Annotated in this window: 119 protein-coding genes and 1 tRNA gene (2 of these 120 running past the window's edge); 35 read left to right on the forward strand and 85 right to left on the reverse strand. The window is 62.9% G+C overall.

The annotated features are described in order from the left end of the window. From K5R33_RS00795 to K5R33_RS00805, 3 genes are all read right to left on the reverse strand, one after another. Positions 1-1,023, reverse strand: the 5' portion of a protein-coding gene (locus K5R33_RS00795) for an aminotransferase class V-fold PLP-dependent enzyme (RefSeq protein ID WP_220747067.1). It extends 105 nt beyond the left edge of the window; 1,023 of the gene's 1,128 nt are visible here — the first part of the coding sequence; the start codon lies at positions 1,021-1,023; its stop codon lies beyond the left edge, outside the window. Positions 1,024-1,288: 265 nt separating this feature from the next. Further along, positions 1,289-1,738, reverse strand: a complete 450-nt coding sequence (locus K5R33_RS00800; RefSeq protein WP_220747068.1) for an Lrp/AsnC family transcriptional regulator — start codon at positions 1,736-1,738, stop codon at positions 1,289-1,291. A 69-nt stretch (positions 1,739-1,807) separates the two neighbouring features. After that, on the reverse strand, positions 1,808-2,263 hold the full coding sequence (locus K5R33_RS00805; protein ID WP_220747069.1) for an Lrp/AsnC family transcriptional regulator: 456 nt from the start codon (positions 2,261-2,263) through the stop codon (positions 1,808-1,810). Positions 2,264-2,392: 129 nt separating this feature from the next. On the opposite strand from K5R33_RS00805, the gene ilvC reads away from it, so the two are divergent. Further along, positions 2,393-3,415, forward strand: a complete 1,023-nt coding sequence (gene ilvC, locus K5R33_RS00810; RefSeq protein ID WP_220747838.1) for a ketol-acid reductoisomerase — start codon at positions 2,393-2,395, stop codon at positions 3,413-3,415. 56 nt (positions 3,416-3,471) lie between these two features. On the opposite strand, the gene K5R33_RS00815 is transcribed toward ilvC, so the two are convergent. Further along, entirely contained in the window at positions 3,472-3,642 is a 171-nt protein-coding gene (locus tag K5R33_RS00815; RefSeq protein WP_220747070.1) for a hypothetical protein, read from the reverse strand. 150 nt (positions 3,643-3,792) lie between these two features. Here K5R33_RS00815 and K5R33_RS00820 point away from each other — a divergent pair, with 150 nt between their 5' ends. Together K5R33_RS00820 and K5R33_RS00825 are read left to right on the forward strand one after the other, a co-directional pair. Next, a complete protein-coding gene (locus K5R33_RS00820) occupies positions 3,793-4,728 on the forward strand; it encodes a DMT family transporter (RefSeq protein ID WP_220747071.1) in 936 nt (311 codons plus the stop codon). Between the two features lie 97 nt (positions 4,729-4,825). After that, positions 4,826-6,274, forward strand: a complete 1,449-nt coding sequence (locus K5R33_RS00825) for a TrkH family potassium uptake protein (RefSeq protein WP_220747072.1) — start codon at positions 4,826-4,828, stop codon at positions 6,272-6,274. A gap of 536 nt (positions 6,275-6,810) precedes the next feature. Here K5R33_RS00825 and K5R33_RS00830 read toward each other — a convergent pair. Beyond that, entirely contained in the window at positions 6,811-8,586 is a 1,776-nt protein-coding gene (locus tag K5R33_RS00830; protein ID WP_255576104.1) for a trypsin-like peptidase domain-containing protein, read from the reverse strand. A gap of 185 nt (positions 8,587-8,771) precedes the next feature. Here K5R33_RS00830 and K5R33_RS00835 point away from each other — a divergent pair, with 185 nt between their 5' ends. The 8 genes from K5R33_RS00835 to glmM all read left to right on the forward strand — a co-directional run bounded on the left by K5R33_RS00835 (position 8,772) and on the right by glmM (position 19,595). Next, a complete protein-coding gene (locus K5R33_RS00835) occupies positions 8,772-9,707 on the forward strand; it encodes a glycine--tRNA ligase subunit alpha (protein WP_220747074.1) in 936 nt (311 codons plus the stop codon). 71 nt (positions 9,708-9,778) lie between these two features. Then, on the forward strand, positions 9,779-10,306 hold the full coding sequence (locus tag K5R33_RS00840) for a DUF6446 family protein (RefSeq protein ID WP_220747075.1): 528 nt from the start codon (positions 9,779-9,781) through the stop codon (positions 10,304-10,306). Between the two features lies 1 nt (position 10,307). Continuing rightward, positions 10,308-12,542: a glycine--tRNA ligase subunit beta gene (gene glyS / locus K5R33_RS00845; RefSeq protein WP_220747076.1), complete on the forward strand. Its 2,235-nt coding sequence runs from the start codon at positions 10,308-10,310 to the stop codon at positions 12,540-12,542. A 182-nt stretch (positions 12,543-12,724) separates the two neighbouring features. Next, positions 12,725-15,256, forward strand: coding sequence for a putative PEP-binding protein (locus tag K5R33_RS00850; RefSeq protein WP_220747077.1), 2,532 nt, complete (start codon positions 12,725-12,727; stop codon positions 15,254-15,256). Between the two features lie 200 nt (positions 15,257-15,456). Next, positions 15,457-16,140, forward strand: a complete 684-nt coding sequence (locus tag K5R33_RS00855) for a cell wall hydrolase (RefSeq protein ID WP_255588386.1) — start codon at positions 15,457-15,459, stop codon at positions 16,138-16,140. Between the two features lie 213 nt (positions 16,141-16,353). Next, on the forward strand, positions 16,354-17,271 hold the full coding sequence (locus K5R33_RS00860) for a dihydroneopterin aldolase (RefSeq protein ID WP_220747078.1): 918 nt from the start codon (positions 16,354-16,356) through the stop codon (positions 17,269-17,271). Further along, positions 17,268-18,251, forward strand: coding sequence for a dihydropteroate synthase (gene folP / locus K5R33_RS00865; protein ID WP_220747079.1), 984 nt, complete (start codon positions 17,268-17,270; stop codon positions 18,249-18,251). Before K5R33_RS00860 ends, folP begins: the two co-directional genes overlap by 4 nt. Before the next feature lie 3 nt (positions 18,252-18,254). Beyond that, entirely contained in the window at positions 18,255-19,595 is a 1,341-nt protein-coding gene (gene glmM, locus K5R33_RS00870; protein ID WP_220747080.1) for a phosphoglucosamine mutase, read from the forward strand. Positions 19,596-19,604: 9 nt separating this feature from the next. Here glmM and chrA read toward each other — a convergent pair whose 3' ends face one another. The 5 genes from chrA to metZ form a co-directional block, all read right to left on the reverse strand. Next, positions 19,605-20,840: a chromate efflux transporter gene (gene chrA, locus K5R33_RS00875; protein WP_220747081.1), complete on the reverse strand. Its 1,236-nt coding sequence runs from the start codon at positions 20,838-20,840 to the stop codon at positions 19,605-19,607. Beyond that, entirely contained in the window at positions 20,837-21,487 is a 651-nt protein-coding gene (locus tag K5R33_RS00880; RefSeq protein ID WP_220747082.1) for a rhodanese-like domain-containing protein, read from the reverse strand. Before K5R33_RS00880 ends, chrA begins: the two co-directional genes overlap by 4 nt. A 165-nt stretch (positions 21,488-21,652) precedes the next feature. Beyond that, positions 21,653-22,693: a GTP cyclohydrolase FolE2 gene (gene folE2 / locus K5R33_RS00885; RefSeq protein ID WP_220747083.1), complete on the reverse strand. Its 1,041-nt coding sequence runs from the start codon at positions 22,691-22,693 to the stop codon at positions 21,653-21,655. Positions 22,694-22,837: 144 nt separating this feature from the next. Beyond that, positions 22,838-23,335 (reverse strand): GNAT family N-acetyltransferase, encoded by a 498-nt coding sequence (locus tag K5R33_RS00890; protein ID WP_220747084.1) that lies wholly within the window; start codon positions 23,333-23,335, stop codon positions 22,838-22,840. Beyond that, positions 23,332-24,525 carry an O-succinylhomoserine sulfhydrylase gene (metZ, locus tag K5R33_RS00895; RefSeq protein ID WP_220747085.1) on the reverse strand — a complete coding sequence of 398 codons (1,194 nt, stop codon included), beginning with the start codon at positions 24,523-24,525 and terminating at the stop codon, positions 23,332-23,334. Before metZ ends, K5R33_RS00890 begins: the two co-directional genes overlap by 4 nt. Before the next feature lie 286 nt (positions 24,526-24,811). Between metZ and K5R33_RS00900 the strand changes: the two genes are divergently transcribed. The 11 genes from K5R33_RS00900 (at position 24,812) to speD (ending at position 33,949) form a co-directional block, all read left to right on the forward strand. Continuing rightward, complete coding sequence (locus tag K5R33_RS00900; RefSeq protein WP_220747086.1) at positions 24,812-25,516, forward strand: glutathione S-transferase N-terminal domain-containing protein; 705 nt, start codon at positions 24,812-24,814, stop codon at positions 25,514-25,516. A gap of 206 nt (positions 25,517-25,722) precedes the next feature. After that, on the forward strand, positions 25,723-26,607 hold the full coding sequence (locus K5R33_RS00905; RefSeq protein ID WP_220747087.1) for a 5-bromo-4-chloroindolyl phosphate hydrolysis family protein: 885 nt from the start codon (positions 25,723-25,725) through the stop codon (positions 26,605-26,607). Between the two features lie 4 nt (positions 26,608-26,611). Beyond that, complete coding sequence (locus K5R33_RS00910; RefSeq protein ID WP_220747088.1) at positions 26,612-27,805, forward strand: toxic anion resistance protein; 1,194 nt, start codon at positions 26,612-26,614, stop codon at positions 27,803-27,805. Further along, entirely contained in the window at positions 27,805-28,761 is a 957-nt protein-coding gene (locus K5R33_RS00915; protein ID WP_220747089.1) for a DUF2927 domain-containing protein, read from the forward strand. Before K5R33_RS00910 ends, K5R33_RS00915 begins: the two co-directional genes overlap by 1 nt. Positions 28,762-28,830: 69 nt before the next feature. Continuing rightward, the gene (locus K5R33_RS00920) at positions 28,831-29,946 is read left to right on the forward strand and encodes an SPFH domain-containing protein (protein ID WP_220747090.1); all 1,116 of its coding nucleotides are present in this window, start codon (positions 28,831-28,833) and stop codon (positions 29,944-29,946) included. Positions 29,947-29,960: 14 nt separating this feature from the next. Beyond that, positions 29,961-30,362 (forward strand): hypothetical protein, encoded by a 402-nt coding sequence (locus K5R33_RS00925; protein WP_220747091.1) that lies wholly within the window; start codon positions 29,961-29,963, stop codon positions 30,360-30,362. Between the two features lie 174 nt (positions 30,363-30,536). After that, positions 30,537-31,067, forward strand: a complete 531-nt coding sequence (locus K5R33_RS00930; protein WP_255588388.1) for a cytochrome b/b6 domain-containing protein — start codon at positions 30,537-30,539, stop codon at positions 31,065-31,067. Next, positions 31,064-32,188, forward strand: coding sequence for a TFIIB-type zinc finger domain-containing protein (locus K5R33_RS00935; protein ID WP_220747093.1), 1,125 nt, complete (start codon positions 31,064-31,066; stop codon positions 32,186-32,188). The genes K5R33_RS00930 and K5R33_RS00935 overlap by 4 nt, the downstream gene beginning before the upstream one ends. A 95-nt stretch (positions 32,189-32,283) precedes the next feature. Then, positions 32,284-33,174: a carbohydrate kinase family protein gene (locus K5R33_RS00940; protein WP_220747094.1), complete on the forward strand. Its 891-nt coding sequence runs from the start codon at positions 32,284-32,286 to the stop codon at positions 33,172-33,174. Next, positions 33,171-33,608, forward strand: a complete 438-nt coding sequence (gene dtd, locus K5R33_RS00945; protein WP_220747095.1) for a D-aminoacyl-tRNA deacylase — start codon at positions 33,171-33,173, stop codon at positions 33,606-33,608. Before K5R33_RS00940 ends, dtd begins: the two co-directional genes overlap by 4 nt. Further along, on the forward strand, positions 33,605-33,949 hold the full coding sequence (gene speD, locus K5R33_RS00950; RefSeq protein ID WP_220747096.1) for an adenosylmethionine decarboxylase: 345 nt from the start codon (positions 33,605-33,607) through the stop codon (positions 33,947-33,949). The genes dtd and speD overlap by 4 nt, the downstream gene beginning before the upstream one ends. 33 nt (positions 33,950-33,982) lie before the next feature. On the opposite strand, the gene K5R33_RS00955 is transcribed toward speD, so the two are convergent. Genes K5R33_RS00955 through otnK form a run of 6 tightly spaced genes read right to left on the reverse strand, consistent with a single transcriptional unit; the run spans position 33,983 to position 39,102 of the window. After that, the gene (locus K5R33_RS00955; RefSeq protein WP_220747097.1) at positions 33,983-35,494 is read right to left on the reverse strand and encodes a polyamine aminopropyltransferase; all 1,512 of its coding nucleotides are present in this window, start codon (positions 35,492-35,494) and stop codon (positions 33,983-33,985) included. A gap of 19 nt (positions 35,495-35,513) precedes the next feature. Further along, entirely contained in the window at positions 35,514-35,738 is a 225-nt protein-coding gene (locus tag K5R33_RS00960) for a DUF350 domain-containing protein (RefSeq protein ID WP_220747098.1), read from the reverse strand. 19 nt (positions 35,739-35,757) lie between these two features. After that, on the reverse strand, positions 35,758-35,922 hold the full coding sequence (locus K5R33_RS00965) for a hypothetical protein (protein WP_220747099.1): 165 nt from the start codon (positions 35,920-35,922) through the stop codon (positions 35,758-35,760). Between the two features lie 3 nt (positions 35,923-35,925). Continuing rightward, positions 35,926-37,197 (reverse strand): DUF4178 domain-containing protein, encoded by a 1,272-nt coding sequence (locus tag K5R33_RS00970; RefSeq protein ID WP_220747100.1) that lies wholly within the window; start codon positions 37,195-37,197, stop codon positions 35,926-35,928. After that, positions 37,194-37,823 carry a DUF4178 domain-containing protein gene (locus tag K5R33_RS00975; protein ID WP_220747101.1) on the reverse strand — a complete coding sequence of 210 codons (630 nt, stop codon included), beginning with the start codon at positions 37,821-37,823 and terminating at the stop codon, positions 37,194-37,196. The genes K5R33_RS00970 and K5R33_RS00975 overlap by 4 nt, the downstream gene beginning before the upstream one ends. Positions 37,824-37,839: 16 nt before the next feature. Continuing rightward, positions 37,840-39,102, reverse strand: a complete 1,263-nt coding sequence (gene otnK, locus K5R33_RS00980; protein WP_220747102.1) for a 3-oxo-tetronate kinase — start codon at positions 39,100-39,102, stop codon at positions 37,840-37,842. A gap of 191 nt (positions 39,103-39,293) precedes the next feature. Between otnK and K5R33_RS00985 the strand changes: the two genes are divergently transcribed. Both K5R33_RS00985 and K5R33_RS00990 read left to right on the forward strand, forming a co-directional pair. Next, positions 39,294-40,529, forward strand: a complete 1,236-nt coding sequence (locus tag K5R33_RS00985) for a PPC domain-containing protein (RefSeq protein WP_220747103.1) — start codon at positions 39,294-39,296, stop codon at positions 40,527-40,529. Further along, positions 40,526-41,044 (forward strand): GrpB family protein, encoded by a 519-nt coding sequence (locus K5R33_RS00990; RefSeq protein ID WP_220747104.1) that lies wholly within the window; start codon positions 40,526-40,528, stop codon positions 41,042-41,044. The genes K5R33_RS00985 and K5R33_RS00990 overlap by 4 nt, the downstream gene beginning before the upstream one ends. On the opposite strand, the gene phaR is transcribed toward K5R33_RS00990, so the two are convergent. From phaR to K5R33_RS01005, 3 genes are all read right to left on the reverse strand, one after another. After that, positions 41,028-41,597 carry a polyhydroxyalkanoate synthesis repressor PhaR gene (gene phaR, locus K5R33_RS00995; protein ID WP_220747105.1) on the reverse strand — a complete coding sequence of 190 codons (570 nt, stop codon included), beginning with the start codon at positions 41,595-41,597 and terminating at the stop codon, positions 41,028-41,030. The genes K5R33_RS00990 and phaR overlap by 17 nt on opposite strands. Before the next feature lie 147 nt (positions 41,598-41,744). Beyond that, complete coding sequence (locus K5R33_RS01000) at positions 41,745-42,194, reverse strand: phasin family protein (RefSeq protein ID WP_220747106.1); 450 nt, start codon at positions 42,192-42,194, stop codon at positions 41,745-41,747. A gap of 261 nt (positions 42,195-42,455) precedes the next feature. Further along, complete coding sequence (locus tag K5R33_RS01005; RefSeq protein ID WP_220747107.1) at positions 42,456-44,279, reverse strand: PHA/PHB synthase family protein; 1,824 nt, start codon at positions 44,277-44,279, stop codon at positions 42,456-42,458. 131 nt (positions 44,280-44,410) lie between these two features. Here K5R33_RS01005 and phaZ point away from each other — a divergent pair, with 131 nt between their 5' ends. The 3 genes from phaZ (at position 44,411) to K5R33_RS01020 (ending at position 47,474) form a co-directional block, all read left to right on the forward strand. After that, a complete protein-coding gene (gene phaZ, locus K5R33_RS01010) occupies positions 44,411-45,685 on the forward strand; it encodes a polyhydroxyalkanoate depolymerase (protein ID WP_220747108.1) in 1,275 nt (424 codons plus the stop codon). A gap of 3 nt (positions 45,686-45,688) precedes the next feature. Continuing rightward, positions 45,689-46,273 carry a DUF6151 family protein gene (locus tag K5R33_RS01015; protein WP_220747109.1) on the forward strand — a complete coding sequence of 195 codons (585 nt, stop codon included), beginning with the start codon at positions 45,689-45,691 and terminating at the stop codon, positions 46,271-46,273. 121 nt (positions 46,274-46,394) lie between these two features. Beyond that, positions 46,395-47,474, forward strand: coding sequence for a PAS domain-containing sensor histidine kinase (locus tag K5R33_RS01020; protein WP_220747110.1), 1,080 nt, complete (start codon positions 46,395-46,397; stop codon positions 47,472-47,474). A 69-nt stretch (positions 47,475-47,543) separates the two neighbouring features. On the opposite strand, the gene K5R33_RS01025 is transcribed toward K5R33_RS01020, so the two are convergent. From K5R33_RS01025 to K5R33_RS01075, 11 genes are all read right to left on the reverse strand, one after another. After that, positions 47,544-48,329 carry an amino acid ABC transporter ATP-binding protein gene (locus tag K5R33_RS01025; protein ID WP_373314118.1) on the reverse strand — a complete coding sequence of 262 codons (786 nt, stop codon included), beginning with the start codon at positions 48,327-48,329 and terminating at the stop codon, positions 47,544-47,546. 13 nt (positions 48,330-48,342) lie between these two features. Further along, positions 48,343-49,641 carry an amino acid ABC transporter permease gene (locus K5R33_RS01030; protein WP_220747111.1) on the reverse strand — a complete coding sequence of 433 codons (1,299 nt, stop codon included), beginning with the start codon at positions 49,639-49,641 and terminating at the stop codon, positions 48,343-48,345. Positions 49,642-49,644: 3 nt separating this feature from the next. Further along, positions 49,645-50,874, reverse strand: a complete 1,230-nt coding sequence (locus tag K5R33_RS01035) for an amino acid ABC transporter permease (RefSeq protein WP_220747112.1) — start codon at positions 50,872-50,874, stop codon at positions 49,645-49,647. A 160-nt stretch (positions 50,875-51,034) separates the two neighbouring features. Further along, complete coding sequence (locus K5R33_RS01040) at positions 51,035-52,072, reverse strand: amino acid ABC transporter substrate-binding protein (protein ID WP_220747113.1); 1,038 nt, start codon at positions 52,070-52,072, stop codon at positions 51,035-51,037. 328 nt (positions 52,073-52,400) lie between these two features. Then, positions 52,401-53,117 carry an ATP12 family chaperone protein gene (locus K5R33_RS01045; RefSeq protein ID WP_220747114.1) on the reverse strand — a complete coding sequence of 239 codons (717 nt, stop codon included), beginning with the start codon at positions 53,115-53,117 and terminating at the stop codon, positions 52,401-52,403. After that, positions 53,114-53,779 (reverse strand): HAD-IA family hydrolase, encoded by a 666-nt coding sequence (locus K5R33_RS01050; RefSeq protein WP_220747115.1) that lies wholly within the window; start codon positions 53,777-53,779, stop codon positions 53,114-53,116. Before K5R33_RS01050 ends, K5R33_RS01045 begins: the two co-directional genes overlap by 4 nt. Beyond that, entirely contained in the window at positions 53,772-54,812 is a 1,041-nt protein-coding gene (locus K5R33_RS01055) for an RluA family pseudouridine synthase (RefSeq protein ID WP_220747116.1), read from the reverse strand. Before K5R33_RS01055 ends, K5R33_RS01050 begins: the two co-directional genes overlap by 8 nt. Beyond that, positions 54,809-55,174 (reverse strand): fluoride efflux transporter CrcB, encoded by a 366-nt coding sequence (crcB, locus tag K5R33_RS01060; protein WP_220747117.1) that lies wholly within the window; start codon positions 55,172-55,174, stop codon positions 54,809-54,811. The genes K5R33_RS01055 and crcB overlap by 4 nt, the downstream gene beginning before the upstream one ends. Before the next feature lie 32 nt (positions 55,175-55,206). Continuing rightward, positions 55,207-56,547: a replication-associated recombination protein A gene (locus K5R33_RS01065; RefSeq protein ID WP_220747118.1), complete on the reverse strand. Its 1,341-nt coding sequence runs from the start codon at positions 56,545-56,547 to the stop codon at positions 55,207-55,209. A gap of 98 nt (positions 56,548-56,645) precedes the next feature. Beyond that, positions 56,646-57,233 (reverse strand): acyl-homoserine-lactone synthase, encoded by a 588-nt coding sequence (locus K5R33_RS01070; protein WP_220747119.1) that lies wholly within the window; start codon positions 57,231-57,233, stop codon positions 56,646-56,648. 71 nt (positions 57,234-57,304) lie between these two features. Continuing rightward, positions 57,305-57,898: a helix-turn-helix transcriptional regulator gene (locus K5R33_RS01075; RefSeq protein WP_255588389.1), complete on the reverse strand. Its 594-nt coding sequence runs from the start codon at positions 57,896-57,898 to the stop codon at positions 57,305-57,307. Between the two features lie 95 nt (positions 57,899-57,993). On the opposite strand from K5R33_RS01075, the gene K5R33_RS01080 reads away from it, so the two are divergent. Beyond that, positions 57,994-58,173: a hypothetical protein gene (locus tag K5R33_RS01080; protein ID WP_220747121.1), complete on the forward strand. Its 180-nt coding sequence runs from the start codon at positions 57,994-57,996 to the stop codon at positions 58,171-58,173. Positions 58,174-58,254: 81 nt separating this feature from the next. On the opposite strand, the gene rplQ is transcribed toward K5R33_RS01080, so the two are convergent. The 9 genes from rplQ to K5R33_RS01125 all read right to left on the reverse strand — a co-directional run bounded on the left by rplQ (position 58,255) and on the right by K5R33_RS01125 (position 64,681). Continuing rightward, positions 58,255-58,674, reverse strand: coding sequence for a 50S ribosomal protein L17 (gene rplQ / locus K5R33_RS01085; RefSeq protein WP_220747122.1), 420 nt, complete (start codon positions 58,672-58,674; stop codon positions 58,255-58,257). A gap of 113 nt (positions 58,675-58,787) precedes the next feature. Then, on the reverse strand, positions 58,788-59,804 hold the full coding sequence (locus K5R33_RS01090) for a DNA-directed RNA polymerase subunit alpha (RefSeq protein ID WP_220747123.1): 1,017 nt from the start codon (positions 59,802-59,804) through the stop codon (positions 58,788-58,790). Between the two features lie 119 nt (positions 59,805-59,923). Further along, positions 59,924-60,316, reverse strand: coding sequence for a 30S ribosomal protein S11 (gene rpsK / locus K5R33_RS01095; protein WP_220747124.1), 393 nt, complete (start codon positions 60,314-60,316; stop codon positions 59,924-59,926). Positions 60,317-60,331: 15 nt separating this feature from the next. After that, positions 60,332-60,700: a 30S ribosomal protein S13 gene (gene rpsM, locus K5R33_RS01100; RefSeq protein WP_220747125.1), complete on the reverse strand. Its 369-nt coding sequence runs from the start codon at positions 60,698-60,700 to the stop codon at positions 60,332-60,334. A gap of 166 nt (positions 60,701-60,866) precedes the next feature. Further along, positions 60,867-61,451, reverse strand: a complete 585-nt coding sequence (locus tag K5R33_RS01105; protein WP_220747126.1) for an adenylate kinase — start codon at positions 61,449-61,451, stop codon at positions 60,867-60,869. Then, positions 61,448-62,806, reverse strand: a complete 1,359-nt coding sequence (gene secY, locus K5R33_RS01110) for a preprotein translocase subunit SecY (protein ID WP_220747127.1) — start codon at positions 62,804-62,806, stop codon at positions 61,448-61,450. The genes K5R33_RS01105 and secY overlap by 4 nt, the downstream gene beginning before the upstream one ends. A 105-nt stretch (positions 62,807-62,911) precedes the next feature. Next, positions 62,912-63,379 carry a 50S ribosomal protein L15 gene (gene rplO / locus K5R33_RS01115; protein ID WP_220747128.1) on the reverse strand — a complete coding sequence of 156 codons (468 nt, stop codon included), beginning with the start codon at positions 63,377-63,379 and terminating at the stop codon, positions 62,912-62,914. Between the two features lie 191 nt (positions 63,380-63,570). Then, a complete protein-coding gene (locus K5R33_RS01120) occupies positions 63,571-63,987 on the reverse strand; it encodes a VOC family protein (RefSeq protein WP_220747129.1) in 417 nt (138 codons plus the stop codon). Positions 63,988-64,039: 52 nt separating this feature from the next. Next, on the reverse strand, positions 64,040-64,681 hold the full coding sequence (locus tag K5R33_RS01125) for a 2-hydroxychromene-2-carboxylate isomerase (RefSeq protein ID WP_220747130.1): 642 nt from the start codon (positions 64,679-64,681) through the stop codon (positions 64,040-64,042). Between the two features lie 57 nt (positions 64,682-64,738). Between K5R33_RS01125 and K5R33_RS01130 the strand changes: the two genes are divergently transcribed. Continuing rightward, on the forward strand, positions 64,739-65,422 hold the full coding sequence (locus K5R33_RS01130; protein ID WP_255576096.1) for a vWA domain-containing protein: 684 nt from the start codon (positions 64,739-64,741) through the stop codon (positions 65,420-65,422). A 117-nt stretch (positions 65,423-65,539) separates the two neighbouring features. Continuing rightward, positions 65,540-66,178 carry a vWA domain-containing protein gene (locus tag K5R33_RS01135; RefSeq protein ID WP_255588390.1) on the forward strand — a complete coding sequence of 213 codons (639 nt, stop codon included), beginning with the start codon at positions 65,540-65,542 and terminating at the stop codon, positions 66,176-66,178. On the opposite strand, the gene K5R33_RS01140 is transcribed toward K5R33_RS01135, so the two are convergent. The 12 genes from K5R33_RS01140 to rpmC all read right to left on the reverse strand — a co-directional run bounded on the left by K5R33_RS01140 (position 66,173) and on the right by rpmC (position 70,949). Then, positions 66,173-66,448 carry a hypothetical protein gene (locus K5R33_RS01140; RefSeq protein ID WP_220747132.1) on the reverse strand — a complete coding sequence of 92 codons (276 nt, stop codon included), beginning with the start codon at positions 66,446-66,448 and terminating at the stop codon, positions 66,173-66,175. The genes K5R33_RS01135 and K5R33_RS01140 overlap by 6 nt on opposite strands. Positions 66,449-66,613: 165 nt before the next feature. Further along, positions 66,614-66,802, reverse strand: a complete 189-nt coding sequence (rpmD, locus tag K5R33_RS01145; protein WP_220747133.1) for a 50S ribosomal protein L30 — start codon at positions 66,800-66,802, stop codon at positions 66,614-66,616. 3 nt (positions 66,803-66,805) lie between these two features. After that, complete coding sequence (gene rpsE / locus K5R33_RS01150) at positions 66,806-67,381, reverse strand: 30S ribosomal protein S5 (protein ID WP_220747134.1); 576 nt, start codon at positions 67,379-67,381, stop codon at positions 66,806-66,808. 149 nt (positions 67,382-67,530) lie between these two features. Next, a complete protein-coding gene (rplR, locus tag K5R33_RS01155; protein ID WP_220747135.1) occupies positions 67,531-67,890 on the reverse strand; it encodes a 50S ribosomal protein L18 in 360 nt (119 codons plus the stop codon). A gap of 11 nt (positions 67,891-67,901) precedes the next feature. Beyond that, positions 67,902-68,435, reverse strand: coding sequence for a 50S ribosomal protein L6 (rplF, locus tag K5R33_RS01160; RefSeq protein ID WP_220747136.1), 534 nt, complete (start codon positions 68,433-68,435; stop codon positions 67,902-67,904). Between the two features lie 10 nt (positions 68,436-68,445). Beyond that, the gene (gene rpsH, locus K5R33_RS01165; protein ID WP_220747137.1) at positions 68,446-68,838 is read right to left on the reverse strand and encodes a 30S ribosomal protein S8; all 393 of its coding nucleotides are present in this window, start codon (positions 68,836-68,838) and stop codon (positions 68,446-68,448) included. 12 nt (positions 68,839-68,850) lie between these two features. Further along, positions 68,851-69,156: a 30S ribosomal protein S14 gene (gene rpsN / locus K5R33_RS01170; protein WP_220747138.1), complete on the reverse strand. Its 306-nt coding sequence runs from the start codon at positions 69,154-69,156 to the stop codon at positions 68,851-68,853. Between the two features lie 11 nt (positions 69,157-69,167). Continuing rightward, entirely contained in the window at positions 69,168-69,731 is a 564-nt protein-coding gene (gene rplE / locus K5R33_RS01175; protein ID WP_220747139.1) for a 50S ribosomal protein L5, read from the reverse strand. Continuing rightward, complete coding sequence (gene rplX / locus K5R33_RS01180; protein WP_220747140.1) at positions 69,731-70,036, reverse strand: 50S ribosomal protein L24; 306 nt, start codon at positions 70,034-70,036, stop codon at positions 69,731-69,733. Before rplX ends, rplE begins: the two co-directional genes overlap by 1 nt. After that, positions 70,036-70,404: a 50S ribosomal protein L14 gene (rplN, locus tag K5R33_RS01185; RefSeq protein WP_005621870.1), complete on the reverse strand. Its 369-nt coding sequence runs from the start codon at positions 70,402-70,404 to the stop codon at positions 70,036-70,038. Before rplN ends, rplX begins: the two co-directional genes overlap by 1 nt. A gap of 106 nt (positions 70,405-70,510) precedes the next feature. Beyond that, a complete protein-coding gene (gene rpsQ / locus K5R33_RS01190) occupies positions 70,511-70,741 on the reverse strand; it encodes a 30S ribosomal protein S17 (RefSeq protein WP_220747141.1) in 231 nt (76 codons plus the stop codon). 1 nt (position 70,742) lies between these two features. After that, positions 70,743-70,949, reverse strand: a complete 207-nt coding sequence (gene rpmC / locus K5R33_RS01195; RefSeq protein WP_220747142.1) for a 50S ribosomal protein L29 — start codon at positions 70,947-70,949, stop codon at positions 70,743-70,745. Positions 70,950-71,182: 233 nt separating this feature from the next. Between rpmC and K5R33_RS01200 the strand changes: the two genes are divergently transcribed. After that, positions 71,183-71,818, forward strand: a complete 636-nt coding sequence (locus K5R33_RS01200) for a hypothetical protein (RefSeq protein WP_220747143.1) — start codon at positions 71,183-71,185, stop codon at positions 71,816-71,818. On the opposite strand, the gene K5R33_RS01205 is transcribed toward K5R33_RS01200, so the two are convergent. Next, a complete protein-coding gene (locus tag K5R33_RS01205; protein ID WP_220747842.1) occupies positions 71,799-72,419 on the reverse strand; it encodes a TIGR02466 family protein in 621 nt (206 codons plus the stop codon). The two genes, K5R33_RS01200 and K5R33_RS01205, sit on opposite strands and share 20 nt — an antisense overlap. Before the next feature lie 45 nt (positions 72,420-72,464). Here K5R33_RS01205 and K5R33_RS01210 point away from each other — a divergent pair, with 45 nt between their 5' ends. Next, positions 72,465-73,655 carry a class I SAM-dependent methyltransferase gene (locus tag K5R33_RS01210; RefSeq protein ID WP_220747144.1) on the forward strand — a complete coding sequence of 397 codons (1,191 nt, stop codon included), beginning with the start codon at positions 72,465-72,467 and terminating at the stop codon, positions 73,653-73,655. Positions 73,656-73,709: 54 nt separating this feature from the next. Here the strand turns inward: K5R33_RS01210 and K5R33_RS01215 are convergent, their stop codons facing one another. The 6 genes from K5R33_RS01215 to rplB all read right to left on the reverse strand — a co-directional run bounded on the left by K5R33_RS01215 (position 73,710) and on the right by rplB (position 77,213). Beyond that, the gene (locus K5R33_RS01215; protein ID WP_255588391.1) at positions 73,710-74,384 is read right to left on the reverse strand and encodes a vWA domain-containing protein; all 675 of its coding nucleotides are present in this window, start codon (positions 74,382-74,384) and stop codon (positions 73,710-73,712) included. 142 nt (positions 74,385-74,526) lie between these two features. After that, positions 74,527-74,940, reverse strand: a complete 414-nt coding sequence (gene rplP, locus K5R33_RS01220) for a 50S ribosomal protein L16 (protein WP_220747145.1) — start codon at positions 74,938-74,940, stop codon at positions 74,527-74,529. 12 nt (positions 74,941-74,952) lie between these two features. Further along, positions 74,953-75,693, reverse strand: coding sequence for a 30S ribosomal protein S3 (gene rpsC, locus K5R33_RS01225; RefSeq protein ID WP_220747146.1), 741 nt, complete (start codon positions 75,691-75,693; stop codon positions 74,953-74,955). Beyond that, entirely contained in the window at positions 75,693-76,085 is a 393-nt protein-coding gene (gene rplV, locus K5R33_RS01230) for a 50S ribosomal protein L22 (RefSeq protein ID WP_220747147.1), read from the reverse strand. The genes rpsC and rplV overlap by 1 nt, the downstream gene beginning before the upstream one ends. A 3-nt stretch (positions 76,086-76,088) precedes the next feature. Next, entirely contained in the window at positions 76,089-76,367 is a 279-nt protein-coding gene (gene rpsS / locus K5R33_RS01235) for a 30S ribosomal protein S19 (protein ID WP_220747148.1), read from the reverse strand. Positions 76,368-76,370: 3 nt separating this feature from the next. Continuing rightward, entirely contained in the window at positions 76,371-77,213 is an 843-nt protein-coding gene (gene rplB / locus K5R33_RS01240) for a 50S ribosomal protein L2 (protein WP_220747149.1), read from the reverse strand. A 603-nt stretch (positions 77,214-77,816) separates the two neighbouring features. Here rplB and K5R33_RS01245 point away from each other — a divergent pair. Both K5R33_RS01245 and K5R33_RS01250 read left to right on the forward strand, forming a co-directional pair. After that, on the forward strand, positions 77,817-78,239 hold the full coding sequence (locus K5R33_RS01245) for a DoxX family protein (protein ID WP_220747150.1): 423 nt from the start codon (positions 77,817-77,819) through the stop codon (positions 78,237-78,239). A 110-nt stretch (positions 78,240-78,349) separates the two neighbouring features. Then, entirely contained in the window at positions 78,350-78,571 is a 222-nt protein-coding gene (locus K5R33_RS01250; protein WP_220747151.1) for a hypothetical protein, read from the forward strand. Positions 78,572-78,661: 90 nt separating this feature from the next. On the opposite strand, the gene K5R33_RS01255 is transcribed toward K5R33_RS01250, so the two are convergent. The 9 genes from K5R33_RS01255 to rpsL form a co-directional block, all read right to left on the reverse strand. Then, on the reverse strand, positions 78,662-78,946 hold the full coding sequence (locus K5R33_RS01255; protein ID WP_220747152.1) for a 50S ribosomal protein L23: 285 nt from the start codon (positions 78,944-78,946) through the stop codon (positions 78,662-78,664). Then, a complete protein-coding gene (rplD, locus tag K5R33_RS01260; RefSeq protein ID WP_220747153.1) occupies positions 78,943-79,563 on the reverse strand; it encodes a 50S ribosomal protein L4 in 621 nt (206 codons plus the stop codon). The genes K5R33_RS01255 and rplD overlap by 4 nt, the downstream gene beginning before the upstream one ends. Beyond that, positions 79,560-80,432 carry a 50S ribosomal protein L3 gene (gene rplC / locus K5R33_RS01265; protein ID WP_220747154.1) on the reverse strand — a complete coding sequence of 291 codons (873 nt, stop codon included), beginning with the start codon at positions 80,430-80,432 and terminating at the stop codon, positions 79,560-79,562. Before rplC ends, rplD begins: the two co-directional genes overlap by 4 nt. Positions 80,433-80,445: 13 nt before the next feature. Then, positions 80,446-80,754, reverse strand: a complete 309-nt coding sequence (gene rpsJ, locus K5R33_RS01270) for a 30S ribosomal protein S10 (RefSeq protein WP_109563315.1) — start codon at positions 80,752-80,754, stop codon at positions 80,446-80,448. A 705-nt stretch (positions 80,755-81,459) separates the two neighbouring features. Then, the gene (locus K5R33_RS01275) at positions 81,460-83,445 is read right to left on the reverse strand and encodes a methyl-accepting chemotaxis protein (RefSeq protein WP_220747155.1); all 1,986 of its coding nucleotides are present in this window, start codon (positions 83,443-83,445) and stop codon (positions 81,460-81,462) included. 119 nt (positions 83,446-83,564) lie between these two features. Beyond that, positions 83,565-84,740 carry an elongation factor Tu gene (tuf, locus tag K5R33_RS01280; protein ID WP_220747156.1) on the reverse strand — a complete coding sequence of 392 codons (1,176 nt, stop codon included), beginning with the start codon at positions 84,738-84,740 and terminating at the stop codon, positions 83,565-83,567. An 85-nt stretch (positions 84,741-84,825) separates the two neighbouring features. Beyond that, positions 84,826-86,943, reverse strand: coding sequence for an elongation factor G (gene fusA / locus K5R33_RS01285; protein ID WP_220747157.1), 2,118 nt, complete (start codon positions 86,941-86,943; stop codon positions 84,826-84,828). 84 nt (positions 86,944-87,027) lie between these two features. Beyond that, positions 87,028-87,498: a 30S ribosomal protein S7 gene (rpsG, locus tag K5R33_RS01290; protein ID WP_220747158.1), complete on the reverse strand. Its 471-nt coding sequence runs from the start codon at positions 87,496-87,498 to the stop codon at positions 87,028-87,030. Between the two features lie 71 nt (positions 87,499-87,569). Further along, a complete protein-coding gene (gene rpsL / locus K5R33_RS01295) occupies positions 87,570-87,941 on the reverse strand; it encodes a 30S ribosomal protein S12 (protein ID WP_085835153.1) in 372 nt (123 codons plus the stop codon). Positions 87,942-88,345: 404 nt separating this feature from the next. Here rpsL and K5R33_RS01300 point away from each other — a divergent pair, with 404 nt between their 5' ends. Further along, complete coding sequence (locus tag K5R33_RS01300; protein ID WP_220747159.1) at positions 88,346-89,161, forward strand: glycosyltransferase; 816 nt, start codon at positions 88,346-88,348, stop codon at positions 89,159-89,161. 84 nt (positions 89,162-89,245) lie between these two features. On the opposite strand, the gene K5R33_RS01305 is transcribed toward K5R33_RS01300, so the two are convergent. The 18 genes from K5R33_RS01305 to K5R33_RS01390 form a co-directional block, all read right to left on the reverse strand. Further along, positions 89,246-90,112 (reverse strand): DMT family transporter, encoded by an 867-nt coding sequence (locus tag K5R33_RS01305; protein WP_220747160.1) that lies wholly within the window; start codon positions 90,110-90,112, stop codon positions 89,246-89,248. Beyond that, complete coding sequence (locus K5R33_RS01310; RefSeq protein WP_220747161.1) at positions 90,109-90,975, reverse strand: glycosyltransferase; 867 nt, start codon at positions 90,973-90,975, stop codon at positions 90,109-90,111. The genes K5R33_RS01305 and K5R33_RS01310 overlap by 4 nt, the downstream gene beginning before the upstream one ends. 47 nt (positions 90,976-91,022) lie before the next feature. Further along, positions 91,023-91,811: an ATP-grasp domain-containing protein gene (locus K5R33_RS01315; RefSeq protein ID WP_220747162.1), complete on the reverse strand. Its 789-nt coding sequence runs from the start codon at positions 91,809-91,811 to the stop codon at positions 91,023-91,025. 115 nt (positions 91,812-91,926) lie between these two features. Further along, positions 91,927-96,153 (reverse strand): DNA-directed RNA polymerase subunit beta', encoded by a 4,227-nt coding sequence (rpoC, locus tag K5R33_RS01320; protein WP_220747163.1) that lies wholly within the window; start codon positions 96,151-96,153, stop codon positions 91,927-91,929. A gap of 68 nt (positions 96,154-96,221) precedes the next feature. Continuing rightward, positions 96,222-100,361, reverse strand: coding sequence for a DNA-directed RNA polymerase subunit beta (gene rpoB, locus K5R33_RS01325; RefSeq protein WP_220747164.1), 4,140 nt, complete (start codon positions 100,359-100,361; stop codon positions 96,222-96,224). Positions 100,362-100,609: 248 nt separating this feature from the next. Further along, on the reverse strand, positions 100,610-100,987 hold the full coding sequence (rplL, locus tag K5R33_RS01330) for a 50S ribosomal protein L7/L12 (protein WP_220747165.1): 378 nt from the start codon (positions 100,985-100,987) through the stop codon (positions 100,610-100,612). 75 nt (positions 100,988-101,062) lie between these two features. Next, positions 101,063-101,581 (reverse strand): 50S ribosomal protein L10, encoded by a 519-nt coding sequence (gene rplJ / locus K5R33_RS01335; protein ID WP_220747166.1) that lies wholly within the window; start codon positions 101,579-101,581, stop codon positions 101,063-101,065. A gap of 241 nt (positions 101,582-101,822) precedes the next feature. Further along, positions 101,823-102,530 carry a 50S ribosomal protein L1 gene (rplA, locus tag K5R33_RS01340; RefSeq protein ID WP_220747167.1) on the reverse strand — a complete coding sequence of 236 codons (708 nt, stop codon included), beginning with the start codon at positions 102,528-102,530 and terminating at the stop codon, positions 101,823-101,825. Beyond that, positions 102,530-102,979, reverse strand: a complete 450-nt coding sequence (rplK, locus tag K5R33_RS01345; protein ID WP_220747168.1) for a 50S ribosomal protein L11 — start codon at positions 102,977-102,979, stop codon at positions 102,530-102,532. Before rplK ends, rplA begins: the two co-directional genes overlap by 1 nt. 126 nt (positions 102,980-103,105) lie before the next feature. Next, entirely contained in the window at positions 103,106-103,639 is a 534-nt protein-coding gene (gene nusG, locus K5R33_RS01350) for a transcription termination/antitermination protein NusG (RefSeq protein WP_220747169.1), read from the reverse strand. 187 nt (positions 103,640-103,826) lie between these two features. Continuing rightward, positions 103,827-104,021, reverse strand: a complete 195-nt coding sequence (secE, locus tag K5R33_RS01355) for a preprotein translocase subunit SecE (protein ID WP_220747170.1) — start codon at positions 104,019-104,021, stop codon at positions 103,827-103,829. A gap of 106 nt (positions 104,022-104,127) precedes the next feature. Further along, entirely contained in the window at positions 104,128-106,323 is a 2,196-nt protein-coding gene (locus tag K5R33_RS01360; protein ID WP_220747171.1) for a methyl-accepting chemotaxis protein, read from the reverse strand. 288 nt (positions 106,324-106,611) lie between these two features. After that, positions 106,612-106,687, reverse strand: a tRNA-Trp gene (locus tag K5R33_RS01365). Between the two features lie 133 nt (positions 106,688-106,820). Then, a complete protein-coding gene (gene tuf / locus K5R33_RS01370) occupies positions 106,821-107,996 on the reverse strand; it encodes an elongation factor Tu (protein WP_220747156.1) in 1,176 nt (391 codons plus the stop codon). Positions 107,997-108,097: 101 nt separating this feature from the next. Further along, positions 108,098-108,658 carry a hypothetical protein gene (locus K5R33_RS01375; protein ID WP_220747172.1) on the reverse strand — a complete coding sequence of 187 codons (561 nt, stop codon included), beginning with the start codon at positions 108,656-108,658 and terminating at the stop codon, positions 108,098-108,100. Between the two features lie 33 nt (positions 108,659-108,691). Beyond that, entirely contained in the window at positions 108,692-109,858 is a 1,167-nt protein-coding gene (locus K5R33_RS01380; protein WP_220747173.1) for a M48 family metallopeptidase, read from the reverse strand. Continuing rightward, the gene (locus tag K5R33_RS01385) at positions 109,855-111,048 is read right to left on the reverse strand and encodes a DUF898 family protein (protein ID WP_220747174.1); all 1,194 of its coding nucleotides are present in this window, start codon (positions 111,046-111,048) and stop codon (positions 109,855-109,857) included. The genes K5R33_RS01380 and K5R33_RS01385 overlap by 4 nt, the downstream gene beginning before the upstream one ends. 15 nt (positions 111,049-111,063) lie before the next feature. Next, positions 111,064-111,868: the 3' end of a DNA topoisomerase IV subunit A gene (locus tag K5R33_RS01390; RefSeq protein WP_220747175.1), read on the reverse strand. The gene runs 1,502 nt beyond the window's last position; 805 of the gene's 2,307 nt are visible here — the last part of the coding sequence; the start codon falls outside the window, past its right edge; the stop codon is at positions 111,064-111,066.

Genomic DNA, 111,868 nt, shown 5'->3' on the forward strand with positions numbered 1-111,868 from the left:
CTGCGGCTCATCGCACTGCAGCGGTACACCCGCCGCGATCTGCATCCCGTGGGCCATGAAGGCTTTGCCGGTCTTCACCTCCTCGGACGGAGCATAGCTGACCACCACACCGGGCGCGCCAAAACCATCGGCCGCGACCGAGCGCACCCCGCGCGCGGCCAACATCGCCCGCACCTTGTGCCCCAGATCCCATTGCGCGGCCTTAACCACGTCGAAGCCGACGGCCCGTGTCTCCTCGACCGTATCGCGAAAATGGCGCAGCGCGTCGGTGGGCATCGTTGCGTGATATGCGTGCCCCCCGCCCAAGTAGGCCTGCATGATTTGCGACCATTTCTTCAGATCGATGGCGAAGCTATCAGAGGTTGTCGCTTCCACCCGGGCCTTCGCCCGCTCCGACAACATCACGAGCCCAGCGCAGGGCGACGCGCTCCACCCCTTTTGTGGCGCGGAGATCAAAACATCCACGCCGGTCGCGCCCATATCGACCCAAGCACATCCCGACGCGATGCAATCCAACACCATCAAGGCGCCAACGTCGTGCGCAGCGGCGGCAAGCTCCGTCACGTAGGCGTCCGGCAGGATCACGCCCGCACTCGTCTCCACGTGGGGGGCAAAGACCACATCGGGCTTCACCTCGCGGATCCGCGCCGTCACTTCGGCGATGGGCGGGGGCGCAAAGGGCGACCGGCTGTCATTGCCCTGTTGCCGGGCCTTCACAACCTCGACGCCCCCGGTAAAAGCGCCCGCTTCCATAATTTGCGACCAGCGATAGCTGAACCAACCGTTACGCACCACGAGCGCCTTGGCCCCCTGACCGAACTGGCGGGCGACAGCCTCCATTCCAAACGTTCCACCACCGGGGATGATCACCGCATGGTCGGCGCCGTACACCTCGCACAGGCTGCTGTGCAAATCGCGCATGACCTGCTGGAACGATTGGCTCATGGAGTTGAGCGAGCGATCCGTGAAGACCACCGAAAATTCATCCAACCCTTGCGGATCGACCGTGTCGAGCAATGCCATAACGTCCTCCCTCCGTCTGTCAGGGAGGTTTTTTCACGCCTTGGGCAGGACGGCAAAGTCTATCTCGGCATACCAAACGCTGGGACCACAACACATGTTTCCGATACACGACGCAGCGCGCGAAACCGGTATGCTGGCGCGACGTTAACGCGCCAACTCTGACCCACCTGCCCAAGGCCAGGCCAAACAGCGCCAGCATCAAAGATGTCCACATCGGTCCCATGACTACGACCATAGCGGCCAATCATGAACCTCCGCTTAAAGGCTAAAGGGGTCCTGGCCGCCGCTCCTCGCTCAACATGACATTGGCCTCGACCTCTCCGACGCCGGGTAAACCCATGATTCTGCGACGCAATACGCGTTCGAAATCAGACAAATCCCGCGCCACAACCCGCAGGCGGTAGTCATAGCGCCCAAGGACATGCTGGACGCGGCGCACCTCGGGGATGGCGCTGACGGCGCGCTCAAATCCCTCCAGGTCGACCCGCCCTTTCGTGGCCAGTTTGACGCCCACGAACACCGTCACGCCGAACCCCAACGTCTCCAGGTCCAGCACCAATTCCCGCCCCGCCAGGATACCCTCGCGCCGCAACCGGTCGAGCCGACGCCAGGTCGCCGCTTGGCTCAACCCAACGGCGCGCCCGACGGCCGTTGTCGACAGGGCGGCATTGGCTTGGACGACCTGCAAGATCGCGCGGTCCAGATCGTCGATCATGGCAAAATGCGCCCCACGGGGGGCGTACGCAGGGTGTACAGGTGGCGCACGCAGCCACCTATGCGCGACCTAAAGCGGCAAAACAGCATCGGTCTTCACCTGGGCCACATGCAGCAAAGCCTCAATCTCGGAGATATGGGGCAGCGTCAGGATCCTCTCTCCGTAGAGCTGCCGCCAATGGGCCAAGTCACGCGCAATCACCGCCAGACGCACATCGACCCGCCCTAGAAATGTTTGTATTTCAGTAACCTCCGGGACCTCACGGGCCGCGGCCACAAACAGATCCAGCGCCCTAGGCTCCCCTTTGTCGAGGGTAAACCGGAGGCTCACCTCCACCCCGTAACCCAACGCACTCCAGTCGATGACCCCTTGCACCCCCTTAAGTACGCCATTTTCGCGCATCCGGTCGATCCGGCGGGACAAAACGGACTGGCTTAGCCCCATTTCTAAAGCAAGTTCAGTTACTTGCAAGTCAGGCTCCGCTTGCCACCGGCGAAGAATGGCACTGTCTGTCGCGTCGAGCATAGGTCATCCTTGTTTCGTCGTTCTGACGAATAGGTATCTCATTTCATACCACAGGAAAACGGGGCAGATTATGGCCCCGGTTGCCACCTTCCTCTAAAAGGCGCGCCATCACACCGAGGAGGGATGACAATGCGCGTTTACTACGACCGCGACTGCGACGTGAACCTGATCAAAGACATGAAGGTGGCCATCCTGGGCTATGGCTCCCAGGGACATGCCCACGCGCTGAACCTGCGCGATTCCGGCGCCAAGAACCTGGTCGTCGCCCTGCGCGAAGGCTCGCCCTCCGCTGCCAAGGCCGAAGGCGAGGGCCTGAAGGTCATGGGCATCGCCGAGGCCGCCGCCTGGGCCGACCTGATCATGTTCACCATGCCCGATGAACTGCAGGCCGAGACCTACAAGAAGTACGTCCACGACAACATTCGCGAAGGCGCCGCGATTGCCTTTGCCCATGGCCTGAACGTCCACTTTGGCCTGATCGAGCCGAAGCCCGGCGTCGATGTTGTCATGATGGCGCCCAAGGGCCCGGGCCACACCGTTCGCGGCGAATACCAAAAAGGCGGCGGCGTGCCCTGCCTGGTGGCTGTGCATGAGAACGCCTCGGGGCGCGCGCTGGAAATCGGCCTGTCCTACTGCTCCGCCATTGGCGGTGGTCGCTCCGGCATCATCGAGACCAACTTCCGCGAGGAATGCGAAACCGACCTCTTCGGCGAGCAGGCCGTTCTCTGCGGTGGCCTCGTTGAGTTGATCCGCATGGGCTTTGAGACGCTGGTCGAGGCGGGCTATGCGCCCGAAATGGCCTATTTCGAGTGCTTGCACGAGGTTAAGCTGATCGTGGACCTGATCTACGAAGGCGGCATCGCGAACATGAACTACTCGATCTCGAACACGGCGGAATACGGCGAATACGTTAGCGGCCCCCGCGTCCTGCCCTACGACGAGACCAAGGCCCGCATGAAGGCGATCCTGACGGACATCCAGACCGGCAAGTTCGTGCGTGATTTCATGCAGGAAAACGCCGTTGGCCAGCCCTTCTTCAAGGGGACGCGCCGGATCAACGACGAGCATCAGATCGAAGCCACCGGCGAAAAGCTGCGCGGCATGATGCCCTGGATCTCGGACGGCAAAATGGTGGACAAGGCCCGCAACTGAGCCTGTCCCATCCGACAGTTGAGAGGCCGCCGTTTGGCGGCCTCTTTTTGGTTTTCTTACACGTCGGCTGGCTTGCCGTGGCTGTCTTTGTCGGCGGCCAAGGTCGACTTGATGGCGTTTGGATCATCCATACGATCCAGCACTTTCTTCTGACTTATCAACGCGAAGACGATAACGGAGAGCAACGTACCAAAGGCCAGAACGGGCAACAGAAAGTCGGTGAGCATGGGGGGCTCCTTTCAAGCTGAAGGACGGTTTCATGGGCTGAACGCACCACATGGCCTGACAGTTCCAATCGGTCCGGCGAGGCGCGCGTAGGCCCCCCGGGCTCGAAGTTGCCCCTGTCACATGCGCATTACACGGGCTAAGCCCCGCGGATGGTCACAACAACCGACACCCCCGTCTCCGCCCCAACGTTGGGGAACTGGGCCTCAATCGCCGCGCTCGGCTTGATCTGGGGCGGCACCTTCATGGTCGTGGCGATTGCCCTGCGCGGCTATGGACCCGTCACTGTGGCGACGGCACGGACCACGCTGGGCGCACTGGCGCTCCTGTCCCTTGTGCTGGCCATGGGCCGTCCGCGCCCGACCATGACGCCCTCGCTGACGGTCTTCGTCGTGGCCTTGGGCATCCTGACCACGTCTCTGCCCTTTCTTCTGCTCAGTTGGGGTCAGCAACACGTGCCCTCGGCCTTTGCGGGCCTCAGCATGGCGGTGCTCCCCCTGTTTTTGCTGCCCATGGCCCATGTCTTCGTGCCGGGCGACCGACTGACGTGGCGCAAGGGGTCCGGATTTGCCCTGGGCCTGATCGGCGCCTTGGTCTTGCTCGGCCCCGGCATTTTGCAGGCAGGACAAGGCAACCTGGCGGCCCTGGGACGGATCGCCTGCATTGGCGCAACGCTCGCCTATGCTTTGGGCTCAATCTTGACGCGCCGATGCCCACCCATCGATGGCATCTGGCTCTCGGCACTGACCCTCGTCGTCGGGGCGGTTCTCCTGCTCCCGGCCATGGTGCTGACCGAGGGTCTACCCGGCACAGCAGAGCCAACCGTTATGCTGGCAATCCTGTTCCTCGGCCTGGTGCCCACCGGCTTGGCTGCGCTTCTGCGGGTTCAAGTGATCCGCAGCGCAGGGCCGTCGTTCATGACACTCGTGAACTACCAAGTGCCTGTGTGGTCGATGGTTTTCGGTGCCCTGGTCCTGTCGGAGGTGCTGCCCGCGCGGTTCTACCTGGCACTCGCACTAATCGCCGCAGGGCTCTTCGTGAGCCAAGGACGCAAACTGCCTTGGCCCCGTAGGGCTGACACGACGTAGGGCGCCCTCAGTGACAGACCTGGAGTCCCGTACGGACAGGCCCCATTCCGGCCACCAAAGGATTGACACACAGGCGGCGCCACCGGACACCGGTGCCATGTTAGACGTGCGCCCCGTGGGATATGTGATCGGCCTATTGCTTGTGGCCTTGGGCGCCTCCATGGGGGTCCCAATGGCGGTGGACCTGCTGGACCAGAACGGCCATTGGTCCGCCTTCTTTGAGGCCGGGATGCTGACCATGCTGTCGGGTCTCTGCCTGGCCCTCGCCTGCGCCAACGCCGTGCGGACCCGTCTGTCGCTGCAACAGACGTTCCTGCTGACGACGGGCGTTTGGCTCGCCATGCCGATTTTCGCCGCCTTACCCTTTGTGTTCGGCGCCACGGGGTCGAGCTACACGGATGCGTTCTTCGAGGCGATGTCGGGCCTGACCACGACTGGCTCTACGGTACTTTCGGGCCTCGATGACTTGCCCAGAGGGTTGCTGCTGTGGCGTGGGCTGCTGCAATGGTTTGGCGGGATCGGCGTGATCGTCGTCGCTATGGTTTTTCTGCCAGAACTGCGCGTCGGTGGGATGCAGATCTTCCGGTCGGAAGGGTTCGACACCATGGGCAAGGTGTTGCCACGGGCGGCCCAAATATCCTCACAGATCTCAACCATCTATATCGGCATAACCATCGCCTGCGCCTTGGCGTACAATGCGGCGGGGATGGGCGCCTTCGATGCCGTGGTCCATGCCATGACCACCGTCTCGACGGGTGGATTTGCCAATTACGACGCCAGTTTTGGCGCATTCCAGGGCCCCCATGAATACATCGCAACGGTGTTCATGTTGGGCGCGGCCTTGCCGTTCGTGTTGTACGTCCAATTGCTCAATGGGGCGGGTCAGCCCTTGGTGCGCGACAGCCAGGTCCGGGCGTTTCTGGCGGTGGCAGCCGTTCTGGTAGGCGTGACGGCTGGGACCCTGGTTGTTTTTGGCGGGATGCCGGTGGAGCGCGCCTTTCGCGAAGGGCTCTTTAACATTGCGTCGATCCTGACGGGCACGGGGTATGCCAGCGTCGACTACATGCAATGGGGTGCCTTCATCATCACCCTGTTCTTCTTTTGCGGCCTGATCGGAGGCTGCGCGGGATCGACCTCCTGCTCGGTCAAGATCTTTCGCTATCAGATCCTGTTTGCCGCCATGAAGGCGCAAATCCGCAGGATCCATTCGCCCAACGGGATCTTTCAGGCGCGCTATGACGGCCGCAAGGTGGCCGAGGATGTGCTGTCGTCGGTCATGGCCTTCTTCGTGCTTTTTGTGGTGACCTTGGGCGTCTTCGCCGTGCTGCTGGCCATGACGGGGCTAGATTTCCTGACGGCCGTGTCGGGCGCGGCAACGGCGGTGGCCAACATCGGACCGGGGCTTGGTCCAATCATCGGACCTGCTGGGAACTTCGCGCCCCTCAACGACCCGGCGAAGTGGCTGCTGGCAGCGGCCATGCTGATCGGGCGGTTGGAATTGGTGGTGGTCTACGTCCTGTTCACGGCCCGGTTTTGGCGCGTGTAGCGCCTGGGTGAGGTGAGAAGTACCGGTGGTCTGATAGAATGGCCAAAGGAGAAAGGTACACCGATCGGTCGCGACGAAAGACCCGAAGGCCAACTTACCTGCCATAGCCTCCCCATCTTGAGGCGCGAAAGCGTGGGGCGCATGCGGCAGCGGAAACACGTTCTCCGCGCGATCCCCCTTTGCGTAATGGTGCCGTTCCAAAACCGGGTCTGATGCCAACTGTCACTTGGCCAAAGCGTAGGCCAACCGTCTCTCGGCTTTCGCGGCGCGCGGTGTCAACCAACGCCTCGCTCAACTCCGTCGCGACACCGGACGGGTCCTGGCGCTCGCCGCAGGCCCAGAAAACAGCCATCTGCACGGTCGGGGGGACGCGCGCAGACCAACCGGTAGGAGCGCGTCGGGAACTACAGCCATGCGACGCCACCCAAGGTACCTCAGGGCGAGGCGTGCCATGTCCCACCGTGATCAAACCGCCTCTGACCCAAAGGCGCGACGCCTGCGGTCCTTCCCCGCGCCCCGTGAACAGACCAGTTGGGTCAATCCCAGCAGCTTACCAAGACGGTCATACCAACGGCGCGCGTGGTCAGGTCTTCGGGTGCGATCGTGGCGCTCGCCTCTGCGGTGCTGACCGAGACACCTGCCGCCTGGAGCGCAGTCCGGAGCGCGCTGGCCTTCGCCGCGAAGGCCACATCCGTCGGCAGAGCCCTGTCGCCGGTCGGCGGCGCAGGCAGCAGCATCCCGGTCACGCGACCGGCCCCATCCAGAACCGGTCCGCCGACATCGCCCTCTTGCGCCGAAACGGAGAGACGCAGCAGATCTTCGTCCCCATCGAGGCCCCGCACGTCCTCCAGCGAGCCGAAGCTGAGGGTCGCGGCGCCAAGAACACCGCCGAACGGGAACCCGCCGACGGACACACGGGACCGCAAACGCCCTTCGCTTGGCGCCAGACGCGCCACCTCGACCGGGGCAAGCCGCCCCGTGGGCCGCAGCACCGCGATCCCATCACCGGTGTAGCTGATCGATGCTTCATGCAGTCGATCCAGGGTGATGCGCCCGCACCCCGAGACATTAGCCGCCGCCGTGACAACGCGTCCCGATCCATCCACGAAAAACCCAGAGGCAGAGCGTCGCGGTTTACGCACCTCCAAGCCTGAGACCATGTCGAAGCTTTGGGTGCCGGGATCGAAACCTTCGTCCGCAGGCAGGGGCGGGCCGATCTTGCGCAGGGTCTCATCCATGGACGCAAGCGCGCGCGCCGCCGCCGTCTCCTGCGCGTCGGGCCACGTCAGCAGGTAGCCGAAGATGTGCCCGTCCTCCAGCGTCGCAAAGACTTCGGTCGTCGTGCCGGGCGCCTCACCACGGATGCGGAAACTGTCGCGTGCCTTGGCCCGCTCGCCTTCGGTGGGCACAATTTCCAGCGTTTGCAGAATCTCATACAGACCGCCCAGCGTCGCCCGATCCCCCGCCTGACTGATGAGAGACAGGCGCACGCCGCTGTCCTCCTTAGGGAAATAATGGACAAAGGGCGCCTCAACCCGATCAAACGTGACCAACCCCATGGGCGCGGTCATGGCAACGCCCGCCTGTTGTTGCACCAACTCGCCCAGACCCAGGGCCGCTTGGGCGGCGCGATACTCTTCCATGAGAAGGGCCCGTTGGCGCGTGGTCAGCACGCCCGTCGCATCCACAGCCGCCTGCCGTTGCCAAGCCTGCATGGAGGCGCGTGTGCCTCGCCCATATGACCCGTCAATGGCCGCCGTGTAGTAGCCGAACCATTGCAGGGCACGCTGCAGCTCTTTCTTTTCGTCACGCGTGAGCAGGCTTTCGGATCGACGCGCCTCGCGCGGCGTTTCTTCCACCGGCTCCGGGTCTGGCTGCGCCTCGGCAACGGGCGGGACACCGGCCGACGCATCGGACGTCGCGGGCTCAGACGAGGCCACCGCAGGGGGAACTTCTGGCACGGCAGGCGTCACAACACCCACCGGCCAAAAGCGGTCCCGATAGGTGCCGCCATCGCTGACGTAACTGTCCCGTGGGATTAGCCCCTCGCTCCGCAGCCGCCGCAATGTGGCGCGCGCCTCCGCCTCAGGGTATGGGCCAAGGGCCAGGGAATACCATCCACCGCTGACGCGAAACCCATTAATATCCGGCAGGATCCCTCCGTAGGCCCGGGCACGGCCCTCTGCTTCTCGCAGGTTGGGATGCGCTTCGATCTGCACGTATAGCTGTGCCTCTTGCGCCGACACTGGCCCAGACAGCCAGACGGCAGCCCACAGGGTGAACGTCAGACAGAAAGCCAGCAGAGCGCGCATGAAGCGATTCCTCGGATTTATAAACACGATAGCGACCCATACCTTCCCCATCATCTTCGCGAGGGGAAGGGTCTCAGCGTCGCAAGTGGCGCTGTTTCCATACGTTGACCCGCCAAGTGTTGCCCCTTAGACGCGTTGCCGCGCCCCTGCCGCAGCGCCGCCGCATCCCAGGCCGGAGACCATCCATGTCCGCACCCGACGCCCCCCGTTCCTTTCAGGAGATCATCCTGAGACTGCAAACCTATTGGGCCAGCAAAGGCTGCGCCATTTTGCAGCCCTACGACATGGAGGTCGGCGCGGGCACGTTCCACCCGGCAACGACGCTCCGCAGCTTGGGCGACAAAGCCTGGGCGGCAGCCTATGTGCAGCCGTCGCGCCGCCCAACGGACGGCCGGTACGGAGAAAACCCCAACCGTCTGCAACACTATTACCAGTACCAGGTCCTCATCAAACCCTCGCCGCCCGACTTGCAGGAGTTGTATCTGGGGTCACTCAAAGCGATTGGCATCGACTTTGATCTCCACGACATTCGCTTTGTGGAAGACGATTGGGAAAGCCCAACGCTGGGTGCCTGGGGCCTGGGCTGGGAAGTCTGGTGCGACGGGATGGAAGTATCACAGTTCACCTACTTCCAGCAGGTGGGCGGCCACGACTGTCAGCCTGTGTCCGGTGAACTGACCTATGGGTTGGAACGTCTGGCGATGTATGTCCTGGGCGTCGACCATGTCATGGATATGCCCTTCAACGATCCGCAGACCCCCATCGCGCTGACCTACGGGGATATCTTCCGACAAACGGAGGAGGAATATGCCCGCTGGAACTTCGACACAGCGGATACCGCCGTTCTGTTGAAACAGTTCGAAGAGGCGGAGCGGCACTGCGCCGAGATCCTCGCCCAAGAGGCCCATGACCCAAAGACCGGCAAGCGCATCGTGATGGCCCACCCCGCCTATGATCAATGCATCAAGGCCAGCCATATGTTTAACCTGCTGGACGCGCGCGGCGTGATTTCGGTCACGGAACGGCAAAGCTATATCGGGCGCGTGCGCGCTTTGGCCAAGATGTGCGCCGATGCCTTCGTCCAGACCGAAGCGGGCGGCTGGACGCCGAACGCCGCCTGATCGGAGCGCAATTTTTCTAGAAAAATTGTGCCCGCCGGCGGCGCATCGCCTCTCATTCAGGAGTGAGACCCATGGGAAAGCTCGTCATCATCGCGCTTTTGGTCAGTGCCGCCCTGGCTGGTGCTGGGATCTGGTACACCAACACGCGCGCGTTCTATGACCCCATTGAGGGACCCGTGACCCTGACGCTGGATGGTGCTGAAAGCCTCGTGTCGATCCCGGCGCAGGACGTCACGGCCATCGCCTCCACCTCGTCGCCCCTGGGATTTCGGGCCTGCTTCTCACACGATCTGACCATGCCCGAAGACCTCGCGGCCCCCCGCGCGGGTGTTGCGCCAACGGTGGCACCGGGCTGGTTCGCCTGTTTCGACGCGGACGCTATCGCTGGCCTGTTGGCCGACGGCACCGCCACGGCCTTCACCGGCTATAAGAATGTCCAATACGGCGTCGACCGAATCGTCGCGCTGACGGCCGATGGCCGCGGTTGGGCCTGGCACGAACTCAACGACTGCGGCCACAAGGCCTATGATGGCACGCCCGTGGGCGAAGCCTGCCCCGACCGCACCACTTTTGAACCCCTCATCGAAGGCAGCCTTTGATATGCCCGATCTGCTGATCGAACTCTTTTCCGAGGAAATCCCCGCACGGATGCAGCGCCGCGCCGCCGCGGATCTGCAAAAGCTGATGACGGATGGTCTGGTCGACGCGGGTCTGACCTATGCGGGGGCCGTGGCCCATGTGACACCGCGTCGTCTGGCGCTGTCGGTCCAGGGTTTGACCGCCGAGAGCCCGACGACCACGGAAACACGACGTGGCCCGCGCGTGGATGCCCCGCAGAAAGCGTTGGATGGCTTCCTCCGATCAACCGGGCTCACGCGCGAACAACTCGAAGAACAGGACGACAAGAAGGGCCGCGTTTTCATCGCGAAGATCACCCAAGCCGGGCGCCCCGCCGACGCCATTGTGGCGGACGTCTTAGACAAGATCATCCGCACCTTTCCCTGGCCCAAATCCATGCGATGGGGCGCCGGGTCTCTCCGGTGGGTCCGCCCTCTGCGCCGGATCCTGTGCATCCTGAGCGACGAGGACGGCGCGCGCGTTGTGCCGCTCGACGTGGACGGCATCGTCTCGGGCGACATGACCGAGGGCCATCGCTTCATGGCGCCGGAGCCGTTCCGCGTGACCTCTTTTGACGACTATGAAGCCAAGCTGAAGCGGTCCCGCGTGGTCCTCTCATCGCAGGAACGAGCCGAGGCCATTTGGCAGGATGCCACCAATCAGGCCTTTGCTGCTGGGCTAGAGGTGGTCGAGGACGCAGGCCTACTGGCGGAAGTCGCCGGGCTGGTCGAATGGCCCGTGGTGCTGATGGGAAAAATCGGTGCCGATTTCTTGGAGCTGCCGCCGGAAGTGTTGCAGACCTCCATGAAGGAGCATCAGAAGTTCTTTTCGGTTCGCGACAAGGCCGGAAAAATCACCCGCTTCATTACGGTCGCGAATCGTGAAACGGCGGATGACGGCGCAACGATCCTGGCGGGCAACGACCGGGTGCTTTCGGCGCGCCTCGCCGACGCGAAGTTCTTCTGGGAAAACGATCTGCGGGTGGCAAAATCGAGCGTGGAGCCCTGGCTGGACGCCCTGTCCAACGTGACCTTCCACGCCAAGCTCGGCTCCCAAAAGACGCGGATCGAACGGATCGCCGCGCTGGCGCGAGAGTTGGCACCGACCATTGGAGCGGACCCCGACCTCGCAGAACGGGCCGCTCAGATCGCAAAAGCCGACCTCTCCTCCGAGATGGTTTACGAATTCCCGGAGTTGCAGGGCCTCATGGGCCGCTACTATGCCGAAGCCGCCGGCGAGGATCCCGCCGTCGCCGCGGCTTGCCAAGACCACTACTGTCCCCTCGGCCCGTCAGACGATGTGCCCACGGCGCCAGTGTCGGTCACCGTGGCCTTGGCCGACAAGCTGGATACGCTGGCAGGGTTCTGGGCGATCGACGAAAAGCCGACGGGGTCCAAAGACCCCTACGCCCTCCGCCGGGCGGCGTTGGGGGTCATTCGGTTGGTTCTGTCCGGAGAGATATCTACTAAGCTTTTGGCTCTGCTTAGGGTCGCTACAGAAAACCATTTGGCTTGGTTTACCAGCCACGATGAACCGCTTGATCCATTTGACGGCATAGATGAAGCAGATTTGGGTCAAGAGCAGAGACAGGTTAAAAGACAGGCTCTATACCAAAAAGGCGAGTATCTTGCCGCGAGAGCGGAGAAAATCCGCGCGTGGACAGGCTTGCGTATTTCCTGCGGTCAACAGCCGACGGAACTCCTTTCCTTCTTCCACGACCGGCTCAAGGTTTACCTGCGCGACGAGGGCGTCCGCCACGATGTGATCGACGCCTGCCTCACCGGCGAGCGGACGGACGATCTGGCCGATCTGACGGCGCGGGCGCGGGCCTTGAATGCCTTCCTGGGCACGGAGAACGGCGAAAACCTGCTGCAAGGTTACAAGCGGGCTGCCAACATCCTGTCCCAGGCCGAAGAAAATGGCGGTGTGGAATACTCTTACGGGGCAGACCCCAAGTTGGCCGAGACCGAGGAAGAGCGCGCCCTGTTCGCCGCACTTGCCACGACGAAACCTGGCATCGATGCGGCCCTTAGCGCAGAGGATTACCCGGCGGCCATGCAGGCGCTGGCCACGTTGCGCGGGCCCATCGACGCGTTTTTCGAGGCCGTTCAAGTCAATGCCGACAACGACATTGTGCGTCGCAACCGATTGAATATGCTGTCCGAAATCGTACGCACCGGTGAAAAGATCGCCGATCTGACCCGTGTTGGGGCCTAGGGCGCGACAGGGCGTCGTATGCACTGGCGCGATGCATTAGTGCATACACGCAACAATGCCGAGGGATAGCTGACGACCGCGCGGTCAGCCCTCGGAAAACGGGTCTGTCAATGTAACATTGGCATGACGCCCTATGCCGCACTGCGGCGCGATGCTATGCTGCGGGCGCAAAGGATGAACCCATGCTGGACACGCCGCGCTTTACGGAGATAACGCCAACCGCCGACATCCGGGCGGCGCGCCACGGCAGTCGCGCCAAGTGCCTGCAGCGGCTGATCCGAATGGAGTTGCCGGTTCCCCAGACCGTCGCTCTGCCGTTTACCACCGTCCGCGAGATTGCCGAGGGCCAGATGCCCGATCTGGGGACGCTGGTTTCACTGTTCGACATGGAGCCACTGTTGCTGTCGGTGCGGTCCTCTTCGGAGGCGACCGATTGGGGTGGGCCCGGCGCGGTTTTGAACATTGGCATGAACGACGAAGCCCATGCCTGGCTGTCGAACACGCTGGGCCATGCCATTGCGGATAAACTCTATCTGCGCTTCATCCGCAGCTTTGCCATTGAGGTGATGCGCCTGGACGAGGCCCCCTTCAACGAAGCCGAGGACCCGGTCGCCGCGCGCGACACCTACGAAGAAGAGATGGACGCGCCGTTTCCCCAGGATATCGCAGATCAGTTGGACGCGGTGCTCCGATCCATGGCCCGGGCCTGGGAAGGCACTTCGGCCCGACTGCTGCGGCAAGCCCAGGGCGCCCCGGCGGACGCGGGCCTTGGTCTGGTGGTTCAGCGCATGGCCCTTGGCATGGGTCCGGGACAGTCCGGGTCTGGCGTCGTTCAATTCGTCAACCCCGCCACCGGAGAACCCCAGGTGACGGGCCGCTACATGGGCCAAGCCCTCGGGCGCGATGCGCTCAAGAACCGGGACAAGGCGCTCTATCTGACGAGCGATCCGCGCGGGCCGTCTCTGCAAGACCTGCTGCCTGATGTGTATCAGGAGTTGATCCAGGTTGGGGGTCAATGCCGGGACCGACTTCGCGAAGAGATGCAGGTCGAATTCACCATCGCCCAGGGCCGCTTGGCGGTGCTGGATGCGGTGCGCTGCCCGCGCGAGGCCCGCGCCTCGGTCGCCATCGCAGCCGCGCTGGCCCGGGATGGGATCATTCCGCGCAGCGAAGCCCTGTTGCGCATCGCGCCAGCCACCATCGGGCGGCTGCTACACCGTCAGATTGATGCAACGGCGGACAGGACTGTCTTGGCGCGCGGCGTGGCGGCCAGTCCGGGCGCCGCGTCCGGCAAGATCGTGTTCGACAGCGCGACGGCCCAGGCGTGTTTGTCCCGAAATGAGCCCTGCATTCTGGTCCGTCGCGAAACCAGCCCCGAAGATGTGCGAGGCATGCACGCCGCCGATGCCGTGCTGACCGAACGGGGCGGATCGACCAGCCATGCGGCGGTGATCGCCCGTGGCCTGGGTTTGCCCTGTGTCACCGGCGCGACGGGTCTCACTGTCTCCCATCGACGCAAATCCGTGCGCCTGCCAGACGGGCGGCGCCTGTCGGAAGGCGATACCATGACCATCGATGGTTCCTCCGGGGAGGTGCTAGAGGGCGCCGTGCCCACGCAGGAACCCATGCTGGATGGTGCTTTTGCAGACGTCATGTCCTGGTCCGACGACCTGCGCGACATTGGCGTGCGGGCCAATGCCGATACGGTTGCCGATGCCACCCTGGCCCGCACGTTCGGGGTGGATGGCATCGGCCTCTGCCGGACGGAACATATGTTCTTTGATCCCGCCCGCCTGACAGTGATGCGAGAAATGATCTTTGCCGAGGACGCCAGCGCGCGACAGGCCGCGCTGGATCGCCTGCTGCCGATGCAACGGGACGACTTCACCGAGCTGTTCCAGCTCATGTCCGGCTTGCCGGTGACCATTCGTCTGTTGGACCCGCCACTGCATGAGTTCCTGCCCTCTGGACCCGAAGGCCTTGGCGCACTCGCGGCAGCGCTGGACCGCCCCCTATCCGAAGTGAAGAGCCGGGTCGCAGCCTTGCAGGAATATAACCCCATGTTGGGGATGCGGGGCGTGCGCCTGGGCATTGCCATGCCTGAAATCTACGAGATGCAGGCCCGCGCCATCTTTGAGGCCGCCGTGGCAGCCAGCGGCTTGGGCGCAGACGTTAAGATCGAGATCATGATCCCCCTTGTCACCGCGCGGCGCGAGGTCGAGTTGGTAAAGCGGCGAATTGAGGCCGTTGCCTCTGGTGTGCAGGCGGAGACGGGCAAGGATCTCGACTTCCGTTTGGGCGTGATGGTCGAAACACCACGTGCCGCCCTGCGTGCCGGAGAAATCAGTGAAACCGCCGCGTTCCTCAGCTTTGGGACCAATGACCTGACACAGATGACCTATGGACTGTCGCGGGACGATGCGGGGCGGTTCATGTCGGCCTATGTGAACGAGGGGGTCTATCCCGAAGATCCGTTCCAAACACTAGATGTGGATGGCGTCGGAGAGTTGCTGCTGCTCGGCTCGGCCCGGGGACGCCAAACGCGCCCCGATGTGACCCTGGCCCTGTGCGGTGAACACGGCGGCAGTCCCGAATCGATCCGGTTTTGTCGTCTTGCTGGATTCGACTACGTCAGTTGTTCCCCATTTCGGGTGCCGGTCGCCAAGCTCGCAGCGGCACAGAGCACGATCCTGTCGGGCCAAACGGCAAGATAACGCCGGGTAAAGCATCGGGTATCGGCGAAATTTTGCCGACACCCGCCGATTCTCGCCACAGGTGCCATCCCTTTGCGCGTCAAGACATTGCGTCCCTCGCCCGAAGCCGCGACGCCCTACGCTGCGATTTTAGGCGGTAAGGGTTTCGCAAGATCCTTGTCGTAGATCGCGGGGGTAAAGGAAGGTGGACGAGGGTGAGTATGGGTCGCGTTTGCTCTATGACCGTCGCAGCGGTCGCGCTGTTTTTTGGATTTCAAACCCCCGTCGTCGCACAACCTATCGCCCACGCCCCGACTGCTGGCGCCGTTGCCCTGAGCGCCTTCGCGCCAGCCCCTGCGGAAGGAAGCACGCCACGGGCGGCCGGTAACCTCTTTGCCCGCGCGGCACGGTCGCTGTGGTCTGGCCCCGCGCGCCGTGACGCGCCGCCTACGCCTGAGACCCATTTGACGGACCATCGGATAGACGCGCTCCCCACCGCATCGGGGGGACAGCAGTGGCGATGCCTCGCCGAAGCCATCTACTTCGAAGCGCGGGGCGAACCCATTCCGGGGCAGGTCGCCGTCGCAGAGGTCATCCTGAACCGTGTGGACAGCAAGCGCTACCCCAACACCATCTGCCGTGTGGTGAACCAGGGCACCGGTCGGCTCCATGCCTGCCAATTCAGCTATACCTGCGATGGCATCCCCGAGGCCGTGTCGGAGCGGGGCGCCTGGGCACGCGCCGGTAAAATCGCCCGCTTGCTGATGGACGGCGCACCACGCGCCCTGACCGGCAATGCCACCCACTATCACGCCGACTACGTCAGCCCCTACTGGGCGAAGGTCTACCCAAAGACTGCGCAGGTTGGTCGCCATATCTTCTACCGTCAAACCCCTGGGGCCTGATCCGGACGGTTGGATACCGGCTGCGCAGGCATTCCCAGATAGGGCTGTCCACCGGGTCACGACTTCCACGCTCCGTCCACAGGAACGGCGCGACGCCTAAAGGCGCCGCGTCACGGCGCAAATGCCCGCTTGGATGCCGCGATAGGGGTTTCATAGGGGCGCAGGACGTGGTTTGCGGGCCCATGATGCGATCGACCACGCCAGAGACACGCCATGCCCGCCGATGACACCCTAGCGCTCGGAACAGCCTTCTCCTCGCCCCTTGACCGGGCGCGACAGGACACCGCTACGCATCCTTTGGATCGGATCGTGCTTCGCGACCACGTCCGCTCGGTCGAGATCGGCGCCTTTCAACAAGAACGCGGCGTAACCCAGCGGATCCGTTTCGACATCGTGACAGAGGTTTCCTTGGACGCCGACGCGGTAGCAGGCGATGATGTGGACGGCATCCTGAGCTACGATACCCTGCTAGAGGCCGTCGAAGCCGAATTGGCCGCAGAACGCGTCAATCTGTTAGAAACGTTGGCCGAACGGGTCGCGGCGCGGGTGCTGCTCCATGATCGGGCCGCGCGCGTGTTTGTGCGGATCGAGAAGCTGGACCGTGGCCCCTTTGTGCTGGGCGTGGAAATCGTCCGGTCCCGCGTGCAGGCACCGGTCGTCCAAGCCCCCGAGGCGCCGCCGCCCCAGCCCCATGTGGTGCTTCTGCGACCTGGTTTGATCGCCGACCCGGGAACGGCTGGAATGATCGATCGGCTTGCTGCGGGTCCCACGCCGGCAATCGTGATCGTCGCGCCCGATGTCGCGCCGCCGCAGGCCATGCACCCCGCAGCGCAGCGGCGCATCGACCTACTGGCCCTGGACCAAGCCGGTTGGCAGCTTGCGGCCTGCGACCCGCGCTGCGTTGTCATTGATACGCGCACCGAGTTGGATTGGGCGCTGCGCCACGGCAACCTGTCGGTCTGGGCGCCCGCCCGTATGGTCCTAGACGCCACCGACAGCCCAGACGGAGCGGACCCGGAGGCCCTGGCACTCTGGCTCGCTGGCACATTCGACGCCGTTCAGGTGACCTGCGTGGGCGACGGCCCGCATCCGGCTGGCATGGACTGCGTCGCCTCACCCAGCGCGCTATGAGCACCTGGCACCGTCCCCTGCCCGCCCCCGCCGCGGGACCGGAGGCGCCTAGGATCGCGGGGGGTTGGCTGCGCTTTACCCATGTGGAACGGCTAGTCCGCGGCGGCGCGCCCGAGATCGTGCCAGTGGACCGCCTGCAGAAGGACGTTTTGCAAAGGCTCAGCGCCCCACGTCCCACAATGGCCGGCCTGACCTGGTCCCAGCCGCGCATCATGGGCATTCTGAACGTGACGCCGGACAGCTTCTCGGACGGTGGGCGCCACCAGGGCGTGGCCGCCGCCCAAGCCCAGGCCGCACGCATGGCCTGCGCCGATATCTGGGACGTGGGCGGCGAAAGCACACGCCCCGGCGCCACCGAGGTTGAAATCCCAGCTGAGGTCTCGCGCACGGCGCCCGTGATCGCCGCGCTATCCGGCAAACCCATCAGCATCGATACCCGCAAAGCACCCGTGGCCGAAGCCGCCTTGTTAGCGGGCGCCACGATGGTCAATGACGTCTCAGCCGGCACCTTTGACCCCGATATCCTGCGCGTGACCGCCGCCCATGGCGCGCCGATCTGCCTGATGCATGCGCAAGGCGTGCCAGAGACGATGCAGGACAATCCCGCCTACGGCGATGTGCTGTTTGACGTTCTCGACGCCTTGGCGGCGCGGATCGAGGCGGCACGCGCGGCAGGTATTCCACGCGAGCGGATCATCGTGGACCCCGGCATCGGCTTCGGGAAGACCCAGGCCCATAATTTGGCCCTGCTGCGGCGGATCGGCGCTTTCCACGATCTGGGCTGTCCGATCCTGCTTGGGGCCTCACGCAAACGTTTCATCGGCGACATCGGATCGGCTCCGCAGGCGGATGACCGCTTGCCGGGCACCCTAGCGGTCACCATCGCCGCCGTGGCACAAGGCGTGCAATTGCACCGCGTCCACGACGTGGAGGAGATTGCCCAGGGCCTCGCGCTCTGGCGTGCCGTGACCGGAGGGTAAGCAATGGGTCTGTTTGGAACCGACGGCGTGCGAGGCCGCGCAAACGCGGACAAAATGACCGCTGAGATGGCGCTCAAGCTGGGCGCGGCGGTGGGTCGGTATTTCCGGCGCGACGGCTCAGACGCGGCGCATCGGGTGGTGATCGGCAAGGACACGCGCCTGTCTGGTTATATGCTGGAAAACGCGCTGACGGCGGGGCTGACCTCCACCGGCATGAACGTTTTGCTGCTGTCGCCGGTGCCAACGCCCGCCGTGGGGATGCTGACCACCTCCATGCGGGCGGACCTAGGGATTATGATCTCGGCCAGTCACAACCCCGCCGAGGACAATGGGATCAAGCTGTTCGGCCCCGATGGCTTCAAACTGTCCGATGCCGTCGAGGCAGAGATCGAAGCCATGATGGCGGGCGATATTCCCCTGGCGCCAGCCGAGGGGATTGGCCGGGCCAAACATGTCTATGACGGTCGCTTCCGCTACGCGGAGCGGGTGAAGGCCACGTTCCCCGCAGGCATGCGGCTGGATGGTCTGAAGGTCGTCGTGGATTGTGCCAATGGCGCCGCCTATCGCACCGCGCCCGAGGTTCTGTGGGAATTGGGCGCCACGGTCATTCCGGTGGGAACGGACCCCAATGGCCACAATATCAACCGGGACTGCGGCTCCACCCATACGGATACGGCGGCCCAGGCGGTGGTGGCCCATGGGGCGGATTTGGGGATCAGCTTGGACGGCGATGCCGACCGCGTCATGATTTTGGATGGCGACGGGCGCGTGGCCGACGGGGACCAACTTATGGCGCTGTTTGCCGCCCGCTGGGCCAGCGATGGGAGGCTGAGGGGCGACTCCCTGGTTGCTACGGTCATGTCCAACTTGGGGTTAGAACGGTTCCTTGCGGGCCGAGGCATCGCCCTGCACCGCACCAAGGTCGGCGACCGCTATGTTGTCGAAGCCATGCGCCAGCACGGCTTTAACCTGGGCGGGGAGCAATCGGGCCATATTGTCATGACCGACTACGCCACGACGGGCGATGGCCTGCTGGCGGGCCTGCAATTCGCCGCCGAAATGGTGCGCACGGGTCGCCCCGCTGCCGAACTGATGGAAAGCTTCGAGACGGTGCCCCAGCGCCTCGAAAACGTGCGCTATGGTGCCGGCGCCCAACCGCTGGAGGCGGAGGCCGTCAAGCGCGCCATCGCCGCCGCCGAGGCCCGCGTGGCGGGCACCGGCCGCCTGCTGATCCGCGCCTCGGGCACCGAACCTCTGATCCGCGTGATGGCGGAATGCGAGGACGATACCCTGCTCAACAGCGTGGTCGAGGAGGTTGCCGAGGCGGTCCGCGCCTGCGCCTGATCGCGGGGCTTAGACGACGTGCAGGGCAGCCCCCGCCAGGGCCGCCAAGCCCAGTGTTTCGAGCAAGCCCCGTTTCATTCCCAGCAGCCAGACAAAAGAAAAGACCGCCAGACCCAAAGCAGTCGGATTCAGGCTGCCCCATACGGGCAGAGGCGGGCCGAATGCCGTCTCAGAGACCTCTGCAAACAGGACATGGATCGCAAACCACAGCGACAGGTTCGCGATGACGCCCGCCACGGCAGCAGACACCAAGTCCAGCGCGCTGCGCAAGCGGGGCATGGCCGTAAGCCGCTCCAGGTGGGGGGCACCGGCGAAAATCCACAGGAAACAGGGCGCAAAGGTCGCCCAGAGGGTCACCAGCGCCGTCGCAAAGGCCAAACCGACCTGCGCCCCGCCCAGCCATCCGGTGAAGACCGTGACCAGGATCAATGGGCCAGGCGTTGTCTCCGCCAGGCCAAGACCGTCGATCATCTGATCGGGGCTGAGCCAGCCCTGAACCTCCACAGCATTCTGGGCCAAAGCGGCCAACACCGCATAGGCGCCGCCGAAGCTGACCGTGGCCAACCAGCTAAAGAACAGCCCCGCCTGGGCCGGAACACTGTCTGGTGCGACGGCCAGCAGGGCCAACAAGGGCACCCACCACACCGCCAACCAGATCACCACCGTTCGGACCGTGCCGCCGGGCGATGTGACTGGCGCGACGGCTGGGTCACCGCCCTGCCCCGGTCGCAAAAGGCCCAGAAGCAGAGCCGCCCCCAGAACCGCCCAAAACGGTAGGTTCAGCACAAAGAGCGCGACGAAGGCCGCCGCCGCAACGGCTCCGGCCAACGGCCCCCGCGCGGCCTTTTCCCGCAACTTCCAGAGCGCCCCCGCAACGATCGCCAGCGCCGCCGCTTTGACGCCCAGAAACGCGGCCTCAACCAAGGGCAAACGACCGAACAGGAGATACAGCGCGGCCAGCGCCATCATCACGACCGCACCGGGCAAGACAAACAACAGGCCCGCCAAAACGCCACCTGCGGTGCCTCGGGCGCGCCACCCGGCGTAGGTGGCCAGCTGCATCGCCTCGGGCCCTGGCAACAGCGTGCAAAAGCCGAGACCGCGCAAAAACCCGTCCTCATCGAGCCAACGTTGCCGCTGCACCAATTCCTGGTGCATCAGGGCGATCTGGGCGGCAGGCCCGCCAAACGACAACAGGCCGATGCGCCCAAACACGCGCCACATCTCGGACCAGGTAGGGGTCATGCCGCACCCTCCGGCCGCGCGATCCAGTCGTCAATCAAGTCCAGTGCAGCAGTCGGCTGCGACATGCGCGCGAGCCGGCCCGCCAGCAACTCCTCCGGCCCACCCAGTAGGCGAGCGACCAGCGGATGCTCCAACCCCGCCGCCTCAGCCAACGCCCCTGGTGTGGCGGGCAGAACAGAGGCTGTCCAAACCTCAGCGGCAGCGGCGCACCAGGACCGCTCTATGGCTTGCACCTGAGCGGCCCGGTCCAGCAATCGCAAGAGCACCCATAGAGACGCAAGCTCCGCCCAGTTGGTGTCCAGCGGGATTACCCAGCGTCGCTTGCGCAAGCTGACCCGGCAGACGGGATGCCCAGCCGCCACCCAAGCCAGATGCCCGCCCCGCATCGTCCGGGCATCCAGGCCATCAGTGCGCAGCAGCCCGGCGGCCAACTGGCTGAGCTTCCCCCCTTTTTGACAGGTGACAACGACGGGACCACACGGCCGAGGCCAGCGGTCCAAGGCATCGAGGGGGACCTGTTCAGCACCAGGGATGACGCGCGGGTCGGCTACGGCATCTGTGGCATCGCGCAGGTCGAGTATCGCGGGCGCATCGGCGCGGTGTAGGCGAGCTGCTAAGGCAGCGGGGGAGATAAACAGGTCGGCCAAGGGGCATCCTCCGTAAACACGGTGTCAGTGGATGCGCGACTTGGGTCACCGGCATGTGACAGCTGGCAGACCTGCTACGGGGCGTGCGCAGCCCCAGGCCTCTAAAAGGCACAAGGGGGGCACCTGCGTCAAGGTTGCACCAGCGCCCACCCAGGTGTTGAGAGTTCAGCCGGGGTGAACCAGCGTGCCGAAGAGGCGTGGCTCCAAGGTATCCGCGGCAAACAGATCCCCCTGGGTCAGGACGGACACCGCGTCGTGGCTGTGGAGGCTTTCCTGATGGCTGGCCACCACTCGATAGTCGCCGACACCGGGCAGCGCGGTCAGCCCTTCGGCAAACAGACGGGCCGCGTCCTCGACAAAGATCGGGTTGGCGGCGTTCAACTCCGCAAAGGCCTGCTCGTCCTCACGCTTCACCATGACCTGGGTCTCGGTCGGGACCTGGGCGCGGCACATCTCGATGACGTCCTCAATGCCCAGATCACCGGTGACCTCCACCGATAGGCGGGCCACCGACCGTTGCGAATGGGGCGTCGCCAATTGGTTGCGCGTCTGACGAGCATGCTCTGACAGTTCCAAGGAACAGGGGCAGGTCGACGAATAGACGTAGTCCAGATGCAGCACGCGGCGGCGCGTCTGACCCGTCTGCACGACCTCCATTGAGATGTCATAGTATTGCCAACCCGTCAGGCCGGAGCGGAGGCTTTCGACCTGCAACGGCAAAGAAAACCGAAGGAGCAAGCGAGCATCGAAACTGTCGAGGTCCGCGAGATAGTCGTCCAACGCGGCCTCGACCACGTCGAAGCCCACCAGGCGTTCGGCATGGCGGTAGAAGCTGCGCATGATGCGCGACATGTTGATGCCCTTCTTCCCGGCCTCCAAGCTGACGGTGCCGGTCACGGAAACCTCGGCCAGGTGGGGGCCAGAGCGTGTCCCGACCTGCATCGGCAAACGAAAGTTGGAGATCCCCACGTGCTGGATCGCACGGTCTTCGCCGCGGATCAGGGACGCAGGACCGTTCTGAAGATCGGGAAGCGTGTCGCGATAGGCGGCATCAACCGTGAGATCAGGATAGGTTCGGAGAAGATCGGGGTAGAGCCCCACTTTGGGGGTCTGGCCGCTGTCGGCATACCGTCGAAGAACTGCCAGGGCAGCCTGGGCCTCTTCCTCGGTGGGGTGGCGGTCAATATCCGGTGCGTGGACGTTCATGCGTCCCTCCCTTCGGTTCGCGCGTGGAATGGTGAAGGTGGGCCCCTCCCGCCGACTTCTCAACCCTCGCATTCATCTTTACGGGGGAACCGCCAGGCTGGATCAGAAGTTAATCAAATTGGTCAAGATTTTCCGACGCGTCGGTTACGCGGACCGTGCGAACGCAGGCGCAATCAGACGGATCATATCTGTCGCTGGCAATGTGATCCCCGCCCGCACCTGGGGCGCGGGGGCCACAACTTGCCAGCCGTGCCGGGCAAAGAACGGGCAAGCCAAGGCGCTGGCACGGGTGGACAGCCGGTCGAGCTTGGCGGCATAAGCTTGGTTTTCCACGACCGCCAAAAGCATGCCCGCCAGGCCCGTCCCACGCATCTCGGGCAGGACATAGGCCAGATCCAAGTAACCGTCGGCGCGCAACGACATGAACCCGGCGACCTGTCCATGATCTTCCGCCACAAGGACCAACTGTCCGGCCACACGCTGCGCCATCTCTTCGGCGGTCAGCGCGCGCGGCAACCAAGCATCGCGCTGCGCCTGTGTGTAATGGGGCGCGGCGCCCCTTTGGACGGCGGCCCAAAAGATCTCCGCCAGGGCGGGCATGTCGGCGGGCCGCGCGGTGCGGACCTCTCGCAGCGGCGTCATGCGACGGCCAGGGCGTCCAGCACGTCAGCGATCAGGTCGTCCGCATCTTCCAAACCGATCGACAAACGGATCAAACCAGGCGTAATGCCCAGCGCCGCCTTTTGGTCATCGGGCAAGCGTTGGTGCGTTGTCGTTGCCGGGTGGGTCGCGATGGATTTCGCATCGCCGAGGTTGTTGGAAATCACAACGATCTCCAGGGCGTTGAGAAACCGAAACGCCGCGTCCTTCCCACCGGCCAGATCAATGGCGAGGACCGTTCCGCCCCGCTCCATCTGGCTCCGCGCGAGGGCGGCCTGAGGGTGTGTGTCCAGATGGGGGTGGAGGATACGTGCCAGTTTCCCGTGCCCCTCTAGCCGCTGGGCCAGGCGCAACGCGGTATCGGCCTGGGCGCGCACGCGCAAATCCAGCGTCTCCAACCCCTTGAGCATGATCCAGGCGTTGAAGGGCGACATGGCCGCGCCCGTATGCTTCAGGTAGGGTTCAGCCGTCTTGCGCACAAACTCCTGCGTTCCGCAGATCACGCCGCCCAGGCAGCGCCCCTGCCCGTCGATGTGTTTCGTCGTGGAATAGATGACAACGTCGACACCCAGTTCCACCGCCCGGCTAAAGGTTGGGGTGGCGAAGACGTTGTCACAGATGACCGTCGCCCCGACCGCGTGGCCCAAGGCCGATACGGCGGCGATATCGATGACCTCCAACGCGGGGTTCGAGATGCTTTCGAAGAAGACAACCTTTGTGTCCGCGCGGATCGCCTCCCGCCAAGCCTCCAGGTCGGTGCCATCCACCAAGGTCACCTCGACGCCGTAGCGCGGCAGCACCTCCTCCAAGATGTACAGGCACGACCCAAACAAAGCCCGTGCGGCGACCACATGGTCCCCAGCCGCGAGCATCGACACCAGCGCGCCGTTTACGGCGGCCATGCCCGAGGCCGTGGCGAAGGCGTCTTCGGTGCCCTCCAAGGCAGCGATGCGGTCTTCGAACATGGCGACGGTCGGGTTGCCGTAGCGGGCGTAAATGAACTCTTCCCGGGTAGCGTCGAGGAACCGTGCCTCTGCCGCCTCCGCCGTCTCATAAACAAAGCCCTGGGTCAGGAACATCGCCTCACTGACCTCGCCGTATTGCGACCGGCGGGTGCCGGCATGGACGGCGAGGGTGCGCGGGGAACGGGGTTTGGACGTGTTATCCTTCATGGCGGGCCTCCTTTGGGCCTTGGGTCAAACGCACCTGTCGGAAAGCCGGTGGGGCCGCAACCGCGTCCACAAAGCCTCTTTAGCGGGTTTCATTCGTCCGGCATTGCGCCGTCCCGAGGGCCGCAATCCGGTACAAATCCCCTCCCGCAGCCGCTTAGAGCGCCTACCCCATCGGGTCAAGCACGACCAAACACGACCACACACGAAGACGCGATCACCGAGGCCTTGCAATCGGGCGCCGTGCTCCGAAGGGTACTGCTCAGATTCATCCGGCGGAGAGACCAAGATGACATCGCCCATTGACCTGTATTTCTGGCCCACGCCCAACGGCTGGAAGATCTCCATTGCGCTGGAAGAGATGGGGCTGCCCTATCGAACGCATTTGATCGACATCGGCGCGGGGGATCAGTTCGACGCGGCGTTCCTAAAGGTGTCTCCCAACAACAAGATGCCAGCGATCACCGACCCCAACGGGCCGGACGACGCACCGATCAACATTTTTGAGAGCGGGGCGATCCTCCAATATCTGGCGCGCAAAACGGGCCAGTTCTACGGCAACACGGACCGCGACCGGGTTTCCGTGGATCAATGGTTGATGTGGCAGATGGGGGGCCTCGGCCCCATGGCCGGTCAAACCCACCATTTCTGGAAATACGCCCCGCAGATGGACCCACCCCAAGACCTGCCCTACGCCAAGGACCGCTACAAAACCGAAACGGCCAGGCTTTACCGTGTGATGGACACCCAATTGGACCGACATCGCTATCTGGCCGGGAACTTCTACTCCATCGCTGACATCGCGTGTTGGGGCTGGGCCTCGCTTTGGGAAGGGCAGCGGCAGACGCTGGAGGATAAACCAAACCTTTCCCGCTGGTTGGACGAGGTTGGATCGCGCCCGGCGGTCATCGCGGGCCGCGCACTGGCGGCGGACAAGCGAGGCGAAACCCACGACGCCGCTGCTCGCGCACGGCTGTTTGGCGGCAAGTCGTAAGACGCGCAGCGAACCCGGGCGAGACCACCGTCGCCTGAGCCCGTTTGCGCACTGGCAAGGGGACCCCCAAGTGATCTAGGGTATGTCCCAACGACAGGAGAGACCCCAATGAACGTAACCGGCCTGCAGAAGACAGCCTTTATCGCTTTGGCTGCATTGGTTGCATTGGCCGGATTGGGCGTCTTGGACGGCGGGGTTCTCTGACGATGGCGCAGCGATTCGGCGGGAAATACAGCCCCGACGCGCCCTCCCCTGGGCAAGCAGCAAAGGCGCCCGCGCTCGCGCCGCCCCTGCCCGGACGCGCGCGAATCCAGGTGCTCATGGGCCTTGCCATCCTGCCAGTGGCGACCTCGCTGATGCAGGACGGGGCCATTGCCCTCGCGGGAAATCTTTTGTCCGGCGCGGCGATCTTTGCGGGTGCTGTCGTGACGCGCGAAGGCTTGAAGGCCGAGGCCGCTTGGACCACTCGCAAGATCGCCCGCCGCCCCGCCGTTCCGCGCAAAATCTTGGGCGGCGTGCTTGTGGGCTTGGGCGTCGCGCTCGGCTCCATGACCGGGTTATCGGGCCTGCTGGCTGCTGTGGTCTACGGGGCCGTCGCGCTTGGCCTGCACCTGACCGCCTTTGGGCTCGATCCGATGCGGGACAAGGGGATGGAGGGGGTCGATGCCTTCCAGACCGATCGCGTCGCCCGCACCATCGAAGAGGCCGAAAAGCACTTGGCCGCGATGAAAGACGCTGTCCTGCGCGCCCGCGACCGGGAGGCCGAACGGCGCGTTGACCTGGTCATCGCGCAAGCCCGAGAGATGTTTCGCGCGGTCGAAGACGACCCCCGCGATCTGTCGACGGCGCGCAAGTATCTGGGCGTCTACCTGATGGGGGCACGGGACGCGACGGCCAAGTTCGCGGACGTCTACGCCCAGACCAAAGACGCCGCCGTTAAGGCTGACTACTTCGCTCTGCTCGATGATCTGGAGCGGGGGATGGAAGCCAAACGAGAGACATTGCTGATTACGGATCGGACCGATCTGGACGTTGAAATTGAAGTTCTGCGGGACCGTCTGAAACGAGATGGCCTGCCCACCGGGGAGTAAGCACATGGACACCAAGACCCGCAGCGAAGCCGCAGCGATCACCCAGGACGTGGAGGCCGCAGCCGCCAACACATTGGCCGAGCCCGGCACGGATATCGTTTCCCTGGACCAAGCCCCTGCCCCCGTCGCCGAGGACATCCGCAAAAGGATGGACGAGATCGACATGACCAATACGCAGTCGATCATCGAATTCGGCTCCGGTGCCCAAGTGGAGCTGCAGCAGATCAGCCAGGCCATGCTCGCGGACGTCAAGAACAAAGATGTCGGGCCTGCGGGCGACAGCCTCCGGTCCATCGTGTCCACCATCCGGGGCTTCTCGGTTAGCGAATTGGACGTGCGCCGCAAACAATCGTTCTGGGAAAAACTGATGGGTCGCGCCGCACCGTTTTCCAAGTTCGTGTCCCGGTTCGAGGACGTTCAGGGGCAAATCGACAAGGTGACCGATGACCTGCTCAAGCATGAGCACGTGCTGCTTAAGGACATAAAATCCCTCGACAAACTCTATGAAAAGACGCTCGATTTCTATGAGCAACTGGGCCTCTATATCTCCGCCGGCGAGGCCAAACTGGCAGAGTTGGACGCCACGACCATCCCCGCCAAGGAAAGGGCGGTCGCGGCCTTGCCCGAAGACGACAAGATGATCGGCAGCCAGGAATTGCGCGACCTGCGCGCCGCCCGCGACGACCTAGAACGCCGCGTCCATGACCTGAAACTGACGCGCCAAGTGACGATGCAGTCCCTGCCCTCAATCCGGCTGGTCCAGGAAAACGACAAGAGCCTGGTCACCAAGATCAACTCCACCCTCGTCAACACGGTGCCCCTTTGGGAAACGCAACTGGCCCAGGCCGTGACCATCCAACGCTCCCGCGAGGCCGCCGAGGCGGTGCGCGATGCCAACGACCTGACGAATGAGTTGCTGACGGCCAACGCCAAGAACCTGCGGGAAGCCAACAAGGTCGTCCGCACGGAAATGGAGCGTGGCGTGTTCGACATCGCAGCGGTCCGCCAGGCCAACGAAGACTTGGTCGCCACCATCAATGAAAGCCTCCAGATCGCGGATGAGGGGAAAGCCCGCCGCGCGGAGGCCGAGCGCGAGTTGGAAACGATGGAGAAAGACCTCCGCGAGACCTTGGCATCAGCCAAGGCGCGTGGCGACGGGACGGGCGACAACGCTGGAACTGCGGTTCCCGCCACATAATGATCGACCGCCTCGTTCTCTGCGGTGCGGTGGCCGGACTCCTGGCCGCGTGTCAGCCCACGGCCGTCGCGCCGCCTGTCGCCCCCTCGCCCGTGCCGACCGCGCGGCCAGCCATTGCGCCGCCAGCCCCGGAAGCGGTACCGCCCTCCAGGGCCAGCATTTCCGCTGCGCTGTTTTACCGGCGGTTGGAGCAACGCCTGCTGACAGAGGGGCTGTTGCGCACCGACGGGGGTGGGCCAGACACGGCCTTTGGCCCCGACACCTTGGCCCGCAACTTTGAACGCATCGCCCTGTTTTCAGAATACGTGCAGGTGGGCGGTCGCTACGTGGCGCAGCAGAGCCGCGCACAATTGCGCCGCTGGGCTGTTCCCGTCCGGGTGCAACTCCACTTTGGCGCATCGGTCAGCGCGGATCGCCGGGCGCAAGACTCCGCGACAGTCCGGTCCTACGTCGCACGACTGCGCCGGGTGAGCGGCCATCCCATCAACGTCGTAAATTCTGGTGGGAACTACCATCTCTTCATCGTCAACCTCGACGAACAACGCACCCTCGGCCCGCAGATCAGCGCCGCTGAACCCGGCCTGAGCCGGAGCACGGTCGCGGAGATCACTGGCTTGGGCAAATCGACCTATTGCGCGGTCTATGCCTCTTCGACCTCGGCAAACCCAAACACCTATGTCTCCGCGATTTCGCTGATCCGCACGGAGCATCCGGATCTCATGCGGCAGGCCTGCTATCACGAGGAAATCGCCCAGGGGCTTGGCCTTGCCAATGACAGCCCTGCCGTGCGGCCCTCGATCTTCAATGACGACGAAGAATTCGCCTTATTGACCCGCCACGATGAGTTGCTGCTGCGCATTCTTTATGACCGCCGCCTGTCGGTCGGCATGACAGCGGACGAGGCCCGCCCCATCGTCCAACAAATCGCCCGGGAACTCGTGAGCGGGCGCCTGTGACCCGCGATTTGTTTCAACAGACGCAGCGAATGCCTATATCACCCTGTGCGACGCCGCGAGGAGAGACCCATGCCCATCTTTGATTTCCTATCCGGTCAGTTCATCGACGTTATCGAGTGGACCGACGACAGCCGTGACACGCTGGTCCACCGGTTCGAACGCCACGGGCACGAGATCAAATACGGCGCCAAGCTCACGGTTCGCGAGGGGCAAGCGGCGGTCTTCATCCACGAAGGCCAATTGGCAGATGTATTCCTGCCCGGTCTCTACATGCTTGAGACCAACAACATGCCGATCATGACCACGCTCCAGCACTGGGATCATGGCTTCAAGTCGCCCTTCAAATCCGAGATCTATTTCGTCTCGACGACCCGGATGACCGACCTGAAGTGGGGCACGAAAAACCCCATCACCCTGCGCGATCCGGAGTTCGGTCCGGTCCGCTTGCGGGCCTTCGGGACCTACACAATTAAGGTCGCCGATCCAGCGAAGTTCATGACCGAGATCGTCGGCACCGACGGCGAATTCACCCGCGACGAGATCCAATACCAGATCCGCAATATGATCGTACAATCGGCCAGCCGCGCCCTGGCTGGCAGCCGGATCCCCGTCCTGGATATGGCCGCCAATACCGACGACCTCGGCAAGATCGTCGCCGAACAGATCAGCGCGACCATCGCCGATTACGGTCTGGCTGTTCCGGAACTCTACATCGAGAACGTGTCGCTCCCCCCGGCGGTCGAGGAGGCTTTGGACAAACGCACCTCGATGGGTGTCCTGGGCGATCTGTCCAAGTACCAGCAATATGCCACGGCGGAGGCCATGCAGACCGCAGCCGCCACGCCCAACTCCGGTATGGGGGCCGGACTTGGCATGGGAATGGGCATGGGAATGGCCCAGCAAATGGCAAACCCCGGCCCCTGGGGCGCCGCCCCCCAGCCTGCGGCGGCCGCCCCTGCGCCGCCACCCCCGCCGGTCGAACATGTCTGGCATATTGCCGAAGGCGGCGCGACCAAGGGCCCCTTCAGCAAGGCGCGCCTTGGCCGTATGGTCACCGATGGCGAGGTGACGCGCGAAACCTACGTCTGGACCCAAGGCCAGGATGGCTGGAAAAAGGCCGATGACGTGGATGAGTTGGCACAACTCTTCACGGTGATGCCGCCCCCACCGCCCCCCGGCATTTAACGCGACGCCGCGCCATGGCTGCCAAAGGTCCCCAGGCCCTGCGCCCAATCGTGATGGCGCTGCATTGGGCCACCCTGCCGGTTATCGTCGCCTGGTTGGTGGGCAGTTTGCCAAGCTGGGCACTGGCCGGTCACGCCGCCGGTTGGATCGCCATCACGGTGATCTGGGGCCTGCGAGGGGGCGCGTCGCCTGCCCTGACCGGTTGGCTCCGCCGCGTCCCGCAAGCCTCCCACGTCGCGCTGCTGATCCTCTACGGTGCAGGCGCGGTCCTCGCCCTCCTCGATATACCAGCCGCGCGCAGCTTGCTCATCGGGACACTCGGCTTCGGGGCCTTGCACGGCGTTTTCAACCTCTGGCGCTCCAGCGTCTTAGGCGATGGCTGCATCCGCCGCATGACACCGAAAGTCCTACACTAACCGACGCTCACCTTCGGTTAAGGTTAACGCGACCGCCCCCATTCGATGTTCCCCAAATATGCTGGGGGGCCGCAAGGCGGGGGCAAAGCCCCCTCCACGGGACGTCCCAGGCGCCGCGCCGGTCAGCCCCCCTAGCCAAAGGGAGGGTCTCGCGGCACACTCCGAACCATGCAGATGCCCACCAGACGTGCCGCCCTCAAGGTCCTCCACTGGACGGTTGTGCCCTTTTTCGTTTGGTTTCTTGTGGTCACCCCTGCTGATGTGGCCCGCGTTGGCAGCTGGGCGATTACGCTGCATTCGGTCTTCGGTCTGATCTTCGTCACCCTAGCCTTGATCTGGACGGCAGACCTGTTGTGGCGCGGTCTCGCGTCTCGGCCCGGCCCAAAGCTGACGGGACGGGCAAGACAGATCCATAGGCCCCTGCATCTGACATTGATTTGGGGGCTGTTCGGTGTGGCGTTCACCGGCTTTCTGCTGGGCCTCACGGCCTCGCGCGTTCTCATGGCTGGAACCGTCCTACCCATCGCACCGCCCCTGGGGCTGGAGACTGCAAACCATTGGGTTGGGGTCATCCATACGGTCGAGTTCTACGGCCTCGGTGCGGTTGCTGCCTTCCATGCCGCCTATCACATCTGGCGCCATGTTCGGTTGCGCGATAACGCCTTACGCATCATGACGCCGAAACCGCTCCAGAGGTTCCTATGAAGGTCCCGACCGTGGGGGGCCGCCCCGCCCCACCGCCGCCGCCCCAAACGGAAGAACATCGTTTTCCCTGCGACGCTTGCGGCGGGGACATGCGGTTCGATCCAGGCGATGATCGGATGATCTGCGACCACTGCGGCAACGTCGAGGCCCTGCGCAGACAAAGCCCCGGCGCGATCCAGGAAATCGACATCCGCAAAGGCTTGGACACAGCCGCCCGCGATGCCGAGGAAGAGGTCACCCGCGTGCTGTCCTGTCCGAATTGCGCCGCCCAGGTGGAGTTCGACCCCGCTGTCCATGCCGCCGAATGTCCGTTCTGCGCCACGCCGGTTGTCACGGATACGGGCACCAACCGGCATATCAAACCCGCCGCCGTGGGCCCCTTTGTCCTGGAGGAGCGGGAGGCCCATGACGCCATGGACGCCTGGCTCGGCAGTCTCTGGTTTGCGCCCAATGGCCTGCAGAAATATGCGCGCAAGGGACAGAAGATGTCGGGCATCTATGTCCCCTTTTGGACAATCGACGCCCAGACAGAGACGGCCTATCGCGGCCAGCGCGGCGATACCTACTACGTCACACGAACGGTCATGCGGGACGGCAAACCCCAACAGGTGCGGGTGCCCAAGATCCGCTGGACCCCAAAACGGGGCCGGGTCGCCCGGTTTTTTGACGATGTCCTGGTCCTGGCCTCCACCTCATTGCCAAAGCAGCATACCGATGCGCTGGAGCCTTGGGACCTGGCGGGGCTGGCACCCTATGCCCCACAGTACCTCGCCGGGTTTCGGGCCGAGGCCTACTCCATAGACCTGAAAGACGGCCTAGCCGAAGCCAAAGCGCGGATGGATGCAGTCATCGCCCGCGACGTGCGCATGGATATTGGAGGCGATCAGCAGCGTATCGACGCATTGCAAACCCAAATGTCCGCGGTCACTTTCAAGCATGTGCTGCTGCCGGTCTGGGTCGCGGCCTACAAGTACCGGGGCAAATCCTACCGCTTTGTGGTCAACGGTCAGTCCGGACGTGTCCAGGGAGAGCGGCCCTATTCCGCGATCAAAATCGCACTCGCCGTCATCGCCGCCATCATCGTGGCAGGCATCGCAGCAGTCCTCTATCAGGGTGGCTAAACACCAAAGCGCCGGTCTGCATCACAAAGGGACGGTGACGTACTGGCCGCGACGTCACGTGGGCGGTACGCCGAGCAAAACCGGGAGGAAAGGTCATGATCCTGTGCGCGGGCGAAGCCCTGATCGACATGTTGCCGCGAGACACGGCCGATGGTCCCGGGTTTTTGCCCCAGACGGGGGGCGCGGTCTTTAACACCGCCATCGCACTCGGGCGGCTGGGGGCGCCGGTGGGCCTGTTCACCGGTCTGTCCGACGACCTGTTTGGCGCAAGACTGGCGGCGGATTTAGCCGCCTCTCAAGTTGTGAACCGCGCCGCAGTCCATGACCGACCCACGACGCTGGCCTTCGTGACCCTGACAGATGGCCATGCGGACTATGCGTTCTATGACGAAAACACGGCTGGCCGAATGGTGGCCCCTGCCGACCTGCCCGAGATGTCTGATGTCACCGCGCTGTTCGTTGGCGGCATCTCCCTCGCGGTAGAACCTTGTGCCCAAACCTACGAGGGGTTGGCCCTGGGGCACGCGCATCTGCCGATCATGCTCGACCCCAATATTCGTCCGGGCTTCATACGCAACGAAGCGACCTTCCGCGCGCGGATGGAGCGGATGTTGGCGGCGGCGAATATCGTGAAGGTATCGGACGAGGATCTGGCATGGCTCGGCATGGCGCCGGAGGATATTCTATCGCTAGGCGTGGGCATTCTGTGCCTGACAGAAGGATCCGAGGGCGTGACAGCGATCACCCGGACCGGTCGGGTGCAGGTTCCAGCCGAACGGGTCGAGGTCGTCGATACCGTCGGCGCGGGCGATACGTTCAACGCGGGCTTTCTGGCCGGACTACAGCGGGCGGGCGCGCTTACGAAATCCGTCCCGTCCGAGAAGGTCCTGCGCAACGCCCTGACGCTTGGGGTACAAGCGGCGGCCATCACGGTCGGGCGGGCGGGGGCAAACCCGCCCTGGGCGTCGGAGTTGGCCGCGACATGAAAGCGGTTGTGCAAAGGGTCCAAGAGGCACACGTGGATATCGATGGCCAGACTGTCGGCGCCACGGGTCCCGGCCTATTGATCCTCGTCTGCGCCATGGGGGGCGATACGACGGCGAACGCCGATGCTCTGGCGGGGCGGATCGCCAAGCTGCGGATCTTTCGCGACGAGACGGGCCGTATGAACCGCTCCGTTCTCGACACCAAGGGAAGCGCTCTGGTCGTCAGCCAGTTTACGCTGGCCGCAGATACGTCGCGCGGGAACCGTCCCGGCTTCGCGGACGCGGCCCCACCCGAGGAAGGCGAGCGCCTCTACGAACGGTTTGTGTCAGCCCTGCGCGACCAAGGGGTGCCGGTCGAGACGGGTCGGTTCGGCGCGGACATGGCGGTTCACCTGATTAACGATGGCCCCGTCACAATCCCGATCGAGCGATGATCGGCCGTCACCTCATCCTGGAACATTGGGGCGGCATCACCGACCCCGCGACCGTGGAACGTTCCTTGCACGGCGCCGCCCGAGCGGCCGGGGCAACCGTTTTGTCAGCCCATTTCCATCCCTTTGAGGGCGGGGGCGTCACGGGTGTTCTGCTGCTGGCGGAGAGCCACATCACAATCCACACCTGGCCCGAGCAATCCTATGCGGCGTTGGACCTGTTCATGTGTGGCGCGGCCAAGGTCGAGGTCGCTGCGGACCACTTGGACCGCGTGTTGCGTCCTTCGCGGTCCGACAGACGCGTGCTAGAGCGAGGTGTTTCGCTGCCCCTACCCCAAGACTGAGGGGTTGGCCCAGGTGCCGGGACAGGCGGCGAGCTACCGGAACCAAGCGTTCCAACCCGCCTCATACGCCCGCGGCAGCGGATGGGTGGACAGCGTGTTGACCGGCACCGGGCGCGGCCCCGTGTCGGGATCGAACACTTGGGACGCGGCCCAGACCTGCGGGGTCAGGTGGCGAAGGTCACTCGGGTAAGGCGCCTGACGCGGGACCATTCCGGTGGGACGTGCCATGGCGAACCCCCAGAGACCAAAGCTGGGCACATATGACTGGTAAGCGGTCACCGACCATTCCTGCCCCAGGGTCTCCGCCACGATCCAAAAGGCATCCGCCGCGAACATGGGGGACCCCGCCTGGGTCACCACGATTCCCTGTGCCGACAGACGCGCCGCCAAGAGGCGGTAGAACTCCGCCGTATAAAGACGCGACAGCGAGAGGTTTTTCGGGTCAGGCAGGTCCAAGATCGCGACGTCATAGGCGCTCTCCGTATCCCGGACCCATGTGAAGGCGTCGGCATTGACCACTTCCACCCGTGGGTCTCGCAAAGCGAAGCCATTCAATCCAGCCAGATCGTCCCGGTCCCGAAACAGGCGCGTCACGTCCGGATCCAGATCGACCAAGGTGACGGCCTCCACGTCTGGCCAGCGCAGCACCTCGCGCACGGCCATGCCATCGCCCCCTCCCATGACAAGCACCCTTGCCCGGCGGGGCGCCTGGGCCATCGCCGGATGAACCAGCGGTTCGTGGTATCGGTGTTCGTCGCCCGTATCGAACTGCACGGCCCCATCCAGAAACAGCCGCGTGCGGCCCTGGAACCGCGTCACGGTGATCTGTTGATAGGTCGAGCGTGTGTTCAGGACGATCTCATCCTCATAAAGGCGCGCGTCCAGGGCCCCGGCGATGGGCCCCGACCACGCCAGCGCGCCCAGCACCAGGGCCGTGGACAGGCCCCAACCGCCCCACGTCGCCCGTCCCAAGCGGTGGCGGAACAGCCACAGCGTCCCCCCCGCCACAGCCAAGTTGAGCAGGCCGAACACCAGTCCCGCCGCCACGAGGGACAGGTGCGGCACGATCAGCACCGGGAACGCCAGCGAGGCCACAAGCGCGCCCAGGTAATCCACTGACAGGACGTTTTCGAACCGAAACTGACCCGCGCCGATGTCCTTCAGGATGCGGGCCAGGAGCGGGATCTCCATCCCCGACAGAACGCCGACCGCGATCAGCGCCCCATATAACGGCAAGGCCACGCTGCCGACCGTGGCATAGGCGTAAAAGGTCACCAGCGCCGCGCAGCCACCAATCAGGCCCAAACCAATCTGCGCTCGCACGAAACCGGCGACAGGGTCTGTCACGAACCGGGACACCCAGGCGCCCACACCCATGGCCGACAGGAAGATCCCGATCACAAAGCTAAACTGCCGGACCGAGTCCCCCAGCAGGTAGCTGGAGACCGTCGCCGCAATCAGCTCATAGATCAGGCCCGCAACGGCCACCACAAGGGTGGTCGCCAACAGCCAGACTTCGGTCGCGCGGGCCGGGGCCAAAGTCATCGCACAGATCGTCCGGCGGTCAGGTGCGGATCACGGCCGCGATGATGATCGCAAGGGCAAGAAACATGGCGCCCATGACAATGGCGATGGCCATGTTCTGGTCCTCCTCCAGCTCTTTCCGAAGGCTGAAGGGCGTCAGCAGTTCAATCAACCACCAACACGCCAGCATCAGGAAGAGGCCGAAAAAGGAGTAAAAGATCGTGCCGACCACTTCGGCAAAGATGATGTTCTCGAACGCAGCCATGCCGCCCCCTTCCAAGTTTCTACTTCACCCGCACGCGGGCCACGCCAACGCCGCCGCCGGAGCCTGTGCGGACCGAGCCGACACCCGTGTCAGAACTGACCGCTCCGATCCCATACCAGGAGGCATAGCCCGCCCCCCCAAGGATCAGAAGCGAGATAGCCATGACTATGATGCGCGTGCCCATCCGTCAGTCGTCCTCTTCGACCCAATCGCTGCCATTCCAGCGCAGCATGCGATGCCGCCAGCTAGATGACAGCGTCCAGAGCGTGGCCATCCCGAACAAAGCCGCCGCGCCCCAGGTCCAGATCGACGCGCCCTGTCCCTCCTGCAAGGTCAAGCGCAGGGGCGCCGGCTGGGCGCGGGGCGAGGCCTCGGCCAGGGCCACATCGAGGCGGTAATCGCCCGAGACCGTCGGCTGGAATACGAGGCTTTCGTAGCGGCTGCCCTCGCTCCAGGCATCGTCGCCCGACCCGCCGGAGTAATAGCTGATCGCCCGCCCCGTCTCGGCCAAGACTTGCCCCGTGGGATCCACGATGGTCATCTCGTATTCCGCCCAAGCCTGACTGAGATCCTGGTAGAATTGCAAACCAACGGGACGATCCACAACCGCGATCGGAATGGTCAAGCTGGGTGGCAGTTGATCCGGTGTGCCTTGGAACAGAACCTCGCGCCCGCCGCCCTCCATCACGATGATGGCCAGCAGCACGGAGATCACGGTCAGAACACCAAACCAGCTGGCATAGAACCGTTTGCCCGGCGCAGGCTCATAGGGTTGGAGGGCATGGACCTTGGAAGGACGAGGCAGCTCTACCCCAAAGGCCGCCGCAGCCTCTGGAAAGTAGCGGGTGGTTTCGATCTCCCGCTCCTCCGAGTGGGCATAAGCAATCATGTGGTCGCTGAACCGCCCCTCGGGCATGAGCGAGATCGAGGTCCCGCGATGTCCGACCTCGGGGCGCCAGGTGAACTCGCCCTCGACGAAGTCGACCTTCCAATTCGTGGTGGCGTAATAGACGTAGGTCTCTCCGCGCCAGAACCGACTGGGGCGCGTCTCGGCGCGGGCGACGTCACGGTCCGTGACGAAGGAGCCGTCGGGCCAATCCCGTATCTTGCGCGTCAACAGGATATGACCGTCTTCCAATGTCAGCCAAGCATAGCCATGGGTCGGTGAATACAGGATGTGGTCGACCCAATGGGCCACGCCACCGTCCCAAGCCTCTTGCAAGCCCAGGATGCCGATGATGGTAAAGGTCACGCCATCGATCTGACCTGTCATGCCGAGTTTGAACGGCGTCTCCGGCCGCTTCAGCCCCGCATGAACCGACAGGACGGCGTAAGCGTCTGTCGCATCCAACCGCGCTCCGCAATAGCCGCAGACCTGGGTGACCACCCTGCCCCCGCCCAGAACCTCAAGCCCGGCACCGCAATTGGTGCAGTTGATGGCGCTGATCGTGCCGGTCATAGGACCCGCCGCACATCAAAGGGGTCGATCCAATGCCCGGCAAACCAGGCAATGCCCCCATCCCAGATTTCGCCAGAGAGGAACGCTCCACGCGGTCCAGAAAAGTTGGCAAACAAATGGGTATCGCCGATGGCAACCGGCTCGGGCAGTTGGCCGCGAAAGGCGATGGCCTTGGCATTGCTCACCTCGGAACAGGCATAGAACACGCCGTTAGAGGAGACCTCCGCGCCCAGGCGAAACACCTCCCGCCCGCCTTGGGGCATACGGCTTGGCGGAACCTCCCGTTGCAGAACAACGTCACCTTCGTCGACGGAGACCCACGCGAGGCCCCCCGTGGTTCCCAGCGTCCCGTGGTATTCATCCCAGTGACCGCGCCCATAGTCGTAGCGCACGTGCCCGGACGCGACGAATGCCCCATGGCTGCCCAACTCTACGGGGACGCCAATTCCGATCAACTCCGGCGCCTCCAACATCTCGCCCGCCTCGCCCGCCTTGCGAAGGACCGCATCCTCCAACACCACAGAGGAGCCACAGAACTCGCAGTTCACCATACGGGCGTGGGCCAGCATCTCTGGCAAGGCGGCCCCGCAATTGGGGCAGGAGGAGGCGGGATTACCTTGTGTCACGCGCGCCAGGATACCCTTACCGCGCCGCGACGGAACCCCCTGGTTCGAGCATTTCAAAAGCTTCGGCAAAGAAAGTTTCGGTTCCGAAGTTCCCCGACTTCAGCGCAATGGCCACACCGTCCCCGGCAAAGCACCAGGGAACCCCTGGGGCGATCTCCGGACCGACCCGCAGGCGATCCACCTGCAAGGCGCGGGTCACGGCACCGCTGGTCTCACCACCTGCGACAACGATCTGGCCGATGCCGCGATCGATGGCGTCTCGGGCCAGTTGGGCCAGCGCATCCTCGACCAAGGCCCCTGCACGCGCCACGCCGAGCGCGTCCTGCGCGGCTTGAACGGCTTTGGGTTCGGCGGTTGCGAAGATGATCTTATGGGCCTCGGCGGGCTGCGCGACCAGCCAGGCCCGCGCATCGGCCAAACCACCTTTCGACAGTTCCTGGGGGTCCAGCCGGTAGCCGTTGGCCTGCCGCAGGTAGGACCCGACTTGCGCCCGTGTCATCGCCGAACAGGACCCCGACAGCACGATCCTTCCACCCCGCACGGGCGGCATCGGCTCCGCCGCTGTGTGGGGCAAAGCACCTCCGGCGCGCCAGATCTTTGGCAAGCGCTCCGCAATGGCAGAGCCGCCGCAGATCAGGGCCATGTCCTGTGCCGCCTGGGCCAGGGTCGAGAGGTCTGTGTCCTCCACCGAATCGACAACCATGTGCCCCCGGGCGTCCGAGAGCGTGGCGGACACCGCATCCACCCCTGCCCGCACCGTCGGGAAGGCCACGAGCCCAACATCCCGCTTCACCTGTGGGCGCAACAAGCGCGGCACGCTGGCATCGCGCATGGGCGTCAAAGGGTGATCCTTCATGGGCGATTCATCGAGGGGCAGGTCACCAACAAACAAACGGCCCATGAACACGCGGCGCCCGTTTTCCGGGAAGGCAGGACAATGGATCGTGACGTCTGTTCGCAGGTCCGACATCAGCGCATCGGCCACGGGACCAATATTGCCGCGCGTCGTGGAATCAAAGGTCGAGCAGTATTTCCAAAAGACACGCCTCGCCCCCTGATCGCGCAACCAGCGGAGCGCTGCACGGGCCTCATGCACCGCATCTTCCACTGGGGCCGTTCGGATTTTGAGGGCGATGACCTCGAAGGCAGAAGCCTCCTCATCCCCAACAGGCACACCGATGCGTAACGTGACGGGAACGCCCGCCCGCGACAGCATCGCGGCCAGATCGCTCGCGCCCGTGAAATCATCGGCAATCGCACCGAAGAAAGCCGCGGCCATAATCTCCTCCCCTAAGGCATTAACCGTGCCTGCAGGTCGTGGCCGTTGGGAAGTGTCTCGTTAAGTGAGCCGCCGTTTTCCCGGGAGGTGATGCAGGAAGGACGCGCGATGGCGTCCTGTCGGTTCGGGTTGCTGGATCATTCTGCGCCGCCTACCCTCCGATCAACAGGCACCCGACGGAGACAACGTCCATGAAGTACTTTTTGACCGCCACGGCCTTGGCGACGCTGTCTGCGGCCCCGGCTCTGGCACAAGCCCCGATTTGCGGCGGCATAAGTCTGGTGGGTGAATGGGTCGGCGGCACGCCGGAGGCATCGGACCTCGTCACCGCAACCGAGGCCTTCGATGCGGACGGTCAGGTGCCCATCGCGGGGCACCTCGTGCGGATGTTCACGCTGTCCGAGGACGCGGGTATCCGAGTTGAGGTGGCGGCCCGACCGGCGGGCGATCCCTACTTCGCACTCTATGACGCCGAAGGCACGGAGGTTGCCGCCGATGACGATTCCGGCGGCAACTTCGCCAGCAAGGTCGAGATGTCTTTGGCGGCCGGAACCTACTGCTTGGCCGCCCGAAGTTACGAAAGCGGTGTCACGGACGTCGCCGTCCGCATCGGAACACAGGCGCAGGCCCCCTTGCTGACAGGCGTCCCCGACAGTGCCGATCAAACCGAGACGCCCGAAGGCGGCGGCGGTGCCTGCGGCTCACCCGAGGTAGCGTATCTGGGCAGAGCCCTGACACCCGATCAGCTGGACGGCGGCGTCAGCGGCACTGCCAACGTCGACGCAGCCCCCGGATGGGCCTTTTCGCTGGCAGCCCCGTCTCCGGTAACGATCACCGCCGACAGCGTCACGGGCGATCCTCTGATCCGGTTGCTGGATGAGAATGGAACCCAGCTTGCGGAGAACGACGACTTTGACGGGTTGAACAGCCGGATCGATATGACCGCTCCGCTGCCCGCAGGCGACTTCTGCGTCGAAGTCGAGGATCTGAACGGATCGACCCACGATATCACGGTCGGCCTGGTGAGCTTCGATCCAGTCGCGGACCGCAAGCGCCGTCTGGATGCCGCCGAGTTCGCGCCGACCTCCACCGATGATGTGGCAATCACGGATCTGGGCACGCTCCAGTCAAGCGTCGTCAGCGACGTGATGGCGACCGCGGCGGCACAATGGCTGCGCTTTGAGATGCCCGAAGGTGGGCTCCTGGTGGCGGAGGCGATCGGGACCAACGATGCGGATCCGGCAATCGTCCTCTTTGATCGTTTGGGTCGGCGACTAGCGGAAAACGACGATGGTCCCGTCGGCTTGGACAGCTTCGTCGCGACCCGATTGCTGCCCGGCAGCTACATGGTGGCGGTCCGTCTGGTCAGCGAGCAAGGGCAAGCTCCGGTCCGGCTTTTGTTGGAACGCTACGTTCCCGCCCAGTGAGCGGCGATGACCTAGGGCTCCGCCCCGGCACACTGGCGCTGCGCCCGTATTCCGTCCAGTGGGCCATCGCCTTCGATACCTGCCGCACCGAACTAGCCGCGCATCTGCCCAGCGGCACCGTACTGCACCATATCGGTAGCACTGCGGTGCCAGGGTTGGCGGCAAAGCCCATCCTAGACCTCGCGACGGCGCTTCCGCTGGCACAGCACGACGACCTCGCAGACGTGTTGACGGGGACCGGTTGGGAAGACCGAGGACCCCGGAGCGGACGATTGTTCGTTCGAATGCGGGATGGTCTGCGGACCCACAACCTGCACGTCTATGATCTCGGAGCGCCGGACCTTGCAGACCAGTTGGCGTTCCGCGACCGGCTGCGTCGCAATGCGGGCCTACGCGCAGCCTATGCTGCAGAAAAGGAGCGGATCATCCAGCGTGGAACAGCGCGCGCAGATTATGCCGACGCCAAGACGGACTTCATTTTGCGCGCCCTGCGGGACCCTACTTATTCATCTTAGACAACATCGCCTGCATCTCGGCCAACTGCTTGCGGATGGCGTCCAACTCCTCCTTGGAGGTATCGGCATCCTCCGGTGCGTTCGGCTCCTCCGGAAGGGTGCTGCCGGGTGCACCGGCCCATCCGCCGGTCATGGCCTTGAAGAAGGCTGCCTGCTGTTCTTGCATGGCCTTGACGCCGGGCATCTGCGCCATTGGGTTAATGGCCGTCATATTCTCCATCATTTTGGACTGCCCGGATCGGAGCATCTCAAAGCTGGAGGCAAGGAAGTCAGGCACCACCGATTGCGCCGCGCCCGTGTAGGAACGGACGAGATCCGTGAGCACCGCTAGGGGCAAAACGGATTCGCCCTTCGATTCGTGCTCCGCGATGATTTGCAGCAGGTAGGAGCGGGTCAGATCATCACCTGACTTCAGGTCGACAATCTGCACCTCTCGCCCGGCGCGGATGAAGCCGGCGATGTCTTCCAGCGTGACGTAGTCACTGGTTTCCGTGTTATACAACCGGCGACTTGCATATCGTTTGATGAGCAGCGGCTTCGTATCGTCCGTCATTGCGGGGCCTTCTCGTTTGGCGGTGCAGAGAAGCCTACCGCACACGCAGCAATGCGCAAACGAAAAGGGCAGGTCGCTGAAAATAGCGACCTGCCCTGAACCTGCGCCAGTCCTCCGCGCTCTGCGGAGGACCGATCCTCTCGGACCTTACTTGGCGGTCGCAGCGGCTTTCTTGGTGGCCGTGGTGGCTTCGGCGGTCGCCTTTTTGACAGCGGCGGTCGCGTCTTCCTGGGCTTCCTTACCGGCGGCCATCATGATCTCGACCGTGTCCATCTGGACCTTCTTGGCGATCTCGGCGAAGGCGGCCATGTTTTCGGCGGCAACTTCGGCGGAGGCCGAGGCGAAGTCGGTCATCGACTTAGCGTAGTCGGCGGGCTCGTCCTTAACGGTGGCGACCGGAGCCATCTTCGACAGGGTCTCACGGGTCCACTTGTGGCTGATTTCAGCGGACTGCTCGGCGGCGTCCAGGGCGACCTTGGACATCTTCTCGGCGAAGGCGGCCTGGGTCTTGAACGCTTCGGTCATTGCCGTGGTGTCGACAGGGAAGGAACCCATCATGTCGGTCATGTACTTGGTGAAGTCAGCTTGCTTGGTCATCTCTTAAATCCCTTTGTGAGGCTTCGAGCGCATCCGCCGATCGGAGCCTCGCTGCATCTGCAAATAGACCTAAATGCTGCATCGCAGCAAATCAAGGTTTTTCTGCATCGCAGCATCGGGATTTTTGAGAAGATGCCTTCGCGAAAAAAGCGCATGTATGACGCGCACAGTGTGCGCATCCCTGAGAGCATCTGTCATCTTTACTAGACACACCTGACGCAAAGTCAACTCTGACATTGCGTCTCACTGATCCACGTCCTGCTACGCGATCTCGTGATCTTTCGATTTCACGTAGGTGCCGGGCGCTGGCGCCAAGGCAGGGTGGTTTGGCCCACCGGGTGTGCGCGCGTTGATCAACCGCCCAGACCGTTTGCGCAGCCATTCCTCCCAGCGCCCCCACCAGGACCCCTCATGGAAGGTCGCCGCCTGCATCCAGTCATCGGGCGAGTCGGCCTTCTGATCATTCACGTAGTGCCCATACTTCCCCTTTGACGGGGGATTCACGATGCCCGCGATGTGGCCGCTCTCGGACAGGATGAAGGTTTTGTCTTTGGACCCCATCTTTTTGACCGACTGCCAGGCCCCTTTCCAATGGGCGATGTGATCCGTCTCACAGGCGATGGCGCAGAGGGGCGTTTTCAGGCCGGCCAGGGTCAGGCCCGTCTCGCCCATCAAGTCAAAGCCATCACTGGCGAGTTCATTCCCGATGCACAGCTTGCGGAGGTATTCCGTCACCATCGGACCGGGCAGATTCGTGCCGTCGCCGTTCCAATAGAGCAGGTCGAAGGCGGGCGGCGCCTCGCCCAACATGTAGCTCTTGATCGCAGGGCCATAGACCAGATCACGCGAGCGCAGATAACTGAACGTCCGGCCCATAAAGAACTTGTCCAGGTAGCCCTTATTCGCGGCCTCCCGCTCGATCCCATCGACGAAATCATCGTCCAGGAACACGCCCATTTCGCCCGGGTCCTCAAAATCGGCCAGGGTCGTGAAGAAGGTCGCAGATTTCACCGAGGTGTCGCCCCGCCGCGCCATCAGGGCCAGCGTCAGCGACAGCGTCGTGCCCGCGATGCAATAGCCGATGGCATTGACCTGCTTCTGCTTGGTGACCTCCTTCACCACGTCGATGGCAGTGAGATAACCGTTTTCCACATAGTCGGTCATGGAAACATCGCGGTAGGTCGCGTCCGGGTTGACCCAGCTGACCACGAACAGCGTGTATCCCTGATCCACAATCCACTTGATGAGCGAGTTCTGCGGCTTGAGGTCCAGGATGTAGAATTTGTTGATCCACGGGGGGAAGAGGATCACCGGGGTGGACCGGACCTTTTCGGTGGTTGGCGCATATTGGATCAGCTCGAACATCCGGTTGCGGAACACCACGCTGCCTTCGGAGGTGCCGATGTTGCGCCCGACTTCAAAGGCATCCGGGTCGGACAGGGTGACCAACCAATCGCCGTGGTTCGCCTCGATATCACGCACCAGGTTTTCTAAGCCACGCACCAGGCTTTCGCCCTCCGTCTCCACGGCGCGGGCCATGGCCTCGGGGTTGGTGGCGAGGAAGTTGGTCGGCGAAAACAGATCGACGATCTGCTGACTGAAAAACTCTACCCGCTTTTTGTCACGCGCATCCAACCCCTCCAGGTCGACCACGGTGTCACGGATGGCCTGGGCGCTGATCTGGTACTGCTGCTTGAGGAAATTGTAGTAGGGATGCTCCGTCCAGAGCGGGCTGGCGAAGCGACGATCCTTCGGTTGGACGTCTTCGGGGGGAATCGGTTTGCCCGAGGTCAGCGCCGTCTGCGCTTCGACCGCGTGTTTGAGCGCCTGACCCCAATAGCCGATTTGCTTTTCGATCAGCTTTCCGGGGTTGACAGCCATCTCGGCCCAGTAAGCCGCCATCGCTTTCGCGTAGAGTTCCGGCCCCGGTCCCTGCAAACCATGGTCCGCGCTGCGTTTTGTGCCCAAGGCCGCCACGAGCCGCTTGGTCAGTTCATCCATGCGCGCGAGGTTGTCATGCAGCTTGGACAGCGCTTCGCCACCCTCGGTTGACACGGTACCTTGGTCGCAGTTGTCGGTCTTCATTTCTTGATATTCCCCAGAAATGCTGCAAGTGCTAAGCAAATCGCCACAATAGGACCACTATCGTCGGCAAAATACAAACGAAGCGGCGGTTTTGCAAAAATGTCCGCTCTACGTTGGAAGGACGGACACCAATGCGTTTCATGGCTGCGTACGACATGATGGAAACGGCTCGCAACACCAATGCATGGCTTGGTGCGACGGCGCGCACGATGGCGTCCTACCCCGCCTTCGCGCTGGCATCCTCCCCTGGATTTCGGATGTTGGCCGCTTGGGGCGAGGTGACGGAGCGTACGTTCCAACGCATGATCGTAAAGCCCGATTGGAACATCCCGCCCATTCCGGGCGAGGACGGTCGCGACCATCAGGTGGATGTGGAAACCGTGGTGGAACGTCCCTTCGGCGATTTGATCCGGTTCACCGTACAGGGGCGCGCGCCGATGCAGCGCCGGATCATGCTGGTCGCGCCCATGTCTGGGCACTACGCCACGCTGCTGCGCAGCACAGTCGTATCCCTGTTGCCTGATGCAGATGTCTTCGTGACCGATTGGCACAACGCGCGCGACATTCCCGTCAGCGCAGGCAAGTTCGATGTGGAGGATTACACCCTCTACCTCGTGGAATTCATGAAGGAGCTGGGCCCCGACACCAACGTCATCGCCGTTTGCCAACCGGCGCCCCTGACCCTGGCGGCCACTGCCCTTCTGGCCGAAGAACACCCGGAGGCCCAACCGGCAACGCTCACCCTGATCGGTGGACCCATCGACCCGGACGCGGCCGCCACCGATGTGACCGACTTCGGGCGCCGCGTGACCATGGGGCAGCTCGAACAATCCATGATCCAACGCGTGGGCTTCAAGTACCAAGGCGCCGGTCGGATGGTCTATCCGGGTTTGCTGCAGCTGTCGTCCTTCATGTCGATGAACGCCGAGACACATGCCACCGCCATGTGGAACCAAATTCTGGCCGTGGCCAACGGCACGGCGGCCGACCACGACAAGCACAACAAGTTCTATGACGAATACCTGGCCGTCATGGACATGCCCGCAGAGTTCTATCTGTCGACCGTCGAGCGGATCTTTAAGGGTCTGGAAGTCGCGCAGAATCGCTTCTCCGTCGGCGGGAAGACCGTCGACATCGGCAAGATCACCAATGTTGCCGTCAAAACCGTCGAAGGCGGCAAGGACGACATCTCCGCCCCGGGCCAATGCGTCGCCGCGCTGGACCTGTTGACCGGGCTGCCGGATGAGAAAAAGGCCAGCTACCTGGAGCCGAACGCCGGGCACTACGGCATCTTTGCCGGGGGATCTTGGCGCCGGAACATCCGCCCGCTGGTGCTGGACTTCATCGACGCCAACTCCGGCAAGCCGGATCGTCCCGCCAGACGGACGAAGCTGCAAGCGGTGTAAGGCATGTCGGGGGAAACCCTGGCGTTTGCCTGCCGCTGCGGGTCTCTGCGGGGGGAGATCACTGACGTCTCCCCCGCTGCGTATACGAACATCCTCTGCCATTGCGCCGACTGTCGGTCGGCCTACACGCACCTGGGCCTTGCGGACCCGGAGAAGGTTGGCATCCTCCAGACCACGCAGGATCGGATCAAGATTACCGAAGGGGGCGAAGCGCTCCAGGTGTTCCGCCTGTCGGGCCGCGGGGCCCTACGATGGTACGCCAGTTGTTGTGACACGCCGCTTTTTTATACGCCGCTCAAGGCCCGAGCCGTGCATGTGGGCGTGAACACGGACCGGCTGGACACACCCGACGCCCTCACCCCTCCGATGAGCGAAGCCTATATCCCGACTGCCGACGGCAAGACGCGGCACAAGGGCGTCGGACGGATGGTCACACGGATGGTTACGCGGATGGCCGCCAAGAACCTGAACGGCGAGTGGCGAGATACCCCGTTTTTCGACGACAGCGGCGCACCGGCCCTGCCGCCCCAGGTTCTGACTCGGGAAGAGCGGGCTGCCGCCCTGATGGGAGTGCGGAAAGGCGCGTAACGCCCTTGGGATAGACCGGGGCCTGCGCCTGCTGTCGTTACCAGTTTGTTTAGCTCCCTCTGGCAAGGATTCGTCCGGGCGCTTATCGTGAAGGCGCGCCCTCTAATAAAAAGTCGAGATGATGTCCCAAGACACTTCCCTTAACATCGACACCGACAGCCTGACCTGGCGGGTCAGCCCGGACCTATTGGGGATCATCACCTCCGAAGGTGTGTTCAAACACACCAATCCGGCATGGTTCACGGTCCTCGGGCGCGAGCCTAAGGATATCGAAAGCCGGCAGTTTTTTGACTTCATCCACCCCGACGACGTCGCCCGGACGGAGCAGGCGTTTCTCACGCTCCAAACAGGTGAGCCGATCCTGCAGTTTGAGAATCGGTACCGCCACATCGATGGCAGCTATCGGTGGTTGTCGTGGAACGGCGTGCCCGAGGGGGATGTCTACTTCTGCAATGCCCGGGACATCACCGTCGCCAAAAGCAATGAGGCCGCCGTTGCGTCTCACTCGCAGCAGCTGAAGCTGCGCGAACAGTTCATGTCGGTCCTGGGCCACGATCTGCGCAACCCCCTGGCGGCCGTCATATCAGCCCTTCGGATCCTCGGGCGTCGTCACAAGGACGATGCGACGACCCACGTATTGACCCAGGCCCTGCGCTCAGCCGAAAGCATGGGGCGCATCGTGGATGACGTTCAGGACTTTGCGCGGTTCAGCCTCGGCAGCGACAAGGCCGCCATGCGGTTCGAGCCGGATACCAAACTGGCGGAGGCGGTCGCCGAGGCCGTTGCGGCCTTCCGCTTCGAGACCTCCTTCGCGACGATTGAAGAGAGTTACACAAACACCGACCCAACGCTGTGTGATCCGGCGCGCATCGCGCAGCTTGTGACCAAGATCTTGGACAACGCAGTCGTCTACGGCGCGGCCGATGAACCTATCAACCTGCGTCTCTATGACCAAGACAACACCGTCGTCCTTGAAATTGAGAACCGCGGCCAGGAGGTTCCCGCGGATATGGTGCCGCTGCTGTTCGAGCCGTTCCAACGGGTCAAACAGGACGCGCGCGACGGTGGCTTGGGACTGGGGCTCTTCATCTGCAAGCAGATTGCAGATGCGCATTTTGGCACGCTCACGGTCCGATCCGATCCCGCGTCGACCGTCTTCACCCTCACCCTGCCCCGTCACGCGGGTGAGGTGATGGAGTAGCCAAACGGGTTTCGAAACGACAAACGCCCCGACCAAGGGCCGGGGCGTTCGCTAGGCAATCGTTGTGGCTCAGTGACCGAGGATCTGGCTCAGGAACAGCTTCGTCCGGTCGTTCTGTGGGTTGGTGAAGAACGGCTCAGGCGCGTTCTGTTCCACGATCTGACCCGCATCCATGAAGATCACGCGGTTCGCCACCTGACGGGCAAAGCCCATCTCGTGGGTCACGCAGAGCATGGTCATCCCCTCTTCAGCGAGCTGGATCATCGTATCCAACACTTCCTTGATCATCTCAGGATCGAGTGCCGACGTCGGTTCGTCAAACAGCATGATCCGAGGCTTCATGCAGAGCGAGCGCGCGATGGCGACCCGCTGCTGCTGACCACCCGAAAGCTGGCCGGGGTACTTGTTCGCCTGATCCGGGATCTTCACCTTTTCCAGGAAGTACATCGCCGTTTCTTCGGCTTCCTTCTTGGGGGTCTTGCGCACCCAGATCGGCGCCAGCGTGCAGTTTTCCAGGATCGTCAGATGGGGGAACAGGTTGAAGTGCTGAAAGCACATCCCGACCTCGGACCGGATCTTGTCGATGTTCTTCAGGTCCGAAGACAGCGGCACGCCGTCCACGACGATGCTGCCCTGCTGATGCTCCTCCAGGGCGTTGATGCACCGGATCAGGGTCGACTTTCCGGACCCGGAGGGGCCGCAGATGACGATCCGCTCCCCCCGCTGCACGGTCAGGTCGATGTCGCGCAGAACGTGGAACTGGCCGTACCACTTGTTCATGCCGGTGATGGTGATGGCGACCTCGTCAGAGACCTTCATCTGCGATTGGGCGGGGTTGGTGTCAGCCATTGCCATGGTCTGATCTCCTTTAACGGTGGTCCGTTCGCAGCTGACGTTCCAGCCACTGGGAATATTGCGAAATGCCGTAGCAGACGATGAAGAACAGGACGCAGGCCGCAGCCCACAGCTCCCAGTAGACGCCGACCCATTGGGTGGACGACAGGATGGGACCGCGGATCATGCCCACCAGGTCGAACATCGAGATGATCGATACCAGCGTGGTGTCCTTGAACAGGCCAACGGCCACGTTCACGATCCCAGGGATGGAGATCTTCAAAGCCTGGGGCAGGATGATCAGCCGCATGGCCTGGGGATAGTCGAGACCCAAGCTGTCCGCTGCTTCGTATTGACCTTTCGGCAACGCGGCGAGACCGCCCCGAATGACCTCAGCGATATAGGCTGCCGAGAACATCGTGATCATGATGATCACCCGGATGATCAGGTCGAAGTTCGCGTTGGGCGGCAGGAAGTAAGCCAGGACCACGTTTGCCACGAACAGGAGCGTGATCAGAGGTACCCCCCGTACGAACTCGATAAAGACCACACAGAAGCCTTTGACGATCGGTAGCTTGGACTGCCGACCAAGGGCGAGCAGAATGCCCAGGGGGATCGACAAGGACACACAGACGGTCCCCAGGATCATGTTGAGCATGAAGCCCCCCATGGCGCGGCTTTCTACCAGCTCCAGAGCAAGCACGCCCGAGGCAGCCGATGTAATGAACCCCGAGATCGTAAGCGCCACGAAGGCCGTTGCGATCCCAGCGGCCAACCCAAGGACAAAACCCCGACGCTCAACCTTTTGGAACACCAGATAGCCTGCCAGCAACGACGCCGCCGTCAGAACCGGCGACAGCACCGTGCCACCCCAGATCAACCAGTAGGCGACGAAGGGATAGACCGCCGTCGCGATCAACGTCCAGCGCGGCAGATACATGACGAACAACGCCGGAGGCACCGCCGCGAACAGCAGCAGGAAGGCAAGCGTCGGGCGCCAGCGCAGGTAGTCGGGGTATTGGAACCCGAACAGCAACTGCGGCCAGCGGTCTGCGATGACGGCAAAACAGCCACCTCCGTTCCCTTGCAGGATCGCGCGGCATTCCTGGATGTTGCTGCCTTCCCAGGTCCCGTTCACGATCCAAGGGATCAGACCCGACAGCAGGTAGAAGATCACCAGCAGGCCCAACAGCGTCATGATGGTGTTGAACGGGCCCGAAAACAGGTTCTCACGAACCCACTTCAGTGCTCCGGTTTCGGCCATGGGCGGCGGCGAGGCCGGGATCTCCGTCTTGCGCACGAAGGCGACGGATTGGGCATGTGTGTCGCTCATGGCTTACCGCTCCTTCAGCTTAACGGAGTTGTTGTAGACGTTCATGATTGCCGAAATCGCCAGGCTGAACGTTAGGTAGAACAGCATCAGCAGCAGGATGCATTCCAGCGCCCGCCCCGTCTGATTCAAGGTGATCCCGCCCAGGGTGCCCGTCAGGTCCATGTACCCAACGGCAATCGCCAGCGACGTGTTTTTGGTGATGTTCAGATACTGAGAGATCAGCGGCGGGATGATGACCCGCAACGCCTGGGGCAGCACGACCAGCGACATGATCCGGCCTGGACGCAGGCCAAGGGCCGCAGCGGCCTCGGACTGTCCTTTGGAAATCGCCAAGATACCGGCCCGCACGTTTTCCGCGATGAAGGCCCCGGTATAGATCGACAGAGCGAACCACAGCGCAATCAGGGACGGACGCAGGAGGAAACCGCCCTCGAAGCGGAAGCGCCCCATTTCGGGGTTTTCCAGGGAAACAGGCATCCCGAGGATGAAGTACACGACGATGGTCGGCACCAACAGGATGGCGAGCGACGGCCCAAGAACCGGAACCTCTTTGCCCTCACCATAGAGCTTGCGCTTGGCGTGGGCTTTCCACCCAAAGACGCCCGCGATGGACGCCAGGAAGGTCGCAGCGACGATCCATCCGAGGTCGGCGAACACGAGGCGCGGAACAAACACGCCCTGGTTCGTCGCGGCGAACATGCCGAACAGCAGGCCCCGTTCCGGGTCAGATCCATCCCGAGGCAGGCGAAATTCTGAGATCGGCGGGAAGGTATTCGCCGCCACAGTAAAGATAATGATGATCCAGATAAGAACGGGAATGTTCCGGAACATCTCCACGTAGACGGACATCAACTTGGAGATGATCCAGTTGTTGGAAAGGCGCAGGACGCCCGCGATCACACCGAAGATCGTCGCCGTCACACAAGCCAAGAAGGCCACGATGATCGTATTGATCGCGCCGATGATTGTCGCGCGCAGGTGTGTGTCCTGGGACGTGTAGGGGATCGGTTGCTGGTTAATGTCATAGCCAGCCGGGTTGTACAGAAACTCGTAGCTGAACCCATTCGACTGAAGCTGGTCGTTCTGGGACGCGTTGTAGGCCAACCAGCTAAAGCCCAGGATCAAGCAGACCAGGGCAATGAACTGGAAGGTGTAGGACCGGTATCGGGTGTCATTAATGAGCTGTCCGATACGGAAGCCTTCCACCTGCGGTGGATCGGTCATCGTCGTCATATGTTTTCCCCGTGTCCCGGCGGGTTCCCTGGACGTTGCGGCGTTGATCGACCGTCTGTCCCCGAGGGTCTTATGGACCCCCTCTCCTGCCCCGCTGGCAACTTATGTGTAAAAGTGAGAAGGGCGCGAACCGTCCAGTCCGCGCCCTCCCCCGTTGATCTTACCGGAACGGTGGCGAGTAGATCAGGCCGCCGTCGGTGTATTGGGCGTTCAGCCCGCGGGCCAATCCAATAGCTGTGGATTCGCCGATGTTGGTGTCGAACACTTCACCGTAGTTGCCCACGGCAGCGATGGCGTTCTTGGCCCAGTCGGCTTCCAAGCCGATCATGGCGCCCAGTTCACCTTCGGTACCCAGCAGACGGTTGATCTCCGGGTTGTCGCCTGGCGCTGCGGCCATTTCTTCGACGTTGCCCTTGGTCACGCCCAGTTCTTCGGCGGTGATCAGAGCGTTGAGCGTCCAGCGGACGATGTCGCCCCACTCGCTGTCGCCGTGGCGCACCAGCGGGCCCAGCGGCTCTTTGGAGACGACCTCTGGGAGGATGACCGATCCATCGGGATCTTCGAAACCAGCGCGCTGTGCAGCCAGGGCCGAGCGGTCGGTGGTGTAGACGTCACAGGCACCGGCCAGGTACTGCTGAACGGCTTCGGCGCCGGTCTCGATCGGCACGGGCTCATAGGACATGCCGTTGACGCGGAAGAAGTCCGCCAGGTTCAGCTCGGTCGTGGTGCCGGTCTGGATGCAGACGGTGGCGCCATCGAGTTCCGTGGCCGAAGACACGCCTAGATCGGCGGGCACCATGAAGCCCTGACCGTCGTAGTAGTTCACGCCGACGAAATCGAACTTGAGGTCGGTGTCGCGCGAGAAGGTCCAGGTGGTGTTCCGGGCCAGCATGTCGATTTCGCCCGAGGCCAGCGCCGTGAAGCGCGTCTTGCCGGTCGTGGGCACGAAGGTCACGGCAGTGGGGTCGCCCAGCACGCCCGCAGCGACGGCACGGCAGACGGCAACGTCAAAGCCCTGCCACACACCGTCCGAGTCCGGCTCGGCAAAGCCCGGCACGCCCGTCGTCACACCGCAGTTCAGCGATCCACGCTCCTGAACCGTGGCCAGGGTGCTCCCGGAATGGCCGTCTGCAAACGCGATGCCGGTGGCACCAACGCTCGCGGCAGCCACTGCGCCGAGGAATACGGATTTGTTCATGAGTTAACCTCTTCCTGATGATCCGACGGCACGCTGACCGCCGGGTGCCGCCCCGCCAGTGACAGGGCGCCTTGGTTTTACGTGAGGATGTTCACCCCCCTCACTGGCTTCGAAAGAGGCCAGAGGACTTTGGGAACGTCAAGGGGAGATGCCAGAAAACCGGGCATTCGCCCAGTTCGGGGGCAAGCATTCGCAAAACATGCTCGTTCCGACGGCGAAAGGGGAAATTAGCTTAACGAGAGTGACGCAAGGTCATGCACAAAAGGTCGCGGCTGCAAGCCTTTGGTGGTGAAATCGGCCGCCGAACAAGCCGGTCGGCGCGGCGCTGTCAGCCGCCGCGCACGAGGTCGAGATAGGTTCCGGCCTGCAGGAAAGACGCCTTCTTCATGGCGACCAGGGCGGCTTCTTCCTCGTCCTCGCCCCATTGGCTGGTCTGCCACATCTCATCGACACGGGATTTGGCCCAGGCAACGTCTCGGGGCACGGCGCCGTCCATGACGGCAATCGCCAGCACGAGGCTACCGGACAAGGTCACGAACTCGCTGAACGCCGTTAATTCCCAGGCCGAATACTCGTCCACCACCGCGTGGAGCAGGGCCAGGCCGTCGGAGCACTGGTCCACGGGTATGACGCCGCACGTCGACACCAGACGAACGCCATGGGTCCGGTCCAGCCAGGCGAGCATCGGGTCCCAGGCCTCGTTCTGCTGCGCGACCAGCGCTTCCGGCCCATCGGCCCGATAGCACAGCAGGTCGGAGCCACCATACTCCGCCAAGTTTGCCACCACAGCCGCACGCTGGGGAATGACTTTGTCCAGAGTTGCGTTCACGGCGCGGGTCAAGGGCATCGACGTAGGGTCAATAACTTCGACCTGAGCGTCCCATTCGGCAGCCACCCCATCCGCCAGGGCTTGGGTTGGCGTCACCAAACGGGTCTTCAGCGGACTGAGGACGGGTTTGTCATCCAGCCGCACCGCATAGCCGCCCGTGTCCTCGGCGACCACATTTGCAGCCGTCCAAAAGCGCCGCGCCTTCCATTCCGTCATGCCGCCCGCTCCAGGATGATCTGCACCAATTGCTCGAATGTCGTGGCGACTTTGGCCGCCCCCGCCGCGGTCAGGTCCTCGGGCGCGCCGTAGCCCCAACTGACGCCCAAGGGCACCACGCCCCCGGCCAGCCCCATGTCGATGTCGAAAACCGAATCGCCGATCATCACCGTGCGGCTCGGGTCGATGTCGGTCTCCGCCAGGGCCGTGCGCACCATGGACGGGTGAGGCTTGGAGGGGTGGAAATCGGCGCATTGCAAGGTGGCGAAGCGGTCCTCCCACCCTTGCTCGTGGATCAAACGATCCAGACCGCGTTTGGATTTCCCAGTTGCGACCCCCAGCACGACACCACGCGCCGTCAAAGCGTCCAGACCCTCCTGCACACCGGGGAACAGCGCGGGGCGCTGCCCCTGCTCCTCCAGGGCGCTGGCAAAGCCCAGGCGGTAGTCGGCCATGATCCGTCCGATGGTCTCCGCCGATTGGCCCTCGGCCAGGTCAGCAATCATTCGGGGCAGTGACAGCCCGATCAGGCGGCGCACTCGATGGGGATCCGGAGGCGGCAGGTCCGACTTTTCAAACGCGCGCGCCATGGTCGCGACAATGATCCCTTGGCTGTCCACAAGGGTTCCATCCACATCGAACAGGGCAAGAAAGTCAGACATCCTCATCCTCGAATGGGTCAACGGGCACGTCGGCGGCGTTCCACCCCATCATATCCCATGTGGCCTGCATATGGGACGGCAAAGGCGCAGTTAGGTGAAGACGCGCGCCCGTGATAGGATGGGTCAGCATCAGGGACCGGGCGTGCAGGTGCAGCTTGCGGCTGATCTCACCCCCCAGTTGGGCGCCCCAGCCATCGCCGAGGTTTTCCTGGCCAGAGCCGCCGTATTTGCCATCGCCCACGATGGGATGGCCAACTTCGGCCATATGGGCCCGCAACTGATGGGTACGCCCCGTGATCGGCACCAGCGCGACCCAAGATGCACGTGAGCCCAGGCTTTCGAGAACCGCATAGTCGCTGGTCGCGTTCTTGGCCCCTTTGACCTCACCGACCTCGCTCGGATGGACGGCGCGCATCTTTTCACCGCCATCGCCGCCGCCGCCCGCTTTGACCAAGCCGAACTTGATCGTGGCCTTGCGCGGATAAGGCACGCCCGCCACGGCCGCCCAATAGATCTTCCGTGTCTCACGGCTTTGGAACGCCTCCGACAGCTTTGCAGCCGTCAACCGGTTGCGCGCCATCAACATGAGGCCCGAGGTGTCCCGGTCCAAGCGGTGGACCAAGCGCGGCTGTTCCTCGGCGTCAAACCGCAGCGCGTCGCCCATGCCGTCCACATGACGGGTCTGACCACTGCCGCCCTGGCTGGCCAAGCCTGGCGGCTTGTTGAGCGCGATCAGATGCTCATCACGGTAGAGAACGCAGGCACGGATCATTTCGGCGTCGGCCTTGGCCACTTTGTCCCGGCGCGGTGCAGCGGGCGCGCGGCCATCGGGCAGGGGCGGAATGCGGACGCTCTGCCCCTCTTCCACGCGGGTGTTGGCCTTCACACGGCCACCATCGACGCGCAGGTCCCCCTTGCGGCACATCTTCTCAATTTGACCTTGAGCCACCTGGGGAAACCGCCGCCGCAACCAGCGGTCCAGCCGCTGCTCACCTTCGCCCGGCCCAACGGTGATCGTTTGCACGCCGCTCATAAAACGCCCCTTGCGATAGACACTCCGACGACCACCGCCAGGAGAGAGCCGCCAACAGACAGCACCACATAAATGGCCGCCTGTGCCAGATCGCCCCGCTCCATAAGGGTGAGCGTTTCCAGCGAAAATGCCGAAAAGGTCGTGAACCCGCCCAGCAAACCCGTCATCAAAAGCGGCTGCCAATGGTCCAGGCCCGACCGTCCCAGTGTGACCACCACAAGCCCCATCACGAAGCAGCCCAAAACATTGGCCGCCAAGACCGCAACGGGGAACCCATCGCGCACCAGTGCGACCCCCAAAAGGAAGCGCAGCGATGCCCCGAGCGCACCGCCCAGAGCCACGGAGATCAGGCTTGTCGTCATTGGCGCGCGTGTCCCCTTTGGCGCCTCCGAAGTCAACCTTTGCCGCGTTTGGCGCGCTGCTCAACGAACCAATCCAGGCGACGGCCCAACTCCCGCTCGAACCCGCGCTCGACGGGTACATAATAGACCTGACGTTTCATACCGTCTGGGAAATAGTTCTGCCCCGAAAACCCATCGGCCTGATCGTGATCATAGGCATACCCTGCCCCATATCCCTGGTCCTTCATCAAGGCGGTCGGTGCGTTCAGGATGTGCTTGGGCGGTGGCTCCGACCCGGTCTGGGCCGCGCTACGCATGGCGGACTTATAGGCCGCGTATCCCGCGTTCGATTTTGGTGCCAAGGCCAAGTAGACGACCGCATTGGCCAGCGCCAACTCTCCCTCGGGCGAGCCGAGCCGTTCATAGGTCTCCCAGGCTTGGACGCAAAGCGCTTGGGCCTGGGGGTCGGCCAGCCCGATGTCTTCAACGGCCATGCGTGTGATCCGCCGCGCCAAAAACCGAGGGTCTTCGCCCCCCTTCAACATCCGGGCAAACCAATAGAGCGCCGCGTCCGGGTCGCTGCCCCGGACAGATTTGTGCAGGGCTGAAATCAGGTTGTAGTGGGCATCGCCCGATTTGTCGTATTGCGCCGCGCGCCGTTGCAGACGTTTGCCCAACGTCTCCGTATCCACGGGATCCGTGGCGCCCCATGCCGCCACCTGCTCAATCAGGTTCAGCAGGGCACGCCCATCGCCGTCCGCCATCTCTTGCAGGGCTTCGCGCGCTGGTCCGTCCAGGGGCAATTTCGCCCCCAGGTCCTTTTCTGCGCGCTGGGTCAGTAGCTCCATATCCCGCAACTCAAGCCGCTTCAGCACAAGCACTTGGGCGCGCGACATGACGGCTGCGTTCAACTCAAATGAGGGGTTCTCGGTCGTGGCCCCCACCAGCGTGATCGTGCCGTCTTCCATGTGAGGCAAAAAGCTGTCCTGCTGGGCTTTGTTGAACCTGTGGATCTCATCCACGAACAACAGCGTGCCACGGCCATTCGCGCGACGGTTTCGAGCCGTGTCGAACACTTTGCGCAGATCCGCGACGCCGGTGAAAATCGCGCTGATCTGGACGAAGTGTAGCCCCACATGATCCGCGAGCAGCCGGGCGATCGTCGTCTTCCCAACCCCAGGCGGCCCCCACAAGATCAGACTTGGCAGGGCGCCCGTCAGCATGACCGTCAACGCGCCCTCAGGTCCCAGCAAGTGACCTTGGCCCACAACCTCCACGAGAGACGCCGGGCGCAGCCGATCCGCAAGGGGCGCGGGATGCCCCGCGCTATCATCGCGCGTGTCAGCACCAGGTTCGCTGTTGATTGTGGGATCGCTGGAGAAGAGGTCGGCCATGGGGGCACCCTATGCCTGTGTCAGCCCCCAGAAAAGACATACGGGCAGCGGCATCCCGGCCGCTGCCCGTAAAAGCAGGTCGTCGTACTGGTGAGGGGTTAGTGCATTTTGGTCGCCATGGAGATATTGACGCAGACCGACTCCGATCCGCCGATATTCATCACCGGACCCGCTGGCACACATTCGAGACCCACCCGCCGTGCAAGGCGTGGCGAATTGGCGGGAATAATGCCGATAACCGACGTCGCGCCCAATTCCCGCGCGCTGGCGACCATCTGTCCGATCAACTGCATCTGAACCCGCATTCTGATCTTGGCGGGGACGTCATCGCAAACGAAGACGCGGCTCGATTCCCAAATGTGAGGTGCAACGGGGGCCTCTTCATCCATCAAATCGGATGGGATCGAGTCCAATAGACCCAATTGCGCGTCCCGGATCATATAGCTGTAGATGCCACAGCGATGGGTCGTCGGCGTCAGGCGCACACCGGCAAGGATCCGGCCATACTCATGGACAGCCACCCAACGGCTGGCGGGCGTGTCGTATTGGTCAAACTCCATCCCATCGGCCTGGGGCAGATCCCATTGCGCCTGTTCGATGAAGGTCCGGTGCCGGGCGCGCAGCAGATCGCTGAACAGGGAGCCGTGGTCGTGGATGTTGGTGAAGGAAAGCGTGGTGGTTTGCATTGGACAATTCTTTCTCTGCCGGGTTGTCATTGACACCAGGGGACCGGGGATGCTCGCACTGTGGGGGTGGCTTATAAGAGCCTGTATTCTCTCGCCATTCTTAAAGCCTCGGCCGTGGTCTTTGCGCCCAGGCGATCCCGGGCGGACGAAAGGCGCGCTTTCAGCGCACTTTCCGAAATTCCCAGTTCCGCAGCAGCGGCCGTATGGCGGTATCCGTCACCCACGAGGCGCAGGGCCTCAATCATGGCAGGTGTCAGATCCTCGGGTGGCTCGGTGACATCGTGGAGCCCGTGGGCAATGTCCTCAATGTCCGCAATTTCGGTATCCGTGAACTCTCGGTCCGAGCGAGCCGCGCCGACAATGGTGCGGGACGTGATCTTTCCGCAGGCAATCACGGCGCCATAGGTCAGGCCAAACTTGGCGGCCTTTGCCATAACACCGAAAGGATCGGGCAAGTTAATCTCACTCCAACGCGTTTTCCCAGATTTGCTGATCCCCCAGAATACTAGAGGATCGCGCAAGGAATACGCATTGGCAGCATAGACGTCCTGCCATTCCTGCGGATACGTGCTCTTGAGATACAGCGGAGAGGCAAAGCGGATGTGAACGCCAACGGTATAACCGGCCGGGGCGATGTCATCCAATCTCTGCAAATAGCGAACCATGAGGCGTTGTCTCTCAGACATGTCTTTTTAGACAGGTTGGTTAATTTCTCGTCAACTGTATCGTGCTTTAGTTACGCCACTGAAATGGTTAACAGATGATAAACAATCCGCTCAATCCTCGGCTTTTTGTGCGCGTACTGAAACTATCGGACGAGGCGCGGGCGGACCTCTTGGAATGCCTCGGGGGGGTCAGCATGACCGATGAGCAGCTCGAAGAGACCTTGATCCAACACGAGAAATCAGGTGCAGCCGCGGCGAGCCCGCCAAAGCTGTGAGACCCGTGACCCAAGCGTGAAAAGGCCCCACCAAAACTGGCGGGGCCTACAATTTTAGCGACCATTTTTGGTGCGATGCGGTTACGCCTCGGCGGCGTCTTCCGCTTCCAGGCGGGCGCGGTCGGCGGCGCCCTTTGCGTCGACGTCGCGGTCCACGAACTCGATGATGGCCATGGGCGCCATGTCGCCGTAGCGGAACCCAGCTTTCAGAACGCGCACGTAGCCGCCCTTACGCTCTTTGTAGCGGGGCCCCAGGATGTCCATCAACTTCTCCAGATGGCGGTCTTCCTTGAGGCGCGAGCGCAGCAGACGGCGGGCGTGCAGATCGCCCCGGCCAGCAAGGGTCACCATCTTCTCGATGATCGGGCGCAGTTCTTTGGCCTTGGGCAACGTCGTCTTGATCTGCTCATGTTCGATCAAGGACCCAGCCATGTTGGCGAACATCGCCTTGCGGTGTTCGTGGGTGCGGTTGAGGCGGCGGTATCCGCGGGCGTGACGCATGTGTCTTCTCCTAGATTTATGCTTTGTCCGGGATCGGTGCGTTGCCGATCCCTCCTTGTTGGGGCGGAATTGCCCAGGCCGTCAGGCGGGGTGACCCCCGCCCCACGGAAACCTCAGAAGTTGTCTTCGAACTTCTTGGCCAGATCTTCGATGTTCTCTGGCGGCCAATCGACGATATCCATGCCCAGGTGCAGGCCCATGCCCGACAGCACTTCCTTGATTTCGTTCAAGGACTTGCGGCCGAAGTTCGGCGTGCGCAGCATCTCGGCTTCGGTCTTCTGGATCAGATCGCCGATATAGACGATGTTGTCGTTCTTGAGGCAGTTGGCCGAGCGGACCGAAAGCTCCAACTCGTCGACCTTCTTCAGAAGCAGCGGGTTGAACTCCAGATCGTCCTCGGCGCTGTCGGAGCGGGCGGCCTCGGGCTCATCGAAGTTGACGAAGATCTGAAGCTGGTCCTGCAGGATGCGGGCCGCGTAGGCCACAGCATCATCAGGTGCCAAGGACCCATCGGTCTCCAGCTTCAGCGTCAGCTTGTCATAGTCCAGAACCTGACCCTCACGGGTCGGCTGCACTTCGTAGGACACCTTCTTGACCGGCGAGTAGATCGCATCGATCGGGATCAGGCCGATAGGCGCGTCCTCAGGCTTGTTCTTGTCAGCCGAGACATAGCCCTTGCCGGTGTTCACCGTCAGTTCGATGTAGAGGTCGGCGCCGTCGTCCAGGTGGCAGATCACGTGATCGCGGTTCAGAACCTCGATACCAGCGGATTCGGAGATGTCACCAGCGGTCACCACCATCGGACCCTTGGCCGAAATCGACAGGCGCTTCGGCCCTTCGACGTCCATGCGCAGGGACACGCCCTTCAGGTTCAGGACGATGTCGGTGACATCTTCCCGCACACCAGACACCGACGAGAACTCATGCAAGACGTTGTCGATCTGCACCGAGGTGATCGCCGCACCTTGCAGCGACGACATCAACACGCGGCGCAGGGCGTTGCCCAGGGTCAGGCCAAAGCCACGCTCCAGCGGTTCCGCCACGACGGTCGCTTGGCGCGCGGGGTTGTTGCCAGGGCGGACGTCAAGCTGCTGAGGCTTGATCAGCTCTTGCCAATTCTTGTGGATCATGTGGCCCATCCCTCCATTCATGTCCGGCGTCGGGGCGGAAGACGCGGACTCCCGAGGTTTTCAAACGGCGCGGCGGGGCCGCTGCGGCACGGCCCCGTCGAAGTTTCATCAGTGCGAGATCAGACCCGGCGACGCTTCGGCGGGCGAACACCGTTGTGCGCGATAGGGGTCACGTCGCGGATCGCGGTGATCTGAAGGCCAACGGCGGCCAGGGCGCGCAGGGCGCTCTCACGACCGGAACCGGGGCCCTGGACCTCAACTTCGAGGGTCCGCATGCCGTGTTCCTGGGCCTTCTTGCCAGCGTCCTCAGCGGCCATCTGGGCGGCGTAGGGCGTCGACTTACGCGAGCCTTTGAAGCCCATGGTGCCGGCCGACGACCAGGAGATCGCGTTGCCTTGAACGTCCGAGATCAGGATCTTGGTGTTGTTGAACGACGAGTTCACATGGGCCACACCAGCGGCGATGTTCTTGCGTTCTTTGCGCTTGGGGGCGCGACGGGTATCACGTGCCATAGGTCTTGCGCTCCCTTACTTCTTCTTGCCAGCAATGGCCTTTGCGGGGCCTTTGCGGGTGCGGGCGTTGGTGTGCGTGCGCTGACCGCGAACGGGCAGGTTCCGACGGTGACGCAGACCGCGGTAGCAGCCCAGGTCCATCAGACGCTTGATGTTCATCTGCGTGTCACGGCGCAGGTCGCCTTCGACGGTGACGTTCGCGTCGATATACTCGCGGATCTGCAGGACTTCGGCGTCCGAGAGCTCATTCACGCGGCGGGTTGCGTCGATGCCCACGGCGTCGATGATTTCCTTCGCCTTCGCCGGGCCGATGCCCGTGATATACGTGAGCGCGATTGGGGTGCGCTTCCCGGTTGGGATGTTAACGCCAGCGATACGTGCCAAGTGGTCTTCCTTCTTTCGTTGCGGTTCCGTAACCCCAGAACCTTTTTTCACAACGACCAGAGCGACATGCCTGATCAAAAGAGATCACCGGGAATCGGACGATTCCCGGCGGAGATTGCGACTTAGGGGGTTGTCAGGCTGCGGTCAAGGCCTGCGCGGACGCCTGTCAAGAACTTTTTGACAGTATACCTTCAATGGAGGCCGCAACGGTGTCCATATCACCAAGACCATCCACGGACGTCAGATCGCCCTTGGCCCAGTAATAGCCAATCAGCGGCGAGGTCTTTTTATAGTACTCCATCAGACGCACCTTCAGGCTTTCGGCGTTATCGTCCGCCCGGGCCGTCCCACCGGCGGCGACGGCATCCCGGGCGCGCCCGACGATCCGCTCCACCAAAACATCGTCGTTCACCTGCAATTCGATCACGGCATCTAACGTGGCCCCGTGCTTGTCCAGCAGGGCGCCTAGGGCATCTGCCTGGGCCAAGGTCCGCGGGAAGCCATCAAAGATGAACCCACCGCCTTGGTCGCCTTCGAGCTTTTCTTCGATCAGGCCAATGACGATCTCATCGGTCACCAACTCGCCAGCATCCATGATCGCGGCAACGCGGTTGCCCATCTCGGTGCCCGAGGACCGCGCCTCCCGCAGCATGTCCCCGGTGGAGAGCTGGACCATGCCCCGCCCCTCCACGAGCCGCCCGGCCTGGGTTCCCTTCCCGGCGCCCGGCGGCCCTAGCAGAATGATGTTCATCGTCTTGCAGTCCCTTTACGTTTCCCGCGCTTCTTACCGCGCAGTTGGCTCTTTTCAATGAGCCCTTCGTACTGGTGGGCCAGCAGATGGGACTGCACTTGTTGGATCGTATCCATACCGACCGACACGATGATCAGGATCGATGTGCCACCGAAGTAAGCCGTAATCGCCAGTTGGTTGCGCACCATTTCTGGGATCAGACAGACCAGGGTCAGATAAGCCGCCCCGAGAACCAGGATCCGATTGACCACGTATTCCAAATGCTGCGCCGTCTTCTGCCCGGGCCGGATGCCGGGAATGAACCCATTCTGGTTCTTAAGGTTGTCGGCGACATCCTCGGTCTTGAACGCCACGTTGTGGGTGTAGAAGTACGTGAAGAAGATGATCATGCCCGCGAAGAACAGCAGGTAGAGCGGCTGACCCGGCCCGAAGTAGGCCAGGATCGTCGACATGATCGGACCCGTCTGCTGACCGCTGAACGTCGAAATCGTCGTGGGCAGCAGCAGCAGCGAAGACGCGAAGATCGCCGGGATTACGCCTGCGGGGTTCACCTTGATTGGCAGGTGGCTCGCCCCGCCATCATAGACCTTCATGCCGACCTGACGGCGCGGATACTGGATGTGGATCTTGCGCAGGCTGCGCTCCATGAAGACCACAAAAACCAGCGTTCCGAGCAGCATAGCCACGACGCCTAAGATCGCAGGCGTGTTGAGCGCGCCGGTCCGACCGCTCTCAAAGAACTGCGCCAAAGCGGCCGGCAGTTCCGCGACAATACCAACAAAGATGATCAGCGAGATGCCATTGCCGATGCCACGGGCCGTGATCTGCTCGCCCAGCCACATCAGGAACATCGTGCCGCCGACCAGGGTGATCACGCAGGCTGCGCGGAAGAACCAGCCGGGATCGGCCACCAAGCCACCAGCTTCCAGCGACACGGCCAAGCCATAGGCTTGCAAGGTCGCAAGGGCCACGGTGCCATAGCGCGTGTACTGGTTGATCTTTTTGCGGCCCTGTTCGCCCTCTTTCTTGAGCTGTTCGAGCTGCGGAACCATTGCCGTCATCAGCTGCACGATAATGCTCGCCGAGATGTAGGGCATGATGCCCAGGGCAAAGACGCCCATGCGCCCGATGGCGCCCCCGGTGAACATGTTCAGCACGCCGCCCAGACCGGCAGCCGCTTGCTCGACGAAGTCGCGCAGCGCGCCCGCGTCGATGCCGGGAACCGGAATGTAGGTGCCGAAACGGTAGATGATCAGCAGGCCGATCGTGAACAGGATACGTTGGCGAAGCTCTTTCGCTTTACCGAACGCGCCCCAGCTCATGTTGGCGGCCATTTGCTCTGCGGCTGAAGCCATGCGAGCCCCTCTTTGATGCTGAAACGCCGCCCGACGGGCTTCCCGCAGGCGGCGATCTCGGAAAACTTGGGTTTATGTAAGCGGGTCAGCGCCCGCCCACAACCGTCACTCGGCGGCGGCTGCCGCAACCGTGACCGTGCCACCTGCCTTTTCGACCGCCTCGACAGCGCCTTTGGAGGCACCGGTGACAGTGATCGTGGCTTTCGCGGTCAACTCGCCTTTGCCCAGCAGGCGAACGCCATCCAACTTGCGGCGCACCAGACCGGAGGCCACCAAGCTGTCTTCGTTGATCGCAGCGGCGTCGAGTTTACCGGCGTCGATGAACTCCTGCACCTTGCCCAGGTTCACGACAGCAAAGGACTTACGGTTCGGCTTGTTGAAGCCGCGCTTCGGCAGACGCTGGTACAGGGGCATCTGGCCACCTTCGTAGCCGTTGATCGCCACACCGGACCGGGACTTCTGACCCTTGATACCACGTCCACCCATCTTACCCAGACCCGAACCAGGGCCGCGGCCAACGCGCTTGGGCTTGTGGGTTGCGCCGGGGTTGTCGCGCAGATCGTTGAGTTTCATATCGCTTCTCCTCTGGCCGGAAACACCCCCGAAGCGAAGTGGGGCGCACGCGGCATGTTGATTCTGAACGTGCCAAAGCGGCACCGGTCGCGGATACACGGGCCTGCCGTTCCTCGCAAGGGGTCCGATGTCCGATCCAGCAGGGCACCATCGGGTCAGACATCAACCGCCACTTGGGACGTTGTGCCGCCCTACCCGTCTCGCCCCGGAACGCTCCGGTCTTCGGCATAGAGCGCGATCTTGTTGCCCTGCGGGTCCCGCAGATAGCCGACGTAGAAATGGGCGCTGTACGCGGCGCGGAAGCCGGGCGCGCCTTCGTTTGTGCCACCTGCGGACAGTCCGGCGCGGTGCAAGTCCCGAACCAGGTCCTGCCGCCCCACGTCAAAGGCCACCATTGCCCCGTTTCCAGGCGACGCGGGGAGGCCGTCATAGGTGGGCTTCACATAGAACTCCGGAAAGGCGACCCCGTCCGTCGTGCCCTCCTCCAAAGCATAGCTCAGCCCCTCAGGCCCTTCGTGCAGCCCATAGCCCAAAGGCGTCAGGATCGCCCCGTAGAACCGCTTCGCCGCCGCGATGTCGTCGGCGCCCAAGGTCACATATCCAATCACCGTAAACCCCCCACACGTCTCGCTCCGCCGGGTGACACGGCGAACACAAAGATCACCCGTCCACCGGCGGATTACGCCAGCGACTTGGACGAAAGGGTTGCGTCAGCGCCCGTTCGACCATCTCAAGCCGGTCTTGCCCATAATAAATCTCTCCATCGACCACATAGGTGGGCGACCCCATAACGCCTAAAGCCTGCGCGTCCGCGCAGTTCCGGGCATAAGCATCGGCCACCTCGGGCAAATTCGCGCGCTGCATCAGGGCCTCCGTATCCATACCCAATGCGTCAATCACGGCCCGCAGGACCCGTTCATCGGACAAATCCGCATCATCGCACCAATGCGCGCGCAAGATGGCGTGAGAGACGGCATCCACAAGCGGCCCCCTGTCACCGCACGCGATGATGAGATGACTGGCCAGAGTGTAATCCGCATCATGGTAGGTGGGTCGGTACGATAAGACAGGCACTTCGCGCCACTCCGCCCATCGCTCGATCTCGCGTCCGAAGAAGTAGTCCACATGGGCCTGAGTCCGCGCCGCGAATGGGAGGCTCCCCTGCGCCTCGACCACCGGAGACAGGGGGATCGGGCGGTGGATAAGCGTCGCGCCATGGGTCGCGCAAATGCTCCGTAGGTGAGCAGATCCCAGGTAAGCGAAGGCAGAATGGGCGGAATAGATGTATTCGATGACGGCCATCCCGTGACTTTAGGCGAGGCCCTTGATTGAAGACAGAGCCTTGGCAACACTGGTGCCATGCACCGGTTCGTCAGTTTCCTGGCCGCCACGGCCCTCAGCACACAAACCGCCTTGGCGAGCTGCACGGCGGACGCCATCCTGATCTTCGACGGCTCAAACTCCATGGGCGGGATCGGCTATGCCACCGAAGGCCTGCCCCGGATCGACGAAGCCCGCACCGCGGTGGCACGCGCCCTGCCGCCCGTAGAGCACATCCGACGCATCGGTCTGATGACCTACGGCCCTGGTCGTCAGACGTTTTGCGATGGCATCCACGAACACTTTGCGCCCCAGCCCCTGGCGGCTGCCCCGATCCTCTCTGCGTTGGAAGACATCACCCCCATGGGGCTGACGCCGCTCGCCGAGGCCGTGCGCCAGGCCGCGGACCGGCTCCGCTATCGTGAGCGCGCGGGTGTGATTGTGCTGGTGACCGACGGCAACGACACATGTGGTGGGATGCCATGCGCCTTGGCCGACCGCTTGTCCGCCACCGCGCAAGACCTGACAATCCATGTGGTCGGCTTCAAAGTCGTGGGCGATCTGACCAATGGAGGGAGCGCCGCGACCCGCCCTCTGCCCCGGGGGGAGATCATCGCCCGATGCCTCGCCGAGCGGACGGGGGGACTCTATGTCCTCAGCGACACAATCGACGACCTGGTCGAGGCTCTGAACGAGACGCTGGGCTGTCGGGACGTGAGCTAAGCCTCCGCCCTTGCCTGGTCGCTTTCCGGCTGTCACCCTACGGCCATGCGTGCCGCCCTCCTTTCCTGTGCTCTCGCCCTGCCGGCAGCGGCCCAAGGCCCTTGCGCCACCGACGCCATGATCGTCTTCGACGGCTCCGCCTCCATGGCGGAAATCACCCTGGAGACGGGACCGAACACGCGAATTGCAGAAGCGCGTCAGGCCATGGCCCAGGCAATGCCTTTGGTCGAAGAGGTCCGCAGGATCGGCCTATTAACCTATGGGCCTGGCCCCGAAGGATCCTGCGAAGGGATCCGTCTGCGTTTCCCACCCATAGACATGGCGGCAGACCCCGTGATCGAAGCGTTGGACATGCTGGACCCGAACGGGCTGACCCCCCTGTCCGCAGCCGTGGAAGAAGCGGCGGAGGTCATGGCCTACCGGACCCAACCGGCAATTGTGGTGCTTGTCACGGATGGCAATGAAACCTGCGGCGGCACACCCTGCGCCACCTCTCGTCGGATGGCCGAGGCCGCTGCCGACCTGACGATCCATGTGATCGGCTTCCGCGCCGCGCGGGATTTCTTCCTTTGGGACAACCCGGAACAGCAAGAATTTGGGCGCGACACGGTCGCCAAGTGCTTTGCTGACCGCACCGGCGGGCTGTTCGTGTCGACGGAGACGGTGGACGAATTGGTCGATGCCTTGCAGGCAACGCTGGGATGTTTGGTGGTGGGCGAAGGCCCGAGGCCTCGCATTGAGTTTGCACGATTATAATGGCGTCCAGGGCACCACATCGTGCGCCGATCTGAGCATATCGAGCCAGTAATCTATCGTGTCATCGGCGTCTTCTTCTGACGCAGCGTAGGCGGCTGAATTGCTGAACCATGCTTTGCCACCTGGCTCCAGCACCGGCGCGTGTGAGAACATGAGGTCACAGCCGCCGGTGGCTCGGCAAGCGATCACGTCCACATGGCCGTCGATGGTGTTTCCGCTCCGCTTGTGCCGAATGGCGAAGCTGTGTCTCACGGTGCGTTTTTTGGTCATCGCTGACACCTTAAGAAACAATACACCAAAACACTGGCACCACAGTTGGCCCCGAGGCCATGCACACAGATCAGACACGCGCCACAGCACGCAAAAACGCCCCGGCCATTTCTGACCGGGGCGCTTTATTTCAACAGTGGCGGGGTGACCCCCGACCTAAGGACCTCAGTCCCGCTCTTCGATGATCTTCACCATATGCGGGATCTTGTTGACCATGCCACGGACGGAGGGCGTATCCTCCAACTCGCGGGTCTTGTGCATCTTGTTCAGACCCAAGCCGATCAAGGTCGCACGCTGGTCGGCGGGGCGGCGGATCGGGGACCCGATCTGCTTAACAACAATGGTCTTTGCCATGGATCAGGCCTCCTCGGTCTCGGCGGCAGGGGCCGGAGCCTCGTCACCTTTGCGCAGGATGTCCGCGACCTTCTTGCCACGACGCTGGGCAACCGAGCGGGGCGATGCCTCTTTGGTCAAACCGTCGAGCGTGGCGCGGATCATGTTGTAGGGGTTTTGGGAGCCAATGGACTTCGACACCACGTCCTTGATGCCCAGCATCTCGAACACGGCACGCATCGGACCACCGGCGATGATCCCGGTCCCTTCCGGGGCGGTGCGCATCACGACGCGACCGGCACCGTGGCGCCCTTCCATATCGTGGTGCAGGGTCCGCCCGTCGCGCAGCGGCACGCGGATCATCTGGCGCTTGGCTTGTTCGGTCGCCTTGCGGATGGCCTCGGGGACCTCCTTGGCCTTCCCTTTGCCAAAGCCAACGCGGCCCTTCTGATCGCCAACGACGACGAGCGCGGCAAAGCCGAAGCGCTTACCGCCTTTAACGGTCTTGGACACGCGGTTGATCGCCACAAGGCGGTCGGCGAATTCCGGGGTTTCCTCGCGGTCGCGGCCACGGCCCCGACGGTTCTCACGTTCTGCCATGCGGCATCTCCTAGTGTCTGGGGCCTCGCCCCGTTTGTGCAATCCTGGTGGTCATGGCTCCGCATTGCGCGAAAGCGAACCCCGGATCATCGAGGGGGCCATGATCGGCCCCCTGCGCATCTCGTAGGGCGGGGTTGCCCCGCCGAGCCTTAGAACTTCAGACCACCTTCGCGGGCGGCGTCGGCCAGGGCCTTCACCTTGCCGTGGAAAAGAAAGCCACCACGGTCGAAGTAGACGTCTTCGACACCCGCCTTCTTGGCGCGCTCGGCAATCGCCGCGCCAACCTTGCTGGCCGCGTCGATGTTGTTTTTGCCCACGACGCCCAGATCCTTTTCGAGCGACGAAGCCGAGGCCAAGGTGCGGCCCGCCACGTCGTCGATCAACTGGACGCTGATGTTCTTGTTGGAGCGATGAACCGACAGGCGCGGACGCCCAGCAGCCATCTTGCGAAGCTTGTTCCGGACGCGCAGGCGGCGCTTGAGGAACAGATCCCGTTTGCTGTTTGCCATCTGACTGGTCCTTACTTCTTCTTGCCTTCCTTACGGAAGATGTACTCGCCCTTATAGCGAATGCCCTTGCCCTTATAGGGCTCCGGCGAACGCCATTCGCGGATGTTCGCGGCAACCTGGCCAACCAATTGCTGGTCGATGCCTTCGATGCTGATTTCCGTGGGCTTCGCCGCCGTGACGGTCACACCCTCGGGCACCTCGAAGTTGACGTCGTGGGAGTAGCCCAGCGCCAGCTTCAGCGTCTTGCCCTGCATTTGGGCTCGGTAACCAACACCGGTGATCTCCAGCTCTTTCTTGAAGCCAGAGGTCACGCCAGTCACCAGGTTCTCCACCATGGTGCGGGACATGCCCCACTGCTGGCGGGCGCGCTTGGACTTGCCGCGCGGCGTGACGACAACGGTGTTGTCCTCGACCGTCAGCGTGACATCGTCGGTGGCCGTGAACTCACGGGTGCCCTTCGGTCCTTTGACGCTGACCGTCTGACCGGAGACCTTGGCCTCCACGCCGGACGGCAGCTGGACGGGCTTTTTGCCAATACGAGACATAAAACCCTCCTTAGAAGACCGTGCAGAGGACTTCGCCGCCAACGTTGGCAGAGCGAGCCGCTGCATCGGACATGACGCCCTTGGACGTCGACACGATGGAGACACCCAGGCCCTGGCGGACCGACGGGATGTCGGAGACACCCAGGTACACACGACGGCCCGGCTTGGAGACCCGCTTCAACTCACGGATGACCGGGGTGCCCTCGTAGTACTTGAGCGAGATTTCCAGCGTCGGGTGGCCTTGGCGGTCAGACGACGACTCGTAGCCACGGATGTAGCCTTCGTCGGCCATCACATCCAGGACACGGGCGCGCAGCTTGGACGCGGGCGTGGTGACGGTGGATTTGCCGCGCATCTGCGCGTTGCGGATGCGGGTCAGCATATCGCCGATGGGATCATTCATAACCTGATCTCCTTACCAGCTGGACTTGACCATGCCGGGGATCTTCCCCTGGCTGGCCAACTCGCGCAGCATGATGCGGGACAGCTTCAGCTTGCGGTAGTAGCCGCGGGGGCGACCGGTCAGCTGACAGCGGTTGTTGAGACGGACGGCCGAGGAATTGCGGGGCAATTCAGCCAGCTTGAGGGTCGCCTTAAAGCGCTCCTCCATGGGCTTGCTCTCGTCGCGGATCGTCTCTTTCAGGGCGGCGCGCTTGGCGGCGTATTGCTTCACCAACCGCTCACGCTTTTTCTGGCGCTCGACCATGGATACTTTTGCCATGTCTATGCTCCTCAGCTGTTGAACGGCATGTTGAAGTGCTTGAGCAGCGACTTCGCCTCTGCATCCGTCTTGGCGGTGGTGCAGATGATGATGTCCATACCCCAGACTTCGTCGACTTTGTCGAAGTTGATCTCGGGGAAGACGATATGCTCCTTCAGGCCCATGGCGTAGTTGCCACGTCCGTCGAAGCTTTTGCCGTTGATGCCGCGGAAGTCCCGGATACGGGGCATGGCGACGGTCACGAGACGGTCCAGGAATTCATACATCCGAGCGCCGCGCAGCGTGACTTTGGTGCCCAGCGGCATGCCTTCACGAACGCGGAAGCCAGCGATGGACTTCTTGGCCTTGGTGATGACGGCTTTCTGGCCAGCAATCGCGGTCAAGTCGTCCTGCGCGCTTTTGGCTTTCTTGCTGTCACGGACCGATTCAGCACCGGCGCCAATGTTCAGGACAATCTTGTCCAGGCGCGGGATCATCATGTCGTTCTTGTAGCCGAACTCTTCCTTCATGGCCGCCTTGATCGTCTGATCGAAGGCCGTCTTGAGGCGCGGCGTGTAGTTCGCGGTGTCGAGCATCAGATCACGTCTCCCGTGGTCTTGGCGAAGCGCACCTTCTTGCCGTCTTCCATGCGGAAACCAACGCGGGTGGCTTTGCCGTTGCCGTCGATCATCGACAGGTTCGACAGGTCGATGGGCAGCGCTTTGGGGATGCGGCCCCCCTGGCTGGCCTGGCTCTGGCGGGTGTGGCGGATGGCCATGTTGATGCCCTCGACGACGGCCTTACCGGCCTTGGGGTCGACGGAGACGATCTCACCTTCCTTGCCCTTGTCCTTACCGGACAGGACGACGACCTTGTCGCCTTTGCGGAGTTTCGCGGCCATTACAGCACCTCCGGCGCGAGCGAGATGATCTTCATGAAGTTCTTCGCGCGCAGCTCACGAACCACCGGCCCGAAGATACGGGTGCCGACCGGCTCGTTGTTGTTGTTGAGAATGACGGCGGCGTTGCGATCAAAGCGGATCGCGGTGCCATCTTCGCGGCGCACTTCCTTGGCGGTGCGCACGACGACGGCCTTACGCACGTCGCCCTTTTTGACGCGGCCCCGCGGAATGGCTTCCTTGACCGACACCACGATGATGTCGCCCACGGAGGCATACTTCCGCTTGGACCCGCCCAGGACCTTGATGCACTGAACACGGCGTGCGCCGCTGTTGTCAGCAACATCCAGGTTGGTTTGCATCTGGATCATTGGTTTCTCCCGACCTTTGGGGCGGCGATGCGTGCCGGTGCCCCCAGGGTTTCGAACTGTGTGACGGGCTCAAAAATTCAGGAATTTTTGGACCCGGCGAGGCCGATCACTCGGCGATCACTTCCCACCGCTTCGTCTTGGACTTGGGGGGGCATTCTTGGATGCGGACCACGTCGCCAACCTTGAACTGGTTGTTTTCGTCGTGGGCGCGGTACTTCTTGGACTTCCGCACGGTCTTTTGCAGCAGAGGGTGCTTAAACCGGCGTTCGATCGACACGGTGACCGTCTGGGCGTTCTGGTTCGACGTGACAACGCCCTGGAGGATACGCTTCGGCATCTCAGGCCTCCTGCGCGGCGTCAGCCGCCTTTTCGTTCAGAATGGTGTTCACACGCGCGATAGAGCGCTTGACGATCCGCATACGCGCGGTGTTCTCAAGCTGATTGGTCGCGGCCTGAAAGCGGAGGTTGAAGGCCTCTTTCTTCAGGTTGGTCAGCTCCGTACGAAGTTCATCGGGGGTTTTGCCCCGAAGCTCAGTGGCGTTCATCGCCCTCTCCTTCCACATCACCGGGCCGCTCTGCATAGGGCAGGTCACGGCTGATTCCGGTGGAGATCAACGTTAGAGTGCGTCGCATAGACGCGTGGCAGTCCCTTGGCAAGGGCCGTCTCTGCCATCGCCCGAGAAAACCTTGAGCCCGGCGGTATGGTTTCCCCGACTTACGGAACGGGGCCGCCTTAACCTAACGTCACGTAGGTTTGTTGTTCAGTCTGCGAGTGACCATGCCCATCGACGCCACGCCCCAAGCGACTGCGATGTTCGGCCTCGCATCCGGCCTTTTGACCTGCGTCGGGTTCATCCCTTACGTACGCGCCATCGTCACGGGGCGCGCGCGGCCCTGCAGGACAAGTTGGCTCATATGGTCGATACTCGGCGTCATTGCGATTGCATCCCTCCGCCAGGAGGGCGCAGGACCGTCCCTTATTTTCGCAGGCGCGCAGGTCGGCGGGACGATCTTGGTCTTTCTTCTCGCCATTGGTCACGGTCGCGGGGCAACCTTTGCGCGACGGGACATCGGGGTCCTGATCGCTGCCGCAGCAGGCCTTGGCCTTTGGGCGGTGACGTCACAGGCGGGTTGGGCGCTGGCTGTCACGATTGCCATTGGGTTGCTCGGCGGGATTGGAACCATGGCAAAGGCCTACCGCGCCCCGAACAGTGAACCCATGCTGCCTTGGGCGGCGTTTCTTGCGTCGGCGGGCTTGGGCGTGGCCTCTGTGGATGGGGCGGATCCCATTCTCCTGAGCTACCCCCTTTACCTTCTGGCCCTTTACTCAGGCATCGTTGGTGCGCTTATCGCCGGACGGCGGGCGCATGGGCGGCGTTGGACCGAAGCGCAGACTAGGCCCACTTATAGTTGAAACTCACCGAGACCCGCTCCTCCTCGGCCATGTTCATGGGCACTTCGTGGCGCAGCCAAGACTCCCACAGCAGTACGTCGCCGACCTTAGGCGTCTCGTAGTGGAACGTCCGTAGGGCCTCTGGCGCATCGGGCCGTCGCACAGGCGCGGCCATCATCATCGGCAAGCGCGGGTCCTCTAATTTGAGCGCGCTGGTCCCCTCCGGCATCGCCACATATGTGGTGCCAGAAATGACAGAATGGGGGTGCAGATGGCCCGTGTGAACACCGCCTTCGGGCAAGATGTTGATCCATATGTCTTCCAGCACCAGAGCACGATCGCCCAGATCAAACGCCAGATCTTCGGCGAAGGCGGCCACATGGGCATCGAGAGATCGGACAACATCGGCAAAGATCGGAAACCGCCACGGCAGGTCCGACAGCGAGGCATAGGACGTATACCCGGGGTAGCCGTTTGCGTCGCACCACGCGTGCCCTGCCTCATCATCTTCGGCGATGGCATAGCACGAGGCTGCCAATTCGTCGGTGTCCACGGAGGGCGCGTGGTCCGACAAGGCGGCGCGGTAAAGGCGGGTCACAAACAGCGAAGAGATCTGGGCCATGGGCGGCAGATAGACGGCGCATCCCGTCTGGGCAATAAGCACCCCATGGTTACGGTCACCGAACACTACGACGCCTACCCCTACCCCGCCCGCGACCCGGCGGATGAGGACAAACGTCTGATCCTCGGCTCGCCCTCGCGTCCCGAAGAGATGGACCACATCCTATGGGGCGGTCGCCGCGATTGGACGCAGACCCTGCGCATTCTGGTGGCAGGGGGCGGGTCGGGCGATGGGCTGGTGCAGCTTGCCCAGCGGCTCACCTCTGCCGGGCGGCCGTACGAGATGACCTACCTCGATCTGTCCACATCCGCCCGCGCGGTTGCAGAAGCCAGGATCGCGCGGCGCGGCCTGAACCATGTGCAGTTCGTCACGGACAGCCTTTTGCGCGCCCCCGACCTTGGGCTGTTCGACTACATTGATTGCTGCGGCGTGTTGCATCACCTGCCTGACCCGGACGCGGGGTTTGCTGCCCTGGCACAGGCCTGTGCGCCCGACGGCGGCCTTGGCTTCATGGTTTACGCGCCGCACGGGCGGTCCGGCGTTTATCCGTTGCAAGCGGCCTTTGGCGCGCTCTTCGCCGATGAACCACCGCAGGCGCGTCTCGCGGCGGCCCGCGCGCTCTACGACCGGCTGCCTGCGGGACATCCGATCAAGCGAAACCCCCATCTCGTCGATCACCACGCCAGCGACGCCGGATTTTACGACCTGCTCCTGCACAGCCAAGATCGTGCCTATGGCGTCGGGGACCTGTTGGAGACATTGGACCGCACCGGATGGCAGCTCGCCGGGTTTTGTCAGCCCGGCCTTTACGAGCCGGAGCGGATAACGGGCCAGCCCCACGATCTTGCGCCAGCCGAGGCCATGGCCGTTGCCGAACAGTTGCGCGGGACGCTGAAGGTTCACGTGGGCTATGCCCGTCCCAAGGGCGCCGAGGCCCCTGCCCCGCGTCAGTCTCTGGATCGCATTCCACACTTGGGCGCACCGGCCGCGAAGGTGGCCCAGGTCGTGGCGGCGGGCCGCGCGGTTCCGATCAAAGTCGAAGGCGAGAGCAGCCCCGTCACCCTCCCGCCGCAGACCGCGCCGGCGATTGCTGGTATCGATGGCCGCCGAACCCTAGCGGAGATAGCGGCCCGTCTTGGCAAGGACCCCTTGGCGTTCGGGGCCTGGTGGAGACCAATCGAGGACACCTTCATGCCTTGGGGGCTGTTGCGGTACTCAGGTGTTCTCCGCCGCTGATCCTTCTGGCGCCGATCAGACGCCGCACCCGGATCACGCCCCGCAGGCCATCCGTCAGAACATCAAGCCGCACCCCATCGTTTGGCGAAGGGCGGCGACCAACTCGTCCACCGTTTCAGTGGAGACATAATGGCCGCCGGTGCGATCCGCCAAACAGCGCGCGACCGTTTCCACGGTCACCGTTTCGCCGGGCGTGTCCCAGTCAAAGAAATCGCCGCGCACCTTGTAGCCGATGACATGGACGGTCACGCCCCGGCCCAAGTCCGTCGCCAGTTGGCAGGGCTGGCCGCCACAAGTCTCTTTCCCGTCGGTAATCACAACCACGGCGCCCGCGCCATTGAGGGCCCGGGCCGCCAACCGGACCGCCTCGGTCAAAGGCGTATCCCCCTCGGGCTGCAAGCGATCTACGGCGTCTATGATCCGAGGGGCCGCATTTTCGACGGGACCAAAGCGCAGATCCAACCCGCTACAGCCGTCCGCGCCGCCGGGACCGTAGACCACCAGCCCAAGCCGCCGCACATCGGCGATTTCTGGGATGATGGATCCGACCGCGCGGCGAGCTTCAAAGATGCGCGGCTCGTTGAATAGGTTAAACCCAACCTCTGCCATGGAGCCTGATCCGTCGAAGACGATCATAGCGTCCTCCGTGCAGGTTTGCGCCGCGAGGGGCGAGGCCAACAGGGCAGCAAGGAACACAGCGCGGTAGGTCATCACCGCAGTATGGCGCAATCTCAGTCCCGGTCTACGGCCCTGGGGTCGTATGCCGGGCGCACTCGACCGCCAAAGACCACAAGCGGTGGACAAAACGGACCAGGATGCGCCCACGAAAAAGGGCGCCCGAAGGCGCCCCATTCCAAATCTCTGGCAGATCTCACCAGTCTTCGCGGACCACGGTACGGGTCTTAATCGGCAGCTTCATCGCGGCCAGGCGCAGGGCCTCGCGGGCAATTGGCTCGGACACACCGTCGATCTCGAACATCACGCGGCCAGGCTTGACCTTGCAGGCCCAGAAGTCGACCGACCCCTTACCTTTACCCATCCGTACTTCGACGGGCTTCGACGTGACGGGCACATCGGGGAAGATACGGATCCAGACGCGGCCTTGACGCTTCATGTGACGCGTCATGGCCCGACGGGCGGCTTCGATCTGGCGGGCGGTGACCCGCTCGGGCTGCAGCGCCTTCAGGCCGTAGGTGCCGAAGTTCAGGTCAGACCCGCCCTTCGCCTTGCCCTTGATGGAGCCTTTGAACTGCTTGCGGAACTTTGTCCGTTTCGGTTGCAACATGGGTGCTACTCCTTACCGGCGACGATCGCCGCGGGGACCGCGGTCATCGCGACGGCCACCGGCGCCACGGGGGGTCGGACCATCCTGCAGCTCTTGCGCCTTACGGTCGCGAGCAGAGGGGTCGTGCTCCATGATCTCGCCTTTGAAGATCCAAACCTTAATGCCGATGATACCGTAGGGCGTCTCAGCTTCGGAATGGGCATAGTCGATATCGGCCCGCAGGGTGTGCAGGGGCACGCGGCCCTCACGGTACCATTCGGTCCGTGCGATTTCGGCACCGCCCAGACGACCGGCCATGTTCACCCGGATCCCCAGGGCGCCCATGCGCATGGCATTCTGGACCGAGCGCTTCATGGCGCGGCGGAAGGACACCCGACGCTCCAACTGCTGGGCGATGCTTTCGCCGACCAGCTGTGCGTCCAACTCGGGCTTGCGAACCCCGACGATGTTGAGGTGCATTTCGCTGTCGGTCATGGCCGCCAGCTTCTTGCGCAACACTTCGATGTCAGCGCCCTTGCGGCCAATGATGACACCCGGGCGGGCCGTGTGGATCGTGACGCGGCACTTGCGGTGCGGACGTTCGATGATCACGCGGCTGACGCCAGCCTGCTTGCACTCGGTCTCGATGAACTCACGCATCTTGAGATCTTCGAGCAGCAGCGGACCGTAGTCTTTGGTGTCTGCGTACCAACGGCTGTCCCAGGTCCGGTTGACCTGAAGACGCATCCCGATGGGATTGACTTTATTGCCCATTACGCTTGCTCCCCAACGGTTTCTTCGACCTGGCGGACCTTGATGGTCAATTCGGCGAACGGCTTGGTGATCCGGCCGAAGCGACCACGGGCCCGCGGGCGACCGCGCTTCATGGTCAGGTTCTTGCCCACAAAGGCCTCGGCCACGATCAACTCGTCGACGTCGAGGTTGTGGTTGTTCTCGGCGTTCGCGATGGCCGATTGCAGGCACTTGCGCACGTCAATGGCGATCCGCTTCTTGGAGAAGGCGAGGTCCGACAGGGCCTTTTCCACCTTCTTGCCGCGGATCATCGCGGCCACGAGGTTCAGCTTTTGAGGGCTGGTCCGCAGCGAGCGCAGCTTCGCCATGGCCTCGTTATCGGCCACGCGGCGGGGATTTTTGTCCTTACCCATGGCTTATTTCCTCTTGGCTTTCTTATCCGCCGCGTGCCCGTAATAGGTGCGCGTGGGCGAATATTCCCCGAACTTCTGGCCGATCATGTCCTCGGTGACGGACACGGGCACGTGCTTTTGCCCGTTGTACACACCAAAGGTCAGACCCACGAACTGGGGCAGAATGGTGGAGCGGCGCGACCAGATCTTGATCACGTCGTTGCGGCCCGACTCGCGAGCGGCTTCGGCCTTTTTCAGGACATAGGAGTCCACGAAAGGCCCTTTCCATACGGAACGGCTCATGACTTAGCGGCCTTTCTTCTTGGCGTGACGCGAGCGGATGATCAGCTTCTGCGACGCCTTGTTCTTGTTGCGGGTACGGGCGCCCTTGGTCGGCTTACCCCAGGGCGTAACCGGGTGACGGCCACCCGAGGTCCGACCCTCACCACCGCCGTGCGGGTGATCGATCGGGTTCATCACAACACCACGCACAGAGGGGCGGATGCCCTTGTGGCGGTTGCGACCGGCCTTACCGAAGTTCTGGTTCGAGTTGTCGGGGTTCGACACCGCGCCAACCGTTGCCATACACTCCTGACGCACGAGGCGCAGCTCGCCCGAGGACAGACGGATCTGAGCGTAGCCACCATCGCGACCGACGAACTGGGCATAGGTGCCCGCGGCGCGCGCGATCTGGCCGCCCTTGCCGGGCTTCAGCTCGATGTTGTGGACAATCGTCCCGATGGGCATGCCGCTGAAGGGCATAGCGTTGCCGGGCTTGATGTCAGCCTTCGCCGAGGCCACGACGCGGTCGCCAACGGCTAGACGCTGAGGGGCCAGGATGTAGGCCTGCTCACCATCGGTGTAGCGGATCAGGGCGATGAAGGCCGTCCGGTTCGGGTCATATTCGATCCGTTCGACGTTGGCCTGCACGTCCAGCTTGTTACGTTTGAAATCGACGATCCGATAGAGACGCTTGGCGCCCCCGCCCTTGCGGCGCATCGTGATCCGTCCGGTGTTGTTGCGGCCACCATTCTTGGTGAGGCCTTCGGTCAGCGCCTTGACGGGGCGACCTTTCCACAGCTCCGAACGGTCGATCAGTACCAGCCCACGCTGGCCCGGCGTCGTCGGCTTATACGACTTAAGTGCCATAGTTTACCTGTCTTCCGTTGTGTGTCGGACGGCGGCGCCGCCCGTATGTAAAGGGCCCCGAAGGTCCCCGGCTCTGGCGCCCGGAGGCGCGACAGCAAAGCCCCGGACGAATCCGGGGCTGTACCGATGGGGCCGTTTAGGGGGCACGCCAGGTGGGGTCAAGGGCGGTTTGCAGGACCACCGCGCCTGATCCCGATGGGGGCTGGGTCACTGTCTCTGACCCGTCATTGGGCGTAGGAACCTGTCAGTCAGCAGACTGGCCTCGGGCGAGGATCATCTCAAGGTCTGAGCACACTTGCTAACGCCCAAAAGCAGACCGATCCTTGTGGTTGAGACCGCACCAGGCACGGCTCGTCACAGGCGGTGCGGTCATGCCTCGCAGGGACCGCGGTCCCGCCGGTGGCGTCCATGCCAACTCTGCTCGCGATCAAAAAACTAGTACGGCGGACCTTACGGCATACAGCGGCATTCAATTGCACAGCGACGGAGCAATCGGACACAACGCCGCATCTCGTTGCTTACAGGCATTTCAGAAATACTTGAAATCCAGAACGAGCCACCGTGCCGAACGGGTTTCGGCATGCAATTCAGGAGCACATCCCCATGGCAATGGTCGACACCTTCGCCGATTACTCTCGCAAACTTCCAACAATCCGCAGTTCCGATTGGTTCCTGCGCATCCCGCTTGCAATCATCATCATGGAACAAGGGGCATTGAAGATCCCCGATATGGCCCTGCAGGCCGAAGGGTTCGGCATTCCCCTGGTCCTATTCGCCCTCGCAACCTTCGCAGAGATTGCGGGCGGCGCCGCCATTCTCTTGGGCGGGTTTCTCCGCAACAACTGGATGACCGACCTCCTCACACGGCTGGGCGGGCTTGCCATCTCGGTCGTCGTGGCCGGTGTGATCGCCCTCCTCTATTTCGGGCCTTTCAGCGGCTGGCAGTTCCAAGGGCTCTTGCTCGCGGGCGGGTTGTTCTTCCTGTTTCGCGGCAATGGTGACGTCAAAGATCGCAGCGTCATCTGACGCGCCGTCGGTCCAGCCGAAACCTTGGCTGGACCAATCCTGATAAGAATCCTGTGATGCACATGCTGTCCGTGCAACACTCTGCCCACCAGACCACATAGGAGAACGACATGGCTTTGGGTGGAATGCTCGGCGGACTTGCCGACAGCTTGGGCGGCATCGATGGCATCATCGAGAAACTGAATGACGCGGGCATTGACGCCTCGGTCATTGAAGGTCTCGACCTCGAAGCCATCGTCGGCATGATTGAGGAAAAGGGAATCGATCTCTCCATACTCGAAACCCTTGGGGTCTCTGTGGAAGACATCATTGAAAAGGTGAAGGGCGCCTAATCGCCAGCCCCCGAGACCAACGAAAAGCCCCGCCTTCTCAGGCGGGGCTTTGTGTTTGTTCCATCCGGCGTTTCGGCCGGACCTAGGTCATTACAACCCGGTGGTCACGTCGATGGAGTTACCCTCTTCGAGCGTAACATAGGCCTTCTTTACGTCCTTACGGCGGCCAAGCTGACCGCGGAAACGCTTGGATTTGCCCTTGGTGATGGTCGTGTTCACGGCCTTCACCTTCACGCCGAACAACTCTTCGACAGCCGCCTTGATCTGCGGCTTGGCGGCATCCATCGCCACCTCGAACACGACAGCGCCGTTCTCGGACGCCAGCGTCGCCTTCTCGGTGATGATGGGCTTACGGATCACGTCATAGGTGTTCATTTCAGCCGAGCCTCCAGAGCTTCGACACCCGCCTTCGTGAGCACGAGCGTGTCACGCTTGAGGATGTCCATCACGTTGGCGCCCATCGACGGCAGAACGTCGACCGTGGCGAGGTTCCGCGCAGCCTGCGCAAAGTCCTCGTTCACGGTCGCACCGTCGATCACCAGCGCGCGCTTCCAACCCAGATCCTTGACCTGCTTGGCCAAGGACGCGGTCTTGCCGCCGTCCAGGGTGGCCGCATCCACGACGACCAGCTTGCCGGCCTGGGCCTTGGCGCTGAGCGCGTGGGCCAGACCCATCTTGCGGACCTTCTTCGTCAGGTCATGGGCGTGGCTGCGCGGGGTTGGGCCCTTGTAGACACCACCCTTGCGGAAGATTGGCGCCTTGCGGGAGCCGTGGCGTGCACCGCCGGAGCCCTTCTGACGGACGATCTTCTTGGTCGAATAGCTGACCTCGGACCGTGTCTTGACCTTGTGCGTTCCGGCCTGCGCCTTGTTGCGCTGCCAGCGGACGACGCGGAACAGGATGTCGCGGCGCGGCTCCTGACCGAAGACTTCGTCCGACAGCTCAACCGAGCCAGCGGCGGAGCCGTCCATTTTGATGACGTCGAGTTTCATTCGTCACCTTCCTTCTTGTCCGCGTCGGGATTGCCCGCCTGTGCGGAGTCCCCTGCGATCTGAGCTTCAGCTTCCTTCAACGCAGCCTCTTCGGCGGCGGCCTGCTCGGCGGCCAATGCTTCCTCGGCGGCTTTTGCTTCGGCTTCGGCGGCAGCAGCGGCTTCTTCGGCGGCCTTCATGGCTTCACGCTTGGCCGACATCAGCGCCGCTGGCAGGATCGCGTTTTCAGGGAACGGCTTTTTGACCGCATCCTTAACCGTGACCCAACCACCCTTGGAGCCGGGAACGGCGCCTTTGACCATGATCAGGCCACGGTCGGTGTCGGTCTTGACGACCTGCAGGTTCTGGGTCGTCACACGGGCGGCGCCCATGTGGCCAGCCATCTTCTTACCCTTGAACACCTTTCCGGGGTCCTGACACTGACCGGTGGAGCCGTGGGACCGGTGGCTGATCGACACACCGTGGGAGGCACGCAGACCACCAAAGTTGTGGCGCTTCATCGCACCGGCAAAACCCTTACCGATCGAGGTGCCGCTGACGTCAACGAACTGACCTTCGAAGTAGTGGTCCGCGATGATTTCCTCACCGACAGCGACCAGGTTTTCCGGGTCAACGCGGAACTCAACGATCTTGCGCTTGGGCTCGACACCCGCCTGCTTGAACACGCCGCGCATGGCTTGGCTGGTGCGCTTCACCTTGGCCGCACCCGCGCCGAGCTGGACAGCGGTGTAGCCGTGGGCATCTTCGGTGCGCTGACCGACGACCTGCAGGCCGTCAAGTTGCAACACGGTGACAGGGATCTGTTTCCCGTCTTCTTGGAAGAGGCGGGTCATCCCCACCTTCTTGGCGATCACTCCGGAACGCAACATGGTGATGCCCTCCTTAGACCGAGATCTGCACGTCAACGCCAGCGGCGAGGTCGAGCTTCATTAGCGCGTCAACCGTTTGGGGCGTGGGATCAACGATATCGAGCATCCGCTTGTGCGTGCGGATCTCCCACTGATCGCGGGATTTCTTATCGATGTGCGGCCCACGCAATACGGTGAAGCGTTCAATCTTGTTCGGCAGCGGGATAGGACCGCGCACCTGGGCACCCGTGCGCTTGGCGGTGTTCACGATTTCCTGGGTGCTGGCATCCAACACGCGGTAATCGAACGCCTTGAGCCGGATACGGATATTCTGGCTTTTCATGTCATTCGCCTGACAAGGCCGCACCCCCAAATTCCGGGAGGGACGGCGTCCAAGTTGAGAGGAGGAAGCGGGCGCATCCCACCCCCTCATCGAACCCGAACGAAAGGTCTGACCAGCGCTGGCGAAGACCCTTCGTGAGACCGTGCCGATAGACCTTTGTGATCTGTCCCGCAACCCCAATTCGTCGCGTCTCAACGCCTGTCCAAAACGAGGTCGTCAACACACTCAAACGCCCGACCCGTTCTTCGCAACGCGCTCACGTTTAGTTTGACCCGTAGGCCAGACGATGAGCGCGCATAAGCAGCATCCGCTCCGCAGTTAGATCAATCCTTTCTTGTCCAGGCGGCCTGCAGTCGGGCACCTACGGTCGGCGCGCGCAATCCAAACGATACTAGTGAGCACAATGCCTTCGCGAAGACATTTCAAACACGGATAAATGGTCGCGAACGGCGGTACGTTAGAATGCTTGCACCTAATCCAAAGAGCGATGGTCACAACTATCTGCCCTGCAAATGCGCGCAGACTAGGTGAGCGCGTGTCGCTGGCGAACGAACTACAACGCAGGCCGCACCGGACAAGCGAGACGCGTCGCCCTCTCAAGATGGCATCAGGTCCGATCATTCTCCAGTATGCCCCGGCCTGATCCACAAACGTGCTCAGGCCCGTTAAAAAATCGACGGGCCCAGGTGCCCCGAGAGGCGGCCGCTACGCCACAACCGGAACGCTTGGCACTTCACGTTCAGAGACCTCAAACTCGGACATCAACGTCAGCATACGGGTCGCCGCTTCCTTAAGGGAGAGGTTCGCCTGCGTCACTTCTTCAAACATTGCCGTGTTCCGCTTCGTAGCCTCATCAATCTCTCCCAGCGAATGATTTATCTCACCAACGGCAACTGATTGCGCATCGGTTGAGCGCGCCACTTCGCCGGCCCGATCCCTGATGTCCGCAATGCGGCGGGTCAGGTTTTGGAGCGACTGCCCGGTCCGAGACACCTGCTGTTCCCCGGCTGCGATCTCCTTCGAGCTCTGCTCAATCAGTGTACCAATTCGGTGCGCAGCATCGGACGCGCGGCCAGCGAGCGCGCGCACCTCGGAGGCGACCACCGCAAAACCGCGCCCTGCATCTCCGGCGCGGGCCGCCTCTACGCCCGCGTTTAAAGCCAGCAGATTAGTTTGAAACGCAATGTCGTCGATCACGCCGAGCGTTTCGGAAATCTCAAGGGATACCGACCGAATGGTCGACATGGCGAGGATGGCGTCTTGAACGGCGGTCTCCGCCATCCGCGCATCCTGGTCTGACGCCTGGGCAACCGATCGCATGTCGTCGGTCATTGCCGCTGTCGCCCGGGTGGTCGCCGCGATTTTGTCCAAAGTAGCTGTCGTAGATGTCAAAGACAGAGCCGTCTGTTCTGTCCGCAGAGCAAGCGACTCCGCCGAAGATGCAAGACCTCCGGTGTCTTCCAACATCACCACGGCGTGACGGGATAGACCCTGCAAGGCCGCTTCCAGATGACCCGCCATGGCGTTCGTGGACCCTTGAAGCTCTGCGAAGACCCCATGGTGCTCTCCACCCATGCGAGCGCCTAGCTTCCCCTGCTCCAGTTGACCGAGAACCGATATGACATCATCGATTTCCCGCTGCACAAGCGCCAATAGATCGTTCAACATCGTTCGCAAGCGGTGTTGTTCCCGAGGCACTCCGATCACCGCAAGACGCCTTGTGAAGTCCCCCTGCGCCGCCGCCGAGGCTAAGGCTCCGAGGTCCGTGTGTAACCGGTCAAGCTCTGCGACTTTACGTTCCGCTTGCGCCACCTCTGCCGCAGCGCGCTCCGCAGCCGCAGCCTGCTCTGCGGCCTCAGCAGCGTCCCGATCAAGGGCAAGACGTGCGGCCTCGGTCTCCGCCTCGGCACTCCGTTTGGCAAGTTCCTGGCGTGCGACAATCCCGTCCTGGAACACGCCAAGAAGATCCGTGATGGCCTGTACCTCTCGATCGGAGGATCGAGGCATATCCACATCGGTACGATCATCGGCGAGAGCCTCCATCACCTTGATAAGCTCTGCAAATGGTCGAGACACTTGAAGGCGCATCAAGCCCAGAACGGCCACGCCAAGGATAAGGGCAAGTGCGAAGGCGCTGAGCCACCAAAGCCACCATTCCGAGGCCAGCGCAGCCCGAAGCTGCGCCTTTCCGAGCGTCACCTGTAACTCACCAAAGGCGGGCCCGTCCCGACCGATGGCGGAGGCAATCGGGACGTTTAAGACGAGCACATCCGCGACGGCTCCGGCATCACCCGCATCAGCGGGACTTGACGCCCTGCCAAGTTCCAAGATGACGTCGTCGAATGCATCGATTGCACGGACCGCCATGATGTCGATCCCATCAAGTGTCATGAGATCAGACGTGATTGCCGCGGCTTCTCGGGAGTCATAGGCGCGAAGTGATGGGGCCAACCGATCGCTGAGAAGACGCGCCTGCAAATCAGCGGACGCTCGAAACGTTCCCTCCAATTCCCCTGCGAGGCGATCATAACTGAAGGCCACCGAAACGATCAGACCAACCAGCAATATCAGGGTCGTCAAACCGGCAACACGAATACCAATCCCGCTCAGCATCTTGCGGGGGTCACCCGCGCCGACGGCCCGAAACGGATGGTGAAAGAAACGCTGTGCCGGGCCGGAAGAAGAAGTCATGCCGAGAGCGGTACGGCAAAAACCCTAAGACTTCGTTTTCTGTTTTGTAAAAACGACGAAGGGCCCCTGTTGGGGGGCCCTTGGAGTGTGTGGGGTGGGCGCCGGGGCGCCCGGTCAGGTCACTCGACGATCTTGGACACAACGCCCGCGCCAACCGTCCGGCCGCCTTCGCGGATGGCGAAGCGCAGGCCCTGCTCCATCGCGATCGGCGCGATCAGCTCAACGCCAAACGCCACGTTGTCGCCCGGCATCACCATCTCCGTGCCCTCGGCCAGCTGAACCGTGCCCGTCACATCCGTCGTGCGGAAGTAGAACTGCGGGCGGTAGTTCGCGAAGAACGGCGTGTGACGGCCACCCTCGTCCTTGGTCAGGATGTAGGCCTCGGCCTCGAACTTCGTGTGCGGCGTCACCGACGACGGCTTGCACAGCACCTGGCCACGCTCAACGCCGTCACGGTCGATACCACGCAGCAGCGCGCCAATGTTGTCGCCAGCCTCACCGCGGTCCAGCAGCTTGCGGAACATCTCAACGCCCGTGCAGGTCGTCTTCTGCGTGTCGCGGATGCCGACAATCTCGATCTCGTCGCCCACGTTGATCACGCCACGCTCCACCCGGCCGGTCACAACCGTACCACGGCCAGAGATCGAGAACACGTCCTCAACCGGCATCAGGAACGGCTGGTCAACGGCCCGCTCGGGCGTGTCGATGTACTCATCAACAGCTGCCATCAATTCCTTAATTTTCTCTTCACCGATCTCGGGGTTGTTCCCCTCCATCGCCGCCAGGGCAGAGCCCGCAACGATCGGAATGTCGTCGCCGGGGTAGTCGTAGGACGACAGAAGCTCGCGCACTTCCATCTCCACGAGCTCCAGCAGCTCCTCGTCGTCGACCTGATCGACCTTGTTCATGAAGACGACCATCTTCGGGATGCCAACCTGGCGGCCCAGCAGGATGTGCTCGCGCGTCTGGGGCATCGGGCCGTCGGCGGCGTTCACAACCAGGATCGCGCCGTCCATCTGAGCGGCACCGGTGATCATGTTCTTCACGTAGTCGGCGTGGCCGGGGCAGTCGACGTGGGCGTAGTGGCGCGCCTCGGTCTCGTATTCCACGTGCGCCGTCGAGATCGTGATCCCGCGGGCCTTCTCTTCGGGCGCGCCGTCAATCTGGTCGTAGGCCTTGAAGTCCCCAAAGTACTTCGTGATCGCCGCCGTCAGCGTCGTCTTCCCGTGGTCAACGTGGCCAATCGTGCCAATGTTAACGTGCGGTTTCGTCCGTTCAAACTTTGCCTTCGCCATGGAAGGTCTCCTCTATCTTATCTGGGGAGCGGGATGACCCCGCCCTACGGTGATCGGTCAGGCGGGGTTACCCCCGCCGCACCGTTTATGCGTACTTCTTCTGGATCTCTTCCGAGAGGTTCTGCGGAACCGGATCGTAGTGATCGAACTGCATGGTGAACTGCGCACGGCCCGAGGACATGGACCGCAACGTGTTGATGTAGCCGAACATATTGGCCAGCGGCACGAAGGCGTCGATCGCGATGGCGTTGCCGCGCGGTTCCTGCCCCGAGACCTGACCACGACGGGACGTCAGGTCACCGATGATGCCGCCCGTGTATTCCTCGGGCGTGATCACTTCGACCTTCATGACCGGCTCGAGCAGCTTGGCGCCCGCTTTCCGCATCCCTTCACGCATCCCCATGCGGGCCGCGATTTCGAAGGCCAGGACCGAGCTATCCACGTCGTGGAACTTACCGTCCAGCAACTGCACCTTGAAGTCGATCACAGGGAAGCCAGCCAACGGACCGGAGTCCATGACCGACTGGATGCCCTTTTCGACGCCCGGAATGTATTCCTTCGGCACCGCACCACCGACGATCTTGGACTCGAACGAGTAGCCTTCGCCCGCTTCGGTCGGCTGGATGAGCAGCTTGACTTCGGCGAACTGACCAGAGCCACCCGACTGCTTCTTGTGGGTGTAGGTATGCTCCACCTCGTGACCGATGGTCTCGCGGTAGGCCACCTGGGGCGCACCGATGTTGGCCTCGACCTTGAATTCGCGCTTGAGGCGATCAACCAGGATGTCCAGGTGAAGTTCGCCCATGCCCTTCATGATGGTCTGACCGGACTCCAGGTCGGTCTCCACGCGGAAGGACGGGTCCTCAGCGGCCAGGCGCTGCAGGCCCTGGGACATCTTCTCTTGGTCGGCCTTGGTCTTGGGCTCGACGGCGATTTCGATAACCGGATCGGGGAAGGTCATCGTTTCCAGAACGACCTGATCGTTCACAGCCGACAGGGTGTCCCCGGTCGTCGTGTCCTTCAGGCCGGCCAGCGCGATGATGTCACCTGCAAAGGCTTCGGTGATTTCCTCACGGTTGTTGGAGTGCATCATCATCATACGACCGACGCGCTCTTTCTTACCCTTCGTAGTGTTCTGGAGCGTGTCGCCCTTGTTCAGAACGCCGGAGTAAATGCGCGTGAAGGTCAGCGAGCCAACGAAGGGGTCGTTCATGATTTTGAATGCCAGGCCCGCGAAGGGCATCTCGTCGTCCGCGCGACGGGCGATGTTCCGCTCTTCGGTCTCGTCACCAGGCTTAAAGCCCATGTAGTCAACAACGTCCAGCGGGCTGGGCAGGTAGTCGATGACGGCGTTCAGCAGGGGTTGCACGCCCTTATTTTTGAACGCAGAGCCACCCAGGACCGGCACAAAGGACAGCGACAGCGTCCCCTTGCGCAGCAACTTGCGCAGGGTCGGCACGTCGGGCTCGTTGCCTTCCAGGTACTCCATCATGGCTTCGTCGTCCATTTCGACGGCAGCCTCGACCATCTTGCCACGCCACTCGTCAGCCATGTCCTTGAGGCTGTCGCGGATGGGGGCTTTGATCCAGGAGGCGCCCAGGTCTTCGCCCTGCCACAGCCACTCTTCCATGGTGACCAGGTCGATCAGGCCTTCCAGCTCCGACTCGGCACCAATCGGGATACCAACGGGCACGGCGCGGGCGCCGGTCCGGTCCTCGATCATGTTGACGCAGTTAAAGAAATCAGCGCCGATCTTGTCCATCTTGTTGACGAAGACCATCCGCGGAACCTTATAGCGGTCGGCCTGACGCCACACGGTTTCGGTCTGGGGCTCAACACCGGCGTTGGCGTCGAGCACGCAGATCGCTCCGTCGAGAACGGCCAGGGAACGTTCCACCTCGATGGTGAAGTCCACGTGGCCGGGGGTGTCGATGATGTTCATCCGGTGCTTTTCGGTATCGGCCGTCTGGCCGTCTTCCGTCCGCTCCCAGAAGGTGGTGGTCGCAGCCGAGGTGATGGTGATCCCCCGCTCCTGCTCCTGCTCCATCCAGTCCATCGTGGCGGCGCCGTCATGGACTTCGCCGATGTTGTGGGACTTGCCGGTGTAGTACAGGATCCGCTCCGAGCAGGTGGTTTTACCTGCGTCGATGTGGGCCATGATCCCGAAGTTACGGTATCGGTCGAGGGGATAATCGCGTGCCATTTGGCTGTTCCTCAGGTCAGAGGTGAAACGGGTACGGGGGCCCTATAAGAGCCCCCGATGTCTGCGTCTATATAAGGGCGAGACTTACCACCGGTAGTGGCTGAATGCCTTGTTGGCATCGGCCATCTTGTGGGTGTCTTCGCGCTTCTTGACGGCGGAGCCGCGAGACTGGACGGCGTCGATCAACTCACCAGCCAGACGCTCTTCCATGGTGTTTTCGTTGCGCGCGCGGCTGGCGTTGATCAGCCAGCGGATGGCCAGGGCCTCACGACGCTCGGGGCGGACTTCGACGGGCACCTGGTAGGTGGCACCGCCGACCCGGCGGGAGCGCACCTCGACCGAGGGCTTTACGTTGTCGAGCGCCTCGGTGAAGACCTCGACGGGCGAGCGCTTCAGCTTGGACTCAACGCGGTCGAGCGCATTGTAGACGATGCGTTCGGCGGTCGACTTCTTACCGTCGAGCATCAGGTTATTCATGAACTTGGTCAGGACCTTATCGCCATACTTGGCGTCGGGCAGAACTTCGCGCTTCTCAGCGGCGTGGCGGCGGGACATGTGTGTATCCTCTTGAATTCTCGGGGTGCGGTGGGGCGTGGCCCCACCCTACGATCGGGCGTAGCCCGGGATCACTTCGGACGCTTGGCGCCGTACTTGGAGCGACGCTGACGGCGATCCTTGACACCCTGGGTATCCAGAACACCGCGCAAGATGTGGTAGCGCACACCGGGAAGGTCTTTCACACGACCGCCGCGGATCAGGACCACGGAGTGCTCCTGCAGGTTGTGGCTTTCACCGGGGATGTAGGAGATGACCTCGAACCCGTTGGTCAGGCGCACCTTGGCGACTTTCCGCATGGCCGAGTTCGGCTTCTTCGGCGTGGTGGTGTAGACGCGCGTGCAGACGCCGCGCTTCTGCGGGCAGCTTTCGAGGTGCTGCGACTTGGAGCGTTTGACCTTGGGCTGCCGCGGTTTGCGGATCAGCTGCTGGATGGTGGGCATGGACAGTGTCCCCGTTTGTTCATCTCAATCTCGTGGTTCGGCAGCCGACAGCCCAAAACGCGAAACCCGCAGTCACCCGGAATTCCGACCTGGGCGATGCGGTTGGCTGACAGAGGATGCGGAAAGCAGTATCCCGGATCTTGACCGACGGTTCTGGTGTGCCGAACCGGACGCAAAGCTGCCCCCGGACCGAATTGCTGCCGCGTGTAGAAGAATCGCTCCCGGGTGTCAACGCGATCCCTGCGGGCCCAGAAAACAACGGGTTTGCGCGGGTCACCCCCGGAGCGCCCTGCGTACACCCCCCGTACAGACGCGCGGCAGACGGCGGAGCGTTGGCTTGACGGGCGGCCCGCTCTGCCCATGTGGCCTTGCCCTGAGGCGCGGGGCTAGGCACGAGTAAGGTCATGGCCAACCTCCAGATCATCGCGTTGACCCGATTTGCATACCCCGGTCTGGGTGGGTTTCAAACGGAACATGCTTCGGTCGCGGAGCGTCAGGCCCACCTTTGGGCAGAGGACCGGCTGGAGGCGCGGTTCCGCACGTTGGAACACGTGAGCCTGCGGACGCTGGCCGCCCAGACCGACCCCGACTTCAAGACACTGATCGTGACTGGCGATGCCCTGCCAGAGCCCTGGCGAGGGCGTCTGTTGGACCTCGCCGCAGGGCTTCCAGGGGCGGAGGTCGTGTTCCATCCGCCCATGAACCAACGCCATGCCATGGAAGAAATCGTCAACGCCCGCATCGATCCGCAGGGCCCGCCGGTCATGCAGTTTCGCCATGACGACGACGATGGGGTCGGACGTGATTTTGTGGCCTTGGCCCGCGCCGTCTTTGCCGACGTGCGCCCCTTGTGGCGACGACATGGGCGGTTGGCCATCGACTTCAACCGGGGTTGGATGCTGCGGCTGACAGCGGACGGGCCACTGGTGGAGGAGGCAGCGCGCACCCATCTGGGTGTGGCCCAGGCGCTGATCCTGCGTCCGACGATCCGACGGACAGCGGTCCACTTTCCCCACCATCGGCTGGGGCTACTGATGCCTTCGGTCACCGTGCCGGAGCCCATGTGGCTGCGCGGCGTAGACGGGACGAACGACAGTCGGATGGACGGCGCGCTTGACCGGTTGCGCCCAGCGGACGCGGAGACCCGGGATGGGCTTGCCGAGCGGTTCGGGCTGGATTGGGAGGCCATAGGCAGGAGCTTTGGCGGCACGACCGGGTAGGCAGGTCGGTTTCCCGGTCGAGATGCGGCGCGGCGTCCGCAGAGGACGGTGTCGGCATATTTGACGGAACATCGAAGGGGGGCGCTAGGACGCTGTGGCCCGGGTTTCGCGCCAGAGGGTGTAGAGGCCCGTGGCAACCACCAGGCCTGCCCCGAGCAGCGTGAGGCCATCGGGCCAATCGCCGAACACGAAAAGCCCGAGCAGCAACCCCCAGATCATCGCCGTGTAGCGGAACGGTGTGACCACGGCGATGGCGCCCACGCGCATGGCCATGACCGAAAAGAGATAGCCGCCGATGATGAAAAGGGCCGCCAGGGCGGTCAGCCCGCCCTGCCCCGCTGTCGGCATCTGCCATGGCTCAAAGAGCGACAGGACCAGCCCCAGGACCATGACCCCCGCTGCCGTCAGGATCGCGACCTTGAGGCTCGGCACTTCGGGCGAGAGGCGGCGCGTGATGAGGTCGCGCGCGGTGATGATCAGCACCGTCAGAACGGCGAGGAGCGACCAGTGGTCAAAGCCCGCCGCCCCCGGTCTGACGATCAGGAGGACCCCCAGCAGGCCGACGGCGATGGCGGTCCAGCGGCGCCAGCCCACGCGCTCGCCCAAAAAGAACGCTCCGGCCGCTGTGATTGTCAGGGGCAAGGCCTGCAAAACCGCCGTGATGTCGGCCAATGGCATATGGGTGAGCGCGATGATGAAGGGCAGAAAGGCGGCGACCTCGGCTAAGGCCCGGGCAACCACATAGGGTCGATCCGCACGGGGGATCGGTTGGCGCAAGGCGCCAGTGATATGGGCCAAAGCGATCAGCAGAGCCGTCGCCCCGAGGCCGCGTAGGAACACCGCCTGAAAGGTCGGCAGCCCTTGGGCAAGCAGTTTGATACAAGCATCGTTGAGCGTGAAGGTCGCCATCGACGCCATCATGAAGAGAGCCCCGCGCAGGTTCTCGGTCACGTAAGCGGTCCCTTTGGCCCGAGGTCGCGGCCTTCGCCGCGCGGGGGCTCTGGCATCAGCGAGATCGCGGCGGCCTCGTCCAGGGCGAACCGCTCTCGCATCAATTTGCGCCCGCGCCGTGTCGCCATCTCCACCGCATGGGGCGGGATGGAGCGACCGCTGTCGTTGTGGCCATGGAGCGTGCGCAGGAACATGTAGTCGTCCCCCGGCTCCATATAGGTCGGAATGTAACACCCTAGCCGCCGGTGGTTGTAGCGATAGATGCAGGTGGGCAGGTCGGCGGTCGTGACCATCGCGCAGGCGAGGCCCAGGGGCTGGGGCTCTCGGAACTCATGGAACGGTTGCTCCGGGTCGTAGAGGTTCCAGTAGATGCCTCGGCTGAAGGCGATGGCTGTGGGCTGATCGGCGAGGCCCGCGTGCAGCATCCGGTCGGCCAGGTTTCGCGTCTTGGCAATGTAGTCGGTGGACACGGCGTCATCATCGTCGATGCGGAAGCCTGTGATATGGGTCGTGCCCTCATCGGTGCCGCGCCGAAAGCTGCGTTTCGCCGCCGCAAGCGCGCCCATGCGGTCCAGGAAAACGACCTTGATCCAGGTAAATCGTTGCTCCAACCCCCGCAACTGGGAGCGCCACCGCATCGGCAGGCTGGTTCCACCCAGGATGACCAGGCGAAAATCCATGTCGGTCTGGGCGGCCAGGGACGGCAGGGTAATCGTCTCCAGGTAGAGAAACCGCCGCAGGAGGCGGTCTTCGTCGTAGAGATGGGCCTCGAGCGCGGCCTCATCCATCTGACTAACGGAGAAGCCCTCCTTCGCGGGATAGCTGAAGCGCATGACGCCGATGATCTGATTGCGGATGGTCATGGGGTGGTGGTGGCACGGGGGGCGGCGGGGCGGCAAGGGAAAGGCGACTAGCCCGCCCTCGGCAGGGCCTCCAACGCCATGACGAGGGCCTGAAGGTCCGCGGCATAGAACCCGGCCGCGTTGAGACAATTCGTCTCCAACAGGCGGAGGCCATCGTCGGTTCGGCAGAGGTCCAGGACATAGGCGGGGCCGTAGCCCGGGTTCAGGTCGGCCATGTGCTGTCCAAAGGCCAAGGCATCATCGTCGATCTCTGGCCGGTAGACGACGCGGCGGCCCTGGGCATAGAGTGAATAGGTCACCACGCGACCGCCCACGACCCACAGCCGCCATTCTGCCTGGATACGCGCCGGTGGGCACAGCATCAGGTCCGTGTCCGGCCTCAGACTACCACCGGGGATATGCTCCGGCGGGAGGGACAGGACCTTCTGAGCGATATCATGGATCTCCGTCGCGGATTTAACGCCGCCCGCGATCTCTTTGTCGTCGGCCAGGGGCCGCAGGAACCACGCGCGGTCGTTCTTTGCGAGGGCAGTCGGCACGTCGCGCAGGCGCAGACGCCGCGCACCCGGTCCATTCAGAAGATAGGGTTGCCACGGATCTTCGTCAGCGAAGGGCCGGATGCGGAACACGCCCGGTCGAAGGTCATGGGCTTCCGCATAGCGCCACAACGTATAGGAGCCGAACAAGATCACATCGTTGGGATCGGCGATCTCCGGTTGCGGCAAGAGCCCTCCGACGAAGGGGACGACCTTGTGCCAGCTGTAGGGAAGATCCAAGCGGCTGAGAACGTCGCCCAGCTTTCGCGTGTCTTCGAAGTCTTGAAGGACCCATTGCATTCCGTGGGTGTCGGGGGAGCAGGACCGGCTGTCAATCGGGCAGTGGGCGGATTGGGCCCGATAATGCGAAAAGGCCCCCGCATCGCGAGGGCCTTTCCAAGAATATACGGTGCAATCAGTCTTCGCTGGGCGATCCGCCGAAGACCGCATCAGCGCTTTCCGACGGCTCTGGGGCGGCCAGTGCGGCGGCCTTTTCGGCTTCGGCGCGGGCCTCCTCGATCACGACGTTGTCGCGCTTGGTGGCAATCGCCCGCATCTCTTGGGTGGCGCCACCGGTGCCCGCCGGGATGAGACGGCCCACGATGACGTTTTCCTTGAGACCGACCAGCTTGTCCTTCTTGCCCTGCACCGAGGCCTCGGTCAGGACGCGCGTCGTCTCCTGGAAGGAGGCGGCGGAGATGAAGGAGCGGGTCTGCAACGACGCCTTGGTGATCCCCAGAAGGATCGGCTCGGCCACGGCGGGACGGTCGCCCCGCTTTTCGACCTTTTCGTTGGCCTCCAACAGTTCGGCCTTGTCGACGTGTTCACCCTTGAGAAGGGTCGTATCGCCGGACTCGAGGATCTCCCACTTTTGCAACATCTGGCGAACGATCACCTCGATGTGCTTGTCGTTGATCTTCACGCCCTGCAATCGGTACACGTCCTGCACCTCGTCGATGAGGTAGTCGGCCAGCGCCTCGATCCCCATGATGCGCAGGATGTCATGGGGGGCTGGGTTGCCGTCCATGATGTAATCCCCACGCTGGATGAAGTCGCCCTCACCCACCGGGATGTGCTTGCCCTTGGGCACCATGTAGTCGATCGGCTCCAGGCTCTCGTCCTCGGGCACAACGGTGATCCGGCGCTTGTTCTTGTAGTCCTTGCCGAACTTCACGTAGCCGTCGGCCTCCGCGATGATCGCGTGGTCCTTGGGACGACGTGCCTCGAACAATTCCGCCACCCGCGGCAGACCACCGGTGATGTCCTTGGTCTTGGTGCCTTCACGCGGGATCCGCGCAACCACGTCACCGGCTTTGAGCGTCTGACCGTCTTCGACCGACAGAATGGCGTCCACCGACATGGCATAGGTCATCGGGTTGCCCGCCGCGTTGCGCACAGGCTCTCCGTCTTCACCGGCCAGGATGATCTCTGGCTTGAGCTCATTGCCCTTGGGGGCGGAGCGCCAGTCGGAGACGATCTTCTGGGTCATGCCCGTCGCGTCGTCGGTCTCATCCCGGACAGAAATGCCCGCGTAGAGGTCGACGAACTTCGCCTTACCGTCGGCTTCGGCGATGATCGGCAGCGTGAAGGGGTCCCATTCGAAAAGCTTGTCACCGCGCGCCACGTCTTGGCCTTCGGACACGAAGAGCGTCGTGCCGTAGCCCAGCTTGTGGCTTGTCAGTTCCTCACCCGTCGCATCCTCGATCACCAGCTGCATGTTGCGGCCCATGACGAGGACCTGACCAGCTTCGTTGGTCAGGATGTTGGGGTTACGGAATGCGACCTTACCAGCGGCGGATGCCTCCATGAAGGACTGCTGACCACCCTGAGCCACGCCACCGATGTGGAACGTCCGCATCGTCAGCTGGGTGCCGGGTTCACCGATGGACTGGGCCGCGATGATGCCGACGGCCTCGCCAAGGTTCACCTTGGTGCCCCGCGCCAGGTCACGACCGTAGCAGGTGGCGCAGACGCCTTCCTCGGCCTCACAGGTCAGGGGCGAGCGGATGCGCATGGAGGACACGCCCGCCGCCTCGATGGCGTCGGACTTGCGCTCGTCGATCAACTCACCGGCCTTGCAGATGATCTCATCGGTGCCGGGGATCAGCACGTCATCGGCAGAGACACGGCCCAGGATCCGTTCGGCCAGGGAGGCGACCACTTCGCCGTCGTTCACAGCCGCCGTCGCGGTGATGGCCTTGTCCGTCCCGCAATCGTCCATGCGAACGATGCAGTCCTGGGCCACGTCCACAAGACGACGGGTCAGATAGCCCGAGTTGGCCGTCTTAAGCGCCGTATCCGACAGACCCTTCCGCGCACCGTGGGTGGAGTTGAAGTACTCCAACACGGTCAGGCCCTCTTTAAAGTTCGAGATGATCGGCGTCTCGATGATGTCGCCGTTCGGCTTCGCCATCAGGCCGCGCATCCCGCCCAGCTGCTTCATCTGCGTGACAGAGCCACGGGCCCCGGAGTGGGCCATCATGTAGACCGAGTTCGGCTCGTTCTCGGCGCCGTTCTCATCGGTGCCCGCCACCGAGATGGTGGACATCATGGCCTCGGTGACCTTGTCGTTACACTTCGACCAGGCGTCTACGACCTTGTTGTACTTTTCGCCCTGGGTGATCAGGCCGTCCATGTACTGCTGTTCAAAGTCTTTCACCTGATCGCGGGTGGCTTCGACGATGGGCCACTTGCTGTCTGGCACCACCATGTCGTCCTTGCCGAAGCTGATGCCGGCCTTGAACGCTTCGCGGAAGCCCAGGGTCATGATCTGGTCGCAGAAGATCACCGATTCCTTCTGGCCGCAGTAGCGATAGACGGTGTCGATGACGTGCTGGACGTCCTTCTTCCGCAGCAAGCGGTTGACCAATTCGAACGGCGCCTTCGCGTTGAGCGGCAGCATGGACCCCAGGCGCACACGACCGGGGGTCGTCTCGAAGATTTCGGTCTTCTCCTGACCCATGTCGTCGATCTGGGTGATCCGCGCCTTGATCTTGGCGTGCAGGTGGACCTCACCGGCCTCCAGGGCGTGGGTCACCTCTTCGATGGAGCCGAAGGTCATGCCTTCGCCCTTCATGCCCTCACGCTCCATGGAGACGTAGTAGAGGCCGAGGACCATGTCCTGGGACGGCACGATGATCGGCGCGCCGTTGGCGGGCGACAGCACGTTGTTCGTGGACATCATCAGGACGCGCGCCTCCAGCTGGGCTTCCAGCGAGAGGGGCACGTGGACGGCCATCTGGTCGCCGTCAAAGTCCGCGTTGAACGCCGAACAGACCAGCGGGTGCAGCTGGATTGCCTTGCCTTCGATCAGAACGGGCTCGAACGCCTGAATGCCGAGACGGTGCAGCGTGGGCGCGCGGTTCAGCAGAACCGGATGCTCCCGAATGACCTCATCCAGGATATCCCAAACCTCGGGACGTTCCTTTTCGACCAACTTCTTGGCCTGTTTCACCGTGGACGACAGGCCCTTGGCCTCAAGGCGCGAGTAGATGAACGGCTTGAACAGCTCCAGCGCCATCTTCTTGGGCAGGCCACACTGATGCAGCTTCAGCTCCGGCCCGGTCACGATGACCGACCGGCCGGAGAAGTCGACCCGCTTCCCCAGAAGGTTCTGACGGAAGCGACCCTGCTTGCCCTTGAGCATGTCCGACAGCGACTTCAGCGGGCGCTTGTTGGCGCCCGTGATGACGCGGCCACGGCGGCCATTGTCGAACAGCGCGTCGACGGATTCCTGCAACATCCGCTTTTCGTTGCGGACGATGATGTCGGGCGCGCGCAATTCGATCAGCCGCTTGAGGCGGTTGTTCCGGTTGATGACGCGGCGGTACAGGTCGTTGAGATCCGAGGTCGCGAAACGGCCACCATCCAGCGGCACCAGTGGGCGCAGCTCTGGCGGGATGACCGGGATCACGGTCAGGATCATCCACTCCGGACGGTTGCCGGATTCGATGAAGTTCTCAACGATCTTCAGGCGCTTGATGATCTTCTTGGGCTTGAGTTCACCGGTGGCCTCTTTCAGGTCTTCGCGTAGCGTGGCGGCTTCCTGTTCGAGGTCGATGGCGGCGAGCATCTCACGGATGGCTTCCGCGCCGATGTTGGCCTGGAACGCGTCGGCGCCATAGGCGTCCTGGGCGTCCATGAATTCCTCTTCGGACATCAACTGACCGTATTCTAAGTCGGTCAGACCCGGCTCGATCACGACGTAGTTCTCGAAATAGAGGATCCGCTCCAGGTCGCGCAGCGTCATGTCCAGCATCAGGCCGATGCGGCTGGGGAGCGACTTGAGGAACCAGATGTGGGCCACGGGCGAGGCCAGTTCGATGTGGCCCATCCGCTCACGGCGGACCTTTTGCAAGGTCACCTCGACACCGCATTTCTCGCAGACAACGCCGCGATACTTCATGCGCTTATACTTGCCGCAAAGGCATTCGTAGTCTTTGATCGGGCCAAAGATACGCGCGCAAAACAAGCCGTCACGCTCGGGCTTGAACGTGCGGTAGTTGATGGTCTCGGGCTTTTTGATCTCGCCGTAGGACCACGAAAGGATCCGCTCGGGCGACGCCAGTGAGACTTTGATTTCGTCGAATACCTTCTGGGGCGCGACGGGGTTGAACGGATTGTTCGTCAGTTCCTGGTTCATGTCTTAACCTTTTGAAAAGGGTGCATTTGGAAGAAGGCGGCGGGGGCTTGCCCCGCCCTGCCCTGCGATCACTCGCTCTCTTCCTCCGCATCCAGGAGTTCCATGTTCAGGCCGAGGCCGCGGACTTCCTTGACGAGCACGTTAAAGCTCTCGGGAACGCCCGCCTCGAAGTTGTCCTCGCCCTTGACGATGCTCTCATAGACCTTGGTCCGGCCCGCCACGTCGTCCGATTTCACCGTCAGCATCTCCTGCAGGGTGTAGGCGGCGCCGTAGGCTTCAAGGGCCCAGACCTCCATCTCACCGAAGCGCTGACCACCGAACTGCGCCTTACCACCCAGCGGCTGCTGCGTGACGAGGGAGTACGGCCCCGTGGAACGGGCGTGGATCTTGTCGTCGACCAAGTGGTGCAGTTTCAGCAGGTATTTGACACCTACCGTCACCTTGCGGCTGAACTTCTCACCCGTGCGCCCGTCGAACAGGTCCGACTGACCGGAGGTGTCGAAGCCCGCGCGGGTCAGGGCGTCGTTAACGTCCCCTTCCTTGGCCCCATCAAAGACCGGCGTCGCGATCGGAACACCCTTGGTGACGTTGCCCGCCGCTTCGATGAAACCGTCCTCGGACATTTCGGCAAGCCAGTCCTCATAGGCCTCTTGGCCGTAGGCGATCTTCATGGCGTCACGCACGGGCGTCATGTCGCCAGAGCGGCGATATTCGTCCAGCGCCTCATCGACCTGCAGGCCCATGCCGCGCGCGGCCCAGCCCATGTGGGTCTCAAGGATCTGACCGACGTTCATCCGCGAGGGCACACCGAGCGGGTTCAGCACGAAGTCCACGGGCGTCCCGTCGGCGAGGAAGGGCATATCCTCCATCGGCACGACCTTGGAGATAACACCCTTGTTCCCGTGACGGCCGGCCATCTTGTCGCCAGGCTGAAGCTTGCGCTTCACGGCGATGAAGACTTTGACCATCTTCATCACGCCCGGGGGCAGATCGTCGCCGCGGCGCACCTTCTCCACCTTGTCCTCGAACCGCGCGTCGAGACCGCGCTTGAGCACCTCGTACTGCTCGTTCAGAGCCTCGACCTGTTGGGCGTCTTCTTCGCCTTCCAGGGCAAGCTGCCACCACTGGCCAAAGGTTAGCTGGGACAGAACGTCGTCGGTGATGACGGTGTTCGGCTTGATCCCCTTGGGGCCCTTCACCGCCGTCTTGCCTTCGATCATGCCGCGCAGACGGGCATAGATGTTGCGGTCCAGGATCTCGCGCTCGTCGTCCCGGTCGCGGGCGAGGCGTTCGACCTGCTCCCGCTCGATCTGCAACGCACGCTCGTCTTTTTCGACGCCGTGACGGTTGAAGACGCGAACCTCGACCACGGTGCCGTAGTCGCCCGGCTTCACCCGCAGCGAGGTGTCGCGCACGTCCGAGGCCTTCTCGCCAAAGATGGCGCGGAGGAGCTTTTCCTCCGGCGTCATCGGGCTTTCGCCCTTGGGCGTGATCTTGCCGACCAGAATGTCGCCCGGCTCCACGTCGGCACCGATGTAGACGATGCCCGCCTCATCAAGGTTGCGCAGGGCTTCCTCACCGACGTTCGGAATGTCGCGGGTGATTTCCTCCGGCCCGAGCTTGGTGTCACGGGCGGCGACTTCGAATTCCTCAATGTGGATCGAGGTGAAGACGTCGTCGCGGGCGATCCGCTCGGAGATCAGGATCGAGTCCTCGTAGTTGTAGCCGTTCCAGGGCATGAAGGCGACGACGACGTTCTTGCCGAGCGCCAATTCCCCCATATCCGTCGACGGACCATCGGCCAGAACCTCACCCTTGCGGACGGTATCGCCCACCTTCACCAGCGGACGCTGGTTGATGCAGGTGTTCTGGTTCGAACGCTGGAACTTGCGCAGGCGGTAGATATCCACGCCAGCGTCACCGAGGGCCAGGTCCTCGGTCGCGCGCACAACGATCCGTTGAGCGTCGACCTGGTCGATGACGCCGCCGCGCTTCGCCATGATCGACGCACCGGAATCGCGGGCCACGACCGCTTCCATCCCGGTTCCCACGAAGGGGGCATCGGCCTGGAGAAGCGGCACCGCCTGACGCTGCATGTTCGAGCCCATCAGAGCCCGGTTGGCGTCGTCGTTTTCCAGGAACGGAATCAGAGCCGCCGCGACCGACACCAACTGCTTCGGCGACACGTCGATCAGGTCCACCTGATCCGTAGGCGTCAGCGTGTATTCCCCGGCCTGGCGGGTGTTCACCATCTCGTTCACGAACTTATTGTCCGCGTCCAGATTGGCGTTCGCCTGGGCCACAACGTGCCGCATCTCTTCGGTGGCGGACATGTAGTTGACCTCATCGGTCACTTTACCGTCCTCGACGCGCCGATAGGGCGTTTCGATGAAGCCGTATTTGTTCACCCGCGCAAAGGTCGCGAGGGAGTTGATCAGACCAATGTTCGGACCTTCGGGCGTCTCAATGGGGCACATCCGACCGTAGTGGGTCGGGTGCACGTCGCGCACCTCAAAGCCTGCGCGTTCACGGGTCAGACCGCCCGGCCCAAGCGCCGAAAGACGACGCTTGTGCGTCACCTCGGACAGCGGGTTGGTCTGGTCCATGAACTGGGACAACTGGCTGGAGCCGAAGAATTCGCGCACAGCCGCCGCCGCCGGTTTGGCGTTGATCAGGTCCTGGGGCATGACCGTGTCGATTTCGACCGAGGACATGCGTTCCTTGATGGCACGCTCCATCCGCAGCAGGCCCACGCGATACTGGTTCTCCATCAACTCACCAACGGACCGCACGCGACGGTTGCCAAGGTGGTCGATGTCGTCAATGTCGCCGCGCCCGTCGCGCAGCTCCACCAGGGCCTTGATGCAAGCCATGATGTCGGCGTCGCGCAGCGTGCGAACGGTGTCTTCGGCATCCAATGCGAGGCGCATGTTCATCTTGACCCGGCCAACGGCGGACAGGTCATAGCGCTCGCTGTCGCGGAACAACTGGTCGAACAGAGCCTGGGCCGCGTCGACGGTGGGCGGCTCACCCGGGCGCATGACGCGGTAGATGTCCATGAGCGCCGTGTCGCGCCCCATGTTCTTATCGGCGGCCATGGTGTTGCGCATGTAGGGGCCGACAGAGACGTTATCGATGTCGAGAACCGGGATCTCTTCGATGCCCGCGTCCAGCAGCTCCTTCAGGGTGCCGCCGGTGACTTCGCCGTTCTTGTCGATTTCCCAGGTGAGTTCGTCACCCGCCTCGACATAAATCGCGCCATTCTCTTCGTTGATGATGTCACGCGCCGCGAATTTGCCAACGATCCCATCGAAGGGCACCAGGATCTCGGTGACTTGACCTTCTTCCCGCAGCTTTTTGACCTGGCGAGGGGTGACCTTTTTGCCGGCTTCGATGATGACCTCACCGGTGGCCGCATCGACCACATCCATGGCCGGGCGGGTGCCGGACAGGCGGTCGGGGAAGAACTTCGTGGCCCAGCCTTCGCCCTTCCGATGGGTGTAGGTCACGGTGTCGTAGTAGGCATCCATGATGCCTTCCTGGTCCAGGCCCAGGGCATAGAGCAGCGTCGTCACCGGCAGTTTGCGGCGACGGTCGATGCGGCAGAACACCAGATCCTTGGCGTCGAACTCAAAGTCCAGCCAGGAGCCGCGGTAAGGAATAATCCGGCAGGCGAACAGCAGCTTGCCCGAGCTGTGCGTCTTGCCCTTGTCGTGATCGAAGAACACGCCGGGGGAGCGGTGCATCTGGGAAACGATGACCCGCTCGGTGCCGTTGACGATAAAAGTGCCATTGGGCGTCATCAGGGGCATGTCGCCCATGAACACATCTTGTTCCTTGATGTCCTTGACCGACTTGGCGCCCGTGTCCTCGTCGATATCGAACACGATCAGGCGCAGCGTCACCTTGAGCGGCGCGGCATAGGTCATGTCACGCTGCTGGCATTCCTCGACGTCGTACTTCGGCTCTTCCAGTTCGTACTTCACGAATTCCAGGATCGCGGTCTCGTTGAAGTCCTTGATCGGAAAGACCGACTGGAAGGTACCCATGAGGCCTTCGCCATCGGTGGGCATGTCCTGATCGCCGGAGCGCAGGAACAGATCGTAGGAGGATTTCTGGACCTCGATCAGGTTCGGCATCGCGAGAACTTCGCGGATTTTGCCGAAGTAGCGACGGATACGTTTGGAGGACGCTTGCGTCTGAGCCATGTGGTGCTCGCCTTTATCATGTTTCGCGCCGCGTCTTCCGTTGGGCACCGGAAGGCCACGGCCTGCGAATTGGTCACTTGAGGGGAACCATCTGGCGCATCGTCCCACGGATGCGCCCCCGTTCCAGCCTCCTGACCGGAAAAGCCGCCCTATGGCGCCTTTTCGAGACAGGAGCGGGTGGCCCCGGATTTCCCGAGGCCACCCCCATTCGTCAGTGTGGTGCGGCGGGGATCACCCCGCCGACCCAATCACTTCAGTTCGACTTCGGCGCCAGCTGCTTCCAGCTTGCCCTTGATCTCTTCGGCTTCGGCCTTGTCGACGCCTTCCTTGACGGCCTTGCCGCCGGCTTCGACCAGGTCCTTGGCTTCCTTCAGGCCGAGACCCGTGATGCCGCGGACTTCCTTGATCACGTTGATCTTGGAGGCGCCGGCCGACTTCAGGATGACGTCGAATTCGGTCTGCTCTTCGGCGGCGCCACCGGCGTCGCCAGCAGGACCGGCCATCATGACCGCGCCGCCAGCGGCGGGCTCGATGCCGTACTCGTCCTTCAGGATGGTTTTCAGTTCTTGGGCTTCCAGCAGGGTCAGGTTGACGATGCTTTCGGCGAGTGCTTTCAGATCAGCCATTGTTCGATTTCCAGTTTCGTTAAGATGTGTTCCGGTGTCGCGGTTTCAACCCACGACGAGGGATGACACGAGGGATCAGGCGGCTTCGCCCTTTTCCTCGATGGTCGACAGGATGCTTGCGATGTTCGAAGCAGGCGCGCCAATGGCACCGGCGATGTTCGAGGCAGGCGCACCGATGCAGCCAACGATGGAGGCAATAAGCTCCTCGCGGGACGGCATCTGAGCGACGGCTTTCACACCGGCGACGTCCAGAGCGTTCTCACCCATCGCACCGCCCAGGATCTCCAGCTTGGAGTTGTCCTTGGCATATGCGTCGATGACCTTGGCCGCAGCCACGGGGTCCTCGGAATAGGCGAGCACGGTCATGCCCGTCAAGTAATCTGCGATGGAAGCCGCAGGTTTCCCCTCCAGGGCGATCTTGGCGAGCTTGTTCTTGGCCACGCGAACGGACCCGCCCGCTTCACGCATACGCGCGCGCAGGTCCTGCATCTCTGCAACTGTCATGCCCTCGTAGTGGCTAACCACCACGACGCCAGAGCTTTCGAAGATCTGGCCGAGTTCCTCGACCACTTTCTCTTTCTGGGCTCTATCCACAGTTTCACTCCAAGTGTGGGGGTTGCCCCCCGGCTCATTCAGGGCGGATCATTCCGCCCCCTCAGGGTCCAATGAAGGGCCCCGTCCAGATCGCCCGACGCATGTCGGAAATCTTTCATGGGTCCCATCTCAGGAAGGACTTAGCGGGGTCGCCCCCTGCCCTCCGTCTCGGACAGAACGGGGCGTTGCCGCCCCGCTGATCGGCGCGTGCCTTGCGACACGCCCCAAACCTCTTGGCTGATTAGGCCGTCTCGTTTCCGGTCGCGCTATCGACCGACACCGACACGCCCGGCCCCATGGTGGAGCTCAGCGAAATCTTCTTCATGTAGGCGCCTTTGGCACCGGCAGGCTTGGCCTTGGAGACCGCGTCCACGAAGGCTAGCAGGTTTTCTTGCAGCTTGGCCTCGTCGAAGGAGGCCTTGCCGATGCCCGCGTGCACAACGCCGTTCTTCTCGGCCTTGAACTGAACCTGACCACCTTTGGCCGCCTTGACGGCCTCGGTCACGTCCATGGTCACAGTGCCGACCTTGGGGTTCGGCATCAGGTTCCGGGGGCCCAGCACTTTACCCAAACGACCGACGATCGGCATCATGTCAGGGGTGGCGATGCAGCGATCGAACTCGATCTTGCCCGACTGAACCGTCTCCATCAGGTCCTCGGCGCCGACGATGTCGGCCCCGGCGGCCTGAGCTTCTTCGGCCTTGGGCCCGCGGGCGAAGACGGCGACGCGAACGGTCTTGCCAGTGCCGTTGGGCAGGCTGACCACTCCGCGGACCATCTGGTCAGCGTGACGGGGGTCAACACCCAGGTTCATGGCGATCTCGACCGTCTCATCGAACTTGGTCTTGGCATTGCCCTTGACCAGCGCGATGGCCTCTTGGACCGAGATGTCTTCCTTGCCGGCGAAGGCTTCGCGGGCGGCTTTGGTGCGCTTACCGAGTTTTGCCATCACTTCACCTCGATGCCCATGGAGTTCGCGGACCCCACGATGATCTTCATGGCCTGCTCGACGTCATTGGCCGACAGGTCCTTCATCTTTGCTTCAGCGATCTCACGCACCTGCTTGACGGTAACGGTGGCGACGGTCTCGCGGCCCGGGTTCTCGGCACCGCGCGGACGGTTGCGCTTGCCCACCGGCTTCAGGCCAGCGGCCTTCTTCAGATAGTAGGACGCAGGCGGCGTCTTGATGTCCATGGTGAAGGACTTGTCCTGGTAATACGAGATTACCGTGGGGCACGGGGCGCCCTGCTCCATCTCCTGCGTCTTGGCGTTGAACGCCTTGCAGAATTCCATGATGTTGATGCCACGCTGACCGAGGGCGGGACCCACGGGCGGCGAGGGGTTGGCCTGACCTGCAGGGATCTGCAGCTTCATGGTGCCGACGAGTTTCTTCGCCATTGGCTTTCTCCTTTACGGCGGCGGGTGACCCCGCCCTACCTATCGTGCCCCGAAGGACGGTGAGGCCGTGGTTCGATGGGCCCTTGGGCCACCTCCCACGTCCGTTGCGCGCCAAAGCGCGCGGCGTCACGCGGCTTTTGACACCTGCGTGAATTTCAGTTCGACGGGCGTTGCCCGCCCAAAGATCGAAACGCTGACCTTGAGGCTTTGCGCCTCGTCATCCACATCTTCGACCTGACCGGAGAAGCCCTCGAACGGCCCATCGGTCACGTTCACGTCTTCACCAACATCGAAGGTGATCAGGCTGCGCGGCGCTTCTTCGCCCTCCTGAACCCGGTTCAAGATCTGGTTCACTTCTGCGTCGCGCATGGGCATCGGGCGCCCCTGGGGCCCGAGGAACCCCGTCACGCGATTGATCGAGTTCACGAGATGGTAGCCTTCGTCCGACATCTCCATCCGAACCAGCACGTAGCCGGGCATGAAACGGCGTTCAGACGTGACTTTCTTGCCCCGACGGACCTCGAGCACCTCTTCGGTTGGGACCAAGACCTCTTCGATCTGATCCTCAAGCCCTTGCTCTTCAATGGCTTGGCGAATCTGCTCCGCAACACGCTTTTCGAAGTTGGACAGGACGCTGACAGAATACCAACGTTTCGCCATGAGTTATGCCCGCCTCTTCTCGCGTGTCTCATCCACCCTACGTGGCGGACGTGAAATAGCGCGCATTGCGAATCAATACGCGCCACAAATTGGTGTTCGAGATGCCTTACGCTTGCCAGTCGGATGTTGCAAGCACGTCAGCCGCTCTCCTCAGGGACCTAGGGAAGCCGCCACACGGATCATCACGTCAGAACGACTCTAGGACCGTCGTGAGACCAGTCCGGATCAGAAAATCTACGAAAAAGAAAAAAGCCGCTGCGATGATCGCAAGCAAGAAAACCATCACCGTAGTCAGGGTCACTTCGCGCCGCGTGGGCCAAGTAATCTTTCCAACCTCGGCGCGGGTCTGCTGCACAAACTGTATCGGGTTCGGCGTCGCCATCGTTCATTTCCCTCTGAAGACAGGCAGTACTTAAGAGGTCTGCCAAGAACGCGCAAGCCAACCGGACGCAGCGCTGTGCGCATCGCGCGTGGAGACGCATCGCGTCCTAGTTAGCGGAGGCGCGGGAAGGAGAGGGCCCATGACAGATCGCCATGTCCCATTTCCGAACTTCTTCGGCATCCGCAGTCAAAACTCCGAACTCTTCTACGTGGTCTAGGGCCGGTGCCTCTGGATTAGATGTCGCGCTGAAACGCGCGGACGGCAAGCCAGCATGGTCTTCCGCCGATAGCCCCCCCGCCTCGAAGCGTTCGAACTTTTCGATCTCAGCCAAGATCTGATGGGCGGCAGCCTTAAGGGAAAGATTCGCAGTGGACATTTCCTCGAACATGGCGGTGTTTTGCTGCGTGGCCGTGTCGATTTCACCCATCGCGCGGTTTATTTCCGCGACGGACCCAGACTGGTCGTTCGCGGCTAACGCAATCTCGGCAACTTGATCACCGATCCTGTCGATGCGCTCCCCAAGGGTGCCAAGGGTGTCACCTGTACGGGCAACGCGCTGCACTCCCAGATTGACCTGGTCAGAACTGGTGGAGATCATTTCACCAATCTGTTGAGCCGCATCCGAAGCCCGCTGCGCAAGCGCACGGACTTCGGAGGCCACCACCGCAAATCCACGTCCCGCGTCACCCGCACGCGCTGCCTCGACCCCAGCATTCAGCGCCAAAAGGTTGGTCTGAAATGCAATGTCGTTGATGACAGACAGCGTCTTGGAAATTTCTGTCGATGCGAGCTGAATTTCTCTCATACTTTCGATGGCTTGCTGCACCACGAGGTCGCTTTGCCGAGCGTCGTCCCGTGCCGCCTCCGTAAATCCCTTCGCATCTTGGGCCAGACGCGCGGTCGCCGCGATGGACCCAGTGATCTGCTCCAGAGCCCCGGCCGTTTCGGCCAGCGAACCTGCCGTGCCCTCGGTCCGTTTGGAGAGCTCTTCGGCCGAAGCTGAGAGATCGCTTGTTTCATCCAGGATCTCAGTCGCATGGCGATGAAGATCGACGAACGCGGCCTGGGTTCGGGATGCAGCGCGATTGACCGCGTCCTGCAGTGCCGCGAACACACCGCTTCGTTGTCCGCTCAACCGCACACTAAGCTGTCCCTCTCCCAGAGCTGTGGTCAACTCGATGACATCCGCAAACTCCTGGGAGATCTGCTGAAAATGTCCGTTCAACATGGTGCGTAGAACTTGCTGGCTGTCTGGCACGCCTTCGAGGGGCATCTTGGAGGAAAAGTCGCCAGCGTCCGCCGACGTCAGCAGAACCTCTAGATCCTGTTTGAGACGTGCATCTTCTTCCAGCCGTTGCTCGGCTTCCTGCTCCCTTTCGACGGCCTGCGCCGCAGCTGCCGCAGCCTCGGCGGCGGACGCACGCTCCGTTTCCGCGCGGAGCTGCGCCGCTTGGTCCTCGGCCTGTCGACTCCGTTCGGCATAGGCCTTGCGCTCAAGAAGGGCTTCGCGAATGACAGTGAGCGCATGGTTTATGGCGGCCACCTCCGCCGTTCGGGATGGCGGCAGGGCTTGATCCAAGCGGTCTTCGGCAATTTCTTGGAGCGATGCCGCAGCCTGCTGCAACGGCACAGAGATATAGAACCGAAGCATTCCGTAAACCGTTAGGAAAGCACCAAATATCAATCCCGCCTGCACAATCAAAAGCGTCGTAGAGACACGTCCGTTGGCGGCGGATAGCCCGCGCGTATCATAGAGGAACTGAACGGTCTGTTGCCCGCCGCTGCTGGGCGCTTGAAAGACACGCTGCACAACGTGGAGGCCGTTCTCCACGTCGATGGCCATATCGCCTTGGACGGGTCCGACCGAGACCGGAGTGCCTGAAATCGTCTGCGACGCCTCCGGAGCGACGTAGCTCGCCATCCGCCCACCAGCCTCGTCGAACACGCGGATGCCGACTAACGGCCCAGCCTCGTCGCGCACGACGGCCTCCAACACGGCATCGCTCAGGGGACCATTTGCCTTTTCCGCCCGCAACCATCTCACTAGGTTGGACGACTCAGATTGGGAAAACCCCTGAAACTGTTGTCCAAGTTCGAGTTGAACCTGCCGCGCCGTCACCCAATACATCAGGGCACATCCAGCGATCAGAAGAACAGCGGTGGCCGCGAAAGACCGCGCCATGAACGACATGTGCCAAGGGTGCTTAGGCGCCTCCGCCCGCGCAGGCGCCGTTCGGGGCTCCGCAGGCGCCTCATCTCGCGCGGAAACCTCTGGGGCGGGCGGTGTCGAAAGGCGGTCCATTGTCGATATCCTCGTCGGCGGTCGAGGGTTTGGTAGCTGCAATCCCTGAACAAATCCTTTCTGGCCCCGAATGATGAACTTGTTCGGACCTTATGCGGCCCAGCTTGGCAAACGCGGATCATAAGATGTCGCAAATCAGCGGCGATACGTCAGCACGCGCGAGGCGTGATGCGTCGCTTGTCGATCACTTGCCAAACAGAGAATCGACGACGGTCGCAGGGTCTTCCCACGAAGCTGGGAGCCTCAGCGAACACAATCTGTTACTGATGACGGACTGTCTTGGAGGTCTGGCAGGGGCAGCAGGATTCGAACCCGCGACCTACGGATTTGGAATCCGTTGCTCTACCAACTGAGCTATACCCCTACGGTGGGAGCGGCATAATGCGCCGCCGCTGCAGGTGCAAGGGACTTCGTTTTCTGTTTTGTAAAAACGACGAAGGGCCCCTGTTGGGGGGCCCTTGGAGTGTGTGGGGTGGGCGCCGGGGCGCCCGGTCAGGTCACTCGACGATCTTGGACACAACGCCCGCGCCAACCGTCCGGCCGCCTTCGCGGATGGCGAAGCGCAGGCCCTGCTCCATCGCGATCGGCGCGATCAGCTCAACGCCAAACGCCACGTTGTCGCCCGGCATCACCATCTCCGTGCCCTCGGCCAGCTGAACCGTGCCCGTCACATCCGTCGTGCGGAAGTAGAACTGCGGGCGGTAGTTCGCGAAGAACGGCGTGTGACGGCCACCCTCGTCCTTGGTCAGGATGTAGGCCTCGGCCTCGAACTTCGTGTGCGGCGTCACCGACGACGGCTTGCACAGCACCTGGCCACGCTCAACGCCGTCACGGTCGATACCACGCAGCAGCGCGCCAATGTTGTCGCCAGCCTCACCGCGGTCCAGCAGCTTGCGGAACATCTCAACGCCCGTGCAGGTCGTCTTCTGCGTGTCGCGGATGCCGACAATCTCGATCTCGTCGCCCACGTTGATCACGCCACGCTCCACCCGGCCGGTCACAACCGTACCACGGCCAGAGATCGAGAACACGTCCTCAACCGGCATCAGGAACGGCTGGTCAACGGCCCGCTCGGGCGTGTCGATGTACTCATCAACAGCTGCCATCAATTCCTTAATTTTCTCTTCACCGATCTCGGGGTTGTTCCCCTCCATCGCCGCCAGGGCAGAGCCCGCAACGATCGGAATGTCGTCGCCGGGGTAGTCGTAGGACGACAGAAGCTCGCGCACTTCCATCTCCACGAGCTCCAGCAGCTCCTCGTCGTCGACCTGATCGACCTTGTTCATGAAGACGACCATCTTCGGGATGCCAACCTGGCGGCCCAGCAGGATGTGCTCGCGCGTCTGGGGCATCGGGCCGTCGGCGGCGTTCACAACCAGGATCGCGCCGTCCATCTGAGCGGCACCGGTGATCATGTTCTTCACGTAGTCGGCGTGGCCGGGGCAGTCGACGTGGGCGTAGTGGCGCGCCTCGGTCTCGTATTCCACGTGCGCCGTCGAGATCGTGATCCCGCGGGCCTTCTCTTCGGGCGCGCCGTCAATCTGGTCGTAGGCCTTGAAGTCCCCAAAGTACTTCGTGATCGCCGCCGTCAGCGTCGTCTTCCCGTGGTCAACGTGGCCAATCGTGCCAATGTTAACGTGCGGTTTCGTCCGTTCAAACTTTGCCTTCGCCATGATGGGCCCCTGGTCTCTGGTGGGCACCCCTCGGGCACCCGGATTCACATCGCGCGCCGTCTAACGGGGACGCAGGCCAAGCGCAAGGGTCTGGCGCAGGGTCATGGGCGCGGAACCAGGCCGAACCACTCCCCATTTCGCAGCATCCAGGATTGCACCTTGAACGCCATGTTGCGCGCCAGGGTTTCCATCTGTTCCTCGGCGGTCTTAACGAGGCCCGATCCGAGCAGCAATGTATCGGCGCCCTCAAAGGTCGTGATCTGCTCAGGGCCACCGATCTTTTGCTGGGGGTTTGCCTCCCAAACGTTTGCGGACACAACCAGAATCGACTTCGGTGTCAGCACCACGGGGATGCCCGGAGGTGCCAGCGCATAGCCATCGATGGCCAGGGCCACGACATATTCCTTACCGCCCTGATAGGGGCCAAACCGGCGTTCCAACTCCGACGTCATGACGGCTTTCCAGGCCTCGGGGCTTGCATCGCGGGACGGGGGAATTTTCTTGATGTTGTCAGCCACGACGACGGTAAACCCCAGCTGGAAGTCGCCCATGTCCCGTTGTTCGCTTTCCCGCGGGTCCGGGGTCGCACAGCCAGCCAAGCCACCGGCGACGCCCGCAAGGCTGAGGCCCGCAAAGCCGCGACGGGTCAAGGTGTTGGTCATGTCATCTCCTCCGGGTCGCGACGGCGTCAGGCGTCACCTACAGATTGCGCGCAGGGCCTGCCAGTCCTTCGGCGTCAGAGCGGGGGCGCCGATCACAGGGTCGCCCACCCGTCCCGCCGTCTCGATCCGATCCGCCAGTTGCGGGTGACTGCTAAAATGAGCGACCAGTCCATCCACGTCGCCGTATTCGGCGCGCAACCGCTCAAACATTCGCGCCAAGGCGGAAGGCGGCAGCCCAACGGCGTGCAACTGTTCATGGGCGAAGGCGTCTGCCTCAAGCTCCGCCTGGCGGGAATAGCTGGATTGCAAAGCCGCACCCGCAGTCCCGCCCAACACACCCCCACCCGTGATGTCGCCAATCAAGACGGAGACCACGGCCATGCCACTGACCGCTTGGAGCGTGTGCCGAACCGGATCGGCATTGACCACATGGCCCAGTTCATGGGCCAAGACGGCCGCGATTTCGTCCGGGCTTTCGGCGGCCTGGATCATGGAGTCGAAGAACGTAATCCGTCCACCCGCCACCGCATAGGCGTTCAGAATGGGGCTCTCACTGTCATCCAGGACGGCCACCTGAAGGGGAAACGGCAGGTCCACTCCATCGGCCACGCGCTCCGTCAGTTGTTGAAGGGCCGAGTTGCCCTCCGGCCGGAAGCACTCCCGCAGGGGGGTCAACCCGGGCGCGAACATCACGCGGGTCTGTTGGTAGGTCAGCTCTCCCAAGGCGACCTCGGCCTCGGGGCTCATGAACCGCGACAACACGGTGGCGACGCCCGGCAGCAGCACCATGAGCAAAAACGCGACGGACACCACCCCTGCCCCAGCAACCAAGAGGGCCCGGCGCCACAGGGGCGGCCCCGGCAGCGGGCGGTCCGTTTCTGACGCCAGGCGCGACAGCAAGTCCTGCGCCGGACCGGGGCTGACCACCAGCCGCGCCGGATCACCAGTGACCAAGCCATAGACACGGTCCTCGGAACCGGCCTGATCGGCCACGCGGCGTAGGCGGCGGCTTGGCCAGCGAACGACCTCCCCATCCGCAAGTTCAAGCCTCAAGACACGTCCGCGCGCGCCGTCTTCGAACGACAGGGCCACGCGGTTGCGCAGGGCGCGGCGGCCATCGAAGTAGTCCGCAAAAATCGGCTCGGGCACGGGCGGCGGCGACGTCTCTGCGGGCCTCTCCCAGGGTCCTGGTGACGTCATATGCCGCTCCCCAAATCGAACAGGTTCGCAAAGCCATCCGCATCCGCCATGTGATGGGTTTTGCCTGCGCGCACAGCGTTCACCTCAGCCGCCCCGCGCAGGTGCAGGCTGCTGCCGATGTGTTTGATCAGCGGATACGTCACGAAGACCAGTCGCAAAGCGCCACGTCCAAGAAAGAACGTGAGATAGACCAAGAGGCCCACAACCAAGAAAATCCAGGGATCCGAGGAGGTTAGGGTCTCCGCATCCAGCCGTTCAAGTTGTGACCCGAGCGCCGCGCCAAAGCCAACGGTCAAGGCGATACTCAAGATGATGAGCACGATCCCCACCGTTATCCACCCACCGATATGGATCCCGATAACGCGGCCGGTGCGCACACGGACAGCCAAGCTCACGGCCCCCGCAAAGCCCAGCGATGAGACCAGTCTTTCGTAGGACGCCACACGCCAATGGACCCAGGCGATGCCGGTCGCGGGGACCGCAAACGCCAGAATGGCCAGCAGCCCCTCGCCCCCGTCTTGCAACCCAGCGTAAGCGAGCAATCCGCAACTGATGGCCCCGACCCAGGCAGGCAGGAACGGCGCAAACAGGTTGCGGGCGCGCAGGCCTAAGCGGAAATGGTCGTCACCATAGAAGCTCCGCTCCGCGCGAAAGCGCCACAATCGCTGCGTCCGAACCGGCCAAAGCAGCCCGAGCGACAGGATGGACAGGGTCGTCCAGAGCATTGCAAGGCCGGCATAGCGCCAAGCCCCCGGGGCCATGGAAAACGAGATGCCACGCCACCGCGTGTGGTTCAGCAGATACCGCATGCCCCGGTATTGGGCGAACCAATAGACCGGCAAGAGGAGCGCGAAGGACGCCGCCGTGCCGGGCCCGGGCGAGCCCCAGATGTTGAGCGACGCAAAGATCAGAACCATCGTCACAAGCCCCAGGTAGACCGCGACGATCACCGCTGCCACGACGAAGCCCATGAGCTTCTCCAAGGGCTGGCCGACGTATTCAAAGGGTGTCCCGCCGACCCGCAGGGCCGACCAGAGCCATCGGCGCACGCGTGTGCGCGCCCAGAATGAATAAACCCCCAGCGTCAGTACCGTCAGACCGGTCGTCTTTACCACCAGATCGAACAATTGGCTGCGCGACCCGGCAACGCGACCGTCCATCTGGTCCAGCGAGGTCCCTTCGCTTGTCACCGCGCCGCTCCGTGTTCAGTCAAAACGGTTGGTCCGAGGAAAGCCCCTGGGGGCCATGCGACCGGCCTGCGCCCGGTTGCCGAGCCACTCGGTCAAATCGGGCTCATGCCGTGTGCGTCCCGCCGGATCGGCCCACTTCAAACCATCGGCAAGCGTGATCACCGTGACGTCAGACAGACCGCCGTCCTTAAACTTTTGCAGCCGGACCCCTTTGCCGCGCGGCATCTCTGGCAAATCGGACACCGGAAACACCAGCATCTTCCGGTTCTGGCCAACGCACGCGACGTGATCCCCCTCCACGACAACAGGGGGCATTGCGGTCGCGGGGGCGCGCACGTTCAGCACCTGTTTGCCGGCCCGCTTGGTGGCGATCAGCTCCTCTTCCGGGGCGATGAACCCGTCCCCGGCCGTGGACGCCAGGAGCAGCTTGCGTCCCTCACGGTGGATCAGGATATCAACGATCTGCGTTTCATTGGGGAGGTCGACCATCAGGCGGAGCGGCTCGCCCATGCCCCGCCCCCCGGGCAAGGCCGAGGCGCCGACCGTGTAGGCCCGCCCGTCGCTGCCCCAGATAATCAGCCGATCCGTCGTCTCCGCGTGGAACATAAAGGCCGGGCCGTCGCCGTCCTTGAACTTGAGCTCTTTGTCCAGTGGCTGGTGGCCCGACAGGGCACGCACCCATCCCATGGCGGAACAGACAACCGTGATCGGCTCCCGCTCGATCATCGCCTCCAGCGGGACATCTGCGACCTCCACCGCTTCGGCAAAATCGGTGCGGCGCCGACCCTGCTGCGTGGCCTTGCCGAACAGCTTGCGAACC

Source organism: Jannaschia pagri, from assembly GCF_019655435.1.
GTDB classification, from domain to species: Bacteria; Pseudomonadota; Alphaproteobacteria; order Rhodobacterales; family Rhodobacteraceae; genus Jannaschia; species Jannaschia pagri.

Coding starts and splice junctions, on each gene's coding strand:
- K5R33_RS00800 (WP_220747068.1), bottom strand. CDS start 1,738: ATGATCGACGATCTGGACCGCGCGATCTTGCAGGTCGTCCAAGCCAAT.
- K5R33_RS00805 (WP_220747069.1), bottom strand. CDS start 2,263: ATGCTCGACGCGACAGACAGTGCCATTCTTCGCCGGTGGCAAGCGGAG.
- ilvC (WP_220747838.1), top strand. CDS start 2,393: ATGCGCGTTTACTACGACCGCGACTGCGACGTGAACCTGATCAAAGAC.
- K5R33_RS00815 (WP_220747070.1), bottom strand. CDS start 3,642: ATGCTCACCGACTTTCTGTTGCCCGTTCTGGCCTTTGGTACGTTGCTC.
- K5R33_RS00820 (WP_220747071.1), top strand. CDS start 3,793: ATGGTCACAACAACCGACACCCCCGTCTCCGCCCCAACGTTGGGGAAC.
- K5R33_RS00825 (WP_220747072.1), top strand. CDS start 4,826: ATGTTAGACGTGCGCCCCGTGGGATATGTGATCGGCCTATTGCTTGTG.
- K5R33_RS00830 (WP_255576104.1), bottom strand. CDS start 8,586: ATGCGCGCTCTGCTGGCTTTCTGTCTGACGTTCACCCTGTGGGCTGCC.
- K5R33_RS00835 (WP_220747074.1), top strand. CDS start 8,772: ATGTCCGCACCCGACGCCCCCCGTTCCTTTCAGGAGATCATCCTGAGA.
- K5R33_RS00840 (WP_220747075.1), top strand. CDS start 9,779: ATGGGAAAGCTCGTCATCATCGCGCTTTTGGTCAGTGCCGCCCTGGCT.
- glyS (WP_220747076.1), top strand. CDS start 10,308: ATGCCCGATCTGCTGATCGAACTCTTTTCCGAGGAAATCCCCGCACGG.
- K5R33_RS00850 (WP_220747077.1), top strand. CDS start 12,725: ATGCTGGACACGCCGCGCTTTACGGAGATAACGCCAACCGCCGACATC.
- K5R33_RS00855 (WP_255588386.1), top strand. CDS start 15,457: ATGGGTCGCGTTTGCTCTATGACCGTCGCAGCGGTCGCGCTGTTTTTT.
- K5R33_RS00860 (WP_220747078.1), top strand. CDS start 16,354: ATGCCCGCCGATGACACCCTAGCGCTCGGAACAGCCTTCTCCTCGCCC.
- folP (WP_220747079.1), top strand. CDS start 17,268: ATGAGCACCTGGCACCGTCCCCTGCCCGCCCCCGCCGCGGGACCGGAG.
- glmM (WP_220747080.1), top strand. CDS start 18,255: ATGGGTCTGTTTGGAACCGACGGCGTGCGAGGCCGCGCAAACGCGGAC.
- chrA (WP_220747081.1), bottom strand. CDS start 20,840: ATGACCCCTACCTGGTCCGAGATGTGGCGCGTGTTTGGGCGCATCGGC.
- folE2 (WP_220747083.1), bottom strand. CDS start 22,693: ATGAACGTCCACGCACCGGATATTGACCGCCACCCCACCGAGGAAGAG.
- K5R33_RS00890 (WP_220747084.1), bottom strand. CDS start 23,335: ATGACGCCGCTGCGAGAGGTCCGCACCGCGCGGCCCGCCGACATGCCC.
- metZ (WP_220747085.1), bottom strand. CDS start 24,525: ATGAAGGATAACACGTCCAAACCCCGTTCCCCGCGCACCCTCGCCGTC.
- K5R33_RS00900 (WP_220747086.1), top strand. CDS start 24,812: ATGACATCGCCCATTGACCTGTATTTCTGGCCCACGCCCAACGGCTGG.
- K5R33_RS00905 (WP_220747087.1), top strand. CDS start 25,723: ATGGCGCAGCGATTCGGCGGGAAATACAGCCCCGACGCGCCCTCCCCT.
- K5R33_RS00910 (WP_220747088.1), top strand. CDS start 26,612: ATGGACACCAAGACCCGCAGCGAAGCCGCAGCGATCACCCAGGACGTG.
- K5R33_RS00915 (WP_220747089.1), top strand. CDS start 27,805: ATGATCGACCGCCTCGTTCTCTGCGGTGCGGTGGCCGGACTCCTGGCC.
- K5R33_RS00920 (WP_220747090.1), top strand. CDS start 28,831: ATGCCCATCTTTGATTTCCTATCCGGTCAGTTCATCGACGTTATCGAG.
- K5R33_RS00925 (WP_220747091.1), top strand. CDS start 29,961: ATGGCTGCCAAAGGTCCCCAGGCCCTGCGCCCAATCGTGATGGCGCTG.
- K5R33_RS00930 (WP_255588388.1), top strand. CDS start 30,537: ATGCCCACCAGACGTGCCGCCCTCAAGGTCCTCCACTGGACGGTTGTG.
- K5R33_RS00935 (WP_220747093.1), top strand. CDS start 31,064: ATGAAGGTCCCGACCGTGGGGGGCCGCCCCGCCCCACCGCCGCCGCCC.
- K5R33_RS00940 (WP_220747094.1), top strand. CDS start 32,284: ATGATCCTGTGCGCGGGCGAAGCCCTGATCGACATGTTGCCGCGAGAC.
- dtd (WP_220747095.1), top strand. CDS start 33,171: ATGAAAGCGGTTGTGCAAAGGGTCCAAGAGGCACACGTGGATATCGAT.
- speD (WP_220747096.1), top strand. CDS start 33,605: ATGATCGGCCGTCACCTCATCCTGGAACATTGGGGCGGCATCACCGAC.
- K5R33_RS00955 (WP_220747097.1), bottom strand. CDS start 35,494: ATGACTTTGGCCCCGGCCCGCGCGACCGAAGTCTGGCTGTTGGCGACC.
- K5R33_RS00960 (WP_220747098.1), bottom strand. CDS start 35,738: ATGGCTGCGTTCGAGAACATCATCTTTGCCGAAGTGGTCGGCACGATC.
- K5R33_RS00965 (WP_220747099.1), bottom strand. CDS start 35,922: ATGGGCACGCGCATCATAGTCATGGCTATCTCGCTTCTGATCCTTGGG.
- K5R33_RS00970 (WP_220747100.1), bottom strand. CDS start 37,197: ATGACCGGCACGATCAGCGCCATCAACTGCACCAATTGCGGTGCCGGG.
- otnK (WP_220747102.1), bottom strand. CDS start 39,102: ATGGCCGCGGCTTTCTTCGGTGCGATTGCCGATGATTTCACGGGCGCG.
- K5R33_RS00985 (WP_220747103.1), top strand. CDS start 39,294: ATGAAGTACTTTTTGACCGCCACGGCCTTGGCGACGCTGTCTGCGGCC.
- phaR (WP_220747105.1), bottom strand. CDS start 41,597: ATGACGGACGATACGAAGCCGCTGCTCATCAAACGATATGCAAGTCGC.
- K5R33_RS01000 (WP_220747106.1), bottom strand. CDS start 42,194: ATGACCAAGCAAGCTGACTTCACCAAGTACATGACCGACATGATGGGT.
- K5R33_RS01005 (WP_220747107.1), bottom strand. CDS start 44,279: ATGAAGACCGACAACTGCGACCAAGGTACCGTGTCAACCGAGGGTGGC.
- phaZ (WP_220747108.1), top strand. CDS start 44,411: ATGCGTTTCATGGCTGCGTACGACATGATGGAAACGGCTCGCAACACC.
- K5R33_RS01015 (WP_220747109.1), top strand. CDS start 45,689: ATGTCGGGGGAAACCCTGGCGTTTGCCTGCCGCTGCGGGTCTCTGCGG.
- K5R33_RS01020 (WP_220747110.1), top strand. CDS start 46,395: ATGTCCCAAGACACTTCCCTTAACATCGACACCGACAGCCTGACCTGG.
- K5R33_RS01025 (WP_373314118.1), bottom strand. CDS start 48,329: ATGGCAATGGCTGACACCAACCCCGCCCAATCGCAGATGAAGGTCTCT.
- K5R33_RS01030 (WP_220747111.1), bottom strand. CDS start 49,641: ATGAGCGACACACATGCCCAATCCGTCGCCTTCGTGCGCAAGACGGAG.
- K5R33_RS01035 (WP_220747112.1), bottom strand. CDS start 50,874: ATGACGACGATGACCGATCCACCGCAGGTGGAAGGCTTCCGTATCGGA.
- K5R33_RS01040 (WP_220747113.1), bottom strand. CDS start 52,072: ATGAACAAATCCGTATTCCTCGGCGCAGTGGCTGCCGCGAGCGTTGGT.
- K5R33_RS01045 (WP_220747114.1), bottom strand. CDS start 53,117: ATGACGGAATGGAAGGCGCGGCGCTTTTGGACGGCTGCAAATGTGGTC.
- K5R33_RS01050 (WP_220747115.1), bottom strand. CDS start 53,779: ATGTCTGACTTTCTTGCCCTGTTCGATGTGGATGGAACCCTTGTGGAC.
- K5R33_RS01055 (WP_220747116.1), bottom strand. CDS start 54,812: ATGAGCGGCGTGCAAACGATCACCGTTGGGCCGGGCGAAGGTGAGCAG.
- crcB (WP_220747117.1), bottom strand. CDS start 55,174: ATGACGACAAGCCTGATCTCCGTGGCTCTGGGCGGTGCGCTCGGGGCA.
- K5R33_RS01065 (WP_220747118.1), bottom strand. CDS start 56,547: ATGGCCGACCTCTTCTCCAGCGATCCCACAATCAACAGCGAACCTGGT.
- K5R33_RS01070 (WP_220747119.1), bottom strand. CDS start 57,233: ATGCAAACCACCACGCTTTCCTTCACCAACATCCACGACCACGGCTCC.
- K5R33_RS01075 (WP_255588389.1), bottom strand. CDS start 57,898: ATGGTTCGCTATTTGCAGAGATTGGATGACATCGCCCCGGCCGGTTAT.
- K5R33_RS01080 (WP_220747121.1), top strand. CDS start 57,994: ATGATAAACAATCCGCTCAATCCTCGGCTTTTTGTGCGCGTACTGAAA.
- rplQ (WP_220747122.1), bottom strand. CDS start 58,674: ATGCGTCACGCCCGCGGATACCGCCGCCTCAACCGCACCCACGAACAC.
- K5R33_RS01090 (WP_220747123.1), bottom strand. CDS start 59,804: ATGATCCACAAGAATTGGCAAGAGCTGATCAAGCCTCAGCAGCTTGAC.
- rpsK (WP_220747124.1), bottom strand. CDS start 60,316: ATGGCACGTGATACCCGTCGCGCCCCCAAGCGCAAAGAACGCAAGAAC.
- K5R33_RS01105 (WP_220747126.1), bottom strand. CDS start 61,451: ATGAACATCATTCTGCTAGGGCCGCCGGGCGCCGGGAAGGGAACCCAG.
- secY (WP_220747127.1), bottom strand. CDS start 62,806: ATGGCTTCAGCCGCAGAGCAAATGGCCGCCAACATGAGCTGGGGCGCG.
- rplO (WP_220747128.1), bottom strand. CDS start 63,379: ATGAAACTCAACGATCTGCGCGACAACCCCGGCGCAACCCACAAGCCC.
- K5R33_RS01125 (WP_220747130.1), bottom strand. CDS start 64,681: ATGGCCGTCATCGAATACATCTATTCCGCCCATTCTGCCTTCGCTTAC.
- K5R33_RS01130 (WP_255576096.1), top strand. CDS start 64,739: ATGCACCGGTTCGTCAGTTTCCTGGCCGCCACGGCCCTCAGCACACAA.
- K5R33_RS01135 (WP_255588390.1), top strand. CDS start 65,540: ATGATCGTCTTCGACGGCTCCGCCTCCATGGCGGAAATCACCCTGGAG.
- K5R33_RS01140 (WP_220747132.1), bottom strand. CDS start 66,448: ATGACCAAAAAACGCACCGTGAGACACAGCTTCGCCATTCGGCACAAG.
- rpmD (WP_220747133.1), bottom strand. CDS start 66,802: ATGGCAAAGACCATTGTTGTTAAGCAGATCGGGTCCCCGATCCGCCGC.
- rpsE (WP_220747134.1), bottom strand. CDS start 67,381: ATGGCAGAACGTGAGAACCGTCGGGGCCGTGGCCGCGACCGCGAGGAA.
- rplR (WP_220747135.1), bottom strand. CDS start 67,890: ATGGCAAACAGCAAACGGGATCTGTTCCTCAAGCGCCGCCTGCGCGTC.
- rplF (WP_220747136.1), bottom strand. CDS start 68,435: ATGTCTCGTATTGGCAAAAAGCCCGTCCAGCTGCCGTCCGGCGTGGAG.
- rpsH (WP_220747137.1), bottom strand. CDS start 68,838: ATGAATGATCCCATCGGCGATATGCTGACCCGCATCCGCAACGCGCAG.
- rpsN (WP_220747138.1), bottom strand. CDS start 69,156: ATGGCAAAAGTATCCATGGTCGAGCGCCAGAAAAAGCGTGAGCGGTTG.
- rplE (WP_220747139.1), bottom strand. CDS start 69,731: ATGCTCGACACCGCGAACTACACGCCGCGCCTCAAGACGGCCTTCGAT.
- rplX (WP_220747140.1), bottom strand. CDS start 70,036: ATGGCCGCGAAACTCCGCAAAGGCGACAAGGTCGTCGTCCTGTCCGGT.
- rplN (WP_005621870.1), bottom strand. CDS start 70,404: ATGATCCAGATGCAAACCAACCTGGATGTTGCTGACAACAGCGGCGCA.
- rpsQ (WP_220747141.1), bottom strand. CDS start 70,741: ATGCCGAAGCGTATCCTCCAGGGCGTTGTCACGTCGAACCAGAACGCC.
- rpmC (WP_220747142.1), bottom strand. CDS start 70,949: ATGAACGCCACTGAGCTTCGGGGCAAAACCCCCGATGAACTTCGTACG.
- K5R33_RS01200 (WP_220747143.1), top strand. CDS start 71,183: ATGCCCATCGACGCCACGCCCCAAGCGACTGCGATGTTCGGCCTCGCA.
- K5R33_RS01205 (WP_220747842.1), bottom strand. CDS start 72,419: ATGGCCCAGATCTCTTCGCTGTTTGTGACCCGCCTTTACCGCGCCGCC.
- K5R33_RS01210 (WP_220747144.1), top strand. CDS start 72,465: ATGGTTACGGTCACCGAACACTACGACGCCTACCCCTACCCCGCCCGC.
- rplP (WP_220747145.1), bottom strand. CDS start 74,940: ATGTTGCAACCGAAACGGACAAAGTTCCGCAAGCAGTTCAAAGGCTCC.
- rpsC (WP_220747146.1), bottom strand. CDS start 75,693: ATGGGCAATAAAGTCAATCCCATCGGGATGCGTCTTCAGGTCAACCGG.
- rplV (WP_220747147.1), bottom strand. CDS start 76,085: ATGGGTAAGGACAAAAATCCCCGCCGCGTGGCCGATAACGAGGCCATG.
- rpsS (WP_220747148.1), bottom strand. CDS start 76,367: ATGAGCCGTTCCGTATGGAAAGGGCCTTTCGTGGACTCCTATGTCCTG.
- rplB (WP_220747149.1), bottom strand. CDS start 77,213: ATGGCACTTAAGTCGTATAAGCCGACGACGCCGGGCCAGCGTGGGCTG.
- K5R33_RS01245 (WP_220747150.1), top strand. CDS start 77,817: ATGGCAATGGTCGACACCTTCGCCGATTACTCTCGCAAACTTCCAACA.
- K5R33_RS01250 (WP_220747151.1), top strand. CDS start 78,350: ATGGCTTTGGGTGGAATGCTCGGCGGACTTGCCGACAGCTTGGGCGGC.
- K5R33_RS01255 (WP_220747152.1), bottom strand. CDS start 78,946: ATGAACACCTATGACGTGATCCGTAAGCCCATCATCACCGAGAAGGCG.
- rplD (WP_220747153.1), bottom strand. CDS start 79,563: ATGAAACTCGACGTCATCAAAATGGACGGCTCCGCCGCTGGCTCGGTT.
- rplC (WP_220747154.1), bottom strand. CDS start 80,432: ATGTTGCGTTCCGGAGTGATCGCCAAGAAGGTGGGGATGACCCGCCTC.
- rpsJ (WP_109563315.1), bottom strand. CDS start 80,754: ATGAAAAGCCAGAATATCCGTATCCGGCTCAAGGCGTTCGATTACCGC.
- K5R33_RS01275 (WP_220747155.1), bottom strand. CDS start 83,445: ATGACTTCTTCTTCCGGCCCGGCACAGCGTTTCTTTCACCATCCGTTT.
- tuf (WP_220747156.1), bottom strand. CDS start 84,740: ATGGCGAAGGCAAAGTTTGAACGGACGAAACCGCACGTTAACATTGGC.
- fusA (WP_220747157.1), bottom strand. CDS start 86,943: ATGGCACGCGATTATCCCCTCGACCGATACCGTAACTTCGGGATCATG.
- rpsG (WP_220747158.1), bottom strand. CDS start 87,498: ATGTCCCGCCGCCACGCCGCTGAGAAGCGCGAAGTTCTGCCCGACGCC.
- rpsL (WP_085835153.1), bottom strand. CDS start 87,941: ATGCCCACCATCCAGCAGCTGATCCGCAAACCGCGGCAGCCCAAGGTC.
- K5R33_RS01300 (WP_220747159.1), top strand. CDS start 88,346: ATGGCCAACCTCCAGATCATCGCGTTGACCCGATTTGCATACCCCGGT.
- K5R33_RS01310 (WP_220747161.1), bottom strand. CDS start 90,975: ATGACCATCCGCAATCAGATCATCGGCGTCATGCGCTTCAGCTATCCC.
- K5R33_RS01315 (WP_220747162.1), bottom strand. CDS start 91,811: ATGCAATGGGTCCTTCAAGACTTCGAAGACACGCGAAAGCTGGGCGAC.
- rpoC (WP_220747163.1), bottom strand. CDS start 96,153: ATGAACCAGGAACTGACGAACAATCCGTTCAACCCCGTCGCGCCCCAG.
- rpoB (WP_220747164.1), bottom strand. CDS start 100,361: ATGGCTCAGACGCAAGCGTCCTCCAAACGTATCCGTCGCTACTTCGGC.
- rplL (WP_220747165.1), bottom strand. CDS start 100,987: ATGGCTGATCTGAAAGCACTCGCCGAAAGCATCGTCAACCTGACCCTG.
- rplA (WP_220747167.1), bottom strand. CDS start 102,530: ATGGCAAAACTCGGTAAGCGCACCAAAGCCGCCCGCGAAGCCTTCGCC.
- rplK (WP_220747168.1), bottom strand. CDS start 102,979: ATGGCGAAGAAACTCGTCGGCACCATGAAGCTGCAGATCCCTGCAGGT.
- nusG (WP_220747169.1), bottom strand. CDS start 103,639: ATGGCGAAACGTTGGTATTCTGTCAGCGTCCTGTCCAACTTCGAAAAG.
- secE (WP_220747170.1), bottom strand. CDS start 104,021: ATGGCGACGCCGAACCCGATACAGTTTGTGCAGCAGACCCGCGCCGAG.
- K5R33_RS01360 (WP_220747171.1), bottom strand. CDS start 106,323: ATGGACCGCCTTTCGACACCGCCCGCCCCAGAGGTTTCCGCGCGAGAT.
- tuf (WP_220747156.1), bottom strand. CDS start 107,996: ATGGCGAAGGCAAAGTTTGAACGGACGAAACCGCACGTTAACATTGGC.
- K5R33_RS01375 (WP_220747172.1), bottom strand. CDS start 108,658: ATGACCAACACCTTGACCCGTCGCGGCTTTGCGGGCCTCAGCCTTGCG.
- K5R33_RS01380 (WP_220747173.1), bottom strand. CDS start 109,858: ATGACGTCACCAGGACCCTGGGAGAGGCCCGCAGAGACGTCGCCGCCG.